Consider the following 115,007-nt stretch of genomic DNA (forward strand, 5'->3'; position numbering starts at 1 on the left):
GGATGAGCTGCTTGGGATACCGTAGTACCATGTGATAAGGTTCCAGGCAATTGCAGCGAGTAGCGCAGCCAAAATGACAACAGAGCCATTTTCCAGCGTATAAGGATCTACGATGTCTTTCGTAATGGTTTTGGCAACACCTGTAAACGTCATTGCTCCGACAAAGTTCATCACAGCAGCCAATATAATGGCATGGCGCGGTTTTAACGCTTTTGTTGATACCGAAGTCGCAATTGCGTTTGCCGTATCATGAAACCCGTTGATGAAATCAAACGCCAGAGCACAAATGACTATTAGTATCGTTAATATTAATAGAATATCCATTTTTACCCCTCGTTACGCGTTTTTCATAATGATGGTTTCAAGATTATTGGCAACACTTTGACAAGAGTCGGCGATTTCTTCAAGCGTTTCGTATATTTCACGATATTGAATGACTTTGATTGGATCTGTTTCATTTCCGAAAAGATTCTTTAATGATTTTCTGTGCAAGTTGTCACAACTGTGCTCATACTCTTTAATTTTGATTGCGTGAGGCTGAATATCCTTTAAGCGATTTTCTGCCAGCAGCTCGATCGTAATCAAAATCTCTTTCGCACATTCTCTGATATATCCGCTGAATTTATCAATATGCTCGTCTGATGAAGTAATTGAGAAAATCTCCATCATGGCAGAGAAATGTTCGATTCCGTCAAGCACATCATCCAAGCTGTTTGTCAGCTGAAGGATATCTTCGCGCTCAATAGGAGTGATGAACGCTTTGTTAAGCTCTTTAATCATGACATGAACATGATTGTCACCTTTTGTTTCATATTCCTTTAACGTATCTGCAAATTCTTTAAGAGTCGTTTGGTTAGTGACCTTAAAATTCACAAAATATTCTGCAGTTTCGTCTATGTTCTTTGCAATTTCTGTTAAAAGGAGTGAGAACTTATCTTTTTTTCTTCTTATCATTAAAAACCCTCCATAGTTTGAATGAACAATGCACACATCAAATTATTATATAGCCTTTTGTCGAAAAAAAACAGGTAAAGTCGAAAAAAACGTATCTTGACTTTTTTGATAAATCGTGTCTCCTTATTTTGACCTACTTCGCTTTAAAAAAACGACCCAAGTTTGCAAAAACTTTCTGCTTAACGTAAAAAGTATATCAAAAGTTGTGTTTTTCCTGTCAACTTTTATCTTCTGTTTCACCAAAAAACGGTTCCCTAAACAAGGGAACCGTTTTATCAGCTTGCTTTTCGTTTTTTCATCCCGTAATAAACAGGCAGTCCGGCAAGGCCGATGAGGATGGATAATCCGCAGCTCATTGTATCTGTAATGAGTGTGCTGCCTAACACAAAGAAGGAGCCCGCGATTGCCAGAATTGGCATAAATGGATAAAGCGGAACACTGTAGGCGCGCTTTTCTCCCTTTGCTCGCTTGCGGAGAATAAACACTGCAAAAAAGGCCATCACATAAAAAATGTAGATCATGAAAATGGAGATTTCTGAGAGCTTATCAGGGTTGCTGATCAGCATCATAATCAAAGCCAAAGCAATTTGAAAAGAAATCGCAATCCATGGTGTGCGGAACGACGGGTGTACATGTGACAGTTTTTCAGCAAATGGAAGCTGTTTGCGTTCCGCCATTGCAAATGAAACACGCGGGAAAGAAAGCACCTTTCCATTTAAGCACCCAAAGATGCTGACGATAATCCCTACACTGATCAGCTTTCCGCCAATTGAACCGAACAGCATGGTTGCAGCGGTGCTTGTCGCATTTTCACCAAGCGTGACAATTTCGTTCGCTGACAGGATGTGAAGCAATGCAAAATTAATGAAAATATAGATCGCCGTTACAATTAATAATCCGCCCGTCATAGCGCGTGGCAGCAGCTTTTCGGGATTTTTCATTTCTCCGCCGAGAGCGGCAAGGAGAATCCATCCGTCATAAGCAAACAACGTAGCTAAAATAGCCGCCCCGAAGTTCATATCAGAAATGCTTTCGTTTACTGCTGTGAAGATGTGCTGATCGCCTTTCCAAAGGCCAAAGACGATGATGCAGGCAATCGGAATCAGTTTTCCGATCGTTGTCAGCGTTTGGACAAAACCGCCGTATTTTGTACCGATAATATTAATGACGCATAAAAAGAGAACTGCTATAATTCCAATGACTTTTGATAGTCCAGATCCCCAGCCGAAAAGATTCGCCATTAAAGATCCAAAATATAAACCCAGCGCGCCAATAATCGCCGGGCCGTAAATGATAATCTGCACCCAGCCGCACAAAAATCCCCAAAACTCGCCGTACACTTCTTCAAGGTACGTATAAAGCCCGCCGGTTTTTGGAATCTGCGTTCCGATTTCCGCGATTGTCAAACCGCCCGCCAGTGTTAAAATACCGCCTAACAGCCAGGCGAAAAGCGCCATTTTTGAATCACCTGAATAAGCAAGCACAGCGCCGGGCTTCATAAAAACACCAGAACCGATAATGGTTCCGATGACAAGAGTAAGGGCAAACAAGAGGCCTATCTCTTTTTTCAAACCGTTGTCTTCAGTATGCATGTCCTTAACCTCCTATGATGTTGAAGCTTCATGTTGAAGAATCTATTTTTTCATATTGTAAACCCTATTTTAGAAAAGTGAAATAAAATAAATTTTCTGATTTTCGAAATTTGCTTTGTGTACAGCAGATAAAACTGTAGAAATACCTGTTTTAATGGTCTATAAACGAATAAAATTCATAATTTTTATTTACAAAGTTCGTGTTTTATGTATTAGGATTTTAGCCGGTACAGAGGGGAGATGAGAATTCAGAAAATGAACGAACCTTCGGTGAAGCTGATATGTTGACTTTCTCATGCGAATAAAATACTTTGTTATTAGAACAATAAATATACAATTATGATATGATATCTCGAAATCGAGATAAAATAACCTGGAGGGACAGCATATGAAAGTTAACGGCATTCACCACGTATCGGCATTAACGGCCGACGCACAAAAAAACTTGGATTTCTATAAGAAAGTATTAGGATTAAAGCTCGTCAAAAAATCCGTCAATCAGGATGAACCGACAATGTACCATCTGTTCTACGGAGATGAAGTGGCAAACCCGGGAACTGAGCTGACGTTTTTCGAGATTCCCCGCATTGCACCGTTTCATGCGGGAACAAACAGTATTTCTTCTATTGGATTGCGCGTTCCAGGCACAGAAGCCCTGCATTACTGGAAAGAACGTTTTGAAGAGCAGCAAGTAACGCACAGCGGCATCTCCAAAAGAGCCGGACGTGACATATTGGCATTTCAAGATCATGAGGGGCAGCGACTTGTGCTGACTGCTGATGAGGAAGGAAAAGGATATGGCCTGCCTGTTAAACAGAGCGGCATTCCGGAAGAATTTTCGTTTCGCGGGTTAGGGCCGGTTGAACTGACTGTGCCATATGCTGAACCAACTTTACACGTATTGACGAATATTCTTGGATTTACAGAAATCAGCCGTGAACCAGTCGAAGGGCAAGGAACCGCCGTTATTCTGGAATCAGGAGAAGGCGGTGCTGCAACGGAAATCCATTTAATAGAAAGAAACGATCTTCCGCGAGAGCGTCAAGGCAAAGGGAGTGTTCACCACGTCGCATTTCGGGTAAGAGATGAAGAAGAACTTGCCGGGTGGCACCGGATCATCAGCCGCGAAGGCTTTAGCAATTCAGGCATAGTTGAGCGCTACTATTTCAAGGCGCTGTATTTCAGAGAACCGAACGGCATTTTGTTCGAGTTATCAACAGACGGACCGGGCTTTATGGTAGATGAAAATCTTGATGAGCTTGGCCAAACGATTGCTCTTCCGCCATATCTAGAGCATCGAAGAGCAGAAATTGAAGCAAAATTGAAACCGATCCAATAAATTGTGATTCTTTTGCCTTCCGGCGCCGCCGGAGGGCTTTTTTTATTACCATAATTAATTTTGACCTAAACAGCATGCCTTATTAGGGAGGAAATATCAGATGCTGATTGGGAGAAATGGCTTAAAACCCTTTGCAAATATGGGTGATTGGTATGGAATGGCCTCGGCAAAAATATTGTCTTTGTTTATTAATAGTTTATTCATATTTGCTTGTTACACTATTTCAAAGTTAGACAAAAAGGAGTGAAAAATAAGTGGAAAAGAAAAAACGCGAGCTGGATATCGTCCTCCTCCTCATTTTGCTCGCATCTGCATTCTTAAATATCTATAACATTTGGAAGGACGACACGGTGAATCCTTATTACACCGCGGCAGTTACAAGTATGATGCAAAGCTTTCATAATTTCTTTTATGCTTCGTTCGATGCTGCCGGCTTTATAACAGTAGATAAACCGCCTGTTACATACCAAATCCAAACGATCAGCGCACTGATATTCGGTATGCACGGCTGGAGCGTCATCCTGCCTCAGGCACTTGCTGGTGTAGGTTCTGTCCTTCTTATGTACTTGCTGATAAAGCCGACATTTGGAAAAACGGCGGCGCGTATTGCCTCATTTGTTATGGCATGTACGCCGATAGCTGTAGCTGTAGCACGTACAAACAATGTTGATGCATTACTGGTATTTTTCTTATTGCTTGCTACATGGCTTCTCTTTAAAGCGATCAGAAAAGGAAAGCTGATCTGGCTGTTAGCAGCATTTTTCGTTGTTGGAGTAGGTTTTAATACAAAAATGCTGCAGGCTTACATGATTTTACCGGCTTTCTTATTGTTCTATCTGATTGCGGCAAACGCCACAATCAAGAAAAAAATCGTTTCATTGGTAAGTGCGTTAGCCGTATTAGCAGCCGTTTCGTTATCGTGGCCGCTCATTGTTGACAATATCCCTGCAAGCAAGCGGCCTTATATCGGAAGCAGCCAAACCAACTCTGTTTTGGAATTGGCTTTCGGCTATAACGGAATCCAGCGGCTGACAGGCCAAAATTCAGGCGGCGGCCAGGGTGCGCCAAACAAAGACGCTTCAAAAGAAATGTCTTCTTCTGATAACACTCAAGCACCGCCTAATCAGTCATCAAGCAACAGCTCATCAAGCGATGGTAAATCCTCAAATGGCAATATGGCGGCGCCTCCATCCAATGGCCAAATGCCAAGCGGCGGTCAAGGAGGCCCTCCAAGCGGCGGAGATGGCGGCCAAGGCGGACCCGGCGGAGACGGAGGGAAAGGCGGTACAGGAACCGGTTCGAAAATGCAATCAGGTTCAGGGATGTTTGGAACGGGAACACCTGGTCCACTGCGGCTTTTCCAACAAGAGTTATCTGATCAAATCAGCTGGCTTCTGCCATTTGCGATATTTGGAATCGCAGGCTTACTGATCGCTGGCGCAAGAGAAAGAAGAAGATTATCTGTAGAGCAGAAGGAAACGGTGTTCTGGGTTGCGTGGCTTGTACCGATTGCCGGATTCTTCAGTGTCGCAGAATTTTTCCATCATTATTATCTCATCATGCTGGCACCGCCGATTGCGGCTCTTGTCGGTGCGGGGTGGGTCGCTCTTGTTCATCTGTACCGCAATCAGACAGGCTGGAAAGCATGGCTTTTGCCGGGAGCAATTATTGCGACAACTGGATTTGAATTGTTTATTCTCAGAAACTACAACGATCAAATCGGTGTTGGATGGAGTATCGGGGTAGGTGTTATCGGCGTGTTGTCAGCGATTGCTTTGCTGCTGTTTAAACAGCGCCAAAAACCGTTCAGTTATTATGTTTCACTTGCAGCTCTCCTCGCATTGCTGGTGATGCCGATGTATTGGGCAAGTACACCGCTTCTGTACGGAGGCAACAGCTCACTGCCTGAAACAGGCCCTCAACTCGCATCAATGAGCGGAAAAGGCATGGGAATGTCTGATGCGACTGTAAATGAAAAACTGATCAAATATCTAGAGGAGAATAACTCCGGAGCTGAATACCTATTCGCCACAACCGATTCGAACACAGCGGCACCATATATCATTAAAACGAAAAAAGCTGTCATGGCTATTGGTGGATACAGCGGTTCTGACCCGGCAATCACACTGACTCAATTCAAAAAACTTGTAAAAGAAGGAAAAGTGAAATACTTCTTGGCTTCTGGAATGGGAAGAGGCGGAAACAATGACATTGTTGAATGGGTTGAGAAAAATGGAAAAGAAGTAGCATCAGAAAAATGGCAATCAAGTTCTGATCAAAAAACAGAAAATACTGATTCAGCTGATACATCAAGCAGCAAGGCTTCAGGTGAAAACGGCAAAATGGGCGGACCTGGCGGAATGAATCAGTCAGCAACATTATACGAACTACATGCTGATGAATAGGAGGCAAAAACATGAGCAGACATATTCAATATTCAATTGTTGTACCTGTGTATAATGAAGAGCTTGTCATTCATGAAACCTATCAGCGCTTAAAAGAGGTCATGGATCAAACGAAGGAAAACTACGAGCTGCTTTTTGTCAACGATGGCAGCAAAGACCGCAGTATTGAGATTTTAAGAGAGCACAGCCTGATCGATCCGAGAGTGAAAATTATTGATTTTTCAAGGAATTTTGGACATCAGATCGCCATTACGGCAGGTATGGATTATGCACAGGGGAATGCAATCGTCGTCATTGACGCCGATTTGCAGGACCCTCCTGAACTGATTTTAGAAATGATTGAAAAGTGGAAGGAAGGCTATGAAGTCGTGTACGCCGTACGGACTAAACGAAAAGGGGAAACCTTTTTCAAAAAACAAACCGCGGCTATGTTTTACCGGCTTCTCAGCGGTATGACAGATATTGATATCCCGATTGATACGGGGGATTTTCGCCTCATGGACAGAAAAGTCTGTGATGAAATGAAGAGATTAAAAGAAAAAAATCCATTTGTAAGAGGGCTAGTCAGCTGGGTGGGTTTCAAACAGACAGCGGTCGAGTATGTACGTGATGAAAGGCTCGCCGGAGAAACAAAGTACCCGCTCAAGAAAATGCTGAAGCTGTCAATGGACGGCATCACGACATTTTCACATAAACCGCTGAAGCTGGCAAGCTATGCGGGGATTTTAATGTCAGGTACTGGATTTCTGTATATGTTTATCGTGCTGTATCTGAAGCTATTCACAGACAGCACGATTACCGGCTGGTCATCACTTATTGTGATCCAGCTCCTGTTCAGCGGCATTGTCCTTCTGATTTTGGGCGTGATTGGCGAATATATCGGCAGAATCTACGATGAAGCCAAAGACAGGCCGCTTTACATCGTCCAAAAATCGTATGGAATTGAAAATAAAAGACTCTATAGAGACCAGCATATGTCATAACCTCAAACCCCCTGTCCGTAATGGACAGGGGGTTTTTATGCTCTGAGCACGATCTAAAGCAAAAGATGCTGATAGATATATGGAAATTGGGTAAAGAAGAGATTGTGAGCTTGTACTGCGGTTCAGTCATGCTGAAATAAAAACAGCAAAACTTAAAGATTTCGTCCTCGGCTTTGCTGCATGTCAGCTGTTATATTGGGGGGCTTTTAAGAAACGCATGATTAGAGCCGTACCAGTTATGTTTAATAGAATACTCGTACCCAATACAATTCCCCACGTCAACGTCGATTCAGAGAGAAGAAAGCTCAGCAAAAGAAAAGCCAATCCTGCGCAGATCATACCCAGTCCCACGGTTTTCATGTTCATGCCTCCTAGCAAACGATGTTTCTAGCATCTGATGTGAATGATGTCAATCTGTATGATATACGGATATCTCGTCAGAAAGTTTCATAGAACAATTAGGTCTTTTATCTAATAAAAAGCCTCAGACCGCTTTTACGGCCTGAGGCATTATGTCTTACGAAGTTTTCTCTTCTTTTTGATCCAGTTTAATTTTTTTCGTCATTTCTTTGCCGTTTCGGAGAATTTTCACTTCAACGGTATCACCGATCTTTGCGTCTTTATATAAGATATTGCGCAATTCACTGCCTGTATCAATTTCTTTACCTTTTAGGCCGATGATAATATCCTCCGCTTTTAATCCGGCCTTTTCAGCAGGAGAGCCTGAAGCGACCTCACGGATGTAAACGCCTTTATTCAGCTGGCTGCCGAACAGGCCGAGTGTGCCTTCTTGGTAATTTTGCGGCACTTGCTCTAGATCAAGCATGCTGACACCGATATATGGACGTTCAATTTGTCCTTTAGACAGCAATTCTTCAGCAATCGGTTTTACGTCATTGCTTGGAATGGCGAATCCGATACCCTCAACATCATCCTCACTGATTTTCATACTGTTAATGCCGACAATTTTGCCGTCTGTATTTAACAAAGGACCGCCGCTGTTACCTGGATTAATTGCTGCGTCTGTCTGAATGACGTTAATGCTCGTTTCGCCGGCTGATGTAGACATTGAAACCGTTCTGTCCACGCCGCTTACAATTCCTTGTGTTACTGTGCGGGACAGGTCTTTTCCAAGCGGATCCCCAATCGCAATAACGGTCTCGCCTGTTCTAAGATCAGATGAATCACCGAAGTTTGCCACTTTTGTGACGTGGTCATCACTGATTTGGAGGACGGCTAAATCAGTTAACGAGTCACTGCCTACCAGCTTTGCAGTAACCTCAGTGCCGTCATATAAAGATACCTTCAGTGATGATGCCCCTTCTACGACGTGGTTATTTGTAATGATATAAGCCTTGCCATTCTCTTTTTTGAAAATGACACCTGACCCTGAACCGCTTTCTGTATCTTCGCTGGAATCAGAAGAACTAGAGCCGAACAAAGAGCTGTTTGATTGTGCCTGAAGATTTGTAATACCGACAATCGCTGGTGAAAGGTCTTCTACCATATCTGAGATTTTAGAAGAGTCCTCGCTCTTGAATGCAGATGAGCTGCTTGAGCTTTTTTTAGATTCAGAGGAGGTGCTTGTTGCTGTAACAGATTGCGTTTGCTGCTGGCTGGATGATTGTTTTGCAGTGTCCTGAGAATCATGGTCACCAAGCGGTGTAAACGTGTAAATGCCAAGAGCAAGACTGCCGCCGATCACTCCGCCAAGCAACGGTCTGAACCATCCGAATCCTCGTTTTTTCTTCTCCTGATCATGAATGACATTGCGGGCCGAGTAGGAGGCGCTCTGATCGTTCTCTTTCGTTAAAAAGACCTCATTCTCATTACCTTTCGTTCTGTTTTCATCACGATAGTTATCCATCATGTTCACTCCGTTTCTCTATTTTCACATGTCTATTTATATTGATAGGTTTATGACTTGAGTTTATCATAAACAAAAACTGTGGGATAAAAATGAAAAGATTATGGGAAATTGTGAAAAAGTGCGGAAAACGGTACACTTCATATTGTATATGAAAGGACTGAGTCGATGGAACAGATTGGATTGATTGGATATGGCAGCATGGCGGATATGATCGCTAGACAGCTGTTGAAACATGAACAAATAAAAGAGAATGAGCTATTTATTGAGACGAGAACGAAGGGGGAGCGGCTGCGGGCACTCATGTCAGATTATCCAAACGTATCGGCTGATCCGTTGGAGAATTGGGCAAATACGTGCCAATTGATTTTGATATGCGTCCCGCCACTCCATGTCATCGAAACAATGCGCCGTCTGTACCCGTATGTGAACAGAAATACTCACATCGTATCCATAGCTGCCGGTGTGCCGCTGCGTCTTTTGGAGGCAGAAACAGAAGCCGGTATCTCACGTGTTATTCCTGCCATTACGTCCGAAGCAGAAGCCGGCATCTCACTTGTCGTTCACAGTGAAGCACTGGCTGCAGAGAAAAAAGAACGTCTGAATGAATTGTTATCGGTTTTCAGCCGTGTACGGGAAATCAAAGAATCGAATTTAGATGTGGCCAGCAATTTAACGAGCTCGGCACCGGGATTCATAGCTGCAATCTTTGAAGAACTGGCACTGTCTGCCGTCAGAAACAGCAGCCTGTCCAAAGAAGAAGCCTTTGATTTTCTGATTCATTCGCTATACGGAACTGGCAAGATGCTGATCGAAAAAAATATGTCTTTCGAGGAGACGCTGGAACGTGTTGCAACCAAAGGCGGAATAACGGGAGAGGGAGCTGAGGTGATACACGCCTCTGTGCCGGACGTTTTTGATGAGGTATTTGAAAGAACCCTGAGAAAATATGAACTGCTTACAGAACAGGTTGGTAAACAAACATGAATCCTTGAAAGAGGATTCTTTTTTTATCACTGAATGATTGAGATTTTTCCCAGTTATATTGCATTTTTCCTCTTTTTTTAATATAATTTGTTAGAATATTCATAATTTAGTAAAAAAGGAGGAGCGTTATGAAATTGTACATGTCAGTAGATATGGAAGGTATTTCGGGTCTTCCGGACGATACCTTTGTGGATTCCGGCAAGCGGAATTATGAACGCGGACGGCTTATCATGACTGAAGAAGCAAACTACTGTATTGCTGAAGCGTTTAACAGCGGGTGTACCGAGGTGCTGGTCAATGACAGTCATTCGAAGATGAATAATCTGATGGTTGAAAAGCTTCACCCTGAAGCAGACTTGATTTCTGGTGACGTCAAACCATTTTCAATGGTGGAGGGACTGGATGATACGTTTAGAGGCGCTTTGTTTCTCGGTTATCATGCGAGAGCCTCGACTCCTGGTGTCATGTCACACAGCATGATTTTCGGCGTCCGTCATTTTTACATAAACGATCGGCCTGTCGGTGAGCTTGGATTAAATGCATACGTTGCCGGTTATTATGATGTCCCGGTATTAATGGTAGCCGGGGATGACCGGGCGGCGAAGGAAGCAGAAGAGCTTATCCCGAACGTGACGACAGCCGCAGTCAAACAAACCATTTCAAGATCCGCAGTGAAGTGCTTGTCGCCTGCGAAAGCCGGACGGCTGTTGACAGAAAAAACCGCATTTGCCCTGCAAAACAAGGACAAAGTCAAGCCGCTCACACCGCCTGACAGGCCAGTTCTGAGCATTGAATTCGCCAATTATGGCCAAGCAGAATGGGCGAATCTGATGCCGGGAACGGAAATCAAGACGGGAACTACAACCGTTCAATTTCAGGCGAAGGACATGCTTGAAGCCTATCAGGCGATGCTTGTCATGACTGAGCTTGCGATGCGGACATCATTCTGCTAAAGGGGTGTTTTAGGCTTTGGCGCGATACATGATAAAGCGTTTTTGGGCAATGGCAGCTACGATTTTGGTGATTACCACCCTGACTTTTGTTCTCATGAAGGTCATTCCCGGATCTCCTTTTAACGAGGAGAGAGGCACAAATGAAGCCGTTCAAAAAAATCTCGAAGCCTACTATCACTTAGACGATCCTCTCATTTTCCAATACATTTTCTACTTAAAATCCATCATTACATTCGATTTCGGACCTTCAATTAAAAAACCGTCGGACAGCGTAAATGATATGCTGGAACGCGGATTTCCCGTTTCCTTTGAGCTTGGGATGACAGCGATTGTCATTGCTGTGATTTCTGGGCTGGTGCTGGGCGTAATCGCTGCACTCCGCCGCAATGGCTTTTTGGACTACGCCGCGATGAGTCTTGCAGTACTCGGCATCTCCATCCCGAATTTTATTCTGGCAACATTGCTCATTCAGCAATTTGCTGTCAATCTCAAACTATTTCCCGCTGCGACATGGACGAGCCCGATTCATATGGTGCTTCCGACCGCAGCGCTTGCTGTAGGGCCAATGGCGATCATTGCCAGGCTGACACGGTCGAGCATGGTCGAAGTTCTGACACAGGATTATATCCGCACAGCAAAAGCAAAAGGGCTTTCTCCGTTCAAAATTATCGTAAAACACGCACTCAGAAATGCACTCATGCCCGTCATTACCGTCCTGGGCACACTCGTCGCCAGCATCTTAACAGGAAGCTTTGTCATTGAAAAAATCTTTGCCATTCCGGGAATGGGAAAATATTTTGTTGAAAGCATTAATCAGCGGGACTACCCCGTGATTATGGGAACGACCGTTTTTTACAGCGTCATTCTGATTATCATGCTGTTTTTGGTCGATTTGGCCTACGGTCTCTTAGACCCGCGCATTAAACTGCATAAGAAAGGGTGAAGCGTGTGAATCTCCCTGTACAAACGGATGAACGCCAGCCAGAACAGCACAATCAGGTGCCTGATGAGTGGTTTGTCTTGAATCAGGAAAAAAATCGGGAAGCCGATTCGGTCAAGCGGCCGAGTTTGTCATACACGCAGGATGCCTGGAGGAGGCTGAAAAAAAATAAATTAGCGATGGCCGGACTCTTTATTCTTTTATTTCTTTTTGTCATGGCAGTTATCGGGCCCTTTTTATCGCCCCATAGTGTCGTACGCCAATCGCTGACAGAACAAAATCTTCCGCCCTCAGCCGATCATTGGTTCGGCACCGATGAACTCGGCCGGGATGTGTTTACCCGAACATGGTATGGCGCGAGAATCTCGTTGTTTGTCGGCGTGATGGCAGCACTGATTGATTTTTTGATCGGTGTCATTTACGGAGGCGTTGCCGGCTATAAAGGCGGCAGGATTGACAGCATTATGATGCGGATTATCGAAGTGCTGTACGGACTGCCGTATCTGCTTGTTGTCATTTTGCTGATGGTGCTCATGGGACCGGGACTGGGCACGATTATTGTGGCGCTGACTGTGACCGGGTGGGTCGGCATGGCGAGAATTGTAAGAGGCCAGGTGCTTCAGATTAAAAATTATGAATATGTACTCGCCTCGAAAACCTTTGGCGCGAAAACCTTTCGCATCATCCGGAAGAATTTGCTGCCGAATACTATGGGAGCGATCATCGTACAAATGACATTAACCGTACCTGCCGCCATATTCGCAGAATCATTTTTAAGCTTTCTCGGCCTGGGCATACAGGCTCCGTTTGCAAGTTGGGGCGTGATGGCGAATGACGGCCTGCCTACGATTTTATCTGGGCATTGGTGGCGCCTGTTTTTTCCGGCCTTTTTCATATCTCTGACGATGTACGCGTTTAATGTGCTGGGGGACGGATTGCAGGATGCGCTTGACCCTAAGCTGAGGAGGTAGCTGTATGGAAAAAGTTCTGTCAGTCCAAAATCTGCACGTGTCTTTTACGACTTACGGCGGGACGGTTCAGGCGGTCAGAGGGGTGAGCTTTGATTTGTATAAAGGAGAAACCTTTGCGATCGTCGGCGAATCCGGCTGCGGCAAAAGCGTTACCTCCCAAAGCATCATGGGCCTGCTTCCGCCTTATTCGGCGAAGGTGACAGACGGCAGGATTCTATTTAAAAACAAAGACCTTTGCCGTCTCTCTGACAAAGAAATGAGAGGTATAAGGGGAGCCGACATTTCTATGATTTTTCAAGACCCGATGACGGCGTTAAACCCTACGCTGACTGTCGGCGACCAGCTGGGGGAAGCGCTATTGCGCCACAAAAAAATGAGCAAAAAAGCGGCACGGAAAGAGGTGCTTTCCATGCTGTCATTGGTTGGTATTCCAGATCCCGGAGAGCGCCTAAAGCAATATCCCCACCAATTCAGCGGCGGTATGAGACAGCGGATTGTCATTGCGATGGCGCTGATTTGCGAGCCTGATATCTTAATTGCGGATGAACCGACCACCGCCCTGGATGTAACCATTCAGGCACAGATTTTAGAGCTGTTTAAAGAGATTCAGAGAAAAACGGATGTGTCTGTCATTCTGATTACGCACGATTTAGGGGTTGTTGCCCAGGTAGCTGACAGAGTCGCAGTCATGTATGCCGGGAAAATGGCGGAAATCGGCACAAGAAAAGATATTTTTTATCAGCCGCAGCACCCATATACAAAAGGCCTGCTGGGCTCTGTCCCGCGGCTGGATTTAAATGGCGCTGAGCTGACCCCGATTGACGGAACGCCGCCGGATTTATTTTCGCCTCCGCCGGGCTGCCCGTTTGCCGCCCGCTGTCCGAACAGGATGGTTGTGTGTGACAGGGTGTACCCGGGCCAGACGATCAGATCTGACTCGCACACCGTCAACTGCTGGCTGCAGGATCAACGAGCAGAGCATGCGGTGCTGTCAGGAGATGCGAAGGATTGAACATGAAAAGGGGGAAGAGGATGAAACGAGTGAAAAAGCTATGGGGCATGGGTCTTGCATTAGGACTTTCGTTTGCGCTGATGGGGTGCACAGCAAATGAACAGGCCGGAAAAGAAGGCAGTCATGATAAGGCAAAAACCAGCGGAGAAAAGGTGCTGTATGTAAATAATGAAAATGAACCGACTTCATTCGATCCGCCGATCGGCTTTAATAATGTGTCATGGCAGCCGTTAAATAACATCATGGAGGGGCTGACGCGTCTTGGCAAAGATCATGAGCCCGAGCCGGCAATGGCGGAGAAATGGTCTGTTTCGAAAGATAATAAAACTTACACATTTACGATTCGGGAAAATGCGAAATGGACAAACGGAGATCCTGTAACAGCCGGAGACTTCGAATACGCGTGGAAGCGGATGCTTGATCCGAAAAAAGGCGCTTCATCGGCATTCCTAGGTTATTTTATTGAAGGCGGCGAAGCATATAACAGCGGGAAAGGGAAAAAAGACGATGTGAAGGTGACGGCAAAGGATGATCGAACCCTTGAAGTTACACTGGAAGCACCGCAAAAATATTTCCTGAGCGTTGTGTCCAATCCCGCGTATTTCCCGGTAAATGAAAAGGTCGATAAAGACAATCCAAAGTGGTTTGCTGAGTCGGATACATTTGTCGGAAACGGCCCGTTTAAGCTGACGGAATGGAAGCATGATGACAGCATCACAATGGAGAAAAGCGACACGTATTGGGATAAGGATACAGTGAAGCTTGATAAGGTGAAATGGGCGATGGTCAGTGACAGAAATACAGATTACCAGATGTTTCAATCAGGGGAACTTGATACCGCTTATGTCCCTGCTGAGCTGAGTGATCAGCTGCTTGATCAGGATAACGTCAATATTGTTGACCAGGCGGGTCTCTATTTCTATCGATTTAATGTCAACATGGAGCCGTTCCAAAATGAAAACATCAGAAAAGCCTTTGCGATGGCTGTGGATCAAGAGGAAATTGTAAAGTACGTCACGAAAAATAATGAAAAACCGGCGCACGCCTTTGTATCGCCTGGGTTTACGCAGCCTGACGGCAAAGATTTCCGTGAAGCAGGCGGAGACCTGATCAAGCCTAACGAAAGCAAAGCGAAGCAGCTGCTCGAAAAGGGCATGAAGGAAGAAAACTATAATAAGCTTCCTGCGATCACGCTTACTTACAGCACAAAGCCGGAGCATAAAAAGATTGCCGAAGCTATTCAGCAAAAATTGAAAAATAGCCTTGGAGTCGATGTGAAGCTGGCCAATATGGAATGGAACGTATTTTTAGAGGATCAAAAAGCGCTGAAATTCCAATTCTCTCAAAGCTCATTTTTGCCTGATTATGCAGACCCTATCAGTTTTCTGGAAGCCTTTCAAACGGGAAATTCGATGAACCGCACAGGCTGGGCCAATAAAGAATACGATCAGCTGATCAAACAGGCGAAAAACGAAGCCGATGAAAAAACACGGTTCTCTCTTATGCATCAAGCTGAAGAGCTGCTCATCAATGAAGCGCCGATCATTCCGGTTTATTTTTATAATCAGGTTCACCTGCAAAATGAACAAGTAAAAGGAATTGTCCGTCACCCTGTCGGCTATATCGATTTAAAATGGGCAGATAAAAACTGATGGAGGCGATTGAGGAAATACTGCTTCTTTATGCGAAGGAGCGGTATTTTTTCTCTTTCTTGCACGTATACGTAGGGTGCAGAGCAAATGAAAGGAGTGTTTTCGTTGAATTACAAGCCGAAAGCGTTGAACAAGGGTGATACAGTCGGAGTGATCGCGCCCGCAAGTCCGCCGGATCCAAAAAAGCTTGACACCGCGCTTTTATTTTTAGAAGAGCTCGGTCTTCAGGTGAAGTTGGGCAAGGCGCTGAAAAACCAGCACGGCTATTTAGCGGGACAGGATGATGAGCGGCTGGCGGATCTCCATGAGATGTTCAGAGACGATGAGGTAAAAGCAGTGTTGTGCGCATGCGGGGGTTTTGGGACAGGACGTATCGCCGCGGGCATTGATTTCAGCTTGATCCGCAAACACCCTAAAATCTTTTGGGGATACAGCGATATTACGTTTTTACATACTGCCATTCATCAAAACACAGGTCTTGTCACTTTCCATGGCCCGATGCTCAGCACGGATATTGGCCTTGACGACGTTCACCCGCTGACAAAAGCGTCATATAAGCAGCTCTTCCAGGAGACGGAATTCACCTATACAGAAGAGCTTTCTCCGCTGACCGAGCTTGTTCCTGGAAAAGCGGAAGGCGAGCTTGTCGGGGGAAATCTGTCTTTGCTGACGTCTACACTGGGCACGCCATTTGAAATTGATACGAGAGGAAAGCTTCTGTTTATTGAAGATATTGACGAGGAGCCTTATCAAATCGACCGGATGCTGAATCAGCTGAAAATGGGGGGGAAGCTGACGGACGCGGCGGGAATTCTAGTTTGTGATTTTCACAATTGTGTCCCGGTGAAGCGAGAGAAGTCTCTCTCGCTTGAGCAGGTGCTGGAAGACTATATTATTTCTGCGGGCAGGCCTGCTCTGAGAGGATTTAAAATCGGCCACTGCTCGCCAAGTATTGCCGTTCCGATCGGTGCGAAAGCTGCTATGAATACAGCAGAAAAAACAGCCGTAATAGAGGCGGGCGTTTCAGAAGGGGCGCTGAAGACATGAAAATCATTCGAATCGAAACAAGCCGAATCGCTGTCCCGCTGACAAAGCCGTTTAAAACCGCACTTCGCACTGTGTATACGGCTGAATCAGTCATAGTAAGGATTACTTATGACAGCGGTGCAGTCGGATGGGGAGAAGCACCCCCGACGTTAGTGATTACAGGAGACAGCATGGATAGCATTGAAAGTGCCATCCACCATGTGTTGAAGCCGGCATTGCTTGGAAAAAGCCTGGCGGGCTATGAGGCCATTCTGCACGACATCCAGCATCTTCTTACAGGAAATATGAGCGCGAAGGCTGCTGTAGAAATGGCTCTATACGACGGCTGGGCGCAGATGTGCGGGCTGCCGCTTTATCAAATGCTTGGCGGATATCGAGATACGCTGGAAACAGATTATACTGTCAGTGTCAACTCACCTGAAGAGATGGCAGCTGATGCCGAGAATTATCTCAAACAAGGCTTTCAAACGCTGAAAATAAAGGTCGGAAAAGATGATATTGCAACAGATATCGCCCGTATCCAGGAAATCAGAAAACGTGTCGGATCAGCTGTGAAACTGCGTTTAGACGCTAATCAGGGGTGGAGGCCGAAGGAAGCGGTAACTGCCATTCGGAAAATGGAGGATGCGGGCCTAGGCATTGAGCTTGTCGAGCAGCCTGTCCATAAAGATGATCTCGCTGGGCTTAAAAAGGTGACAGATGCAACAGATACGCCGATTATGGCTGATGAAAGTGTTTTTACACCGCGCCAGGCGTTCGAAGTTCTGCAAACCCGGAGCGCAGACTTGATCAATATTAAATTGATGAAAGCGGGCGGCATCAGCGGAGCAGAGAAAATTAATGCCATGGCGGAGGCCTGCGGGGTGGAGTGTATGGTCGGCAGCATGATCGAAACGAAGCTGGGCATTACGGCCGCGGCGCATTTTGCGGCAAGCAAGAGAAACATCACACGCTTTGATTTTGACGCGCCGCTGATGCTGAAAACAGATGTATTCAATGGCGGCATAACATATAGCGGCAGCACGATTTCGATGCCTGGCAAACCGGGCCTCGGAATCATCGGGGCTGCGCTTTTGAAAGGGGAAAAAGAGCAATGATGCACACTGTCATATCAGCAGTGGCCAACATCTGGACAGCGCCTGATTCACCTCGTCCGTCTGATCAATTCATGCTTCAACCGACTGTAATGATCAGAGACTGGCTGGAGCGCATGACGTATGATGAACGGCTTGGATTATGTACAGACAATGTAATCCAAACTCAGGTTCTCTTTGGCGAAAAGGTACTTGTGACGGCGGAACAGGGGGAATGGGTTTCTGTGATCGTGCCTAGCCAGCCATCCCGAAAGGATCCGCGCGGATACCCGGGCTGGATGAAAAAGTACCAGCTGGAAAAAACAAAGCCCATCCATACACAACACGATGTGATGATCAGCAAACCTGCTGCCTTTTTGTACAGAAGCAATGGGGAAAAGGAGATCGAATTAAGCTTTTTGACAGTTCTGCCCCTTATTGCAAAAGAAAACGGATATTTTAAGGTTTCGACCGTTTTTGGGGAAAGGTTTGTGAGGCAAAGTGATGCAGTGCCTGTCAGCCAACAGAAAGGGACTGCTGAAGACATCATTCAAACGGGTGCGTTTTTTCTTGGCCTTCCCTACCTGTGGGGAGGGATCAGCGGGTTTGGGTTTGATTGCTCCGGATTTATGTACAGTATATTTAAGGCGAATGGATACAGCATCCCCCGTGATGCGGGAGATCAGGCTAAGGCAGGGAAGGGTGTCCCGCTTGATGATATGAAAGCCGGTGATCTGCTGTTTTTTGCTTATGAGGAAGGAAAAGGAGCGATTCATCACGTCGGTCTGTATGTAGGCGGCGGGAAAATGCTTCATTCTCCAAAGACAGGGAAGTCAATCGAAATCCTCACATTAACAGAGACAATCTATGAAAAAGAATTATGTGCGGTGCGCCGCTGTTTTTCAGAATAAGGAGGGAGACAAATGAGGCGACTGCCTTTGTTAGAGGTCAGCCAGCTGAAAATGCATTTTGACGCAGGGAAAAAGCGGACAGTCAAAGCTGTCGACGGGGTCACCTTTCAGATTCGTGAAGGAGAAACGTTCGGGCTAGTCGGGGAATCAGGGTGCGGGAAATCAACCTTGGGGAGAGTGCTGATGCGCCTTTATCAGCCGACAGAAGGAAGCGTGACATACCGCGGCACAAATCTTCATGCACTAAGTGAAAAAGAGCAGTTTGCCTTCAACCGCAAACTGCAGATGATTTTTCAGGACCCTTATGCTTCACTTAACCCGCGCATGACCGTTCGAGAAATTATTTTGGAGCCGATGGAGATTCATAATCTCTACAATACCCATAAAGCACGGCTTCTCGTCGTGGACGAGCTGCTTGAGGCAGTTGGGCTTCACCCCGATTTTGGCAGCCGTTATCCGCATGAATTCAGCGGCGGGCAAAGGCAGAGAATCGGGATTGCGAGAGCACTGTCGCTGAATCCTGAATTTATCGTGGCGGACGAACCGATTTCTGCACTTGATGTCTCTGTTCAAGCGCAGGTGGTCAACCTGCTGAAGCGGCTTCAAAAAGAGAAAGGGCTTACGTTTTTATTCATTGCCCATGATCTTTCGATGGTGAAGCATATCAGTGACAGGATCGGTGTTATGTACTTAGGACACATGATGGAAATTACAGAGAGCGGCACCTTGTATCGTGAACCGCTCCATCCCTATACAAAGGCGCTTTTGTCCTCGATTCCGATTCCAGATCCTGAATTGGAGGACAAGCGTGAGCGTATTCTCTTGAAAGGGGAGCTGCCGAGCCCGGTCAATCCGCCAAGCGGCTGCGTGTTTCGTACCCGCTGTCCGGAGGCGATGCCTGAATGTGGAGAATCTCGTCCCCAGCTTCAAGAAATCGAACCCGGCCGTTTTGTCGCTTGCCATTTGTATCGAAATGCTGAAACGAAGGAAAAAGTAAGATAAATAAAAAGAGTGGCTCCTTTTTACTAGAGCCACTCCATTTGTTTATACTTGATGTAAAAACTTTACACAAACCGGGTAAGGGACAGAAACCGTTGATGGGAGGAGTGTCAATCGGCCGGTTTCTTTGTCTCTTTCAAACAAGACAAGGTTGCCTGTTTCTTCATTTGAAGCAACGAGGAACCCTTCCGTTGGGTCAAATACAAAGTCACGAGGCCAGTTTCCTTCTGTCGACACTCTTTCTACGAAAGCCAGCTCTCCTGAATATTGATTCACTTCAAATACGGCGATACTGTCATGGCCGCGGTTTGCGACATAAACAAAACGTCCGTCCTGCGTGACATGTATTGCGCTTCCCTGGCTGTTATCTGTAAAATCATCAGGGATGGCAGAAACGACTTGGATTTCTCTAAATTCGCCGGCTGTCGGGTTGTATTCAAGCGCAATCACTTCATTGCTTAATTCTGTCATGACATAAGCGTATTTTTCTTTCGGATGAAAAGCGATATGGCGAGGTCCTGCACCGGGAGCGAAGGAATGGCTTCCGGATTCAGTCAACACACCGTCTTTAAGCTTATAGGTGTAGAGCTTATCTATACCTAAATCAACCGCTACCACATAATTGTGTTCAGGTGTGAACCCCGCGTAGTGTGTATGCGGTTTTTCTTGTCTTTCGTGCGGCCCTTTTCCTGTGTGAGCGGCCTCTGAAACAGGTGATTGCAAGCTGCCGTCTTCCTGAACCGGAAAAACGTGTACCTTCCCGCTGTGATAATTGGCAGTCAGTACGAATTGATTTTGATCATCAACGCTTACGTGGCATGGCGAAGGGCCATCAATTAACTGATGATTCAGAAATGTCAATTCGCCGCTGTTTTTATCGATTTGATAGGCAGCAACTCCGCCTTGGCCGTCTGCTTTTTCGATGGAATAAAGGATGGTGTTGTTTTTATTCGTCGCCACATATGTCGGGTTGCCCAGCTTAGCGGCCAGCTTTGGCTCGCTGAGTGCTTTTTTCTCAGTATCAAGCTCAAATGAATAAATTCCTTCGCTTCCGCCTTTTGTATATGTTCCCACATATCCTATGTATTTTGTCATGCGATTTCCCCCTTAAAAATGATGTCACCTCTATATTAACGTATCTTGATAAAATAAGCTGTTCAAAACATGAAAAAGGGGAAGATTCTTCATTCGCCTCGAATCAGCGGCATTGTGCAGCACCTGAAGGAGCCGCCTGATTTAATAATTTCTGACAGGTCAATTTCGATAATGTGATAGCCTCTTTTCGATAGCTGTTGATTGACATGGCGGTTGCCAGGGAGACTGATGATCGTTTTTTTTCCGATTGAAAGGACGTTGGTGCCAAGCGTAAATTGTTCGTCCTCGGGCACCTCAATAAGATCATAACGTTTTGCCAGCATATCGGCTGCATCTGGCTCAATGGCCTGTGAATAAATTAACGCTTCGCTTTCAGATATAATGTTAAATACGCAGTCCAAATGCAAAAATTTTTCATGAAGCTTCACTGGAACGATCGTATATTCAGGAAGTGCCTCTTCTAGCTGGCCGATAGCTGAAATGTCGGTGCGCTGGCTGATTCCGACATAGACAATGTCATCATCGATAATGACGTCTCCGCCTTCAATACTCGTATCAAGCATGCGGGTGTAAGAGATACCTTGGCTGTGAAAAAAATCTTTTATAACGGCTTCTTCTCCTTGGCGAATCGGTTCAGTCATGCTTGACAGAAAGGCTTTTTCTCCGATGACAAATCCTATGTCCCTAGTAAAAACCTGTTCTGGGAGTCCGTCGCGAACGGGCAAAAGGACGACCTCAACGTTGTGTGACCTAAGTGCCTCCACTAAGCGGCTGTGCTGGTCGTTAGCGGTTTTTACATGAATATTGTCATCTTCAAAATGTTTTTGTGTTTCGTTTATAACATCTTTTATGGTCATGTGCTCAGGTTTGCATAAGATCACTTTTTGAAGTGTGCCGTATTCCGTTCGGCATACCGTTTTGTGCTGAGATTTCGGGATGGATACGTCCATTTGTTTTTCCTCCTAAAGTGTGAAGAATACATTTATTATTCCCTCATCATGAAAATCATTAAACCATTTTAAATTTTAGACAAATGGAAGAGAATATTGTTTAATAGGAGAATATAAGTGCATTTAGCTAAAAGATCAGACATCAAAGGGGAGAAAGGTATGGAAACACCGGAAACAAGATTTTGTAAAGAGTCAAAGGTTGTGAAAACCAGCAGGGTGTTCCCGCTTGACACGAACAACCATAATACGCTGTTTGGCGGAAAATTAATGAGCTACATAGACGACATTGCCTCTATTTCAGCGGCGCGCCATTGCAGACGTGAAACGGTAACAGCTTCAATGGATTCTGTAGATTTTTTAAAGCCGATCGGGCAAAAGGATTCTGTCTGCCTAGAGTCATATGTGACATGGGTCGGCACATCTTCCATGGAAGTATTTGTGAAAGTTATTAAGGAGCATTTGATGACTGGCGAACGGGAACTCGCTGCCACATCCTTTTTGACATTTGTCGCATTAGATTCAAATGGCAAGCCGGTGCCTGTACCGAGGGTTGTACCGGAAACAGAAGAAGAAATCATGCTGCATAATACAGCTGTACAGCGTGCTAATGAACGTAAGAACCGCAAGAGACACAGCCAGGCGCTTGCAAATGCGCTCGGAACTGATAAGCCTTGGTGAACGTTAAACCCAAAACATAAGTTGTTTTGGGTTTTTTTGTACTTTTCAATGGTGATTATTACAATGGTTAGTCCGTTTTTGCTAGGGGATTCTATAAAAAAGCAACAAATGTCATGTTAAATTGATAATTTTGTGACAACTTTATTAAAGATTCATTTTAGATATATCTTTTATTCGTAAGATCATGTATTTTAAAGATATATTTTAAATACATCTTTTCGAAAGGATTGTTTATAAAATGTTAGATAACAAAACAATCGAAATTATTAAAAGCACTGTACCCGTATTGCAACAGCATGGAGAAACAATCACTGGCCGTTTTTACGATCGGATGTTTCAAGACCATCCAGAGCTTTTGAACATTTTTAATCAAACAAACCAAAAGAAAAAAACACAGCGAACTGCACTGGCAAATGCCGTTATTGCAGCTGCGGCAAACATTGACCAATTAGGAAACATCATTCCGGTTGTCAAACAAATCGGCCACAAGCACCGCAGTATCGGAATTAAGCCTGAGCACTACCCAATCGTCGGTAAATATTTGCTGATTGCGATTAAAGATGTATTGGGAGACGCTGCAACTCCTGACATTATGCAGGCATGGGAAAAAGCGTACGGAGTCATTGCTGACGCGTTCATCGGAATTGAAAAAGACATGTATGAACAGGCTGAAGAGCAAGCCGGCGGCTGGAAGGAGTATAAGCCATTCGTTATCGCAAAAAAAGAGCGGGAAAGCAAAGAAATTACATCCTTCTATTTGAAACCGGAAGACAGCAAGCCGTTACCTGAATTCCAAGCAGGGCAATATATCAGCATCAAAGTGCGGATTCCTGATTCTGAATATACGCATATCCGCCAGTACAGCCTGTCTGATATGCCGGGAAAAGACTATTATCGAATTTCAGTGAAGAAAGATGGTGTCGTGTCTTCCTACTTACACGATGGGCTGCAGGAGGGAGATTCAATAGAGATCAGCGCACCGGCAGGGGACTTTGTTTTAGATCATGCATCACAAAAAGATCTCGTTTTGATCAGTGCCGGAGTTGGCATTACACCAATGATCAGCATGCTGAAAACATCTGTTTCCAAACAGCCTGAACGGCAAATTCTGTTCATTCATGCGGCGAAAAACAGTGAATATCATGCATTGCGCCATGAAGTAGAAGAAGCAGCAAAACATTCTGCTGTTAAAACAGCATTTGTGTATCGCGAGCCGACAGAGGAAGACCGTGCAGGTGATCTGCATTTTCATGAAGGACAGATTGATCAGCAATTCCTCAAAGAACTGATTGCCAACACAGATGCGGATTACTATATTTGCGGTTCACCGTCGTTTATTACGGCAATGCATAAGCTTGTATCAGAGCTCGGATCAGCGCCGGAGTCTATCCATTACGAGCTATTCGGCCCGCAATTAAGTTTGGCGCAGTCCGTTTGAACACATACATGAAACTCTTCTCCTTTCAGAGAAGAGTTTTTTATTGAGATATAAGAAGGCAGACAAGCGCCGGTTTCTACATCCGGACAATCACAGACCCGCTGCCATTTGTGCATACACGGTTTTGCTGTTCTTGCATTGTTCTCAGCAATTCATTGTTTACCTCAATCGCTCTAATTAGTTGCTTCATTCTTAGCTCCAAACCGGCCAGCCTGTCGATTGTTTGCTGCTGGTAGCCCTCGGGTTGGGGAGCCAATGGCAGATCAAAGGGCCAAAGGGTATTCGACTTCTGATTTTTCATATTGCGTATTGCGCCTCCAATCGGTGTCACTTTCTATTATGTTATGTTCAGGCGATATGCACGTTCGCCTAGACACTGATGCATAGAGGGCCTGCCACGGGGCACAATAGGCTCAATATGACCAGCGGATGGAGGTAAAGATCGGTGTTATGGATGGTATGGGTATTTTTACTGAAGCCAGTTATCGTATTTTCGATTGCATATATTTTGTTTCGGCTTGCCGGTAAAAAAGCTGTGTCACAAATGAACAATTTTGACCTGCTTTTGACCTTCGCAATCGGAACCATTATCAGTGAGCCGATCCTTACATCCAAGCTGCCGATGTCAATTTATTATGCGGGTGCTTTTTTGGTGCTTTATCTTATCATGAGCAAGCTCTCTTTATCTAATAAATGGCGATGGCTCCTAGTCGTGAGCCCGACTGTCCTAATCCGAAACGGGGATATTGATGAACGCGGCCTTCGTAAAGAAAGGCTGACTGTTAATGAGCTGCTCGGAAAGCTGAGGGAAAAGGGCTATGCCGACCCGGCTGACATTGATCTTGCTATCATTGAAGAAACGGGAGAAGTAAGCGTCATCCCGAAAGAGGAAGCGAGAGCGGTGCAGGTGCGGGATTTGAATATGGAAGCTGAACGGAATTTTATCCCGATTCCGCTCATACTGGATGGCGAAATCCTTGATCATAATTTGAAATATCTCCAAAAAAACCGATCCTGGCTGTTTGAGAAGCTTGAGGAAAAAGGGTACAGCCCCAAACTGCTGTCTTCGATTATCCTTGGCACGATGAATGCACGCGGTGATATATCCCTTGATTTAAATACCGCTAATGAACCGCAGCATGATCCTTACTTATATAAACCGGGAAATAACAATTAAGATGGCTCTCTCTTGTAATGAGAGCTTTTTTCTTTTTTAAAGGGAATTTTTGTTTGGTGTCAAATGTACCTAGTTAGGAGGGGAACTGAACATGAAGGACTTATCCATAAGAAACGACATGGCGCCAACGGTCAGTTTGCTGTATTCCGCAGTGGAAGAAAACAGTCTCCGTCTGGCTTCCATCGTAAGCCATATGACACACAGTGAACTTTACTATAAGGGGCGCTGCCAAACAAAAAACAGCACGGCTCAGCTTTTGCACCATATCACAAATGTTGATATCAGATGGGTCTGGCGTATCAAGGAAAATCGGATCCCGGACCATATTGAACAGGCATACGGCCCGATGACAGATGAAAGCGGACGGCTGCCTGAACCGGTGAATCAGCCAGACTTAGATGAACTCCTGAAAAGACATCAGCATGTAGTAGAGAAGCTGAAATCGGTATGCTTCACTTTAACTGAAAATGCTTTGAACCAGCCGCTTTCCTTCGAAGGTGACACCGCGACGATACGATGGGGAATTTGGCATATGGCAGATCATAACCGCTATCATCAGGCACATATTGAAGCTCTCAAAAAAGAATGGAAGCAGGATGTGGCGAAGTATGAACGCTAAAACGAAGCTTGTGACTGATCGAATTCGTTTGCGCTGTATGGAAGATCGGGATCAAGCCACTTTGTTTGGGCTGCTTTTTAATGATCCTGACGTCATGACATATTATTCCGGTTTAAAAGATAAGAGGCAAACCCGCGAGTGGGTCAATTGGAACCAACGAAATGAAAAAGGGTACGGCGTTAGTCTGTGGATCGCCGAAGATAAGCGGACAGGGGAGTTTTTGGGGCAATGCGGCATCGTTCCCCAGCAGATCGAAAATCAAACCGTAATGGAAATTGGCTATATGTTTGCCCGCCGCCACTGGGGGAACGGCTATGCGCAAGAAGCGGCTCGGGCCTGTCTGGACTATGGCTTTAACGAGCGGCAGTTCGGCAAAATGGCGGCTTTGATTGATCCGGGTAACAAAGCGTCCATACGGGTAGCGGAGAAAATCGGCATGCATTACAGCAAAACGATCAGAAAATGGAATAAACCGATCGCGGTATATGAAAGAAAATCTTACAATTGAAAGATAGAGCTGAGTTTAGTATCATGATATCATGTAAAGTTTTCTAGGGTTCCGCATGTCAATTGACATGGACTGGTCCGAGAGAAAACACATACGCGTAAATAGAAGCGCGTATGCACACGGAGGGAAAAAAGCCCGGGAGAGTCAATCTCATGTGAGACGACTGTCCGGGGTTTTTTTGTTTTCGGAGAATCTTAATAGATAGAAAGGAATGACTCAAAATGAAATGGGGATTGGTCGTGCTTGCCGCTGTTTTCGAGGTTGTTTGGGTGATAGGCTTAAAGCACGCTGACTCAGCCTTAACATGGAGCGGCACTGCCATCGGCATCATATTCAGCTTTTACCTTCTAATGAAGGCGACTCACAGTCTGCCTGTTGGTACCGTGTATGCCGTCTTTACCGGGCTCGGCACAGCGGGAACAGTACTTAGTGAAATCGTTCTTTTTCATGAACCGGTTGGATGGCCGAAGCTATTGTTAATTGGCGTGCTCTTAATCGGTGTAATCGGGTTGAAGCTTGTGACACAGGATGAGACAGAGGAAAAAGGAGGCGAGGCATAATGCTGCACTGGATCAGTTTATTGTGCGCGGGCTGTTTAGAAATGGCCGGCGTGGCCCTTATGAATCAATATGCGAAAGAAAAAAGCGTGAAATGGGTGCTGTTGATCATTGTTGGTTTTGCCGCTTCATTTTCCTTGCTGTCGTACGCAATGGAAACCACTCCGATGGGAACGGCTTACGCGGTCTGGACAGGAATTGGCACCGCCGGCGGGGCGCTTATCGGCATCCTCTTTTACAAGGAGCAGAAAGACGCCAAACGGATCTTCTTTATCGCGTTGATTTTATGCTCAGCAGTTGGTTTAAAAATTCTGTCATAAATTGATTTTTATCAAATCTTCAGTATAATGGATAAATAGTTTAGACTTACAAAGATAAGAGGGATTATTCATGAAATCATATATGACTCAGCGGTTGGACGAATACCGTGACGGAAATGAGGATAAAGGTCGGCTCTTGGTCAGCTGCCCCGATCAGCCGGGTATCGTCTCTGCAGTTTCCGCGTTTTTATTTGAACACGGTGCCAATATTATAGAATCAAATCAATATACGACAGACCCTGAAGGCGGCCGGTTCTTCCTGAGAATCGAATTCGACTGCGCAGGCATTCGTGAAAAAAAATCATCACTTCAGGCAGCGTTTGCCTCTGTTGCGGAAAAATTCGACATGACATGGAGCTTAACTTTGGCGAGCGAACTGAAGCGTGTCGCCATTTTCGTTTCAAAGGAGCTCCACTGCCTGCATGAGCTGATTTGGGAATGGCAAACCGGCAACCTGATGGCGGAGATCGCTGTTGTCATCAGTAACCATGAGGAAGCGAGAGAGCTGGTTGAGCGCCTGAACATTCCATTCCACTATATGAAAGCGAACAAAGACATCAGAGCGGAAGTCGAAAAGAAGCAGCTTGAACTGCTGGAGCAGTACGATGTTGATGTGATCGTGCTCGCACGCTATATGCAGATTCTAACTCCTGATTTTGTTTCGGCTCATCCGAATCGCATCATCAATATCCACCATTCATTCCTGCCAGCTTTTATCGGTGCGAATCCGTACAAACGGGCCTACGAGCGCGGCGTGAAACTGATCGGTGCGACATCTCATTATGTGACAAACGATCTTGATGAAGGGCCGATCATTGAACAGGATATTGAGCGTGTGGACCACCGCGATAATGCGGAAGCGCTGAAAAACATCGGAAGAACAATTGAGCGCAGCGTGCTTGCCCGTGCTGTGAAATGGCATTTGGAAGACCGTGTCATCGTTCATGAAAATAAAACAATCGTCTTTAACTAGACTGCAAGAGGCCCGCGCAATGCGGGCTATTTTTGATGACAAAAAACCTTGACAAGTGTCTTTTTTCTTTGCATAATATAAAAAAATCATTGAGCGTTGAAGAGGATTAGTAAGCAGACCTTTCTGTGACAGAGAGCAAAATGAATCGCTGAAACATTTTGCCGCATGAAACCTGCCGAACCTGCCTTGGAGTCCTAGGGGGAAAACCTAGGCGCATAACCTGGCGTTACAGGAGAGCGGAGCGTGCACAAGCGCGTTCAATCAAGGTGGTACCACGGAAACCCATTTCGTCCTTATGAATCAGGATGAAATGGGTTTTTTTATTGTAGAAGAGCCGCGGAGGAGAATAAATGAAAAAACAAAGAATAGTAGTGAAAATAGGAAGCAGTTCGCTCACGAATAGCAAAGGAAGCATTGATGAGGCAAAAATCAGAGAGCATGTTCAGGCGATTTCCGTGTTAAAAAAAGCGGGGCATGAAATGATTCTGATTACCTCGGGTGCCGTAGCGGCGGGGTTTTCCAGCCTCGGTTATCCATCCCGTCCCGTTACCATCAAAGGAAAACAGGCGGCGGCCGCGGTCGGACAAACACTGTTAATGCAGCAATATATGAATCAATTTAAACAATACTCACTGACTCCGGGACAAATCCTTTTAACGAGAAATGATTTTTCGAAAAGAGAACGGTATCGAAACGCGTATGCTACGATAATGGAATTATTAGAGCGGGGCGTCATTCCGATTATCAACGAGAACGATTCTACATCTGTTGAAGAATTGACATTCGGAGATAATGATATGCTTTCTGCGTTAGTCAGCGGATTGATTCACGCGGACCAGCTCATGATTCTCACTGACATTAACGGACTGTATGATGCCAATCCAAATGAAAATCCTGAGGCGAAACGATTTGATTATTTGCCAGAGATCACGCCTGAATTGCTTGGATATGCAGGTTCAGCTGGATCAAAGGTCGGCACCGGCGGAATGAAATCAAAGCTGTTAGCCACACAAACCGCGCTGTCTCTGGGAGTGAAAGTATTCATTGGAACTGGCAGCGGAGAGCAAAAACTTGCGGACATTTTGGACGGCAGGGGAGACGGCACTTATATCGGAGACAAAGAACTATCTTCGGTTAACAACACAAGGCAGTGGATTCAGTTCCACTCGCCGATATCGGGAGAAATTATCATTGATGCGGGTGCCGAAGAGGCGATGATCCATAATGGAAGCAGCCTTTTGCCCGCTGGAGTTGTGGGCGTGAACGGAAGCTTTCCGAAAGGGGCGGTTGTGGAAGTCAGGGGACCGGGCGGCGTGATCGGCAAAGGCCAAACTCATTACTCCTCCGAGGAGATTATGGAGGCTAAAGGCAAACGCAGTGACGAACTTGATTTTGAGAAAACGTTTGAGGTTATTCATAGGAATGACTGGGTCAATGTAAAAGACTAGGAGGCGGAAAAATGAGTGAAGTTTCTGTAAAAGCGAAGCTGGCGAAAGAAGCAGCAGCCGAAATGATCATGAAAACAACAGCCGAGAAGGATGAGGCGCTCAGCCTCATTGCAAACGGACTCCGCAAAGAACTGGATTTTCTCTTGGCGGAGAATGCAAAAGACATTGTGAACGGAAAAGAGAATGGTTTAACACCGGACATCATTGACCGTCTCTCATTGGATGAGAAACGGATACGCGATATCGCGGACGCGGTGGAGCTCTTAATCGACTTAGCGGACCCAATCGGCGACTCTCTTGAAACGATTGAAAAAGAAAACGGCCTGTTTATTGAAAAAATCCGTGTGCCGCTCGGTGTCGTAGGAATGATTTATGAGGCGAGGCCAAACGTCACAGTTGATGCGGCTACCCTTTGCCTGAAGACAGGGAACGCGGTTGTGCTGCGGGGAAGCTCCTCAGCCATCCACAGCAACAAAGCGCTCGTCAGTGTCATTTACAGAGCACTTGAGCAATCAGCGCTTCCGATTCACGCTGTGCAGCTGATTGAGGATACGAGCAGAGAGACAGCAAAAGAGCTCTTTACGTTAAATGATGGCTTAGACGTATTGATTCCGCGCGGAGGCAAGAAACTGATTGATCTCGTTGTGAGAGAATCAACAGTTCCTGTATTAGAAACGGGAGCAGGAAACTGCCACATATTCATTGACGAAACAGCCAAACCGCAAATGGCAGAAAAGGTTGTTGTAAATGCCAAAACGCAGCGCCCTTCTGTATGCAACGCGATTGAATCATTGCTGATTCACAAGGCTTGGGCAAGACAGCACGGAAAAGAATTGCTGGACCAGCTGGAAAACGCGGGAGTTGAAATTCGCGGTGATGAATTGGTATGTGAACTTCATCCTTCAAGCAAACAAGCATCAAAAGAAGATTGGGAAACCGAATTTTTAGCGCCTGTCCTCAGCGTAAAGACGGTTGAAAACGTCCAAGAAGCTGTAAAGCATATCCAACAATACGGCACCAATCATTCTGAAGCGATTTTAACTGAAAATGACAAAAATGCGGTATATTTTCAAACGGCTGTCGATGCTGCCGCTGTCTATCATAACGCGTCAACCCGCTTTACCGACGGCTTTGAATTCGGCTACGGAGCCGAAATCGGCATCAGCACGCAAAAGCTTCATGCAAGAGGACCGATGGGGCTTCCTGCACTGACTTCTACAAAATACATCATTAAAGGAACTGGGCAAATCCGTGAATAGCGGGGTAATGTTCAATGAAAAAGCTTATCTCATTACGAGATAAGCTTTTTTATACGCGAAAAATTGACATTTCAAATTTAATTGTGTACAATTTAATTGTATAAAATATATTGGGGGAATGAAAAATGAGTCAGCCATTATTTACCGCAACTGTTTCAGCGGTAGGAGGAAGAGAAGGAAAGGTCATTTCATCAGACCGCGTTCTTGAGCTTGATGTCGCAATGCCGGGGACACCGAGAGCCAAGAAATTAGAAAAAGCGACAAATCCAGAGCAGCTGTTTGCAGCAGGTTATGCAGCTTGCTTTGACAGCGCCCTGCAGCTTGTCGCAAGAACAGAACGGGTAAAAGTAGAGACAGAGGTTACAGCAAATGTTAGCCTGTTAAAGGATGAAGCGGACCAGGGCTATAAGCTGGGTGTGACGCTGCAAGTAAAAGGAGAAGGAGTCAGTGCATCAGAATTGGAGGCGCTTGTGAAAAAAGCGCACGGCGTCTGCCCGTACTCAAAAGCAACCTCCGGAAATATTGATGTGACACTTGAAGTTGCTGAATAAATAAAAAGAGGATGCCTGTACAAGGCATCCTCAATTTTTTTGATGAAGTGTTTCCAGTAATGTATATAGAGCGGACTTTAACTGTTTGAGATCCTCCCCAGACTGCTTTGAGAGCCCCAGAATTGTCCCTGGAATGTCAACCGCTTTTTCTTTTAATAACGCTCCGTCCTCTGTCAGGCTGATCAACACGGACCGCTCATCCTCTTCAGATCTTTTTCTCGTAATCAAACCCTGTTGTTCCATTCGTTTAAGCATCGGAGTGAGCGTTCCTGAATCTAAATACAGCTGTTCGCCCATTTTTTTGACAGTAAGCGTTTCATGTTCCCATAACAAAAGCAAAGCCAAATATTGAGGGTATGTTATATTCAGCTTATCAAGCAGCGGCTTGTATTGCTTTGTCATCTCCCGCGAACTCGCATATAGCAAAAAACAAAGCTGATTCTCCAATTTCATATGATCAAATTTATTTTCCATTTTGTTCACCAACTCTTTTTTGTCATTCGATTCTATTGTATCTGAAAAACCTCACTTTTCCTATTCTCGGCAAACATAGCATGTTTAAAAAGATCAGAAAGGGAAATATAACAACTAGATACAAATAAGGAGGTTGGGAAATATGGCACTATTTACAGCAAAAGTAACCGCGCGAGGCGGACGAGCAGGACATATTACATCAGATGACGGTGTTCTTGATTTTGATATTGTCATGCCAAATGCCAAAAAAGAAGGACAAACCGGCACAAATCCGGAACAGCTCTTTGCGGCAGGGTATGCTGCATGCTTCGGCGGCGCGCTCGAACACGTAGCCAAAGAGCAGAATATCGAAATTGATTCGGAGATTGAAGGGCAGGTCAGCCTCATGAAGGATGAGAGCGACGGCGGGTTTAAAATCGGTGTCACACTTGTTGTGAACACGAAAGATTTAGATCGGGAAAAGGCACAAGAGCTTGTCAACGCCGCTCATGAATTCTGTCCTTACTCAAAGGCAACCAGAGGAAATGTTGATGTAAAACTAGAATTAAAATAATGACCGGCATCCTGAGGATTCTCAGGATGTTTTTTGGTGTCGGACATGCGGGGCGGGCACAGATTTATGATAAAACTTCAGAGAAGCGTTTGAAGCATGCCTTTAAACCAAAAGTTACAGATGAAGCGGGTGGCTGGCACGGTGTCTGCCGTGCTGAATTGCGCGTATATGCTGTTTTGTATTTGCACAGGGCATAGCGGCTACTTGGAGAAATAACAAGGACCAGGCCGCGCATGCCTGATCCTTTTAATATTCTTTCTTATTGGCGAAGTTCCGCCATGCTTGAAACGGGGATAAATGCTCTGTTAGTGTCACTTGATAAAAGGGGATCGTTCTTTCTTCAGCAGGTTTATCAATTTCTTTATAAATGAATGAATCATCAAACCCGGCTTCGGCAGCGTCTGTGTGCTCAGCTGCATAGAAAACGGCTTTAGGCCGGGCCCAGTAGATGGCGCCCAAGCACATTGGGCATGGTTCACAGCTCGTATACAAAATGCAGTCATCAAGCTGGTAGGCTCCTAGCACCTTACAGGCTTTCCGAATAGCTGTGACTTCCGCGTGGGCAGTCGGATCATTGCTTGTTGTGACGTTGTTCTGTCCCTCTGCAATAATGGCTCCGTCTTTCACGATAACGGCTCCAAAAGGCCCGCCGATTCCTGCATTCACTCCTTCACATGCGAGAGTGACAGCCCGTTTTAAGAACGTTTCATGATTCATCCCAATCCCTCCTGTCAATAGAGTGTTATTAGTATAGCCGAAAAGAATGCAAAGAACATTCTTAAAAAAGTGCAAAATAAACAAAGTATTTGGGGGATTTGCTAAATAAGAAACCGATTGTGGCTGTATTATAGAAAAAAACCATCTGCCAAATGCAGATGGTTTTTTCAAATTATACTAGCTGTGTCTGCTGTGCTCTTGCCTGTTTTGCGGCTTCAACCATATTTTTCAATGCTGCAACCGTTTCTTCCTGCTGTCTTGTTTTCAATCCGCAGTCTGGATTTACCCAGAAGCGGTCAGTCGGACAGACGGCAAGCGCATCAACGATAATATTGTACATTTCTTCAGTTGACGGCACACGAGGGCTGTGAATGTCATATACACCAAGGCCAAGCCCTTTCAAATACGGGTGGTTTTTTAAGTAATCTAAAAATCCTCCGTGGCTTCTGCTATGTTCGATTGTAATCACATCGGCATCAAGATCATTGATTGTATCAACGATATCTTCGAAGTTGCTGTAGCACATATGTGTATGAATTTGTGTCTCGTTTTTCACGGAAGAAGTGGTTAATCTGAAAGCTTCTGCCGCCCAAGTCAAATACTCATCCCAATCGCGGGTTTTCAATGGAAGGCCTTCACGCAGCGCTGGTTCATCGACTTGAATGATTTGAATGCCTGCGTCTTCAAGCGCTTTAACTTCTTTGCGAAGGGCAAGCCCGATTTGGAAGGCGATTTCTTTCCTCGAGATGTCGTTTCGAGGGAAAGACCAGTTTAAGATTGTAACCGGGCCCGTCAGCATTCCTTTCACATGCTTGGAAGTCAATGACTGTGCGTAGACTGTGTCTTTCACTGTCATCGGTTCAATAAATTCAACATCTCCGTAAATGACTGGCGGGCGGACACAGCGTGAGCCGTATGATTGAACCCAGGCATATTTAGTGAAGGCGAAACCGGCCAGCTTTTCACCGAAGTATTCGACCATGTCTGTCCGTTCAAATTCGCCGTGAACAAGGACATCAAGCTCCAATTCTTCCTGAATATCAATCCATCTTTTTGTTTCCGCATTGATAAAGTTTTGATACTGTTCATCGGACCACTCAGCTTTCCGCCATTTTTGGCGTGCGCTCCGCACTTCAGCAGACTGCGGGAAGCTGCCGATCGTTGTCGTCGGCAAAAGCGGAAGGCCGAGAGATTCATTTTGTAGGGCTAAACGTTCTTCAAACGGAATCGGGCGCTTGAAGTCTTTATCAGTTAATTGCTCAAGCTCTTTCTTTTGTTCAGAATTGGCGCCTGTTGCAAACTGTTTAAGCGCCTGGATATCAGCCTTAGCCTGCTGAATCTCTTCGCTGATCGCCGCTTTTCCTGATACTAAGCCTTCTTTCAAAGCTGTCAGCTCGGCCAGCTTTTCTTTTGCGTAGGATAATCCGTTCAATAGGTCTTTTTCCAAATGCTCATCAGGGTGTTTCGCTACTGGAACATGCAGCAGGCTGCTGGAAGGCTGAATCCACAGTTCATCAACTTTTGCAATGCTGAGAATATCAAGAACGGCATCGAGACGCTCTTCAAGGTCCGCTTTCCAAATGTTGCGTCCGTCGATAACGCCGGCTGCCAGCACTTTATCTGTCGGGAAGCCATGTGTTTTAAGCTGTTCCAGGTTTCTGCCTTTGTCGTGAACGAAATCAAGGCCAATTCCCTGAACCGGGTAAGAGATCAGCTCTTCATAAGCATCAACAGAATCAAAATACGTCTGCAAAAGCACATTCAAGGATGAAAGCTCACTTGTAATGCTTTCAAATAATTCTTTTGCGCCGCGTACATCTTCACTAGAGGCGGTAACGAGCGCCGGCTCATCGATTTGAACCCATTTTACGCCTTCTTCTTCAAGCTCTTTCAAAAGCTGTACATATAATGGCACAAGGCGTTTTTGGATCGCTTTTGCTTCAGACGGTTCATAGCCTTTAGCAAGCGTAACGAACGTATAAGGGCCGACAATCACAGGCTTTGTTTCCACACCGTATTCCTGTTTGATCCGGCGATAATCTTCGAGTTGTTTGTTTCTTGTCAGACGGAACTCAATGCTCTCGTCATATTCCGGAACGATGTAATGGTAATTTGTATTAAACCATTTTGTCATTTCACTAGATACAGCGTCTTTGATTCCGCGGGCGATAGCGAAGTATGTATCGGTAGCGTCAGTCAAATGTCTGAACCGTTTCGGGATCCAGTTGAAGCTGACTGCTGTGTCGAGTACATGGTCATACTGTGTGAAATCAGAAACAGGCACAACATCAATCTGCTGGTCAATTTGTGTTTTTACTGCGGATAAAAATAGTTCGTCGATTTGCTTCAAAAACGTATCTTTATCAGTACTGCCTTTCCAATACGCTTCAAGTGCTTTTTTCCATTCCCGGTTCAGTCCGATTCTCGGAAATCCTAAATTCGATGTTTTGATGGTTGTCATTGTTTCTCCTCCTTTATATGTAAAACACTCTCTTTCACCCGCGGATACAGGCTGCTAAGAGGTTTTCTCACAACAAAAAGCCTCTTTCCCATGAGAGAAAGAGGCTTTTCTACGTAAAACACTGCCTCTCTCATCTCTCAGACACAATCTGATGGAATTAGCACCGTGCCTTATGAGACATCAGTCTCGGCGCGAAAAGCAGTGCGCCCCATTTCACAATGGTATTACGGTCGGTTGCTGTTGGGGTCAAAAGGCCAATCCCTCGCCCAACTCTCGATAAGAGAAAATGTTATTAATTTTTTGAAAAGTTGAATCATTTGTTGGTAATCTTAACAGTAATTCAAATTCATTGTCAACATAGAATTTGAAATTTTTATTTACATGATGTGGTGTATATTATATAAGAAAAATAATCTTATAGGGTCAACAAATGTGATTGCTCTGCTTTTTCTGCGAGCTCATCAGGAGCTGTTAAATACAGGAATCCATTGCCTGCCAGCGTTTTTGCAATATCAAGAGGAAGTGTCCTGCGGATTAGCTGTGCGAAAACCTCAGATTCAGAAAGCTTTCTTTGAAATGATTCTTCTTCATAGCTTTTGATTAAAGCAAGCGCACCGCTGACATGAGGGGCAGCCATTGAAGTGCCGGTCAGCTTACCGTACTTCTTGTTGGGAAGGGTGGATAAGATGTTTTCTCCTGGTGCCACAAGGTCAATCTCTTTATTCGCGTTAGAAAATTCTGATAATTCTCGCGCTACAGAAACAGATCCAACTGCAATCACTTCATTATAAGCTGCGGGGTAGGAAAGCTCTTCTGTGCGTTCGTCGCCGTCACCTTCATTTCCCGCTGCACAAACGACAAGCACTCCGTTTTTCACTGCGTTTTTCACTGCTTCTTTTAGCTCTGGCACATCGCTTGGCCCTCCAAGGGACATTGAGATGATGTCGACTTTCTGTTCCACCGCGTAGTTGATGCCGTTAATTATCCATTCGTATTGTCCGCTGCCGTTCTCGCCGCCAAGAACCTTCACAATCAATAGGCTTGCCTCAGGCGCGACTCCGGCAATGCCTCCGTTTGAATCATTAGCTGCAATTGTTCCGGCGACGTGTGTGCCGTGTCCGTTGTAGTCGGAAATCGCATCTTCCTTGCCGCCGTCGTCATCCGTGAAGTTCTTTCCGCCGATGATTTGATTTTTTAAATCAGGGTGGCTTGTGTCGCAGCCTGTGTCTAATACAGCAACTTTAATATTTTTGCCTTTTACCCCTTTTGCCCACATTTCTGGCGCCTTAATCACTTTAATGCCCTCAGGAAGCTCGTTTACATCCATGATCTGCTCATTCGTCACATACGGGATCAAGCGGATTTCACCATTCATAAAAAAGCCCTCCTTTTTTATGCTTGCAAGTGGATTCAAGGGTGTTGCCTCATATTATATGAAAAAAGCAAGCGCTCGGACAGAGCCATTTGAAGCATTTTGAAAAAATAGGATACACACCAAAGAATTAGTAATCTTCAAAATATTGGATGGCTTCAACATGTATGACTGGGATTCAACTGTAAGTCAAGTTATAATAGTGTTGGGGAAAGGAGCAGTGTCATGAAACTGAATGAAAAATTATATGCATTTTTTTCAGAGCATGTGGAACAAATGGCCGAGGAATGGATTGAAACGATGGAGGAAAGTGATCCGAATTCGCTTTACGCCCTACATAATGCAACAGTAACGGAAGAATTGAAAGAGCAGGACAGAGAATTTTACCGGCATCTGAATTACATGTATGTTTTACCGGAAAAACAATTTCTCGAAGAGTTTCAAGAGTGGGTCATTGAGCTGACCAACGATCAAAAACATCTCGACACACCGGTTCAGTATGTCATTCGGGAGTTTATGAGAAACAGGAGATTATATACGAAGTATTTTGAGAAGTTCGCAGAAGAAAATGAATCAGCGTTTGAACCGGGAGAGAAGCAAAAATGGGCAGATTTGATTGTAAAAGTATTTGATTTCACCATTTATACATTCGTTGATCACGCTGAAATGAATGCCAAGCAGCAATTAAACGCCCAAAGAGAAATGATATTGGAATTAAGCTCACCTGTCATTACCCTGAGCAAATCAACAGCTCTGCTGCCGCTTGTCGGTGACATTGATACCGAACGGGCGAAGTTTATTCTGGAAAACACGCTTCAAGCTTGTGCGAAAAGACGTGTGGAGCATCTGTTAATCGATCTGTCAGGTGTTGTTGTGGTGGATACGATGGTGGCGCACCAGATCTTTAAATTGATTGAGGCGCTTAATCTGATCGGTGTCCGGTCAACCCTGTCAGGAATCAGGCCTGAAATTGCGCAAACTGCTGTACAGCTGGGGATTGACTTTTCGAATATTACTATTAAAACCAACCTTGCCCAAGCATTAAACTATCATCAATAAAAAAATCCGCTATCTGTGATAGCGGATTTTTTATGATGCGAAACATAAAGATACGAGAAAGGATCCCGCGAATAATAAGAGGACGAGGCAAAAGAACACCCAGTCGCGCCGGTTCACGCTCAATGTCCTGTAGTATGTCCGGTTTCTGCTTCCTGTAAATCCTTTCGATTCCATCGCAAGCGCTGTCCGTTCCGCTTTTCTGATGGCGCTTGCCAATAGCGGTATGGTATATCGTTTTAACGCACTGATTTTATTAATGATGCCGCTCTCCGCCGCTCCTCCTCTGATTTTATGAGCCTGCTGAATCAGCTGGACCTCATCCTTTAACAGCGGAAGAAAGCGAAAGCCTGCAATGACACCGTACGCGAGCTTTGGTGAGAGCCTGCACTGCTGGACAAGGCTCAGCATAAATAGAATCGGATCGGTTGTAAAAACAAACATCATCGATAAGGCGGAAAAGCATAAAATACGAAACCCGAGAGAGATGCCGACAGACACATTATCGCTGTTAATGGAGATAGGGCCTGCTTGAAACAAAAAATTATCCGGTGTTGTCGGCACTTTTCCAAAAACTGCGGCTGTCCACACGCATCCGAATGCTAAAATCAAAAACGGAATCGTAAACAACAACCATTTTTTCAATGGGATTCCGGCCGCCAGTAAAACGCCCGCAACGATGATGATATAAAAACATGCCGGAGTGTAAGGGTTGTAAATAAACGACAGCATGACGACACAACAAAAAACCGCCGCCGCTTTCACAGTCGGATTAATGAGATGTAACGGTTGCTTCATCACGCACCTCCTCTTGAAATGCCATCCATTCATATAGAAGGGGAAGGGTGAGCTTTGCTTTTTGAACAAGCCCTGTTTCTTGAGAAAACAACTGCGCTGGAGATCCGTCAAAGGCCAGGCCTGTATCGTGAAGCACAAGCACGCTGTCAGCATACGAAGAGACTAGCTCCATATCGTGTGTAATCATAAGGACAGCAGTTCCCTCTGCCTTGATACGTTGAATCATTTCCATGCATTCAGCCGCCGTGCGGGCATCCTGGCCAAAGGTTGGTTCGTCTAATAATAAAACCTTTACGTCATGCATGAGCATAGTAGCTACGCTCAGTCGCCGTTTTTGCCCTTGGCTGATCGCAAACGGATGATGATCAGCCAAATGCGCAAGACCAAAACGCTGCAGCAGGTGTTGCGCTTTTTTCTCAGTTTCAGCATTTGCTTTCTGGCCGAACAGAAGCTCGTCATACACCGTATCGGTGACGAATTGATGCTCAGGGTTTTGAAAAACAAATCCCATCCGTTTACGCAATTCTTTTTCTTTATATTTCTGCAGCGGCTGATCATAGAGAAGGATTTTGCCGCTTTGCGGTTTCATGAGACTGGCCAGAACTGATAGGAGCGTCGATTTTCCAGTTCCGTTCGGACCGACAAGCGCCGTTAAAGAGCCTTCGCGCAACGAAAAGCTGATGTCTTTGAAAATCGCCTGCTGTCCTCTCGCGAACGAAAGGCTGCTGACTTCAAGCACACTCTCCCCAGAAGGGGCTTTCTTCTTTTTGACATGCCCGGCAGGAATAGGCTCTTTGAACAGCATCTCTTTTGATAAAGTAAACGGCATACTCAGCTTTTCCTGCAGATGACAGACCTTTGGAATGGCGATGCCCAATTTCTTTAGTGTCTCCGCTTCATGCTGAAATAGATTTTTCGTCAGGCCATCCAGTGCCTTTTTGCCTGATTTGTCGAGTACGATCGTTCTCTCAATCCAAGGCGCCCATTCATCAAGCTGGTGCTCAATGACGAGGAGGCTGAAACCTTTTTCCCGCTGAAGATCCTTCATCAGATGAACGAACTCCCGAGCTGAGAAAGGGTCTAAAAGAGAGGTCGGCTCATCTAAAATAATAAGCTCAGGCTCCATCGCCAAAATACAGGCGAGAGCCACTTTCTGCTTTTGTCCTCCTGAAAGGGTTGAGATCATTTTTTCTTTTAAATGGGTAATGCGTAATTTTTCTAATACGGCGTTGATTTTCTCTGTCATTTCTTCTTTTGGAATTTGCAGATTTTCCAGCCCGAACGCTATTTCGTCCTCCACCGTCAGCATGCAGAACTGCTGATCAGGATCCTGAAAAACGACCCCGGCATGCTGAGTAATCGTTTCGGAGGTTTCAGCATCTGTGACCGGCTTTTGAAATAGAAATACATGTCCGGACTGAATGCCGTCGCAAGCCTCCGGATATAGACCGTTTAAACAAAGGGCGAGCGAGCTTTTACCGCATCCGCTCGGTCCTAATAATAAAACACATTCTCCTTTTTGAAGCTCAAACGAAATGTCTTGAAAAACCGGTTTCTCGTCTTCTTCATAAGAGAAGCTGAGCTGCTCAACCGTCAGAAGCTCATCAAAGGCTTGCATGTTCTGACGCCCGCTTCCGTTTCTTTTTCAGTTCCTTTCCGAGTGCCATTCCGTTTAACACACCTGTATAAGCGAGAGAGTCGCTGACAGCTTTTCCGAGAAGCCCCGCCAAAAGCGCGCCGGAAATGAGGCGGATCACAAGCATAATGAGCAGATAACCTGGTGAATAGGCTGCATAGCCAGAAACAAAGAGATCATAGATAAAGCTGGCTACTGAAGACCCCATACCGGCCAGCATAAGGACAGGGAGAGAGTATGCTTTCCAGCGTGTTGCAAGAAATACAGCCTCAGCCCCGAGCCCTTGAACAATGCCAATGACGATGACCATCGGGCCAGACGGATTTCCCAGCAGGCACTCAACGAGAGCGGCAATGATTTCAGAAACGAGCGCCGCACCCGGTTTTCGAATCATGTACGCGGCGATCACAGAAACGATAAACCAAATGCCGTAAATTGGTTCATAGGCGATTGGCCCAAACATACCTGCAAGTACGTTTCCGAAATGTGTAAATAATAAATAAACAACGGCAAATACGATACTGATAACGGACATGATGACAATTTCTTTTACTTTCCAGCTTTTCATGTTATCCCTGCTTTCTGTTTTTTCTTGATGGACTGTTAGCCGAAAGATTCACAGTCATGGTGATGTGGTTTGTTTGCTGCTCAGCCATGCGGAAAACGGCCTCCAATGTGCTGAATACGTCATGCGCATCCCCGTCAAGCTCGCTCGCGTAATGGACACCCTGTACGAAAGTGCCTTGGGCTTTTGCAATGTCGACAGCCTCCATAATCAATCCCATATAATCCGGCTCATTCATTGGATAAAGGGCAAATTGGCACGGCGCTTCCGCCTTCAAGCCTCGGACAGCATCTTCATTGACACGCTTATCACCTTTGGAAAGATATGTATCCCCCTGTGTGTCACCCGGGCATCCAATGGAAAACGTGCCGTTCATGACGATGTGTTGTTCGCTGTTTGCTGCATGAAGGTAAATGGCTTTTGCAGCATCGAATACATGATCAATCGATCCGCGTAACACCGTGCTGATATGGTCGGTTTTCGTCCAAACCTTGGATGTATCTGTTTTTTTCAGCGCAGACTTGATCACACTGATAAAATCATCCGTCATCGGATATAAAGAGAAGCGAAAACCGGCGATTCTGCTTGTACCGCAAATATGCTCCATTTCTCCGACCTCCTGTTTTTTTGGTAAAATAAAAAACTGCATATCCTAAGGGAATATGCAGTCATAGATCGATTAAGCGCACAAAAAAATACACCATTCGGTCAACCTGCACTTCCCCACGCTGGTATTATCCAGATCGGGTCATAAGGGATCAAAGCGCGTTTCTTCCGCGCTTTATCTCAGCCAAAACAGCACCCCTAGTGCTTTCCGTATACAATTTTTTATTTTGACATCATAATAGATGATAAGAATCATTTTGTAAACAACGAAATCATTTTTTTCATATAGGGACGGGAGAGGATGGTCAAATTTGGAAAAAGGACACATATTAATTGTGGAAGATGAAGAAAAAATCGCCAGGGTTCTTCAGCTTGAATTGGAATATGAAGGATACAGCGTCACGATCAAACACAATGGCACAGAAGGTCTTGATGCGGCAGCGGAAGGCGGGTATTCCTTGGTGCTTCTTGATGTCATGCTTCCGGGGCTTAGCGGACTGGAAGTGCTGCGCCGCTTGAGAAAAACGGATTCGCAGACACCGGTCATATTATTAACGGCGCGAGACAGTATTCCTGATAAGGTAACAGGTCTGGACATCGGTGCAAATGACTATGTCACCAAGCCGTTTGAAATCGAGGAATTGCTTGCGAGAATCAGGGCGGCGCTGCGGCAAAATGGAACAAAAACTGAAGATATCGGCACCTTTCTTACATATGACGATTTGCGGGTGAACGAAAAAACCCGTGAAGTGAGACGCGGAGACAAAGAGGTGGAATTAACGCCGCGGGAATTTGATCTGCTCGTCTATATGCTAAAGCATCCGCAGCAAGTGCTGACACGGGAGCAAATTCTAAGCTCAGTATGGGGATTTGATTATATCGGTGATACAAATGTCGTGGACGTCTACATAAGATACATCAGAAAAAAACTGGACTATCCTTACGAAAAACAGCTGATCCATACGATTCGCGGGGTCGGCTATGCCATTAAGGGGTAAACGATGAAGCTGAAGACCAAGATTCATCTATACACTTCGATATCACTGTTGATTTTATTAATTTTGGTTCATACCGCAGTATATCTCATTTTTTCGTCTGCGCTGACATCAAAGGATGCGGCCCGGCTTGCTGATGAGACGGATAACATTGCCGAAGCGCTGCGTGCCGCTGAAACAGAAGGAGTGGCTTTGCAGGATATGCTGCAGGCCTATCTTCCGGCAAATGGCATGGTGCGTGTAGTGAATGGTGATCAAAAAGCCGTTATGACGATCACAAAAGAAAAAGCCTATAAAGATTTTCCTCTCTCTTTTCATAGCGGCGAAACGGCAGATGTGAGGAAACCTGACGGCAAGCTGTTTGCCGAGGCTGCTGTTCCGGTGATTTGGACCGATGGACAAGTCGTGTCTCTTCAGCTGGTTGAAAGACTGGAGAACACAGAAGAGAGTCTGTTTCTGCTGAAAATCATCTTAATCGCTGCAAGTGCTGCTGTCTGCATTGCTTCTTTTTTTGCAGGCAGCTTGCTAGCCCGCCGAATCATCAATCCGATCAGACGATTAATGATCACAATGAAAGACATACAGCGAGACAAAGAATTTAAAACGATTTCTTTAGAAGGACAGTCCAACGATGAATTGTATCAAATGGGGCTGACATTTAATGAAATGGCAATGATGCTGAAGGAGCACTATGATAAACAGCAGCAATTTGTTCAAGATGCTTCACACGAATTGAAAACCCCGCTCACTATTATAGAAAGCTACAGCAGCCTGATGAAGCGGTGGGGTGCAAAAAAGCCGGAGGTGCTTGAGGAGTCGATAGAAGCCATTCACTCAGAAGCGGTGCATATGAAAAAACTGACCAATCAGCTTTTGGCGCTGGCCAAAAGCCATCAAGGACTCGAGGTTGATCTGAAAACAATCGATCTGATTAAAGCGGCGCGCGCGGTTATGCAAACGCTCCAGTCCGTTTATCAGCGTGACATATTGCTTGAAACAGATAAAGAGAGCCTGCTTGTAAAGGCAGATGAAGAACGCATCAAGCAGCTGTTGACCATTTTGCTTGATAATGCAATAAAGTATAGTGAAAAGCCTATTGAGATGTCAGCCGGAACGAGGAATGGACGGCCATTTCTATCAGTGAGGGATGAAGGCATCGGAATACCTGAGGAGCATATCCCGCATTTGTTCGAACGGTTCTACCGGGCAGATGAGGCACGAAACAGAAAAACAGGCGGAACAGGTTTAGGCCTTTCCATTGCCAAGCAAATCGCTGATGAGCATGGCATTGAGCTGTCTGTCAAAAGCAAGCCGGGACAAGGAACAGCTGTCACCATGCAATTCAGCGAACAGAATGGGGGAGGCCGATGACTAAAACAATAAAAACAGTATCTTTTGCTGCAGCAGCCATTTTAGTTGTCATCATCTGTACGTTTCTCATCATTCGGCAAACCCATGAGAACGTATTGTCAAAGGAGACTGTCGTAAAAAAAGTCGAAGCCTCTTATGAAGGCAAGGTCACGAAAGCAACACAATCAAAGGATAAAAAAACATATGATATAACCCTTGAAAATCCAAAGGGAACTTACTTTGTAAAAGCAGACGCAATATCGGCTGACATTCTTTCAATGAATAGAGTAAAAGCAGTGAATCCATCTGCCATGACAGAAAAAGAAGCCGAGCATCTCGCGCTTGAGCGGGTGCCGGGAACGGTCAAAAAACAAACACGGCAAAGTCAAGTTGCCACTTATACCATACAAAAAGAAGACGGGAAAACATACGAAGTGAAGGTAGACATGCAGGCAAAAACAGTCTTGTCTGCCGATCAAATCAGCAGCAAAGATCAACAAAAAACGCCGATTACGAAAAAAGAAGCCAAAACAATTGCAGAGCGAAAAACGGGCGGAACAGCGGATGACGCAGATCTCGAAGAAAGTGAGGGCACTCTCATCTTTGAAGTAGACGTTGATCTTCCTGATAATAAGGAAGCGACAGTGAAAATCAATGCCTACACAGGAAAGGTAGCTAACATTGTGTATGAAGACTGACGGTTTCTCATCAAATTCTCATCTTGCTCTCGTTTTCCTTTCATGTTGAGTATGTAAACTGTACTCATACAAAACAAAGGAGGGCTCACAAATGCTCAAGAAAAAATGGATGGTCGGTCTTTTAGCAGGGTGCCTAGCGGCCGGAGGATTCAGCTACAACGCGTTTGCCACAGAAAACAATGAAAACAGACAGGCTTCTTCTAAGACGGATGCACTCACTGAACAAGAAGCAGAAGCAATTGCTAAAACAGTTGTTGACGGCACAGTAGAAGACATTGACAGAGACCTTTACAACGGCAAAGAAGTCTATGAAGTGGAGATTGAAAAAGAAGGTGAAGACTACGACGTTTATGTAGATATTCATACAAAACAAGCGCTTAATGACCCGTTAAAGGAGAAAGCAGAACAAGTCGCCATAACCAAAGAAGAAGCTGAAGAAATTGCTTTAAAGCAAACAGGTGGAACCGTAACAGAAAGTAAGCTTGACGAAGATGACGGTGCTTACATCTATGAAATGGAAATCCAAACGAAGCAAGGAACTGAGACAGAATTTGAAATTTCCGCAAAAGATGGACGCATTATCAAACAGGAGATAGATGACTAATCAAAACCCCCGCTGCAGCGGGGGTTTTTCATGATAAGAAACCTTCTTTTGGACAATCTAAGTAGAAAAGGAGGCGAAACGCATGGAAAAGAAAGAGGAGCAATACATCAATCAGGCTGAATATGTCCCTCATCCGACGAAGGAAGGAGAGTATGCCTTATTTCTTCATGAAACGTATCATTTGCTTTCTGAAGATGACGAGACACAAACAACAGAATAAGGGCTTAGGCCCTTGTTTTGTTCCGTAATTGTGATGTAAGCGCATTTATTACTTTTTTGAGTTGACATAGCTTGTTTTTTTCTGTAATCTCAGTGTGTCAATTCAATTAGGAACTTCGTTAGGTGAGGCTCCTGTATGGAGATACGCTGCTGCCCAAAAATGTCCAAAGACGCCAATGGGTCAACAGAAATCATCGACATAAGGTGATTTTTAATGCAGCTGGATGCTTGTCCTATGCCATACAGTGCTAAAGCTCTACGATTGAAGGCGCCCGCACGCTTTTTTTGCCGTGCTTCTTTCACCTTCAATCCCGAAGGCTTTTTTTATGCCTTTAAAACGAAACCAATCAAAGGAGGTGCGGAGTATGGATTCTCCCCATTCGAGTCAATCTGAAGAAGTACCCATATACTATGACAGCAAGACAATTGATTACACGATGAGGAGACGAACTGCCGCACCTTCTGGCGAGGCCGGCACGTCTCCGTAGAGGAGGTACGAGTCCCGATGGTTCAAAACATGACCTATGACGAACTCATTTTACGCATCATTATTTTACTGCGAGACGGGAAAATCAGGGATTTTAGAAGTGTTATTGATGAGCTTCAGCCCTATGACATGGCATTTATTTTTAAAGAAATGCCGGAAAAACATCGCGCCCGCTATTTATCTTATTTAACTGTAGACGATATCACTGATATGATCGGGGAGCTGGAACGCGAATTTCAGCTTGTCGTCTTAAATAAAGTCGGAAAAACAAAAGCAACACTGGCGATGAACAAAATGGACAACGATGACCTCGCTCAATTGCTTGAAGAAATGGACGAAGAACTGAAGGAACAGCTTTTATCCAGCATGGAAGCGTCAGAATCAAAAGCTGTACAGCTCTTGATGAATTACCCGGCTGATTCAGCGGGACGCATGATGACAAACCGGTATGTGTGGATCCCTCAGCATTACACGGTAAAAGACGCGGTCGTCAAACTGAAAAGCTTCGCTGAAATAGCTGAATCGATCAACTACTTATATGTTATTAATGAAAGCAAACAGCTGGTTGGGGTTCTTTCCTACCGCGATTTGATTCTGGGTGAACCTGAAGAAAAGGTGCAGGATTTAATGTTTACCCGCGTCATATCAGCAGATGCTCTTCAGGACCAGGAAGAAGTTGCCCGCCTGATAGAACGTTACGATTTTTTGGCAATACCGGTTGTAGAAGAAAACAACGTGCTTGTCGGCATTGTGACGGTTGATGATATTATCGACGTTGTTATTCGGGAAGCTGATGAGGATTACGAAAAATTTGCCGCTTCCGGTAAAGACATCACCTTTGACACAAAAGCTTACGTGGCGGCATACCGGCGTCTGCCATGGCTGATTTTACTCTTATTTATCGGACTGATTTCAGGAAGCATTATCAGCTATTTTGAAGACGCGCTGAAGCAGGTTGTCGCGCTTGCGTTTTTCATGCCGATGGTGTCAGGGATGACAGGAAATACGGGAACACAATCTCTTGCGGTTGTCATCAGAGGTTTGTCTAAAGAAGAAATGAACAAAAAAACGATTGTGCGCCTGATCTTCCGGGAGTTCAGAACAAGCATTTTTATCGGAGCGGTTTGTTCTGTGCTGATTGCGATTGTTTCTATCATATGGCAGGGGAATGCGCTTTTGGGATTTGTTGTCGCCTCTTCACTGTTCTTAACCTTAATCATCGGCACGATGTCAGGAACGATTATCCCTATTATTTTGCACAAACTGAAAGTAGACCCGGCGATTGCTTCTGGACCGCTGATTACAACGTTAAACGATATTTTATCTTTATTAATCTACTTTGGCATTGCCACTGCATTCATTCACTCATTATAAACGTAAAAAGTCCGTCTCAACTGCGAGCCGGACTTTTATTATTTAACGGTTTTTGTACCGAAAGTGAGCATTAAGCTGCCCCTCCAGCATTTTTTTCCGCACTTGCGGATCGTTTTTTAACATCTGTTCTTTTTTGCGCATATCCTTTAAAATCTCTGCCGTCTGTACGCCGTCTTCACGCTTATTGGCGATATCCATCAGCCGCTCCACATCGGCAAAGGAGTATTTTCTTGTCCCCCTTGAAGAACGCTGCGGGTAAATGAGCTTTCGTTCCTCATAATACCTGATCTGTCTTACGGACAATCCTGTCAATTCACTCACAATTCCGATTGAAATCACTTTTTTGTCTTTATAAGAATGATCTTCTGTGGTCATTTTTCCACCCCTGGATGTCTTTTGATAATAGTATATAAAAAACAAAGAGAAAAAACCTGACGCTTGTCATATTTTCTAACATCAAATAGAAGATTTTTGAAAAAATACGGAAGAAAAATTAACAAGAATAATGCGTAACACCCAAGCGCGTTTTATCCTTTATGTAACGAATCAAACGAGGAGGAAGGATAATCATGGAGGAAGAAAAAGCAGTCTCACTGGCAAAAGAAATTATAGAGTTGGATATCAAGCGTGATGAAATGCTGGAGACGTTTATGCAGCTTGCCGGAGAACAGGCTTTTCAATTATTAAGATCGGTTCAAAACGGACAATACCGAAAATCTTCGTAAACATAAATTCTTTACATTAGATTCATACCACGTTCATTTAAAAAGAGTATCTTTTGTATAGGATACCTCAAAATGAAGGAGGACGCTATGAGTAATTTATTGAAATCCGCTTTAGAAAAAGAACGACGCCATTATTCTGAAAAACTCTATCAGATAGGGGTTTATAATAAAGAGGTCATGAACAAAATGACGATTTCTGAGCTTCGGAAAGAATACGCTTATTTCTTTCGAAGCATTACAAATCATAAAAATTATCCTTATACAAGATAATGTATAAGGATTTTTTTGCTTTTAGAAGGAATTTCTCGAATTATAGCGAATACGTATAGTAAGGGACTGAACTCTTATTATATGTAAGGGTTTTCATTATTTTTTTATAAAAATCCTATATACGAGGTAGATATGATGAGATTATCGTTTAACGAAGAAGAAGTTGAGCGTGCGATGAATTTGTACAGAGTTTTTGCAAGGGCTTTCAAAAGTGTGTCCGAACATAGTATCCGTGATAGCAAAGAGCACGGTTTTAATCCCACTGAATTTGCTGTACTGGAACTCCTGTACACAAGAGGCCCGCAAAAATTACAGCAAATTGGGTCGAGACTTCTGCTTGTAAGCGGAAACGTCACATATGTTATTGACAAACTAGAAAGAAACGGGTTTTTAGTAAGGGAGCAGGACCCGAAAGATAAACGCTCTGTTTACGCACATTTAACTGACAAGGGAAATGAGTATTTGGATAAAATTTATCCGATTCATGCACTGCGTATTGCGAGAGCGTTTTCAGGTCTTTCGCCTGATGAACAGGACCAGCTGATCGTCCTGCTCAAGAAAGCAGGCATACACAGCCAGCATTTGCTGTTTCGTTAACTATTCTACACTCTCTATTTCAGGAGAGTGTTTTTTTGTTTCCATATGATTCTTTTTAAAACATCTTTAATCTTCCTATCAGACATTTCGCCAAGGTATCCATTGACGTGTTTTTTATACTCCTTCATCTGTTCGTTCGATTGAAAAAATGCCGCGATATACTCTTCTGCTTTCTGCATGTCCCAGTTTCTCATATCTGTGACGAGTTTCCTTTCATGTAGAAGGTTTAAATTCATTTCCTCCTGTCCCGGCAGTGCATGATAAATAAATACCGGAAGCCGTTTCTGTAAGCATTCACTGATGGTCACGCCTCCGGGTTTAGTCATGATGCCTGTCGCCTGTTCGTACAAACGGTTCATCTCTGCTTTGCTGTGAAGGTAAGGAATCGCCTCAATCAAGGGGTGGTGTAAACTTTTGACATAGGAGTAGAGCTTTTCGTTTCTGCCGCATAATATTTTGTATAAGATCTTTCCGCCTGGCGACAGTTCCTGCACCCATTTTAAAATCCCACCGACCCCCATACTGCCCCCTGTGATGATGATGGTATATGGCGGGTGGTGCTGCAAGGTATCTGCTGATTCCATTTCAAAATTTTGGTGAACTGGAATGCCGGTCAAGTATATGTTGTTCTGATCGATACCCTCTGATATTAGCTGCTTCTTTACTTCCGTGCTCGGAACAAAATGGTAATCAATGTTCTTCCGTCCCCATAATTGATTCACGAAAAAATCAGTGTATACATTCACAACCGTCAGATTCGGATATTCAGGCTTTAGTCGGTTCAGCAGATAAGAAGGCAGCGCATGTGTGCAGAAGGCGATATCAGGCTGTTTTTCTTGGAGGATGTGCCTCATTTGCTGTGTGAACAGCCATTCGTACATGAAATAGCGTTTGTCATGCTGAAATTCTCCGCAGGCGAGGAGCCTGTAAATGCCGCTGTACGTTTTCGGGAAATATTGAATCCATTTTAAATAAGCCACGGAGGACAATTTTTCTAACCGCCTATACGAATGTGAAAAGATATCAATCTTTTCAGCTGCCAGCCCTTGAGACTCTAATTCAGCCTGCAATGCATCAGCCACATGATGATGGCCGGTGGAAATGCTTAAAAAAGGAAAAATGAGAATGTTTTTCATGACAGTCCTCCTAAAAAAATATGGCAACTATATTTTGAGGAGAACGTTCACAAAATATAAGGGTGTTTTTGATCATAAGGAAGGTGAAAAGATGAAAACTTGTTTCCTTTCCATATGGAGAGTGGTTGATCCGATTTATTTCTTTTTTTCAAGGCTAAGCTTGATTGACAACGATCAAAAAAGCGTTTTTCGAGTCAGGCTGACGAAGTACAAAGGACATCATGTCGTGCTTAGCGACGGAACGCATATAAGAAAAAATGATGTGCTCGTTAAAATCCACCTGCATAACATAAAGCTGATCAGGGAGCTGCAAAGCATTGAGAGCGCAGTCAGAAAGGGAATCATTATTTATCAGAAAGTATATCAATCGATGCCGCTTCTTCTTGACTATATCAACAATCATAAAAAAAGCGAGAAAATCAAAGGAATCATTGGGATTACAATGCTTGACAAAGGTGTGGAAAGGCTCGGCTTTGATGTGATCACCCCGGTGAACCCTTTTTACAGATGCTTTAAAAAAGTGTCTCATGTGCCGATTTTATATTTGACTTCAAAGCCTGTGAGCTTGCGGCATTTACCGAATTCATCCTATTTGTTTATCTCAAAAGAAAAGCTGCAGAAAACCTATCAAAAAAAAGACTGATGCCTCGGTCAGCACAGTCTTTTTTGATTAAATCTGATGAAATGTCACTTCAGGGCGGCTTCCGACACGGATATTTACGCCGGTTTGTCCCAAGCCCTCGCTGATATAAAATGGTTTATCGTGATGATAATGAAGGCCTTTAATCATGTTCATTCGCACGAGCTTTCCCATTTTCACCAAATGATACGGTTTTGGCCAGTGAATTTGCCCGCCGTGAAAATGCCCTGACAGCAGGTAATCATAATGAACATCTTTCATATCCAGAATAATATTTGGGTCATGTGTTAAGACAAGATGATAGCCATTTTCCAGACTTTGATAAGAGCCGGTGATATTACTCCGATTCGTACTGTAATCATCAATGCCGATAATATTGACTGGTCCTGCAGCCGTCTCGATTCGAACATGTTCATTTTGCAGCGTGATACAGCCGTTTTCCTCTAAAACTCGCTTCAATCTCTGAAAGTCCTCTTCTTTCAATACATAATCGTGGTTACCGAACACCGCGTACATTCCATATGCAGGCTTTAGCTTTTGCAAGGCGTTCAAGTAACCTGCCAGTTTCGGAATATTACGTTTCCGATCAAGAAAATCCCCGGTAAGAGCAATGATGTCCACAGGCTGATCTTTTGTTAAATGATACAGCTCCTCAGGTGAGACTGAAATGTTTTCCAAGTGAAGATCAGATAAATGAAGGATATTTAATTTTTTTCTGGCTGGAAGGCCGTCTTTTTGGTCGATTGAAATGGTGTTGACTTTCACATCTTTTGTATTGCGGTTCGCTTTATATAGAAATGGCACAAATACGAGTATGGCCAATGAAAGTAAGATTGTAAACAAAATATATCCCCTCCCTTCTATCAGTATAGTAAGTGATCAAGCCCTATGGATAGCGGGAATTAATGGGTAGAGACAGGTTGAAAAACGGATTGTCATATGATGAATGATTTGGAAGGGAAAAGGGATAATAAATTTTGACACATGAGGCAGAACATGCCGACGGAGTCAGAATAACAAATGGATGTGTAAGCAATGTTACGATTGATGAGACAACAAAAAAAAGAAACATATTATCTCTGGATCGCATTATTTCTTCTTTTATTGTATGTATCCCCGCTTTTTATTTTAAAGGAAGATGCCCATATCCGGGTCCACGATAATTTAGATTCCAACATCGCTTGGTACAAGGTTCTGGCCGATAGCGGAGAAATCGTCGGCAAGGTTGACGCTGCCATTCCGCAAATCATTAACGGGCTGCCCCGGGATGCCTTTGGCACCGAGTGGAGCGGAATTGTTTGGCTCCATGCTTTCTTTTCTTCCATGACCGCCTATGCAATAAGCCAGACGGTTACAAGAGTTGTCGCTTTTTTTGGAATGTATGTGCTGCTGAAGAAACATATAATCCCGGAACCAAAAGCGGCTTTCATCCGAATTGGCGTATCGCTTGCATTTGCCTTAACACCGTTCTGGCCTTCGGGAATGCTGAGTACGCTTGGGTACCCTTTGGCACTGTGGGCTTTTTTAAATATCCGAAAAGGGGATATCTCATGGAGAGAGTGGCTGACGCTGGGCTTGCTCCCTCTATACTCAAGCTTTGTTCTAGGCTTCTTCTTTTTCCTGGCAGGGATGGCGTGTTTTTGGCTGTATGATGCCATTACAAAAAGAAGATGGAATTTGATGTTCTTAGGCAGTATTGCATTTATGACGAGTATCTATCTTTTCGTTGAATATCGGCTTGTCTATTCGATGCTGTTTGAGCACGCACCGATGCATCGTATCGAATTTATCTCATCTAGGCATGACGTTTGGCATTCTCTTCGACTATCCATAAAAAACTTTGTCTATGGCCATAATCATGTGATGACCGTTCATACCGTTGTCATCCTTCCGATCCTGATGGTCGTATTTGCTGCTCTGCTGTTCAAACGAAATCGGACAAAGCCAGAAAATGTTTATCTGTTTTTATGTGTGCTTAATTACGGGTTGTCATTATGGTATGCGTTTTGGTTCAACAAAATTTGGGCTGTTCCAAAGCAGAAATTTGCTTTTTTAGCAGAATTTAATTTTGCCCGTTTTCATTTTCTTCGGCCGCTTGTTATATACGTGAGCTTTGCGCTTGCTTTATATCTCATTTGGCGGATGGGGAAAGGATGGAAATGGCTTGTGTACGCCGCAGTCGCTGCACAGCTGATGGTGTTGGCGCCTTTTAATGAAGAATATACGTATGGTGTTCATTACAACGCGCCGACATTCAGGGAGTTTTATGCATCAGAGCAATTCAAAGAGATTAAGGAATATATCGGACGTCCGCAAGATTCGTATAGGGTGGCGAGCATCGGACTGCATCCGTCTATCGCCCAATATAACGGGTTTTATACGTTAGATACGTATAACAATCTGTATCCGCTCTCATATAAATATGAATTTAGAAAAATCATCGAAAAAGAGCTGGAAAAAAATTCTCGGCTGAAACAATACTTTGATGAATGGGGCAGCCGCTGCTACCTTTTTGTCGATGAACTCGGTAAACGATATGATTTCAAAAAGAACTCGAAGAAAACGATCAACAACCTTCAATTAAATACAGATGTATTTAAAAAAATGGGTGGACGGTACATTTTTTCTTCAGTTCCGATCATGAATGCTGAACAAAACCATCTCGCGCTCGTAAAGACGTTTGACCATAAAGATTCCGCCTGGCGCATTTATTTATATGAAACAAGATAAGGAGGATATCGATTGAAACAGTCACAGCCAGTATTAACCATCGTCGTCCCGTGTTTCAATGAAGAGGAAGTGTTTCAAGAAACAAGCCATCAGCTGACAGAGGTTGTAGATGATTTAATTGAAGAAAAATTAATTGCTGAAGACAGTAAAATTCTGTTTGTCGATGATGGCAGCAAAGACCGCACTTGGGCTTTGATTGCTATGGAGAGCATAAGAAACAAGAAGGTTACCGGCTTAAAATTAGCCTGCAATGTCGGCCACCAAAAAGCGCTTTTAGCCGGATTGCATAAAGCGAAGAATAGGTCAGACTGCGTCATTTCGATCGATGCTGATCTTCAGGACGACATCTCTGTGATCCGGGATTTTATGCTGAAATATCATGAGGGCTGCGAGATCGTTTACGGTGTACGCCGGAGCAGAAAAACCGATACCTTTTTCAAGCGCACGACCGCGTTAGGGTTTTATCGTCTCATGAATAAACTTGGGATTAAATTAATTTATAATCATGCTGATTTTCGTTTAATGAATAAAAGGTCCCTTGAAGAGCTTGAGCGTTATCCGGAAGCGAATCTGTTTTTAAGAGGTATTGTCCCCATGATCGGCTTTAAATCGGCCGAAGTTTTGTATGACCGCAAGGAACGCTTTGCCGGCAAAACGAAATATCCGCTGAAAAAGATGCTATCCTTCGCTTTTAACGGGATTACTTCATTCAGTGTCGCACCAATTCGATTCTTTACGCTTTTAGGGTTTGTTTTGTTTTTCCTCAGCGCTGTGGCAGGGATTGGCGCGTTTATTCAAAAGCTGCTCGGCCATACGAATGCAGGCTGGGCGTCTCTTATCATATCCATTTGGTTTTTGGGCGGGCTGCAATTGATGGGAATTGGAATCATCGGAGAGTATATTGGAACGATTTTTTCTGAAGTGAAAAGACGGCCGAAATACGCGATTGATATTGATTTGTATAATGAACAGCTGAGCCCGCTTCAGCGCCAGGAAAAAGAGCGGTTAGAAAAAAAGTACAGTTAAACACGGAAAGAGCTGACTTCATTAGTCAGCTCTTTTTCTTCAACTGATGCAATATAGCGCTAAGCGGTTCGTCTTGCGGGTTGCGGTAAAAATCAAAAAATGGGCAGCCCTGCTTCTTAATTCGATCGATGACCGTATCAATTGTAAACAGAGCGGGTGTTAAAGATGATTGCACCTCATGCCAGTAGAGCGGGGCTGCAACAGTCCCAAGCTCATTTCCTCTCGTTGAATAGGGACAGATAATCGTTTTTCCTTCTGCATGCTGCAAATAATCAAGATACAATTTGCAGTGTCTGTTTTTAATCAAGCGTTCAGTGGTAAAGAGCTCGGGAAATGCATTGGTGCAGTACTCTGCGATCAGCTGCGTAAATTGGCGTGTTTCTTCATACGTAAATGCCTCGGGAGACAAGGGAATATAAAGCTGGATGCCTTTGTTGCCGGACAGCTTCGGGTACGATGTGATGCCAAAGGAATCCAACAGCCGCTTCAGTTCATTTGCGGCCTGCACGGCCATAAGAAAGTCATCTCGCGAAGGCGGGTCTAAATCAATGACAATCTCAGCCGGACGCCTGCTTTTAATGGTTTGAAAAGGAACGTGAAACTCCAAAGCAAGCTGGTTGCAAAGCCATAGCAATGTAGACATATCCTCACAGACAATATGTTCATGGCTTCCATCATAGAAAGACTGAACAAAATCCGGCGCATAGTCCGGCTTGTTTTTTTGGAAAAATGATTCGCTCCTAGATCCATGCGGATAGCGGATGACGGTGACAGCCCGGTTTTTCAGAAATGGGAGCAGGTAGTCACTGACTTCAATCATATACTGAATAAAATCTTCTTTTGTTTTTTTATTCTTTTCAAATATGATTTTATCCAGGCTTGTGAACTGGAGCTTTGGGTGAACCGGTTTGGAGTGTCGTATGACTTGCGCATACGTGCATTCGGTCCAGTCCATTTGGAATTCGAAACCGATAAACGATACCTCTCTTAATGTGCCTTGGAGAATTGTTAAGTATTGAACAGCTGCACAAATCGAAGGTTCAAGCGTAAATTCGCCTGAGGGTGTTTGATGTCCGTGCTGTTCCATAATCTCGCGTATAGCGCTTTTTTCCTCATCACGCATTCCGTGCGAGACAGAGGCAATCGGTGTCATTATTCCGTTTTTTAACACCGATACCGTCAGAAACCCGTTGTTAGGGTTGAACCCTGTTATGCAAACATAAGCTTGTTTAAAGTTTTTATATTTGAGCCAATCGGACGACCGCTTCTTTTCAAGCCATTTGCTGTTTGTTTTCTTCGCTACAATTCCTTCTCCGTCATATTTTATTACCATCTCCCAGAGTTGATCAAAATGATCATAACAGGGAATGGATTGAATGGTTTCTTTTGCGTAAGGATCTGGAGATGCAGGAAGCTTTGCTGCGGATATGAGTTCACGCAGCGATTTTTTGCGGTCCAAATACGAAAGAAGCGTTACATCTTCTCCGCTTCGCTCTAACAAATCAAAGGCGAGAAAGCAGCACGGCCGCGCGTTTGCCGATTCCTGAATCTTGTCTGGCCTTTTCAAACGCCCCCGCACTTGAAGGTGTTCAAAATCTGCACGACAGGGATTCACCAAACATACGATTTCACCGTCAAGTGTCAGCGGAAGCTCTTTTTCTAGGTGCTGAAAGGCAGTTTTGGCGAATTGTGTGATTTCAGGGAAGGTGCTGCTGAGCTCCACACCATTTCTGCTGGTTAAGGTCACACCTGAAGAATGGATGCGGAGAATACAGCGGTACCCATCATATTTTACTTCGTAACGCCATTCTGCTCCGATTGGCGGTGACGAAGTTAAGACCGGCTGCATGGTAAACGCCATGCGCTATGATGTGCCGGAGGCTTTTTTTCTAGTTGTTTTTTGTTTTTTATCTCCGGCTCCTTTCGGTTCAGCGGCTTGTGCAGGTGCGGCAGCCGGTGTCTCCCGGTTCGGCCTTCTGGTTCTGTCGATGCTGGCTTGCAGAGCGCTTACCAGGTCAATGACATCTTCACGAGGTGGCGCTTTATCAGGAGTGACAGCCGTTTCTTTATTTTCTAGCTTGTCGTTGACTCTTTGCAGCAGCGCCTGTCGGTACGTGTCTTCATATTTCTCAGGCTCAAACTTAGCAGTCAGTTCATCTATTAATGTGATAGCAGTTTGCAGTTCCTTATCGTTTACATTCGATTGATCAGGTACACCTGGGACTTGAGCGGCGCTTCTGACCTCATCGGGATAATGGATAGACTCCATGACGATACAATTTTCATAAACGCGGAGAATCGCCAGCTGCTGCTTTGACCTGATTGTCATATTGGCGATACCGATCTTTCCGGTTGAGCGCAGCGCCTCACGCAGCAGGGTATAGGCCTTCGTCCCATTATCCCCGGGGCCGACAAAGTAGGAGCGGTTAAAATAAATCGGATCAATTTCCTGAAGCTGAACAAAGTCAACAATCTCAACTGCTTTCTCCTCATGCTCCTGTTTTAAGCTTTTTAAATCTTCGTCTGTCAGCACTACATATTTTCCTTTTACATATTCATATCCCTTCACAATTTCATCAGGACTAAGAGTTTTTTCGCAATTTGTGCAAACTTTCTCGTATTTGATTGGTGCGTGATCCTCTTTATGGAGGCTGCGCAGTTTAATATCTTTATCTTCTGTGGCCGCATATAGCTTGATGGGGATGTTTACTAATCCGAAGCTGATCGATCCCTTCCACATTGTATGCATATCGATAAACCCCTTTTTTTCTTTAGTGTGAAGAGAAGGAGTACGATTCATGTGTAGTAACTTATGGGTGAAAAAAAGCCGGCGCTGTTATTGCGACGGCTGTTCAATAATGAATTGTTCGAATTGTTCCGGAGGTATTGGCCTGCTGAAAAAGAAGCCCTGCAAATGGTCGCAGCCTTTTTCAAAAAGAAGCTGCTTTTGAGCTGCATTTTCCACACCTTCGGCAATCACCTGCAAAGACAGCTGATGCCCCATGGCAATAATAGCTCCGGTAATTTGCTCTGATTTAGGATGGGTCTGAATATCGTCAATAAATGATTTGTCAATCTTCAGCCTGTGAATCGGGAAGTCCTTCAAATAGCTAAGAGAGCTGTGACCAGTACCGAAATCGTCAATACTGATTCTGATTCCTAATTCTGTTAGGGATGACAAAACCTTTTTGGAGTGATTGAGATTGTCCATTGTCATGCTTTCCGTCACCTCCACTTCAAGAAGCTGCGGAGGAAGCTGGTACTTATTAAGCGTATCCTTGATGAGGGGAATCAGATCTTTAGATTGAAACTGTCTGGCGGAAATATTAATGGCGACAGAAAGATCATAGCCTTTGTCATGCCAAATCCTTGCCTGCTTGCATGCTTCATCTATAATCCACTTTCCGATATCAATAATAAGTCCCGTTTCTTCTGCAACACCGATGAATTCTCCGGGCGGACGCAGTTGCCCGTCTGGTGTCACAAGGCGTATCAGTGCTTCTGCTCCTGTCATTTTTTGTTTTTTCACACTGAATTGCGGCTGATAATGCAAGACAAATCTATCGTTTTCGATTGCTTCTCTGAGTACCATCTCTTGGTTAAGCTTAACGGTTTCTTTGTTGCCGATTGAAAAAGAATAGTATCTGTATTTGCTTTTGTTTCGTTCTTTAGCCGCATACATCGCCATATCAGCCTTTTTCATCAATTCAAGGCCATCCGTCCCGTCTTTTGGAGATATCGCAATCCCGATACTGACAGATGTGACAAGGGTGTGATCTTGAATTTTGAAAGGTTTTTTGAATTTTTGGATAATTTTTCTTGCTAAAACATCTGCTTCGCCTGTTCCTGTATTGGCGTCTGTTAATATAATAATAAATTCATCACCGCCAAGACGGGCGATAAATCCGTTATCAGGGACTACAGATGACAGGCGTTTAGCTGCAAACTGAAGCAATTGATCACCGACATTATGCCCTAATGCATCGTTAATCACTTTAAACCGGTTTAAGTCAAGAAAGAATACAACAGTGTTATAATGCAAGGAATGCTCGCGATTCAGCACCTTTGTTAGATGAGAGATGGCATGCCTTCTGTTAGGTAAGTCTGTAAGCGAATCATAATGAGCCATTCTATGGATTTCTTTTTCTGCTTTGTACTGCTTCGTCATGTCTTTACAAATGACATAAATGCTGTCTAGTTCCTGATTGACCTCAACAGGTATAAGCGTAATATTTAAGTGAAACTGGCCTTTTTCAGTGATAAGATCGCTATCGCTGTTCATCGCTTGTTTATCTTTTTTAACTTGCTCAAAAAGGCGCTTAACCTTCAGTGATGTGTAATTCCTCCAGTCATGCATGCTGAAGCCAAATTTGCTGATCATTTCCTCACCAGCGTGATTGGAAGATATTATGTCTCCTTCTAATGATAAAATAAAAATTGCATCAATATTGTGGACGATTAAAGACTGAAATCGCTGTTCGTTATCCTTTATGCGTTCGCTCTGTTTAATAAACTTTCGATCTGCATGGGAACTGAATAACAATAACGTTTGGATACAAAAAATAATTAAAGTAACAAAAATTGACCAATGAAACGTTTGCACCTCCATATGGCTTCCGGGCGGAGCCATGTCCTTATGGAAAGTTGCCGCAAGCATCCCTGTGTAGTGCATGCCCGAAATCCCAATGCCCATTACAATTGAACTGACGCCTTTATAGAATATAAGATGCTCAGAATGTTTTTTTACGGCCAAGTCAAAGAATATTTTTAACGAGACGAAAGAGGCTGCAATCGCAATGATAATTGAAACTGTAAATAAAATAGGTTCGTAAATAATCATTACCCGGGAAATGGCAGACATTCCGATATAGTGCATAGAAGCAATAGATGCGCCAAGCACAACTGATCCGGTAAGCAGTCTGTAATATGTAAGAATGTGCCGGCTGACAAAATATAATGACACAAATGATCCCGAAACAGATGCGCCAATGGCTGCCATTAAAGGCATGAATTCATATTCCATCGGCATTTCCATATGGACGGCCATCATCCCTACAAAATGCATTGACCAAATACCGAATCCCATAATAAGTGAGCCGCCGATCAGCCAAATTTTACTTTTTAAGCCTGTATTGATGGTGACTTTCCTTGAAAGTTCAAGGGAAATATACGAGGCGGTACAGGCAATTAGAATAGATAAACATATGAGAGTCGTATTATATGTAACGTGTATTTCCAAATGGAGATTCCCCCCGTATCGTGTGTTCCAGTCTTGTTGACTCTCTTTATTATCGGCTGCTTAACCGCAGAGTTTCAGCCTTCAAAACGATAGAAATACGAGGGAGATCTATTTTTAGTTCAACTGACCGTGAAAAATGTGTTAAAATCATCTTGATGTTTTCCGAAAAGAGAAAAATGTATGATACATAAACATGAAACAAGGGAGTTGGTGGCTATCGAAGAGCTGGTTATGTCATGGATTGAAGCATTTAAAAGCTTATCTTATTTTGGAATATTTCTAGCGCTCAGCATTGAGTTTATTCCGGCCGAAGTCGTCTTGCCGCTTGCGGGCTATTGGGTATCTAAAGGCGATATGACACTTGCTGGCGTTGTTTTGGCAGGATCGCTTGGAGGAGTGGCCGGTCCGCTTACGCTGTATTGGATAGGCCGGTACGGAGGAAGGCCGTTTCTTGAACGTTTTGGGAAGTATCTCTTTATTAAACCTGAAGCGCTTGATAAGTCAGATAATTTTTTCAAAAAACATGGGGGCTTTGTCGCCTTCAGCGGCCGTTTCTTGCCTGGTATCAGGACATTGATTTCCATACCGTGCGGAATTGCAAAAATGAATGTTTGGGTGTTTTCGCTTTATACATTCATTGCTATGCTTCCGATTACATTTGTATATGTTTATCTCGGTGTGAAGCTCGGTGAAAATTGGAAGGCAGTCGGCTCTATTCTTGATCAATATATGCTTCCGATCGGGATAGCGATTTTGGCGCTGTTCCTGCTCTACTTACTGATGAAAAAGAGGAAGAAACGCACGCACTCCGAACAATTATCTGTATTTTTGAAAAATAAACGTTGACAAATCACTGCGCTGCGCATATTATTGACGTATAAAATCATATTTCTTGAAATCCCAAAGGGGAGTAGCGTCCGGAATGTATTCCGGAAACAAAGTCGTCATTTCATGGATTGTATCCATCGGCTTTGTTGGCATGCCTGAATTCATGTCTAGCAAGACCTTTGCCTTATGTCGGCAAAGGTCTTTTTTGCATGGTCCGGCCGGCATAAGATCGGATGAAGAGAAAGAAAACAACTTTTTTGGGAGGGTATCATTTATGGATGCAGCATTATTATTAGAGTATGGTTGGGTTCTTCTCGTCTTGATCGGGCTGGAAGGGATTTTAGCCGCCGATAACGCGCTGGTTATGGCGGTAATGGTAAAACATTTGCCGGAGGAAAAAAGAAAAAAAGCGTTATTTTATGGATTGGCAGGGGCTTTTGTTCTGCGATTTGGCTCTTTATTTGCAATTTCTTTCTTGGTCAACGTATGGCAGGTTCAAGCGATTGGCGCGATCTATTTGCTGTATATCTCAGCAAGCCACTTATTGAAAAGATATGTATTTAAGAAAGAAGACACACATAAAGAGACGAAGCAAAGCGGTTTTTGGCCGACTGTTTTAAAAGTTGAACTGGCAGATATCGCGTTTGCTGTTGATTCCATCTTAGCAGCAGTAGCGCTGGCGGTTACACTTCCTGGGACATCACTCCCGAAGATCGGCGGACTTGACGGAGGACAATTTCTCGTCATTTTGGCCGGCGGTATCATCGGACTGGTGATCATGCGGTTTGCGGCTTCCATGTTTGTGAAGTTATTAAAGGAACGTCCAAGCCTAGAAACAGCAGCCTTTGTGATTGTCGGCTGGGTCGGAGTGAAGCTTGCTTTATATACGCTTGCCCATCGCGACATAGCGGTTGTTTCTGAGCACTTTATCCATTCTGGAACATGGAAGCTGATATTCTGGGGTGTCTTAGCAGCAATCGCGGTTTGCGGCTGGTTTATGTCAGGTGGGAAAAAACAGCCGGAGGGTGCACAAAACGAACAAAAAAACAGCACCCGTGAACGGGCGTAATCTGAAAGACTCTGCTTAAAAGCAGAGTCTTTTTGTGTTTGAAGCGTTTTCATAAGCGAAATAAAATAACATTTTTATAACATCTTTGTTACAAAAAACACGCATAAAACCCCCTTAATTCTTTAGAAAGGCACGAAATCATGTATAGAACGTCAGAATGGTTTGTCATAATTGAGACATTGGAAATCAATATTTCTTTTTCTCCTTTGCGAATCCCTATCAAATTAGCTATCATTAATGAGTAGTTATAGGGAGGAACTGAGGTGAAACCAGTGCTTAGCCTTTTGTTTAAATTGGGAAAAAAGAAGCAAACACTTGAAAAAGCTGTTGAGAGTATACAAAAAGGCAATAAAGATCTGCAAAATGAATTAATACAGCAATATAAGCCATTTATCGCAAAGACGGTTTCATCCGTTTGTAAACGATATATAGATGAAAAAGACGATGAGTTCAGTATTGGACTGATCGCGTTTAATGAAGCTATAGAAAAATATTCACCTGAAAAAGGAAATTCTCTGCTCGCATTTGCTGAGCTTATTATAAAAAGAAAAGTCATTGATTACATTAGAAAAGAAGCCAGAAGCGCACAAAATATAAATATCGATTTACAGGAAGGAGACGATCAGGAGTCATCACAAAGCCTGATTGAAGCCGAGCTTTCCATTGATGAATACCGCCGTCAGATTGAACAGGAGCAGAGGCGGGAGGAAATCCTCTATTTTCAAAAGCAGCTCAAGGATTATGGTTTATCGTTTAAAGAACTGCTTGAAAATTCTCCAAAACACACGGATGCAAGGCAAAACGCCATAAAGGTGGCAATGACGCTTGTTGAACATGAAGAATTGGCCGCTATCCTGTATACAAAGAAGCAGCTTCCGGTCAAACAGCTTGAACAGCTTGTCTCTGTAAGCCGAAAAACGATTGAGAGAAACAGAAAATATATTATTGCGATGTGTATTATCATTACGGGTGATTATATTTATTTAAAAGATTATCTTAAAGGGGTGCTGCACTCATGAGAAGAGGGATTATAGTAGAGAAAAATAAAAAATTCGTCACGTTGCTGACCCCTGACGGACAATTTTTAAAAGCCAAAAATGATCGACACAGCTATGAAATCGGAGAAGAAATCATGCTTCCGAGTGAAACACGCATGGGCAGAAGGGCCAGCTTTTTTGATTTTTTTAAACTGCGCCCTTTCAAAATGGGGATTTTTACGATGACTGCTATTATGCTCTTTATTTTTATAGTTCTCCCCGTTTTTTCTAATAATAAGGCCTATGCGTATATGACAATCGATATCAATCCAAGCGTCGAAATGGCGTTAAACAGCGATTATGAAGTGATTGAACTGACGCCTCTAAACGATGAGGGACAGAAAGTCGTGAATGATATAGATGATTGGGAGAAGACTGATTTTAAAAAGGTGATTGACGATATTATAACCGACTGCAGTGAACACGGGTATGTAAAAAAATCGAAAGAAATATTGATTTCCACTGTTTATGAAAACACAGAAGACAATACATATAAAAAGGCTGTGAAAAAACAGCTGAATGATGTGACTGAAAAATATAAAACGACATACCGCATGGAATCTCTCGAGTCAGATATGCAAACGAGGGAAAAAGCGAAGAAAGAAGGCGTCTCAACAGGCAGCTACATCAAATCAAATGAAAAGAATGACAATAAAGATATAAAAGATGACTCCAGCAAACCATCCGGGGAAGAGGATCAAAAGAGTGATGAAAATGAGGATGAAAACACCGATCAAACTGACACCCAGGACAGCAAGCAAGGAGATAATGAACAGCTGAATGATGCGGATTCCGGAGACCAGAAAGAAGAGAAAGCGGATGACCAGATTGATGATAGTGACAAAGATAAAAAAATAAAGGAATCAGATGAAAACACAAATACCGAAAAAGATGGGGACCATGAGCAAACCCCAATACAAGATCCTCAAGATAAAGGAAATGAAAATAACGGCGCTGACAAGGGCCAAAGCCAATATCACAGGGACTGGAACAATGGTGAACAAGGCAAGAACCGTTCTTCGTCCAGAAGGGATAACGCTTCAGACCGACGTAATCCAAACGGCTACAGCAGTGATAATCATTCAGCTAAAAATGAAGATTCGCCGAGTGCCCCCGGCGAATAAAGACCTGAATTTATTTAGTTGTGCCATTTAATTGTGATTGTGCTTGCTGTACCAGCCGCTTTGTCATTTCTCCGCCTACAGAGCCGTTAGCGCGTGCGACTGTATCAGAACCAAGGTTCACACCGAATTCTTGAGCCACTTCGAGTTTAAATTGGTCTAGTGCCTGCTCCACCCCTGGAACAACGAGTTTATTTCTGCTCGCCATCTTTTTCATCTCCTTTTTCGATAAAGAAATTCTTAACGCGTATTTAGTTTGAAATATACGGGGTTTATTTATGCTGGCAATTGTTGTGGAGAAAAATAAAACCCCGGCCTCTGAGCCGGGGTGGCGCAGACTATAGAATGTCTGCTGTCATTTTATGTGCGGTTGCCTGAATATGGAATGTCAAAATGGAGAGGACTGTAATGGCGATAATCTGTCTGATTTTAAGCCATTGGCTGTCATTCAGTTCTTCAAAACGGTGACGGAGACGCTCTGTCTCCTGTTCGGCGATCTCCTGCAGATTTGATTCTTTCATAGAAGGAGTATCTTGGTGATGGATGGCATCAAGCACATATGCGCAGCTTTCATAATAAGCAATCGGGCTGATGACATCATCAGATCTGTCTGAGATTGTGTTAAAGGCCACTTTTAAAATAGCCCGTATGTGTTCAAAGTCATAAATGGATTTTAAATCACGTACAATTAAAAGAATAACTGCCTGTTCAATTGAGTATTTTTTGCCCAGCTCAGGGTGTCCGATCAGATCTTTGATATCACGCTTTACCCAGTTTTGAATCGCGGTTGACTTTAACGAAGTCAGCTCGCATAAGTTGCCAAGCTCTACGATTTCATTTGTAGACAGACCGTATTCTTTTTTCTGTTTTTTTCGTTCGTATCTTGTAAGAAATTCAGGAATTTCTAGATGATTGGCTGCTTTTTCTGCTGACATGTTCGCTGATTGGACGAGAATGTCGAGCGGGCTATGTTCTCCTTGTCCTTTTAGGGAATAGAGCAGCCGCACCATATCGGTTCGAGAGAGTTTAAAAATGTTCATTGTTCACCTCTTTAAACAATTTGACGCGGATATAGGTCTATGTATAAGTTCAAAATTCAAGCGTCAGCAAATTACATTAACATCATACGTCGAATTCCTTGCATTTTCAAATGGATGTTTTATAATTTAAATATACGGGTTCTTTTGAACTTAAAATAACGGAGGTTGTTATGGCGAAAAGAATTTTTCTGTTTATTCTAACGAATATTTTGGTGCTTACAACAATCGGGATCGTTTTGTCTGTTTTAAGCTCTGTTACAGGAGTCGGGACGTACTTTACAGCTGATGGCGGTATCGATCCAATGGCGCTTCTTGTGTTCAGTTTAGTCGTTGGATTTGTCGGTTCCTTTACGTCTCTTGCGATATCCAGATGGATGGCAAAGACGATGATGGGCGTCAGAGTGCTGAATCCGAAAAAACACTCGCTCAGCTATGAGGAACAGCAATTGGTTGATCGTGTTCACAGATTAAGCCGCTCTGCCGGTTTAACGAAAATGCCGGAAGTCGGGATTTACCGTTCACCTGAAGTAAACGCGTTTGCGACTGGACCGTCAAAACGCCGTTCACTTGTCGCAGTATCGTCAGGGCTGCTGGAGCAGATGGATGACGCAGCAGTTGAAGGTGTGCTTGCCCACGAGGTCGCGCATATCACAAATGGTGATATGGTAACAATGACGCTTTTACAAGGTATCGTTAATACCTTTGTCGTCTTTTTATCGCGTATCGCCGCTTGGATAGCAAGCCGTTTTGTCAAAGAAGATCTAGCGCCGATCGTTCATTTTATTGCAATGATTATTTTTCAGATTGTCTTTTCGATACTTGGCAGCCTGGTTGTGTTTGCGTATTCACGCCATCGTGAATTCCATGCTGACAGGGGAGGAGCGGATCTTGCCGGCAAGGACAAGATGATTCATGCGCTGCGGACGCTTAAAAGCTATTCTTCCCGGATTTTGGAAGACGATCAGACAGCTGTCCAAACGTTAAAGATTAATGGCAAGAAGCGCTCTTCACTTTTCTCTACTCATCCTGATTTAGATGAGCGAATCAGACGGCTGGAAGCTAAATAATACAAACACATTGTTCCTCTGAGAGAATTCTCAGAGGTTTTTTATTTTATCCATTGACTAAAATCATAAAAAAATAAGCAAGTTAAGAAAATGTTTCGTAAAAGCCTTTAAAAATGGACCTAATATCTTTAGAATAATTACCGTACTTAAAAAGAGAGGCAGAAGGATTTTACATGAGATTAAAGTTTGGAAAATTGATACAGGCCTTGTCACCGGCCCAGCTGATCGCATTATATTATTTTCTTGCAGTTACTGTGGCCGTTATATTGCTGAGTTTGCCGGCGGCCCATAAACCGGGGGCGGATTGGACGTTTATTGATGCGCTTTTTACAGCTGTCAGTTCAGTCAGTGTAACGGGGCTGACAGTTGTTGATACAGCTGATACATTCAGCACAATAGGGATTTTTATATTAGCATTTGTTCTGCAATTTGGCGGAATCGGAATTATGACGCTCGGAACGTTCATTTGGCTGATCATGGGAAAACGAATCGGGCTGAAAGAACGGAAGCTGATTATGGTTGATCAAAACCAATCCCAGTTTTCAGGAATTGTCAATCTGATGAAGCAGGTACTGTTTCTGATCTTGTGGATTGAATTTTTTGGCGGGCTGATACTCGGCACATATTTCTTAACCTACTATGACTCCTATCAGGAAGCCTATTTACACGGATTTTTTGCCAGTATCAGTGCAACGACAAACGGCGGATTTGATATTACCGGTAATTCGATGATTCCATTTCGCCACGATTACTTTGTGCAGTTTATTACAATGCTTTTAATTATATTTGGAGCGATTGGATTTCCCGTGCTTGTTGAAGTAAAGGATTTCCTGTTTTCAAAGCATCGGCGTTATCCATTTACGCTTTTTACAAAGATCACGACGATTACGTTCGGCTCACTTGTCTTGTTTGGAGCCATTGGCATCTTTGCCCTGGAAGCAAACCATGCGTTCGCAGGAAAATCATGGCATGATATTTTGTTTTTGTCCCTGTTTCAATCAACGGCAACCCGAAGCGGGGGGCTGGCAACAATCGATATCAGCCAATTATCAGATTCCACACTCTTTTTTATTTGTGCGCTGATGTTTATTGGAGCGTCGCCAAGCTCAGTCGGGGGAGGCATAAGGACAACGACTTTTGCTTTGAACCTTCTTGCGCTGTTTCATTTTGCCCGCGGCAATAAGGCCGTAAAGGTATTCAAACGGGAGCTTCACCCTGCTGACTTGATGAAGTCGCTTGTTGTCACGATGATGGCGATCCTGCTCGTTTTTGGCGCGACACTCATTCTGACCATTACAGAAAAACATTCCCTGCTGGAGCTTTTGTTTGAAGTGTGCTCGGCATTCGGTACAACCGGCCTATCGCTTGGAATTACGGCAGATTTGAGCAGTGTTGGAAAATGCGTCATTATGATTGTCATGTTTATCGGGCGAATCGGCATCTTGACCTTCCTGTATCTGATCGGAAGAAAGGAAATTGAAGCGAATTATCACTATCCGAAGGAAAGAGTGATTATCGGATAGGCAAAACACCGCATATTTTGCGGTGTTTTTTGATTACCAAAAAAAAGATGTGTGCCTCCTGTTCAGTTGGAGAACCTAACTCCGACAGGTGCAATTTACGCTCCTGCATCTTAAAATGTCTGAAAATTGGCGAGGAGGATTCGTATGAAGCGTAAAGCTGAAGTGAATGAAGCCATTAAAAATAACAATACACCTACCGAGAGCATGGACCCCAATTCATATAAGACACAATATCATGACGACCCCAATTTTAGAGGGGCAAACCGCAATTCCAAACAGGGCCAGCAGGGAGGCATGTAATTGTGAAGAAAAACCGTCATAGCAGAGACATGCAAAATCATAAAAAGCCTATGAATAAAAAGGTGCTGGAGGAAGAATTCTCAAGTGAACTCGGGGATTACAATGCCGGAAAGATCATCGAAACGCTGGAAGTCACCAAGCCTGAAAAGAAAAAAGAAAAAAACAAAAAACAACAATAAAAAAGACCTCTTAGGCGGCGTCCCGCTTAAGAGGTGCTTTTTCTATTTTAAATAAGCATTTTTGCCCGTTCCTCTGACAAATTGCAATAAGCTTGTCATCCTCAGCTCAATGAATGGCTGAGCGACTGTCTTAACAAAGTTGCTGGAGAGGACTGATGTCAGGGCTGCTGTTAAAAGCAAGAGGATCACTAAGCTTTGATAGTCAGTAAGCCAATCCTCAAGCCCGACCTGCCGTAATGTCTTAATAATAAACCCGTGAAGCAGATACACGTAAAATGTCCGGGTTCCCCATTTGGTAAAGAAATACCGTTTTTGCGGAACGAGCGCTAAAAAGCTGAAGGTTGCCCCAAAGGCGAGTACATACCAGCCGATTCGGGATAGTCCGCTTACCAGGGTAACGTCTCCAAATGAAGAATACGGTTTTGAACCAAACAGAAAAGAATAGTCAAAATCGATGCCCCAGCAGATGACGAATACTGCGGCAAGCACTCCGAGCGCAATTTGTTTGCCGCGTTTTGATCTCAATAAATCAAAATGATGTTTATTTAAATAAAAACCGACAAGGAACATCGGTAAGAATACGAATGTCCGTGACAAGCTCAGCGTGCTGCTGACAAAGTCCAGATAACCGATCAGCACGGCGATTCCGCAGCTGACAAACAGCGCCCACTGCTTTGAAAGCTTTGAAAAAGGATATAGGAGCAGGTTCCAAAAGAATAAGCTTACAAGAAACCATAACGACCATTGCGGATCAATCGGGTTCACATTTGCCATGCTTTCATCTTGCATAATGTAATAAAAGACGGAATAAATAATTTGGAAAATCAAATACGGAATAATCAGCTTGACCGCCAGCTTTTTTACATATCCCGCCCGTTTAAAGCCTTTCGCGAAATAACCGGATACAAGAATAAATGCAGGCATATGGAATGTGTAAATGAACTTGTAGAGGTAGAGCATAAAATGATTATCATTAATAAAGGAACGAAGGATATGACCGAATACAACAAGGAATATCAATAAAAATTTTGCGTTATCGAAATAACTGTCCCGCGATTTACTCATAGCATCACCTTCTCTTTCATCAGTCACTAAGAGATTATTCCCTGCTGGTACATATTTTAAAATAAAAGATGAAAAAGGAATCTAAAAAAATGCTGATTGTTAGGTCGATGTAAAGTGACGGTAAGGATCGTAGAAAATGTCTTCGTAATGTAATGACGCTGAAATTTTCTGAAATTTATAGGGCAAATGAAGGAAGTTCCCGCATTTTGTAGAAATATTGAGGGATAGGTTTTGAAGAAGGAGTGTACATGCATGGAAACTCTTGGTGTCCAGACAAACTCGGAGCTGCGAGAGGAACTGAATCGCCTCAAAGAAGAAAACGCGCGACTGAAAAAGGAATTGAATCAGCATCAAGTGATTGTCAACAATACGCTCGATGCTATTTTTATTTGTGATAACGAAATGCGGATTGTTCAGGCAAATGAAGCAACAGAAAGGATGCTTCAAGTTGACTCGGAAGATTTGAAAAAGCGTTCTGTTTTGGATTTTTTGTTTTCAATCCCAAAGGATGAACTGAATCTTTCCGTAAAGAAGTTTTTTAAAAAAGGCTTTCTGTGGAAGGAGGTTCCGATCAGGCTTGATTGCGGGGCAACAAAATACATAGAGTTTCTGGCCAAAAGAGGTATTGGTGAGGATTTCTTTTTTGTTGTCATGAGGGACATATCTTCTAAGAAGATTCTGGAGCGGGAATTCTCTATGAATGAACAGCTTTTTAAGGACTTGTTTGACAGAGCAGTTGACGGAATCGTCCTGTTTGATAAAGATGGCGGTTTTATTGATGCAAATTTGTCCTTTTGTAAAAGCTTTGAAATCAATCATAATGAGCTGTCTCATTTATCTTTGTATGAGTTCATAGACAGCGGCTCACGAAAAGATTTCGACAATATCTGGAAGGCGCTCAACCGCAAGGGAAAAGCGAAGGGGGAGCTGCCTGTCAAGCTTCGTTCAGGAGTTCAAAAACTATTTGAATTCACGATTACATCAAACATCATCAGCGGTTTTTATATGTCCATTATGAGGGATATCACAGAGAAGCGGTCTATGGAGCTGCAGCTCTTTAAAAGTGAGGAGCGCTTCAGAGAAATCTTTGAAAATGCAATGGACGCCATCATCATCTGGTCGAATGACGGAAGAATCGTAAAAGCGAATCAATCAGCCTGTAAAATTTTTGAGCTGCCGATGAATTTGCTGTTGAAAAGAAAGCTGTGTGATTTTCTCGTTGACTCGCAGCAGAAATACAGCATAACGAAGAGGAAATACGCAAAATACGGAGAGATCAGAGAAGAGCTGCTGTTTCAAATGGGGAACGGCCAATTCAAAGAGCTTGAATTTACTTCAAAACGGACAATCCTTGAAAATCAGCATTTGACGATCTTAAGAAATGTAAGCGACAGAAAGCGGATGGAAAAGGAGCTTCGGGAAAGCGAGCTGAAATTCAGAAAAGTGTTCAACGGATCAATGGACGGCAATGTATTGTTCGACAATCAATACAGGATCATCGACGCCAACCCGTTAGCAAGCCATATTTTGGGCCTGTCACATGAAGAGATCAAACAGCACAGCCTGTTAGATATTATTTCTGCTTATGAAATAGAAAATTTGGCATCACCGGCAAGGCAGATTAATTTTGATGAAATGGACAACGAAATTCCATTTTTGCTGAGCAGCGGTGATAACAGAAAACTCGAATTCTCATTTAAACGGAATATTATTCAAAATATGAACTTGGCTATCTTTAAAGACGTAACAGAGCGAAAAGAATTGGAGGAGCGCCTGCGCAAATCAGATACCCTTCATGTTGTCGGCGAACTCGCAGCCGGTATTGCTCATGAAATCAGAAATCCGATGACTGCTCTTAAAGGCTTCATTCAGCTTCTGAAAGGGAGTGTCGAGGGAGACTACGCCCTTTACTTCAACGTGATCACCTCAGAACTAAAGCGCATCGAATCCATCATCACCGAATTCTTGATTTTAGCCAAGCCCCAGGCCATTATGTATGAGGAAAAACATGTTACCCAAATTATGAGGGACACGATAGACCTTCTAAATGCGCAAGCCAATCTCAGCAATGTACAAATGCAACTTGATTTAATTGACGACATTCCCCCGATTTACTGTGAACCGAATCAGCTGAAACAGGTTTTTATCAATATATTAAAAAACGCCATCGAAGTGATGCCTGACGGCGGAAATATTTTTGTAACGATAAAGGCATTGGATCAAGATCATGTTCTAATCTCCTTAAAAGACGAGGGAATCGGAATGACAGAAGATAAATTAAAGCGACTTGGTGAACCGTTTTATACGACAAAGGAACGGGGAACTGGACTTGGGCTTATGGTAAGCTATAAAATTATTGAAGAACATCAAGGCGAGATTATGGTAGAAAGTGAAGAAGGGAAGGGCACCGTTTTCCATATTACGCTTCCTGTCAGACAGAATGCTGAAGAAAGAAGGAATGATGAATGAACTACTATACGACAGCCGAAACGCCGCTCGGTGAACTTATCATTGCCGAAGAGGAGGACCGGATCACTCGTCTATTTCTCAGTCAGGAAGATTGGGTGGATTGGAAAGAAACGGTTCAGAATACTGAGCATAAGGAAACACCTAATCTTGCAGAAGCGAAACAACAGCTTCAAGAATATTTCGCAGGCGAAAGGAAGACATTCTCCCTGCCGCTCAGCCAAAAGGGCACTCCTTTTCAGCAAAAAGTGTGGCAAGCGCTGGAGAGGATTCCATATGGCGAATCCCGAAGCTATGCGGATATTGCCGCTGCTGTCGGCAGTCCGAAAGCGGTGCGCGCTGTCGGGCAGGCTAATAAACGTAACGACCTGCCGATTTTTGTCCCGTGCCACAGAGTGATCGGCAAAAACAGTGCGTTAACAGGATACGCCGGAAGCAAAACGGAGATCAAAGCATTTTTGCTAAACATCGAGCGAATCTCCTATAAAGAAAAATAAAACATATGGCACGTTCCCTTTTTTCACGGCCGACATATCATTTTATTAAGTTAAAAAAGTTGGTCTGATGAAAAAGGAGGACAAAGCAATTGAAGCCGAGCCGCTCTGAGAAACTTGCCGTTTTTGCCGAACTGTTTGTGAAACTGCATATCTTATCAAGCGCTCAAAAAGATGAAATCATCAATGTTAACAAAAAGAAACAAAAAAACCGCTGACTCGGCTCCAAATGAGCAAAGTCCAGCGGTTTTTTAATGCACCTTTTCTCCTTTAAACAGCTGTTCAATCTCTTCTTCATAGTTTCCGGTCATAATCCCTTTTTCTGTGATGATTCCTGAAATGAGATCATGAGGTGTAATGTCGAAAGCGGGATTAAAGACAGGCACATTGGATGGAGCGGTCCGAACTCCGGAAATCTGCCTGACTTCCTCGGGATCTCGTTCCTCTATCGGGATATCAGCGCCGCATTTGACCTTTGTATCAAATGTAGATAAAGGTGCGGCGACAAAAAACGGAATATCAAAGGCGTTTGCTAAAATAGCAAGACCGTATGTGCCGATTTTATTTGCCGTATCACCGTTCTTTGCAATTCGGTCGGCTCCGACGATAACAGCGGAAATTTGTTTTTCCTTCATCGTATGGGCGGCCATGCTGTCTGTGATCAGAGTGACATCAATGCCCCCCTGCATCAGCTCCCAAGCAGTAAGGCGTGAACCTTGCAGGACAGGCCTTGTTTCACAGGCATAAATGTGTAATCCCAAATCTTTTTGTTTGGCCAAGTAAAACGGAGCTAGCGCCGTTCCATAGCGGCTTGTCGCGATTGAGCCGGCATTGCAGATCGTCATGATCCTGTCGCCTTTTTTGAAAAGCTGCAGGGCGTTTTGGCCGATCAACCGGCACGTTTCCTCATCCTCGACCTGAATCTGAATGGCTTCATGGACAAGGTTTGTTTTTGCTTCATTTACGGAAATCGCGTTTTCGACCGAATGACTCAGTCTCTCAAGCGCCCATGACAAATTAATGGCGGTAGGCCGTGAGCTGTTTAAATATTGTTTGATGTCTTCCAGTCTGCGGCGGAATTCCGTGACATTGTCTGTTTCAATGTCTTTGGCAGCAAGCGCCAGTCCGAAGGCAGCTGTAATGCCGATCGCCGGAGCGCCCCTTACTTTGAGCGTGACAATCGCATCAAATACATCCTCTTTCGTCGTCAGCTCCAAATATTCCGTCTCATCAGGAAGCTTTTGCTGATTTAAAATGGTAATAGCTGTTTCTTTCCATTCAACAGAACGTGGAACAGCAAATGAATGGGTCATGAATAGATCATTCCTTTACAAGTAACTTAAATAATTCAATAACATCTGTTATCGTTTTGAATTCCGAACGTTTTTCGATAAAGGCTGTGCCGGTTTCGAGCGCCAAGCGTTTTCTGCCGATTCGTTTATCAAACGGCACGATCGTATCCAGGTCAGCTACATGGGCAAGGCCGATCGTGCGTCGTATCAGCTCACAGCCCGCAAATCCGATTGCTTCTTCAAAAATATGGCTGAGCGTATCAGTGAGGTAACCGTCGATGTTGGCGTAAACATCCAGACTGTCCTTCTGCCAGGCTTCACTAAACGTCTCTTCAAACGTTTCCCAGACCTGGTTGACATGTTCATATAACGGCTCTCTGTCAGCCCCGTCACGGCTGAGTGCGTTCAAAAATAAGTTGGCGATAAATTGCCCTACATCAAAGCCGATCGGTCCGTAAAAAGCAAACTCAGGATCAATCACCTTTGTTTCGTGCTCACTTGCGAAAATGCTTCCTGTATGCAAATCACCATGAATCAACGTTTCTGCAGACGTTAAAAATGACTTTTTCAGCTTAGCGGCTTCGATTTTAACGCTGTCATTATTCCAAAGCTTTTCGACAAAAGGACGAAGCTCTTCTTCAAAATCATTTGTGTCATGGTCGAAGAAAGGATCTGTAAAAACAAGTCTTTCCGTAATGTCGCATAGCTCTGGATTTGTAAACTGTTTAACAAGCTGTTTTTTCACCTTAGGTTCAAGCGCGTAATCTGATGAGTAGAAAAGTGTTTTTCCTAAAAATTCACCGATGTGCTGCGACAGATGAGGATAGTTTTCACCCTCAATGAGTCCTTTTCTTGCGATCTTGAGGTGAGAGAGATCCTCCATGACGGTAACCGCCATTTCCGTATCAGAATAAAACACTCTTGGAACCAGGTGAGGCACATGCTCGCCCTGACGGATGAGAGCGCTGCTTTCGATTCTTGCACGGTCGATTGTCAGCGGCCAGCTTTCTCCCACCACTTTTGCATACGGAACCGCCTGTTTAATGATCAATGCTCTGTCATGTTCTTGATCATAAATATGAAAAACGTAATTTAAGTTGCCGTCTCCGATCTCCTGGCATGTCAGCGTGCTTTTGCTTGGAAATAGGCCAAGCTTCACCGCCAACGCCACAGCGGAGCTTTCATTTAACGTTTCGTATAAAGGTGTTTTTGTGACTCCCATCATCATAACCTCCAATTATGTAATTAATTAATATGTGGCCGTAAAAAAGCCTCCTTCTCAGAGAGAAGGAGGCTTAACATCTATGTCCGCCTCTCTTATCTCTCAGATCAGATCTGAATGGAATTAGCACCGTGCCTTAAGAGACCAGCGTCTCGGCGCGAAAAAAATGCGCCCCATTTCACAATGGAATTACGGTCGGTTGCTGTTGGGGTCAAAAGGCCAAATCCCTCGCCCAACTCTCGATAAGAGAATATATTCACTTGTTTGACAATTCTAATTTATCAGTTGATGAACATGGTAACAGGTAATTTAGTTAGTTGTCAATATATTTTTTAATATAAATCTTTTCTGATATCATCGAAAACAGGAATGCTCTCCCGAACTTCTGCGCTTTCTTGAAGGTCGATTTCCGCTCGGACTATGCCTTCTTCCCGGCCGCCTTCAGCAAGTACACGTCCCCATGGATCAATAATCAGGCTATGTCCTGCAAATTCATTATCCGGATTTGAACCGGTACAATTGCAGGCTGCGACAAAGCATTGGTTTTCAATGGCCCGCGCAATAAGCAGGCTTTTCCAATGATCAAGGCGGGGAAGAGGCCATTCCGCAGAAATAAACAGCACGTTGGCGCCTTTTGTCGTATGTTTTCTGATCCATTCCGGAAAACGGATATCGTAACAGATCAATCCAGAGCTTTTGACGCCGTCAAGCTCAAAGTATCCGTCTTCGGAACCGGCTGATAAATACAGATGCTCATCCATCAGCTGAAAAAGATGGGCTTTTCTGTACTCTTTAATGATTTGCCCTTCCTTATCCGCGATGTACATTGTATTATAAACATCAGAATTCTTCCTGACAGCGACCGATCCGGCGACAATATGAACACCATGTTTTTTTGCCGTTTTCTTCAGCCAGCTCTGAGCGGAGCGGCCGTCTTCGTCAGCGAGTTCATCAAGATTGGCCAGATCATATCCGGTCGTCCATAATTCAGGCAGAACAAGAACATCAGCATGTTTGCTTTCTTTTTCGATGAAAAATTCAGCCTTTTTTATATTTTCCGAAGGTTTTCCGTATGAAATATCAAATTGAAGACAAGATATCGTCCATTTCATCTTTTTAACACCCCAAATTTTTCTTTACTTTTTTCATTTAACCATATATGATGATGGACTATCATTTCAAGATTTTTTTAGAAGGTGAGAATAGATGAAATTTGAACAGTCTCATGTATTGAAGGAATTGCCTAAACAATTCTTCGCTTCTCTGGTGCAGAAAGTGAACCGAAAGCTTGCAGAAGGACATGACGTTATCAATCTGGGACAGGGAAATCCAGATCAGCCGACTCCTGAGCATATTGTTGAGGAGATGAAACGAGCTGTCGCTGATCCTGAGAATCATAAATATTCGTCTTTTCGCGGCTCATACCGTCTGAAGTCAGCGGCTGCTGCATTTTACAAAAGAGAATACGGCATTGATCTGGATCCGGAAACCGAAGTCGCTGTATTATTCGGCGGAAAAGCCGGTCTAGTCGAGCTCCCGCAATGCTTGTTGAATCCCGGTGATACGATTTTAGTTCCCGATCCGGGTTATCCTGATTACTGGTCGGGTGTCACACTTGCAAAAGCAAAGATGGAAATGATGCCGCTCGTAAAGGACAGAGCGTTTCTCCCTGATTACAGCAGCATAACCGCTGAAATAAGGGAACAGGCGAAATTGATGTATTTGAATTATCCGAATAATCCGACTGGAGCTGTTGCTACTTCCGAGTTCTTTGAAGATACCGTGCGTTTTGCGGCTGAAAACGGAATCTGCGTCGTTCACGATTTTGCTTACGGCGCTGTAGGATTTGACGGCTGCAAGCCTTTAAGCTTTTTGCAGACTGAAGGTGCGAAGGATATCGGAATTGAAATTTACACGCTGTCAAAAACGTATAATATGGCAGGATGGCGGGTTGGCTTTGCCGTCGGAAACGCTTCGGTCATTGAAGCGATCAATCTTTATCAAGACCATATGTTTGTCAGTCTTTTCAGAGCGACTCAGGAGGCTGCAGCAGAGGCACTGTTAGCCGATCAGACGTGTGTGGCAGAGCAAAATGCCAGGTATGAGAGCAGGAGAAACGCTTGGATCACGGCATGCCGGGAAATCGGCTGGGATGTAACAGCTCCCGCAGGTTCTTTTTTTGCATGGCTGCCTGTGCCTGAAGGCTATACTTCTGAGCAGTTCTCAGATCTTTTGCTGGAAAAAGCGAATGTGGCAGTTGCGGCTGGAAACGGCTTCGGTGAATATGGCGAGGGCTACGTCAGAGTCGGACTTTTAACAAGTGAAGAAAGACTTAAGGAAGCCGCTTATCGAATTGGCAAACTGAACCTGTTTACCCAAAAAAGCATTGACAAGACCTTATAACGATGGGATAATTCAAAATAATTTATAAAATCTATATTTTCTTATCAAGAGCAGGCAGAGGGACGAGCCCGATGAAGCCCGGCAACCGACTTATAAAGCACGGTGCTAATTCTTGCAGCTAGCGGCTGAGAGATAAGATTCGGACGAGAAACGAAACCTCTTTAGACGCGATTGCAGTTTGAAGAGGTTTTTTGATATGGATGAAAATGAAAGGAGCTCTGGCATGAGTGAGTTATTAGCGACATATCTCCTGACCGAACCGGGAGCCGATACAGAGAAGAAAGCAGAACAAATCGCAACAGGATTGACAGTAGGCTCCTGGACTGATCTGCCCCTTGTAAAACAGGAGCAAATGCAAAAGCACAAGGGGCGGGTGATAAAAGTTGAGGAGAGAGAGGGAACTGCTGCATCAGAAAAACAAGCGGTCATCACAATTGCCTATCCTGAAATCAATTTCTCTCAGGATATTCCGGCTTTGCTGACAACAGTGTTTGGCAAGCTGTCCCTGGACGGAAAAATCAAATTAATCGATCTTCACTTCTCTGAAGCATTTAAGCGTGCACTGCCGGGACCGAAGTTTGGCGTATACGGCATCCGGAAGCTGCTGGGAGAGTTTGAGAGACCGCTGTTAATGAGCATATTTAAAGGCGTAATCGGAAGGGACCTGAGTGATATTAAAGAACAGCTCCGGCAGCAGGCGCTTGGCGGAGTTGACTTGATTAAAGACGATGAAATTTTCTTTGAGACTGGTCTAGCGCCTTTTGAAACAAGAATTGCAGAAGGAAAGCAAATATTGAAAGAAACGTATGAACAAACCGGACATAAAACGCTGTATGCGGTGAATTTGACCGGACGTACGGCTGATCTGAAAGACAAAGCGAGACGCGCCGCCGAATTGGGAGCGGATGCGCTTTTGTTTAATGTCTTCGCTTACGGCTTGGACGTTATGCAAGGCCTTGCAGAAGATCCTGAAATCCCAGTTCCGATTATGGCGCATCCAGCAGTGAGCGGAGCGTTTACGTCTTCTCCGTTTTACGGTTTTTCTCACGCTCTTTTACTCGGAAAATTAAACCGATATTGCGGTGCTGACTTCAGCCTCTTTCCGTCTCCATATGGTTCGGTTGCGCTTCCAAGAGCAGATGCACTGGCGATTCATGAAGAATGTGTGAGAGAGGATGCTTTTAACCAAACATTTGCTGTTCCGTCAGCAGGCATTCATCCCGGCATGGTTCCGCTATTAATGCGTGATTTCGGCATAGACCACATTATTAACGCCGGAGGAGGCGTACATGGACATCCGAACGGTGCCCAAGGCGGGGGGCGAGCGTTCAGAGCTATTATTGATGCGGTCCTAGAGGCCCAGCCGATTGATGAAAAAGCCGAACAATGCAAGGATCTTAAGCTTGCGCTAGATAAATGGGGAAAGGCTGAAGCCGTATGACGACTCGAAAACCTTTTATTATTTGTGATTTTGACGGAACAATCACGATGAACGACAACATTATAAATATCATGAAAACATTTGCTCCCCCAGAGTGGATGGCATTAAAAGACGGCGTACTTTCCAAAACGCTGTCAATCAAGGAAGGTGTCGGGCGGATGTTCGGCCTTCTGCCCAGCAGTTTAAAAGAAGAGATTACAAGTTTTGTATTGGAAGATGCAAAAATCAGGGAAGGCTTTCGGGAATTTGTAGCATTTATCAATGAGCACGAGATTCCGTTTTATGTCATAAGCGGTGGAATGGACTTTTTTGTATATCCTTTGCTTGAAGGCATTGTGGAGAAAGACCGCATTTATTGCAACCATGCTTCATTTGACAATGACTATATCCATATTGACTGGCCTCATTCCTGCAAGGGCACATGCAGCAATCAATGCGGGTGCTGTAAGCCGTCGGTCATCCATGAACTTTCTGAACCGAACCAATATATCATCATGATCGGTGATTCGGTTACAGATGTGGAGGCAGCAAAGCTGTCTGACCTATGCTTTGCAAGGGATTATTTATTAAACGAATGCCGGGAGCAAAACCTCAATCATCTTCCGTATCAAGATTTTTATGAGATCAGAAAGGAAATTGAGAATGTAAAGGAGGTACAGGAATGGCTGCAAAACAAGAACGCTGGCGAGAGCTCGCTGAAGTAAAACGGGAATTGGCAGAGAGAGATTGGTTTCCGGCGACTAGCGGCAATCTGTCAATTAAGGTTACAGATGAGCCTTTAACATTTCTCGTCACTGCAAGCGGAAAAGATAAACGCAAAGAGACGGTTGAAGATTTTCTGCTGGTCGATCAAAACGGAGAGCCTGCTGAAAGCGGGCATTCTCTGAAACCGTCAGCAGAAACGCTTTTGCATACACATTTGTACAATAAAACCAATGCCGGATGCTGCCTGCATGTCCATACGGTAAACAATAATGTGATTTCAGAGTTATACGGAGACCAAAAGAAAATCACATTCAAAGGCCAGGAAATTATAAAAGCACTCGGCTTGTGGGAAGAGAACGCAGAAGTGACCGTTCCGATTATAGAAAATCCGGCACATATCCCGACGCTAGCGGCACTGTTTGCGGAAGAGATTTCAGAAGATTCAGGAGCTGTTCTGATCCGAAATCATGGTATTACGGCTTGGGGGAAAACAGCATTTGAGGCAAAAAGAGTGCTTGAAGCGTATGAATTTTTGTTCAGCTACCATTTGAAATTGAAAACACTCGAGCATCAGCTGGTTAAATAAAAGGAGGAATTGAAATGGCTACAATTCGAATTCATGATGAGGCAAATACAACGATTGAAAATCAAGAGGAAGTGGCAAGCTTTCTGGACAGTCAAGAGGTTATTTATGAGCAATGGGATATCACGAGGCTTCCGGAACATCTCTCAGAGAAATATGACCTGACAGAAGAAGAAAAACAGCAAATTCTTGATACCTTCGAAACTGAAATTAAAGATATCTCAACCCGCCGCGGCTATAAAGCACAGGATGTTATTTCATTGTCAGACAGCAATCCGAAACTTGATGAACTGCTTGAAAACTTTAAAAGAGAGCATCACCATACAGACGATGAGGTTCGTTTTATTGTAAGCGGACACGGTATTTTTGTCATTCAAGGCCAGGACGGCACGTTTTTTGATGTCCGTTTAAACCCTGGAGATTTAATCTCCGTGCCTGAGAATATCCGCCATTACTTCACGCTTCAGGAGGACCGCAAAGTTGTCGCGGTGAGAATTTTTGTCACAACTGAAGGCTGGGTTCCTATTTATGAAAAAGACAGCGTGAATCAATAAGCGTGAGATAGCCCCGTTCATCGAACGGGGCTTTTTATATTTATTGCAAACGCCACTTTTCATATTGTGACAGTTCTTTTTTAATCAGTGTCCAAATCAAACCTAAAACAGCTGCATCGTCAATGAATCCAAGACCGAGGATTACGTCTGGAATGATATCGAGCGGCATGACGATATACAGGATTGCGGCAGTTAACAGCAAAAGTGTTTTAACCTGTGAACGAGGGTAGTCGCCATTTCGCCAATCGCGAAGCATCTGAAAAAAAGTAGTGATGTGCTGGATACATTTTTTTCGGTTTTTCCTCTTTAAAATCGCTTTTCCGCCTGCCGCTCCGAGCATTATTGCTTTCTTTTTCTTCATTGGGCATACCTCCTGCCTGGCGGCGTGTTTAAGATATTCTTCACCTGGGTATTGTTCTTCTAATCCTATCAATATATCTATTATACCTGAAAAATTAACTTATTTAATGAAAATATGTTTACAAATAAAGTATAATCTGTAATAATGCACAATAACCCAATCAAACTTGTTTCCTATTTCTTAGCGGCGAGGGGTGAAGTGAATGGGCGGTTCTTCTGAACAAGAAAGATTGTTGGTGTCTATTGATGAAAAAAGAAAGTTAATGATAGATGCCGCTAGAAAGCAGGGATTTACAGGGCATGACACGATCAGGCACAGTCAGGAGCTGGATTGTTTAATAAATGAATATCATCAGCTTATGCAAGAAAACGAACATTCCCAAGGGATTCAAGGCCTTGTAAAGAAATTAGGCTTGTGGCCCCGCAGAGATGTTATGCCAGCATATGATGCAAATAAATAGCGGCCTATCAGATGCATATATAAAGAGAGAGCTTTTCGGAAGCGCTCTTTTTTTCTGGAAAAAATTCATATGAAAGAGGGAACTAATGAAGGAACTGGCGATTCTCATTACCGAAATGGTCAATCAATTTCATGATGCTTTTATTTCCTTATGCGGAATATTTGGCATTCATTTAACTGACAAAGAAATGCATTTTTGGGTGATCGGCATTTTTGGCATATTCTTTTTCGGCGTCACTCACGCTGTGTTTACATGGCTTTCTAAATGGAGTATGACAGCCTTGTCCTTTATCTATACCGTTACAGTCATCATTGTCATCGTATTTGCGATTGAGATTCAGCAAAAGGTGACGGGGAGAGGGAATATGGAGTTTTTAGATGCCACGGAAGGTATAAAGGGTTTTTTAGTATTTTTTATGTTTTTTTTGCTTTTGAAAATGCTGTTGCGTTTCATCAAAATCCTTTTTTCTGGAAGACCAGCAAGCAAATCGAATGGCAATGCCCGATCACGAAGATAAAAAACCCTCCTGACATGGTCAGGGGGGCTATGATGCGGATACGGGGAGGGTGATCGTCACCTCTGTGCCTCTTCGCACTTCACTTTCAATATGAATAGAGCCTCCGTACATCAGCACGATCCGTTTACAAACAACAAGGCCGAGACCGGTTCCTTTTTCTTTAGAAGTAACAAAGGGAAGGAAGATGTGATCCAGCATTTCCTGAGAAATCCCTTCACCGTTATCCACAACTTTGATTATGGCTTTTTTATCTAAAGCTCCTAGGGAGATCGTCAGTTTGCCTCCTTCAGGCATTGACTCGAGGCCATTTTTTGCTACATTTAAAATCACTTGTTTAATATGATCTTTTGTACATTTTACGAGTAAGGGCTGCTCGGTTAGATACTGTAATTCGACTTCAACATTGTATAGATTGCCCTCAGAATAAATGATCGGCATAATTTCTCCGATAATGTCCTGAAGTGAGTTCAGCTCCCATTTTTCAGCTGTCGGCTTGCCGAGAACGAGAAACTCACTCACTATTTGATTGATGCGCTTTATCTCCTGTTCGATAATGGAGAAGTAAAGCTGATCTTCCTCACCTTTATATTTCTTTTGCAACAGCTGAATAAAGCCGCTTATCCCGGTGAGGGGGTTACGGATTTCATGGGCTGTGCTGGCAGCAAGCGTCCCGATCAGCTCTAATTTTTGCGCCTCGTTTTCTGAGCGCTCCAGCTGGGTCTGCCGCTTCAGCAAATAATACAGCACGAGAATAAAAAGGATATTCAGCAGAACAATAATACATGAAAGCGGAAGCACAAGGCTTTTCGACAGTTCTTCTATTGTGACCGGGTTCGGATAGACTTTCATATTCCAGCTGATATCATCCAGATATCCGCTGACAGGTTTCTGATCCTCTGCATGAGAGGCTTGTCCGCTCGCAAAAATCATTTTCCCGTCTTGGTTCACAACTTCAATATAAACATCAGGGCTTAGTAAGTTAATGAGATTTTTCAAATAATCAATTTGAATAGCTGCGACAAGATAATCTGTCACATTACGTTTTGAGTCCAAAACAGGCACACAAATTGTGAAAATTGGCTGACCAGTAATTCTGCTCGAATAACTATCTGAAATGACTGTCTTTTTAGTTTCCTTTGCTTTTATAAAAAAAGATCTGTCGGCCAGGTTTACTTTCGTTTTTAATTCGGTTGTGCTTGCGGTGACGTCTCCTTTGGCATTGAGAAAATAGAGACCGGAAAATCTCGGCTCTGAATCAAAGGTCTTTTCCAAAATTGATTGCATTTTCTTTATATCAACCGGTCTGTCGATGGCGATGGACAAGGAGGTCATTCTCGCCATTGTTTCTCCGATTAAATAATTGATTTTGTTGCGGTGAAGGTTTAGCAGGACACTTGCTTCTTGTTTATGTTCTGCAGCTATTGTATCTTTTTCTTTTTCATATACGAAAAAGCTGATGACGATTGCCGGAATCACGACCAGTATGATATAAAGTTTGACTCTCCCGCAGGCGCCTTTTAGTATTTTCAATTTGCATCGCTCCAACATACACCTGATTAGAGGTATTATATCATTGTTTCTTCTTCTTTAATAAGAAAAAATAACCAAAAAAATTAGAAAAAGATGTTGGCAAGCTTACATTTTAAAAAAGAAGAGAAATATTGGAAAGATTTTTATTGACATTTTGGTCTTTGTTTATTAATGTTTCTCTGTAACGGTTTCTAAAAGGATGATTGAGACATGACAGAAAAATCACTGAAGTTATTTATCGTGCTGTCGCGCGCGTATCGGTCTATTAACGATCATATGAATAAGCATATTCATAAGCATGGGCTGAATCCGACTGAATTTGCTGTGCTAGAGCTTTTGTACCATAAAGGCGATCAGCCGCTGCAGCAGATAGGAGATAAAATTCTCTTGGCTAGCGGGAGCATCACATACGTTGTAGATAAGCTGGAGCAAAAAGAACTTCTCATTCGGAAAGCGTCTCCTACAGACAGACGAGTGACATTTGCGCAAATTACTGAAAAAGGCATCGGTCTTTTGAACGATATTTTCCCTGATCACGCTGCTGAAATTGATGAAATGATCAGCGTATTAAGCGAAGAAGAGGTAGAGATGTGCACCGAAATGTTAAAAAGAGTAGGATTAAACGCAAAACAGTTTCATAATAAGTAAAAAAAGGAAGCCTGATATGTCACAAGGCTTCCTTTTTTGCTATTTTTCATTTGTTTCCGCTGCGCCTCTCGGCAAAATGAGAACTTCAACCCGCCGGTTTTTGCTTCGGCCTTCCGCAGTTTTATTGGAAGCCACCGGTTTATACTCGCCATAACCCTTGGCGCTGAACACTTTTGCATCGAGCTTGGGGTTTTCAATCAGGAGCCCCATAAAGTTTACCGCTCTCATGACGCTTAAATGCCAGTTTGATTGGAATTCAGAATTTTTAATTGGCATATTATCAGTATGTCCGCTGATAATGATATTTCTTGGCGGGTTAATCACAAGAAGATTTGAAATCTCTTTTGCAAGCGGCACATCTTCCTTACGGATGGTCGCTTTTCCAGAATCGAAGAAGATGCTGTCTTTAATCGTAATCAGAAGGCCTTCACTAGTCATCTTCGTCTCCAGCTGATGTTCCAGCTTTTTATCTTTGATGAACTTTTCCACCTGGCTCTTCACATTTTCAAGTTCTTCTTGATCAGCTGCTTTTTCTTTTTCTTTCTTGTTTTTCTCTTTCTCTTCTTTTTCCTTTTTCACTTCATCGATGCCGTCTGACTCGTTTTCAGGAGGAGTGACACTGGAGTAGTCCAGTACACCGGTTCCGCCTGTAAAAACTTCATTAAATGATTTTGAGAGCATTTGAAACTTAGCTGCGTCAATCGAGCTGCTCGCGTACAGCACAATAAACAATGCCAGGAGAAGAGTAAGGATGTCGGCGTAAGGAACGAGCCATGATTCATCAACGTGCTCGTCCTCATGCTTCTTCTTCTTTTTTCTCGCCATTTTGCGCCTCTCCTTGTTCTGCAAATTTCAAGCGGTCCTTCGCAGGAAGATACATTAAAAGCTTTTGTTCGATGACTTTCGGTGCTTGTCCTTCTAAAACGGATAAAACACCTTCAATCATGACCTCACGCAGTTTTACTTCCTGTTTTGATTTTCGTTTTAATTTATTTGCGAAAGGATGCCATAACACATACCCTGTAAAGATACCGAGAAGTGTGGCAACAAAGGCAGCACTGATGGCGTGTCCAAGCTCATCTGTGTTATCCATATGAGAGAGAGCGGCAATCAGCCCGATTACAGCGCCGAGTACTCCAAGTGTCGGAGCGTACGTTCCTGCTTGTGTAAAAATAGCGGCTCCTGCTTGGTGCCTGTCCTCCATTGCTTCGACTTCCTCTGTCATAATATCTCTTATAAATTCCGCGCTTTGCCCGTCAACAGCCATGCTGAGCCCGTTTTTCAAGAAAGCATCATCTACATCCTCAATGCTTGCTTCTAAAGCAAGCAGACCTTCGCGGCGTGCAAGCTGAGCCCATTCAGAGAACATAGGAATGAGTTCCTCTATTGTGAGCTGTTTATTTTCCTTAAATAACACTCGAAACAGCGTAGGCACTTTTTTAATTTCTTTTGTTGGGAACGCAATAACGACTGCTGAGATTGTCCCGGCGATAATAATTAAAATGGCAGCGGGGTTTGCAAGGGCGCTGAAACTGACGCCTTTCAGAACCATCCCGACGCTCAATGCCACAAAAGCAAGAATAATACCGATTAACGAAGTTTTATCCATAGTTTTCACCAAATCCTTTTTTACTAGCTTGTCTATGGTTAATATCGGTTTTGGTGCCCGGAACTTTAGGGACATTGTGAATTTGTTCATGAAATATTCAAGGAAGAGGCATAGAAGGGAGAAATAAACAAAAACGGGCTCTCCAAAATTGAAAAGCCCGGGGGTCTACTGAAATTAGCAGCTTGCTTGCAAGCTGTCCTTCAGATGGTATTCATATAATAGTAGAAATACATATTCACTGTATATAAACATGTTCCATCCCTCCTTAAAAAAGTGTAAAGGATGAAGGGAAGTAGCGCTTCAGGAGAAGGGACGGTAATTTCTAAGTCAAGAGTATGAAAGTATAAAAAAAAGCGGCTTCCTAAAAGGAAACCGCTGATTGTTATTTTGCTCGCACTTTGATTTTATCATCTTCTAAAATCACGTGAAAACTTGTGATCTCGCCATTATCAAGCAGCAGATCGGTCATTTCATCCTCAACCCATTCTTGGATGGTTCTTCTAAGCGGACGTGCACCGAATGAAGGGTGGTAGCCCAGCTCAGCGATTTTTTCTTTCGCTTCATCTGTCACATTCAAGCTAATGCCCCGTTCCGCCAATGTTTCTTCAAGTTCTCCAAGAAGAAGGCTGACGATTTTGACAAGATGTTCTTTTTCCAATGAGCGGAACTCAATAATGCTGTCAAAACGGTTGAGGAACTCAGGTTTAAAGAACATGCTCAGTGAATCAATTAATGTTTGTTCTTCGATGACACTGTCATCTGATTGGAAACCGACTTTCGTTTGTTTCTCACCAGCACCCGCATTACTTGTCATGATGATCACAGTGTCTTTGAAGCTTACAGTTCTGCCTTGGCTGTCTGTCAGACGGCCATCTTCCATAATTTGCAGGAACATATGCTGAACGTCTGGGTGTGCTTTTTCAATCTCATCCAGCAACACAATGCTGTAAGGATTGCGGCGCACCTTCTCAGTTAATTGTCCAGCTTCCTCATGGCCGACATATCCAGGCGGTGAACCGATAATTTTAGATACGGCGTGTTTCTCCATGTATTCGCTCATATCGAGTCGGATAATAGCGTCTTTTGTGCCGAATAATTCATCTGCCAGTGTTTTAGAAAGCTCTGTTTTCCCTACGCCGGTAGGACCGACGAAGAGGAAGGAGCCGACTGGTCTGTTTTTGGATTTTAATCCGGCGCGGCTTCGTCTTACCGCTTTTGCCACTTTTTGAACAGCGGCTTCTTGTCCGATCACGCGTTCATGAAGTTTTGCTTCGAGTTCTTTCATTTTCGTTTGTTCGTCTGCCTGCAGTTTGCCGACAGGGATGCCTGTTTTTTGTTCAACAATTTCCTGAATGTGCTCAGCTTCCACAGTGACAGCGGTATGAGCGGAGGAGCTGTTCAGTTTTTTCTCCAATGCGAGTTCTTCATCACGGAGTTTTGCCGCCAGTTCGTAATTTTCTTCTTCCAGGGCTTTTGTTTTTTCGGCTTCAATTGCAGTTAAGCGTTCAGCGGCATCCTCATCATTCAGTTCATCAATTAACAGGTTGGCTTTTGAACCTGCTTCATCTAATAAATCAATTGCTTTATCCGGCAGGTGTCTGTCCTGAATGTAGCGGGATGATAAAGTGACACATGCTTTGATTGCTTCATCACTGAATGTTACGCCATGGTACGCCTCGTATTTGTCTTTAATCCCTTGCAGAATGAGGATAGCCTGTTCAATTGAAGGCTCCTGCACCATGACAGGCTGAAAACGTCTTTCCAGCGCGGCATCTTTTTCGATTTGACGATATTCTTTCAGTGTTGTCGCGCCAATGACTTGCAGTTCGCCTCTGGCTAGGGCCGGTTTGAGAATGTTGCCGGCGTCCATTGATCCTTCTGCAGAGCCTGCGCCGACGAGAAGGTGAATTTCATCAATGAACAGAATGACATTTTTTCGTTCCTTCAGCTCAGTGATCAGCTGTTTCATTCTCTCCTCAAATTGGCCTCTGATCCCTGTGTTTGCAACAAGAGATGCAACATCAAGCAAGTATAGCTCTTTGTTTTTTAGTTTGTTTGGAACATCACCTTCAGCAATTTTTAAAGCGAGCCCTTCAGCGATGGCAGTTTTCCCTACACCCGGCTCACCAATAAGAACCGGATTGTTTTTGTTTCGGCGGTTTAGAATTTCGATCACTCGCGCCACTTCATCATCACGGCCGATGACGGGATCAATGAGACCGGCTTTTGCACCGTTTGTAATATTTTGAGCCAGCTCATCAAGCAACCCTTTTTTTTCGCTTTGTTTTGCTGCGCTCTGTTCTTTCGGCTGGAATGCCTGTTCAAACGGAAATCCGAAAGATTGAGGACCCATACTCATTGAAGGTTTACGGGTCAGTTCGTTATAGCAAGTTTCACAAAGAACCATCTGTTTATGAACGGAATTTATTTGCATGTTAAGGCGAATCGTCGCCTCGTTTTGATGACAATGTTGACAACGCATTTGCCAAAACCTCCTTAATAATTTGATCATCTTTGACCAATGAAAGTGAATAAAAAGGTCTATTGGGTTTGACCTTCTTTGACTATTAGTATACGGCAAACTTAACGGCATTCAAACCAATATGCTCAAAGCAGACTGAATATTTGACTATCTTTGACCAATTGATTTTTAAAAAAGGCCGGTTTGTTTGACCAACTTTGATTAATAGTATACTCTGACTATCTTTGACTTTCAAGTCTTATGCACAAAAATTTTTGATTTGTTACAAAGTAAAACATGTTTTCTTCGTCTTTTCAAGGAACTTGTCTCATAGGTTATAAAAAGGCATATATGGACAAAACTGCGGTTCGTTCGGAGGGAAGAAATGGAACAATCAAAAGGGTCTGCAAGTCAGCTTGCTTTTGTGTATGTCGGCACAGTAGTCGGAGCTGGATTTGCGACTGGGAGGGAAATTGTTGAGTTTTTTCTGAAGTTCGGCTGGTTCGGTTTTTTCGGCATTCTCGTCAGCGGCGGAATGTTTACGTTACTGGGGGCCAAGCTGATGATCATTTCAAAGCGAATCAATGCCAAGTCATATCAAGAAATGAACATATTTTTGTTCGGGGCGACGGCTGGGCGGATTATCAATGTATTTATGCTGTTTGTTCTCCTTGGAGTTACATCTGTTATGCTTTCAGGGGCAGGGGCGCTTTTTGAGGAACAGCTGGGGATGTCCGCTCAGATTGGGATGCTCATTACAATCGGTCTGAGTTTAATTGTGATGACTAGAGGAGTAAAAGGCATTTTCGGTGTCAATGTGTTTGTTGTTCCTCTTTTAATCATCTTTTCAATGATTGTGGTGGCCGACTCTTTTATATTCAGCGAATCACGAAACGCAGCTCAGTGGGTCTGGCCGCATCGCTGGGATTGGCTGTTATCAGCAGTTTCTTACGGGGCTTTAAATTTATCGCTTGCCCAAGCTGTTTTGGTTCCGCTGGCGAATGAAATGTCATCGGAGAAAGTGATAAAAAAAGGCGCTTTAATCGGAGGCACGATGCTGACGATTGTGCTGTCCGCGAGTTTTCTGTCTTTGTCGACTCTTCCGGATGTATTTTTGTATGATATACCGATGGCGCAAGTGGTTTATCTCTTTGCACGATCTGTCCATTTGATTTATTTACTCATTATTTTCGGAGAAGTGTTCACATCAGTTATCGGTAATCTATATGGATTAGAAAAACAAGTGCAAAGCTTTCTTCCAGTGAAAAGCAAATATATCTTTGCAGCCATTATGATCACGGCTTATATTACGAGCCAAATAGGGTACGGCAGGCTTATTTCAACGATTTATCCCTTGTTTGGCTATGTGAGCCTGGCCTTCATAGGCGCTTTGCTTTGCAAAAAAGCTCCTCGGCGGCGCAGTTTATAAATATATATAATGAAACGAACCGTCACTATAGAGCGATAATTGATCTAGGAACCGGGGACTGACTTTTTTATTGTCAAGAAAAACATCATTATGGTAAGATAGCAGAAGTGAAAAAATTGAAGAAAATCCGTGCGATATGCGGGAGAGGTTCTAGCTACACCCTCTATAAAAAACTAAGGACGAGCTGTATCCTTGGATACGGCCTTTTTTATGTTTTTCTAGAGCACCTTCCGAAAAAAGGTGTTTTTTTGCGTGAATTAGCTGTAGCGATGTCTCTCGCCGGCGTTTTTATTGCGGAGAAGGAGAGGAATCATGAAAAAAGAAAAAGCAATTGTCGTATTTAGCGGCGGTCAAGACAGCACAACATGCTTACTGTGGGCCTTAAAAGAATTCGAAGAAGTCGAAACGGTGACTTTTCATTATAATCAGCGACATTCGCAGGAAGTTGAAGTGGCAAAATCCATTGCGGAAAAGCTTGGTGTGAAAAATCATTTGCTTGATATGTCACTTTTAAATCAGCTTGCACCGAATGCCCTGACTAGAAATGATATTGAGATAGAAGTAAAAGACGGCGAACTGCCATCCACATTCGTTCCAGGCCGCAATTTGGTATTCTTATCCTTTGCGTCTATCCTGGCTTACCAAATTGGCGCGCGCCACATTATTACAGGAGTTTGCGAGACAGACTTCAGTGGTTATCCTGACTGCCGTGACGAATTCGTGAAATCTTGCAATGTCACGGTAAATCTGGCAATGGAGAAGCCGTTTGTGATCCACACGCCTCTCATGTGGCTCAATAAGGCGGAAACGTGGAAGCTTGCAGATGAGCTTGGCGCGCTGGATTTTGTGAAAAACAACACGCTGACATGCTATAACGGCATCATCGCAGACGGCTGCGGCGAATGTCCGGCATGTCACCTTCGTTCAAAAGGTTATGAAGAATATATGGTGATGAAAGGAGAGCGTGCATAAATTGTTATCTCAAATTTATCCGCAGGCCCAGCATCCTTATTCGTTTGAACTGAATAAGGACATGCATATCTCAGCCGCTCATTTTATCCCTCGGGAAAGTGCGGGAGCGTGCAGCAGGGTTCACGGGCATACGTATACCGTAAATATAACCGTTGCCGGCGACGAACTTGACGATTCAGGCTTTCTTGTCAATTTCAGCGTACTCAAAAAACTGGTGCACGGAAACTATGATCACACGCTATTAAATGATCATGAAGATTTTTCTCAGGACGACCGGTATTCGCTGCCGACAACTGAAGTCGTGGCGAAAACGATTTATGACAACGTACAGGCTTATTTAGACACTTTGGAGAATAAGCCGACCTGTGTACAGGTGTTTGTCCGTGAAACACCGACAAGCTACTGTGTCTACCGTCCGAAAAAGGGTGGTTTGAATGGCTAAAGGAATTCCTGTATTAGAAATTTTCGGCCCGACGATTCAAGGAGAAGGCATGGTGATCGGACAGAAAACGATGTTCGTCCGGACAGCCGGCTGCGATTATTCCTGCAGCTGGTGTGACTCCGCTTTCACTTGGGACGGGTCTGCTAAAAAAGATATTCGCTGGATGACGGCGGAGGAGATTTTTGCGGAGCTTAAGGACATTGGGGGAGATGCGTTTTCTCATGTGACGATCTCAGGCGGCAACCCGGCTCTGTTAAAACAGCTGGATGCTTTTATTGAACTGCTGAAGGAAAATAACATCCGTGCAGCGCTTGAAACTCAAGGGACCGTTTATCAGGATTGGTTTACGCTGATTGATGACCTGACAATTTCTCCAAAACCGCCAAGCTCAAAAATGGTAACGAACTTTCAAAAGCTTGACCACATTTTAACTTCACTTCAAGAGAATGATAGACAGCATGCTGTCAGCTTGAAGGTTGTCATCTTTAATGATGAAGATCTGGAATTTGCCAAAACTGTGCACAAGCGGTATCCGGGAATCCCGTTTTATTTACAAGTCGGAAATGATGACGTGCATACGACAGATGATCAGTCACTGATTGCACATTTGCTTGGAAAATATGAAGCGCTTGTTGATAAGGTAGCTGTCGATGCGGAGCTGAATCTCGTCAGAGTGCTCCCGCAGCTGCACACCCTGTTATGGGGCAACAAACGCGGAGTATAATAGAAAGGAAGATGAACATGACGACAAGAAAAGAATCAGAATTAGAAGGTGTAACATTGCTAGGCAATCAAGGTACAAATTATTTGTTCGAATATGCACCGGACGTGCTGGAATCCTTCCCTAATAAACATGTAAACCGTGATTACTTTGTAAAATTCAATTGCCCGGAATTCACATCTTTATGTCCTAAAACAGGCCAGCCTGACTTTGCGACAATCTACATCAGCTACATTCCTGATGAAAAAATGGTTGAAAGCAAATCATTAAAGCTGTATCTATTCAGCTTCAGAAACCATGGTGACTTCCACGAGGACTGCATGAATATCATCATGAACGACTTGATTGAATTAATGGACCCGCGCTACATTGAAGTATGGGGCAAATTCACGCCAAGAGGCGGAATTTCCATTGATCCGTACACAAACTACGGAAAGCCTGGCACGAAGTATGAGAAAATGGCCGAATACCGTATGATGAACCATGATTTGTATCCGGAGACAATTGATAATCGTTAATTATTCCGTTGTGTGATACGGAGTGTAAAAGGAAGTGGAGTCACAGTAAAATCCGAACATTCAGCGTTAATTTTCAGCGGAAATGTGACCTGGTCACAGCGAAGTGTGACCCGCACTAAGCTCAATAAAAGTGGGAAAAGTCACACCTGAAAATGGCTCTACTCATGGGAATTGTATTAAAAAGTGTGACCTGAGGTGCAACCTGAACTGTGACTTTTATGCAGTGAAAAATTGATAGTACAGAAGCAGATTAAGGCGTACAATTTGTACGTCTTTTCTTTTTTATCCGAAAGAAAAAATGCCTATCTAGAGATCATAGGCATTAAATATTATTATCAATATCTTCATTTATTTTTTGGCTAAGTTTCTGAACCTTCTCTTTAACATTTGAAACAGCTCTTTTTTGAATTTCATCAATTCTCCTGAATATAGTCGATGACACTTCTTATTAGAACTTCACTTTCAAAATTGAATATCTCATTTATTTCTGACTGTTCTTCATCTGTTAGGTGATGGTATTGAAGTTGTTTAGCATTTACTTCAGCAGCTACATCAATCCTAACTTAGTTGTTCTGGTTGTACAATTTCATATTCACCTTCTGCATACTCTTGCTCCGCATAATAGCCTCCCCATTGACAGAGCTCCTGCAAGATAGGTTTAAGAGATTCTCCAAGTTCAGTGGATGAATATTCAACCTTCGGCGGTACTTGATTATACATCTTTCTGCTCACAAGTCCACTGGCTTCAAGCTCTCTAAGTGTTTGAATCAGCATTTTCTGAGTTATATTTGGGATAATGCGCTTTAATTCACTCGTTCTCTTTGGTCCATTCATTAAAAAGTATAATACAAGGCCTTTCCATTTTCCGCCAATAACTTCCTTTGTCACTTCAAACCCACAGCTAAATTTTTTCATGTCTAAAGCTCTCCATTCCACATTTATTACTTTTTAGTTACTATATCACAAAAAAGTGGGTACTTCCGATAATGTGCTTACTGAAGGATACTATATCTTGTAAGTTGTTCTTCAAGTACTTAAAGGTACTAGACATAAAATAAAATTAATTCTAAAGGAGTGTTAAGTATGGGTAAATTTGAAGGTAAAATAGCGCTTGTAACGGGTGGAACAAGTGGGATTGGTCTTGCTACAGCACAAAAATTTGTAAACGAAGGTGCATATGTTTATATTACGGGACGTAGACAAAACGAACTTGATAAAGCTGTTAACCAAATTGGCAAGAACGTAACCGGTGTTCAAGGTGATATTTCTAAGCTTGAAGACTTAGACAAACTATATGACATTATAAAGCAGGAAAAAGGTAAGTTGGACATTCTTTTTGCTAATGCAGGCATCGGCAACTTCCTTCCATTAGGTGAAATTACTGAAGAGCAGGTTGATAGAACGTTCGACATTAACGTTAAAGGAACCATCTTTACTGTTCAAAAAGCGTTATCACTATTCCCGGACAAAGTAGGTTCTATTATTGTAACGGGCTCTACTGCTGGATCAATTGGCAACCCAGCGTTTAGTGTATATGGAGCATCTAAAGCAGCATTAAGAGCACTAGTTCGCAACTGGATTCTTGACCTAAAAGGTACTGAAATCCGTGTAAATGTGGTTAGTCCAGGAGGTATTCTTACACCTGCCTACGATGAGCTTTTTGGTGATGCACTTGAAGAGGTACTGGAAAATAGCAGAAATACTGTTCCAGCTGGAAAAGTTGGGACACCTGAAGAAGTAGCAAACGCTGTATCTTTCCTTGCTTCAGACGAAAGCAGTTACTTGACGGGTGTTGAATTGTTCGTAGATGGCGGGCTAGCACAGGTATAATTTCACTGCGCAGAGATTACAAATAGTCCCCAAAAAAGGTTAATGGGGATTTACTTGAAGAAGTCGTATAAAAAAGTCGTTTTCCTTAAAGGACAGGGAATTCGACTTTTTTATATTTGAATTTGATTAACGTTGTAAATTCGCATTTTCCTGGGGCTACTACTAAATGACCTGTAAAAAAGATTACACTGTGAATAAATGTACTTAAAGTAACGGGGGCTCTTGACTTTTAATAAAAAATAATATCCCTGTCCTTGTATTCTAATACTTTTAAAAATATTTAAAGGAATCCTTATGTCCTGAATAACCACATAGGAAAATATGTTGTAGGTTGCTTTCTTTTTTTGTGGGGCATCCCACACAAGCTATCTCGTGATCTCACACCTGAACGTTTTTTATAGACTAGTACCGCGACAAGTTATATTACATATACATACCAATAAAGTAGACATTAAAAAGTGAAAGAGAGGATGGAAATGTGTGAAAATTCTTTTCCTTGAGAGTCATCCCATGTGGCTCTATGGTTTACCGAATGGGTTTAGGGAAGCAGGACATACCGTAATGATTTCCGGTCCTGTAAGTCGGGAAAATATAACTGAAATGATAGACGAATTTAAACCAGATTTAATAGTATCTATGGGATGGACACCAGAGCATTCAAGGGAAAAGCAGGCCTGGATTCGCAACGCTACTAAAAAGGTGAATATCCCTCTCGTTTATTGGGCAACTGAAGACCCGCTGCACACTCAAAACTTTACTATCCCGTTAATTAAAAAGATGAAACCGGATTTTGTTTTCACGGTCACGCCTTCTCTGTGTAAAACTTATGAAAGCATGGGGATTAAAGCAGCTCACTTAGACTTTGCATTTCACGAAAGTATACATCACCAGATTAAACCATTAGCGAAATACAGTTGTGATATAGCAGTGGTGGCTAATGCTTACCCTAATTTTCTTGAAGAACATCCGGAAGTGTTCCGTTCGTCCTCTTTAAAAACGCTTATTCGTCCTCTTATACGGAAGGGTATTCGCATTGATTTTTGGGGGAGAAACTGGGAAAAAATGAGTAAATATATAGGAAGAGAAATTCCCCGCAATTGGATCCATGGATACCTTGATTATACTGAAGCATATAAAGTTTACAGTTCAGCAAAAATCATTATCGGTTTGCAAAACTGTGAAAGCCAACTTACACAACGCACCTATGAGATTCTTGGTTCCGGGGGGTTTTTATTGACATCGGATACACCAGCAGTTCGAGGTAAATTCAAACCTGGCCGCGATCTCATCGTTTCTTCCTCCCCAAAAGAAACATTGGAAAAGGTTAAATACTATTTAAATCATGATAGCGAGAGAAAAAAGATTCAGATAAACGGTAAAAAGGCTGTAAAGAATGATTCCTATCGGCATAGAGCCGAGAGAATGCTTGAGGTGCTAAAAAGCAGAGGAATCATAAGAAACTTAGGGGAAACCATTCATTATGTAGATGTTCTCAAAGAAAAATACGTGATCCATCATGTTACTCCCGGTGAAACATTATCAATAATTGCCAGTAAGTATAATGTTTCCCTGCAGCAACTCATGGAGCTTAATCATTTCAAATCAGATCAAATATATGCTGGACAAATCATTAAGATTAGAGAGAAACTGTTTAGAAATATTAATAACAAATTATTCTAAAGGAGAGTAATATGAATGAAGGGGAAAATACCTAAAATAAGAAATCAAGCGAATAAAGTAAAAAGAACGCCTCGTTATATGGAATTTCCCGTGACATACGAAGTATATCATGTGGAATCCGGCGATACATTATGGACGATTGCCAAATCCTTTGAAATTCCGGTACAACAACTTATGAATCTTAATAAGCTTTCTTCAGATAGAATTTATCCTGGACAAATTATAAAGATAAGAGAAAGATAATCTTTGAGGTTTCGGAAGCGAATCAAATTGAAATGACAATCCTCATTTTTTTATTTGTGGGGAACTTGATATTTTTGGGGATGAAGGGGTTATGAGATGTTTCAAATGAGCTATTACTATTCTGGATTAGGATGGGACTTTATTCAACACGTTGATCAAACGAACGGAGTATTAAATGTTGTGTCTCCTGATTTTTTCTATATCAGAAAAGATGGATCATTACTTCTCCGTTCAGCTAATCCCGATGTGATTAAAGCTCTTCATAGAAGAAAATTAAAAGTAGTTCCTTTTCTAAGCAATCATTGGGATCAGGATTTGGGACGATTTGCATTAATGAACCGAGTTCTTTTAGCTAAACAAATTTCTCATGCAATAGAAGAACTGGATTTGGATGGAGTTAATATCGATATAGAAAACCTTACAGAAAAAGATCGGAATCTATTTACAGATTTTATTAGATTAGTAAGGAAAAGTATTCCTAGACATAAAGAAGTATCAGTTGCAGTGGCGGCAAATCCTTTTGGCTGGACGAAGGGCTGGCACGGATCATATGATTACGAGTATTTAGCTAAATATGCAGATTATCTTATGGTTATGGCCTATGATGAAAGCCGCCTTGCTGGGCCTACTGCAAGTGTAGGATGGGTGGAAAAGTCCATTCAATATGTTCTGACCCAAAAAATCTCTCCTCAAAAACTAGTTTTAGGATTGCCATTCTATGGCCGCTGCTGGATGGAAGGCCAATCTGCCTCTCAAGCCATTCCCCTTTACCTTGTTGTTAGTAAAAAGGCATAGCGGGACAATTATTTTTGACACCAAGAGTCAATCTCCAAAAGCTATTTTTACTGTCAATCACGATAAAAAGGGGCCGTTGCCTTCGGGAACATATACATTATGGTTTGAAAATGAACAGTCACTCAGAGCAAAAATAAAACTCGCTCAAAAATATAATCTGAAAGGTCTTGGCAGCTGGAGTCTTGGACAAGAAGATGCGTCAGTCTGGAATACAGTGTTTAAAAATATATAATGATTTATAGTTCAGAACAAAATTCGAAGATAATTGCAATGAATCTCTAAATGGACATACTGAAAGGAGTTTATTACGAGTGCGGGTAAAACAGTGAGGGCATTCCATAGGCCCTTCTCCCAAAATGTTCTACACGAGGCATTACATTGGGCTTGAAATACACATTCAAACTTATGTTATAGTACGCATTTTACGGATGTGTTGAATTTATTCTGCTTCCATGATTTAATCATACACATGCTACTTGATAGCAGGGTTATCGCATTTCATTCAGAATTGTTCAGGATCGATATGGAAGCGCACGACTAACTAGAACTTTAAAAGCATACACTCATATACTTCCTGAATGGATGCTGGTTTATCTAAAAAACATGATGAGAATTGATTGTACGCATGGTGAAGCATGACTTGTTGATAATCGACCATATGGTTTCTCCTTAGAAATGAGGGGGTTTTTACATAAAAAAGACGAGCGAATCCGGGGGGAATTCCACTCGCCGCTTTCTAATGAAAAGACGGGATGCTGGATGGCAGCTCGTCTGTTTTATTATAATTTAACGAACGTATGTTTGTAAAGGTGTCTTTTCGAATGAATTGGTTCATATAACCGTTAAGAACAGATTCATTGTAAACATTCGCTAAGGTATGCTAAGATGCATGGACTATAAAGGAGTGATATGAAGTGAAGACATTGCGGTTAAACAATGTAACGTTAGAAATGGCTGCATATCAAGAGGAGAGCGAGCCGAAGCGAAAAATTGCATTTACCTTAAACGTTACGAGTGAGACTTACCATGATATCGCTGTCCTGTTGTATGAAAAAACGTTTAATGTCGAGGTTCCGGAACGCGATCTTGCCTTCCGGGGGGAAATGACAAATTATTCAACATCATTGACCAACCTGTACGAACCAGGGGCCGTCAGCGAGTTCTATATAGAAATAACGGAAATAGACAAAAACGCCGATTCATGATCGGTGTTTTTTATGTAAAAAAGCTGCCGGCCGGCAGCTTTTGAGAAAGCGAATTTCATATGTAAGGTGTTAAATTGTCCGTCTTGCAGTTTTTTGAATAAATGTGGAAATAAGGAGGTTTTAATAGGAGTCTCTGATGATCTTATAATTTTTATGATTAACAACTGTCAATGAATCTAACTCAAGATCCCGATAGTTATCCATGATCGTCACATCAACGATAACAGAATTCTCATTTACTTTTTCAACAACACCGGTTAATCCGTTTTTAAATTCAATGACATTCCCAACCTTAGCGATTTTCACAAGCTTCCTCTCCTTTAAACATAATAATGCCTTTTGAAAGTATTTTGCAGTATTTTCATTGAGAAGTAAAGCGATAAGGAGTTTTATCTCCCTTATGAATTGTTCTGTCGCTATAAAGATGATATATTGATTTTCGTCAATAGAAAGAAAAGGGGGGAATTTTTGTTGCGTCCCGAAGAAATAACAGAAATGATTGAACAGCTGCGCACCGGCGCCATAAACGAACTGAGAGTCCAGAAAGAGCATTTTCTTGATTTCAGGGCCGTGTTATCTAAACAAGATGATTTTAAACATTTCCGAGGAATTGCCCAGCAAGGCGGAGATGTTATCTTTCAATACTTAGAACAGCCAAGAAGCTGAAGGTTTCTCATACGTGAGAAGCCTTTTTATCATATATGACAGAACACAAGCCTTTTATTACAGCTGTCTGTAACAGGTGTAAATAAAATGTAAAGTACCAAAGATGGATAAACATGTTTTAATTTAACAATATTTATAGAATTTCAGACTGTTTTTTTGCCATTAAGCAGTGAGTCATCCTCTTTATTCCATCCTGATACCTCCTTGGGAGAGTTGGAAAATCTTTTTCCGTGAAAATGAATGGATCTCTTGTTAAGGTTATGAAGTGTTTTTTGGAGCACTTTAAGGAGGAAACTGTATGACAACGAAATTCACTGCTCTGGCTGTTTTTCTTCTTTGTTTCATGCCTGCAGCCAAAATTGAGCATACACAAGCTTCACTACTGAGCGCAAAGAAGACAAAACATGAAGAAGCGAAATGGCTTACACATATAGATCGAAATACGAATGAATCTTTCCCTTCACTGTCTGCTGATAAAGACAAGAAAATAAAACCGATTAAGCTATCAGCACACACTGAAAAGAAAGAGAAAGATAAACCGGACAAAACAAATGATGAGAAAGAAACATATACACAGTCTGAAAAAGAGTTGCTGTCCCGTCTCGTTCACGCAGAGGCCAAAGGAGAATCATATAAAGGCAAGGTCGCTGTAGCAAGCGTTGTACTGAACAGGACGGAGAAAAAAGGTTTTCCTGATACGATAAGAGGAGTTATTTATCAGAAAAACGCCTTTGAACCGGTCGCAAACGGGAGCATTAACCAAAAGCCTGATAAAGAATCGATTGAAGCTGCCGAAGAAGCGCTGTCCTCAAAAAATAGAGAAACAGATGCCATATTCTTTTATAATCCGAAAACAGCGTCAGATAATTGGATTCGTTCAAGAAAAATCGTAGAAAAAATCGGCAGACACGTTTTTGCCGTCTAAGCATAGAAGAGACAATTTGTCTCAGCTGTGCTTTTTTTCATATAAAGAGTAAAAATAAAATAATTTTTGAACTTGTCTCATATGATGTTGGTAGTACAAGAGACAAGGAGAGACATCATGAATCGATTTGTGAAAGGGATCATTCTTTTATCCATTGCCGCCTTTTTCGCTGAATGCCTTGAATTTGTCGTCAATATGATTTTGGCGCGGGAGCTTGGCGAGCATGGGATGGGGCTTTACATGAGTATTTTGCCCACGATCTTTTTAATTATTGTCATCGCGAGCCTGGAACTGCCGATATCCATTTCTAAATTCATTGCCGAGTCAAATCCTAAGCTTCATGAAAGCATGCTGAGGCACGCTTTCAGAATGACAGCCATTTTTACTGCTTTTTCTACTGCCGCCGCTAGTATTGCGCTTCCGTTTATTCCGGTATTTGATACATACCACCCGTTTATTAAAGGGATTGTCATCGGCTTAATTCCTGTTGTCGCCTTTACTTCAATCGCCAGGGGCTACTTTATGGGTGTGCAGAAAATGGGGAAGATCGCAATTGCCAATGTGCTGAAAAAAATCATCCAGCTCTTGTGCTTATTCCTCTTTTTTCAATGGTACTCATTTGAATTGGACATGGCTGTGCTGATTTCCTTGTTTGTTCTAGTCGTGAGTGATGTGGTCGTGCTTGTTTATTTATATTCACAATTTATCATGGCAAGGCGGGCGTTATCCGGCCAGCAGCACATTCATTTGCGCGGAAAGGATGTAAGGAAAAGACTGCTTGCTGTTTCAATTCCTACAACAGGACTGCGTATTTTTCATGCGGTTGTCAATGCAATTGAACCCTTTTTAGTAAAAGGAGCTCTTTTGGCTGCGGGCGTTGCCGGGACAGCGGCGATCGATCAATACGGAATGCTGGCAGGAGTGGCTGTGACGATAGGGTCGTTCCCTGCTTTTATTGCCCATTCGTTAATGGTCGTCATGATACCGAGTATTTCGGAAGCTTATGCACTTTCTCAGTATGACATCGTGTTAAAAAGGCTGAAGCAGTCGATTTTCATTACATTAGGTTACGGTATACCTGCCGTCTGGGTCATGTTCCAGTTTGCGGGACCTCTCACGCATTTGTTTTTTCACTCTCCTGAAGCGCAGTATTACTTGCAGCTGTTGTGGCCTTACTTTCTCTTTCATCTGTTTGTCATGCCGCTGCAGGCGTGCTTAATCGGGATGGGTTTTGTGAAAGAGGCTTTTTATCACAATGTATGGAGCCATATCGTTGCGCTAAGTATGATGTATGTACTGGGATCAATGGAGAATCTGCAAATGCTCGGGATTATCCTTGGAATGAACACTGGCATGATTCTTTTGACGAGCCTGCACTATGCCACGATCTGCAAAGCATTGAAGGTATCTGTATTTCTTACGGGAGGGACCAGAACGCCGCGAATTGAAGGATGATAAAGGAACAGCAGGGGCAAGCTAATTGAAAAGCATGAAAGGAAGATTCCATGTTGACGAAGCGCTTGCTTACTATATACATTATGTTATTAGGGTTGATTGCATGGTTTCCAGGTGCGGCACAAGCTGAGGAAAAACAGCCTGCTGTTCCCGCTGTTTTTCTTATGAAAACGATAGAAGGGGAGGACATCTCGATTCCGAATAAAGGGCAAAAAACAATTCTCCATTTTTGGACGTCATGGTGCCCGCCCTGCAAAAAGGAGCTTCCACAGTTTCAATCGTTTTATGATGCCCATCCATCCGACAGTGTAAAGCTGGTAACGGTGAATTTAGTGAATTCGGAACAAAATCAGCAAGTCGTTGAAGACTTTATTAAAGCAAACAAGCTGACGTTTCCGATTGTCCTTGACTCAAAAGGGGAATTGATGAAGGAGTATCATATCATCACGATCCCAACATCATTTTTGCTGAATGAAAAGGGAGAAATTGAAAAAACAAAAATTGGCCCGATGACAGCGGAACAACTGAAGGAATGGACGGAAGAATAGCTGAGAGCATAGACTCTCAGCTTTTTTCATATAGAGAAGAAGTGAATAAACATTAATGATAATTATTATCAAAAAGAAATTAAAATAATTATAATTGAAATTCTCTTCGTGCGTGCTATAATAAAGGAAGACATCAAGAAATAACTGACGATAAAGCTGCCTTTTGGGCAGCGATTTTGTTTTTATAAGAGAAATGAAGATGATTTACGTTCTCAATTAGAGAGGAGAATTCGATATGAATGAACAAGTTATCGTTCAACGCGACCCGCATGAGCCATTGAAAACAGACAAGAGGGAAAAAAACTGGGCACAGCACGCGGAGCTTATTGCAGCACTTGTATCAGGCGCTCTTATTTTGGCAGGCTGGCTCTTATCCGGATATCAGGTATTATCCATAATACTTTTCTTGCTGGCTTTTGTGATCGGCGGATTTGCTAAAGCGAAGGAAGGAATCGAAGAAACACTCGAATCCAAAACGCTGAATGTAGAACTTTTAATGATTTTCGCTGCCATTGGTTCCGCCTTGATCGGATACTGGGCAGAGGGTGCTATTTTAATATTTATTTTTTCCTTAAGCGGAGCTTTAGAAACATACACGATGAATAAAAGCAGCAGAGATTTAACGTCTTTAATGCAGCTTGAGCCTGAAGAAGCGACATTGATGGTCAATGGTGAAACCAAAAGAGTTCCGGTTTCAGACTTGCAGGCCGGTGATATGATTGTGATCAAACCTGGAGAACGCGTAGCGGCAGACGGTATCATTGAATCGGGCTCGACAAGTCTTGACGAGTCGGCTTTAACAGGTGAATCAATGCCTGTAGAAAAAAACACAGGCGACACTGTATTCACAGGAACGGTGAATCGCAATGGCTCCTTGACAGTCCGTGTCACGAAAGCAAATGAAGATTCGTTATTCAGAAAAATTATCAAACTGGTTGAATCAGCGCAAAATAGTGTTTCACCCGCGCAGGCTTTCATCGAACGATTTGAAAATGCTTATGTGAAAGGTGTGCTAATTGCGGTGGCGCTCCTTTTATTCGTCCCGCACTTTGCGCTGGGCTGGAGCTGGAGTGAAACCTTCTACCGCGCAATGGTGTTTATGGTTGTCGCGTCACCTTGTGCGCTTGTCGCCTCTATTATGCCGGCGGCGCTGTCCCTGATTTCAAATGGCGCCCGCAACGGTATGCTTGTGAAAGGAAGCGTCTTTCTTGAACAGCTGGGCTCAGTGCAAATGATCGCCTTTGATAAAACCGGAACTGTAACAAAAGGCCAGCCTGCCGTAGAGACGATCAGAATAGCAGAAGGATTCAGTGAAGCGGAAGTTCTTGAGGCTGTCTATGCCATCGAAACGCAATCAAGCCATCCGCTCGCCCAAGCCATAACGGCGTACGCTGAAAGCCGCGGCGTGAATCAGTCCGGCTACATATCTATAGAAGAAACCTCAGGGTTTGGCGTTATGGCAGAAGTGTCGGGTGCGAAATGGAAGGTCGGTAAAGCAGGTTTTATCGGCGAGGAAATGGCAGCACAATTTATGAAACAAACAGCATCAGATGTCATTCAAAGCGGTCATACAATTGTATTTGTGAAAAAGGATGATCAAATAGCAGGCTGTATCGCACTGAAGGACCAAATCAGGCCTGAAGCAAAAGAGGTCATGGAAGAACTGAACCGACTTGGGATTAAAACGGCCATGCTGACAGGAGATCACGAAGACACGGCTCAAGCGATTGCCAAGGAAGCCGGCATGACAACTGTCGTGGCAGAATGCCTGCCTGACCAAAAAGTGAATGAAATCAAACGGTTAAAAGAAGAATTCGGAACGATTGCAATGGTGGGTGACGGAATCAATGATGCGCCGGCACTCAAAGCAGCGGATGTCGGCATTGCGATGGGCGGCGGAACAGATGTAGCACTTGAGACCGCTGATATGGTCCTCATGAAAAACGATTTGAAAAAGCTCGTAAACATGTGCCGCTTGTCTCGGAAAATGAACAGGATCATCAAACAAAATATCGTGTTTTCTCTAGCTGTAATCTGCCTGCTGATTTGTGCAAACTTTTTGCAGGCGATGGAATTGCCATTTGGCGTGATTGGTCATGAGGGCAGCACGATTTTAGTCATACTAAACGGTTTAAGACTCCTAAAATAAAACCAGCAGCCTAATCAGGCTGCTGGCTTTTTATGTATCAAGCTTTCCCTTCATTTTTGTCTTTATCAGATCTTTTCATAACTAGGATGAGAGCGAGGGTGCAGCAAAGGAAACCCGCTGCACAGCCTATGATAGAGCTGTAATAATAAAAGCCCACCATCTTCATCCCGATAAAAGGAGCGGAAATTCCCAAAACCGTTAAGAGCATAACTGCTTTTCGTCTGAAAAAATTCATCAGCAAACGGAACAACCCCCCTGCGATTGAACGTTACTGTCAGTATACAGGAAGAGGAGCAGGAAATAAAATGCATTAGAAAATGAAGGCGTCGTGAAAGGCAAACACCGGTAAAACCTGTTACAATGGAAGACAGAACAATGCATTGCAAATGGCAGGGAGGAACAAGAAGTGAATAGAATACAACGCGTCTCTTCATGGCTGAAGGAAGCGGGGCATACTGCCGCATTTATTCATACGAAAGAAAATGTTTTTTACTTAACCGGTTTTTACACAGAGCCGCATGAAAGATTAATGGGGTTATTTATTTTTCAAGAAGAGGAGCCTTTCTTTGTTTGTCCAGGAATGGAAGCAGGACAGGCCCGCAACGCAGGCTGGAATCATGAAATCATTGGCTATGCGGATCACGAAAATCCGTGGGAGCTGATAGAGAAGGCTTTGAAAAAGCGAAATATCAGCATACATATGCTTGCGGTAGAAAAGGATTCAATCTCGCTGTCACGTGCAGAACAGCTGAAGCATGCGACGGGCGGGGCTCAATTTGTTTCAGCAGAAGAAACACTCAATCAATTTCGCCTGATTAAAGATGACAATGAGATTCGTTTGCTGAAAGAGGCGGCAAAGCTTGCAGATTACGGTGTTGAAGTCGGCACAGCCGCTTTGCGTGAAGGCATCAGTGAAGTGGAAGTGCTCGCTCAAATTGAGTATGAGCTGAAGAAAAAAGGAATTCAGGGCATGTCTTTCTCTACAATGGTTTTATTCGGAGAAAAATCTGGCCAGCCTCATGGAAATCCTGGTACAGCCACGTTGAAGAAAGGTGATTTTGTTTTATTTGATCTCGGTGTTATTCTTGATGGCTATTGCTCTGATATTACAAGAACGTTTGCATACAAAACCATCAATCCGAAGCAGGAGGCCATTTACGAGACTGTGCTTCAAGCGGAAAAAGCCGCGATTGAGGCAAGCAAACCCGGTGTGAGAATCGGAGATCTGGATTTAACTGCCCGCGGAATCATTGAAAAAGCGGGATATGGTGATTATTTTCCTCACCGGCTTGGGCATGGACTCGGAATTTCAGTCCATGAGTATCCATCAATGAGCCAGGCCAACGATACACTGCTGCAGGAAGGCATGGTCTACACGATCGAACCGGGGATTTATGTGCCAGAGATCGGCGGCGTACGCATTGAGGATGACGTTCACGTAACAAAGGACGGAGCAGTTGCTCTGACCCAATATCCAAAGGATTTGATCATACTGTAATAGAAATAAAAAAGGACTTTGTTCTCGACATCGTCCTTTTTTATCTGCATTAAATAAAAAAATCATCAAATGTTCGAAAGGGTTTAATTTCATGTTTTTGGTTGAGAGGTTTTACAGCAAGACAGCTGCCACCGAGAACAGTGAGACATAACCCAATTAAAATGAAGAAACCCATGTGATCTTCTCCTTTCAGCTAAAAACACAAAAAGATATCTGGTACGTCCATATCATATTGTATGAAACGCATTCCAGATCAAGGGGATTTAGAAAGAAGGGAATCTATGGCTAATATTAAAGACATTGCAGAGAAAGCCGGTGTCTCTGTTACAACGGTTTCCCGAGTCATAAACAATCATCCATACGTCAGTGAAGACAAACGAAAAAGAGTGTTTGAGGCAATGGAATCATTGGAGTACACGAGAAATATTCACGCTGTACATTTGTCGAAAGGATTTTCAAACATGATTGGTGTTGTCTTGCCGACGGTTAATCTGCCATATTTTGCAGAGCTGATTGCAGGAATAGCCGACGCAGCCGCGGAATCCGGGGTTCACCTCTCTTTATTCCAAACAAACTATGAAGTACAAAAAGAAATCTTTGCGCTGTCCCAATTAAAGCAGCGCCAGGTTGACGGCCTGATTTTTTGCTCAAAGGCGCTTGCTGATGAGAAACTCATGGAATGGGAGGGCCCGATTTTGCTTTGCCAGAATTCAGATAATGCCCGCTTCCCAACCATCAGCATTCCTCACCAAGAAGCATTTCGGAACGGCTTGGACTATTTAATTGCCAAAGGGCACAAAAAAATAGCCATCTGTTTGGCAAGAAAAAAAGGCATGAACAGCCATTTTCGAATCAAAGCCTACAAAGAGGCATTGGAAGAGATCGGCGAGGCATTTCGTGAAGACTGGGTAATTGAGAAAGCGATTACAATCAATGATGGGAAGGCGCTTTTTCATAAATGGAATACGTGGAAGGAAAAGCCGACGGCTATTTTTGTTGCCAATGACCAAGTCTCAGCAGGGCTTTTTCTTGAAGCAAAGAACCAGCGGGTGTCAGTACCGGATGAGCTTGCAATCTTAAGCGTTGATAACCACGAAATCAGCCAAGCGCTTGGAATCACAACGATCGATATTCAGACAAGGGAAATGGGAAAGCAGGCATTTGCCATATTGGAAAAAAGAATTCAAGGACAGCCGATTGAAAGGAAAGTTCTGGATTACCGTCTCATCGAAAGATCGACTGTTTAGTGAATGCATTGAAAAAAGGTTTGACGTGCATTCTGTTCGTTATGTACGATATGAGGTATTGAATGACAAAGGAGCTGAGGATCGTGAATGGGTCCTTCACAGTGAAAAAGGTACTGAATAATAACGTATTAATTGCTTCTCATCATAAATACAGCGAAGTCGTTTTAATCGGAAAAGGTATTGGTTTCGGAAAAAAACAAGATGATGTCATTGAAGATAAAGGCTACGATAAAATGTTCATTTTAAAAGACGAGAAGGAACAAAAGCAGTTTAAAAAGCTCCTTGACTATGTTGATGAAAAGCTCGTTGATATTTCAAACGATGTCATCTATCACATAAGCAATAGGACGAATCACTCATTAAATGAACATATTCACATTGCGTTGACAGACCATATCGCATTTGCGATCAAAAGGCAGCAGCAGGGATTTGATATGAAAAATCCATTTCTAATGGAGACTCAGTCACTATATCCTGAGGAGTACCAAATTGCCAAAGAAGTCATAGATATGATCAATGAAAAAGCGGGACTCTGCCTTCCGGAAGGGGAGATTGGTTTTATCGCTCTGCATATCCATTCAGCGTTGACAAACCGTCCGCTGTCCGAGGTCAATCAGCACTCTCAGCTCATGGCGCAGCTTGTCGAGGTGATTGAAGACTCATTTCAAATGAAAGTAAATAAGGAAAGTGTCAACTATTTGCGGCTGATCAGGCATATCAGATTTACAATAGAAAGAATTAAAAAAGAAGAACCGACTAAAGAACCAGAAAAATTAATGTTGTTATTGAAAAATGAATATCCGCTATGCTACAATACAGCTTGGAAATTGATTAAAATCTTGCAGCAAACATTGAAGAAACCAGTTCATGAGGCGGAAGCGGTTTATCTGACGCTTCATCTGTACCGATTAACCAATAAAATTTCATAAATTCAGTTTATCCTTATAACGTGTTACTGATTCGATCAGGCATGAGTGATTGAGGGAAAAAAACGGGAAGTTCATTCTCGTTCTTTTGCGCACCCAATTTTGCTCATGCCTTTTTGTTGTGTAAAAGGGCAAATGTAAACGGTTAAACTGGAAGACTTACGCCTGTGAATTCGTTGTCATGATTTTTAGCTGTAAGGTCAGACTAGTAAAAAGAGGAGGTCAATTCTTATGTTTAAAGCATTATTCGGCGTTCTTCAAAAAATTGGGCGTGCGCTTATGCTTCCAGTTGCGATCCTTCCGGCTGCGGGTATTTTGCTTGCGATCGGGAATGCGATGCAAAATAAGGACATGATTCAGGTCCTGCATTTCTTGAGCAATGACAATGTTCAGCTTGTAGCAGGTGTGATGGAAAGTGCTGGGCAGATTGTTTTCGATAACCTTCCGCTTCTTTTCGCAGTAGGTGTAGCCATCGGGCTTGCCAATGGTGATGGAGTTGCAGGGATTGCAGCAATTATCGGTTATCTTGTAATGAATGTATCCATGAGTGCGGTTCTTCTTGCAAACGGAACCATTCCTTCGGATTCAGTTGAAAGAGCCAAGTTCTTTACGGAAAACCATCCTGCATATGTAAACATGCTTGGTATACCTACCTTGGCGACAGGGGTGTTCGGCGGTATTATCGTCGGTGTGTTAGCTGCATTATTGTTTAACAGATTTTACACAATTGAACTGCCGCAATACCTTGGTTTCTTTGCGGGTAAACGTTTCGTTCCAATTGTTACGTCAATTTCTGCACTGATTCTGGGTCTTATTATGTTAGTGATCTGGCCTCCAATCCAGCATGGATTGAATGCCTTTTCAACAGGATTAGTGGAAGCGAATCCAACCCTTGCTGCATTTATCTTCGGGGTGATTGAACGTTCGCTTATCCCATTCGGATTGCACCATATTTTCTATTCACCGTTCTGGTATGAATTCTTCAGCTATAAGAGTGCAGCAGGAGAAATCATCCGCGGGGATCAGCGTATCTTTATGGCGCAGATTAAAGACGGCGTACAGTTAACGGCAGGTACGTTCATGACAGGTAAATATCCATTTATGATGTTCGGTCTGCCTGCTGCGGCGCTTGCCATTTATCATGAAGCAAAACCGCAAAACAAAAAACTCGTTGCAGGTATTATGGGTTCAGCGGCCTTGACATCTTTCTTAACGGGGATCACAGAGCCATTGGAATTTTCTTTCTTATTCGTTGCTCCAGTCCTGTTTGCGATTCACTGTTTGTTTGCGGGACTTTCATTCATGGTCATGCAGCTGTTGAATGTTAAGATTGGTATGACATTCTCCGGCGGTTTAATTGACTACTTCCTATTCGGTATTTTACCAAACCGGACGGCATGGTGGCTTGTCATCCCTGTCGGCTTAGGGTTAGCGGTCATTTACTACTTTGGATTCCGATTTGCCATCCGCAAATTTAATCTGAAAACACCTGGACGCGAGGATGCTGCGGAAGAAACAGCAGCACCTGGGAAAACAGGTGAAGCAGGAGATCTTCCTTATGAGATTCTGCAGGCAATGGGTGACCAGGAAAACATCAAACACCTTGATGCTTGTATCACTCGTCTGCGTGTGACTGTAAACGATCAGAAAAAGGTTGATAAAGACCGTCTGAAACAGCTTGGCGCTTCCGGAGTGCTGGAAGTCGGCAACAACATTCAGGCTATTTTCGGACCGCGTTCTGACGGGTTAAAAACACAAATGCAAGACATTATTGCGGGACGCAAGCCTAGACCTGAGCCGAAAACATCTGCTCAAGAGGAAGTAGGCCAGCAGGTTGAGGAAGTGATTGCAGAACCGCTGCAAAATGAAATCGGCGAGGAAGTTTTCGTTTCTCCGATTACCGGGGAAATTCACCCAATTACGGATGTTCCTGACCAAGTCTTCTCAGGGAAAATGATGGGTGACGGTTTTGCGATTCTCCCTTCTGAAGGAATTGTCGTATCACCGGTTCGCGGAAAAATTCTCAATGTGTTCCCGACAAAACATGCGATCGGCCTGCAATCCGACGGCGGAAGAGAAATTTTAATCCACTTTGGTATTGATACCGTCAGCCTGAAGGGCGAAGGATTTACGTCTTTCGTATCAGAAGGAGACCGCGTTGAGCCTGGACAAAAACTTCTTGAAGTTGATCTGGATGCAGTCAAACCGAATGTACCATCTCTCATGACACCGATTGTATTTACAAACCTTGCTGAAGGAGAAACAGTCAGCATTAAAGCAAGCGGTTCAGTCAACAGAGAACAAGAAGATATTGTGAAGATTGAAAAATAAGGGTGTTAGTACGCCGTGCTTGTCAGATGACAAGTACGGTTGTATGATATAATATTGTGAAGTAATAAAGCTTTAAGTTAAAAGGAGAATGATAAAAATGGCACAAAAAACATTTAAAGTAACTGCAGATTCTGGAATCCATGCTCGTCCTGCGACAGTTCTTGTACAAACTGCTAGCAAATACGACGCTGACGTTAATTTAGAATATAACGGCAAAACAGTTAACCTTAAATCTATTATGGGTGTTATGTCTTTAGGTATCGCTAAAGGCGCTGAGATCACAATCTCTGCTTCCGGAGCTGACGAAAACGATGCTCTTAACGCTTTAGAAGAAACAATGAAAAGCGAAGGACTCGGCGAGTAATGCAAGAATTAAAAGGGATTGGTGCTTCAGCCGGCATCGCGATTGCAAAAGCGTACCGGCTTGAAGAGCCAGATTTAACGGTTGAAAAGAAAAACATCTCTGATTCTGAAGCGGAAGTAAGCCGTTTTGATGAAGCGATTGCACGTTCAAAAGAAGAGCTCGAAAAAATCAAAGAGCACGCTTTGAAAGAACTGGGTCAGGATAAAGCTGATATTTTTTCTGCTCACCTTTTAGTTCTCAGTGACCCTGAGCTTCTGAACCCTGTGAAAGAAAAAATCAGCACTGATTCAGTGAACGCTGAATTCGCTTTAAAAGAAACGTCTTCTATGTTCGTTACTATGTTTGAATCTATGGACAACGAATATATGAAAGAGCGTGCGGCAGATATCCGCGATGTAACAAAACGCGTAACCGGCCACCTGCTTGGCGTCGAAATTCCAAACCCAAGCATGATCTCAGAAGAGGTTATTATTGTAGCTGAAGACTTAACACCGTCTGACACAGCTCAATTAAACCGTGAGTTCGTAAAAGGATTCACTACTGATATCGGCGGACGCACATCTCACTCTGCCATCATGGCACGTTCTCTTGAGATTCCAGCAGTTGTTGGAACGAAAGCTGCTACAGGCACGATCCAAAACGGCGTGACTGTTATCGTTGACGGTATCAATGGCGATGTCATTATTGACCCATCTGCGGAAACTGTAAAAGAGTATGAAGAAAAACATAATGCTTATTTGGCTCAAAAAGCTGAGTGGGCGAAGCTTGTCAATGAACCGACTGTCTCAAAAGACGGACATCATGTAGAGCTTGCAGCGAACATCGGTACTCCTGATGATGTAAAAGGTGTTCTTGAAAACGGCGGAGAAGCAGTTGGCCTTTACCGTACAGAATTCCTTTACATGGGAAGAGATCAGCTGCCTACAGAAGATGAGCAGTTTGATGCTTACAAAACGGTTCTTGAGCGTATGGAAGGAAAATCAGTCGTCGTGCGGACACTTGATATCGGCGGAGACAAAGAGCTTCCTTACCTGCAGCTTCCTAAAGAAATGAACCCGTTCCTGGGATATAGAGCGATTCGTCTTTGCCTTGAAGAGCAAGAAATCTTCAGAACACAGCTTCGCGCGCTGCTTCGTGCAAGTACATACGGAAACTTGAAAATCATGTTCCCTATGATTGCGACAGTTAACGAATTCAAAGAAGCAAAAGCGATCCTTCTTGAAGAGAAAGAAAAGCTCGTAAAAGCGGGACAGGCTGTATCTGACGATATTGAAGTCGGAATGATGGTTGAGATTCCGTCAACTGCAGTCATCGCTGATCAGTTTGCTAAAGAGGTTGATTTCTTCAGTATCGGAACAAACGATTTGATTCAATACACAATGGCAGCTGACCGTATGAATGAACGTGTATCTTACCTGTATCAGCCATACAACCCGGCAATCCTTCGCTTAATTACACTGGTAATTGAAGCAGCACACAAAGAAGGAAAATGGGTTGGCATGTGCGGAGAAATGGCAGGAGACGAGATTGCGATTCCGATCCTTCTCGGCTTAGGCTTAGATGAGTTCTCAATGAGCGCAACGTCTATCCTTCCGGCAAGAACACAAATCAGCAAATTGTCTAAACAAGAAGCTGAGTCATTCAAAGAGAAAATCTTATCTATGAGCACGACAGAAGAAGTTGTCGCGTTCGTAAAAGAAACATTCAAGTAATGTACAAAAACCAGACGGCCTCCGGCCTGTCTGGTTTTTTTCATAAGTAAGGGTATAGAAGGACACAATAACATGGCTAGGAGGGATAGTATGTCAAACCAATTTAACGCAGGAGATACTGTTTATGTGATCTACAGAAATCCGCACGCCGCCAATGTAGCCCACATAAAGGAAGCCGAAATTGTGCACCATCCATACCATGAAGGCGAGCTTTCCCTGTTTATTTATGAAACCTATCATCCATTCGCAGAGGACGATGCTGTGTTTGCAAGCTATGAAGAAGCTAAATCGCTTTACAAAGAACTGTTTGATATTGATCCGTATGAGTAACAAGGAAATCATTACAACTCATATCCTTTCCGCCTAGTGAGAAAAGTAACGTTAGTAAAGGAAAAGGATGTGGCATCATGCAGAACCCATTTGTTCCGCAGCTTGTGTATATAGAACCGAGGGCGCTGGAATATCCGCTGGGCCAAGAATTACAAGATAAATTTGAGAATATGGGTATTGAAATCAGAGAAACGACATCCCACAATCAGGTGCGTAATATCCCTGGGAAAAATCATCTTCAGCAATATCGCAATGCGAAATCAACTTTAGTTATCGGTGTCCGGAAAACATTAAAGTTTGATTCATCCAAACCCTCGGCCGAATATGCCATTCCGTTTGCAACAGGCTGCATGGGGCATTGTCATTACTGCTACCTGCAAACAACCATGGGATCAAAGCCGTATATCAGAACTTATGTAAACGTCGAAGAGATTTTAGATCAGGCAGATAAGTATATGAAGGAGCGCGCACCAGAGTTCACAAGGTTCGAAGCATCATGTACGTCAGACATTGTAGGAATTGATCATCTGACACACACGCTGAAGCGCGCCATTGAACATTTTGGCCAAAGTGATCTCGGAAAGCTCCGATTTGTAACGAAATTTCATCATGTCGATCACCTATTAGACGCAAAGCATAACGGGAAAACGAGATTCAGATTCAGTATTAATGCCGACTATGTGATTAAAAACTTTGAGCCGGGAACTTCACCTCTTGATAAGCGGATAGAAGCGGCAGTAAAAGTTGCAAAAGCAGGCTACCCGCTAGGCTTTATTGTTGCTCCGATTTATATTCATGAAGGCTGGGAAGAAGGATACAGACATCTGTTTGAAAAGCTAGATGCTGCTTTGCCGCAGGACGTTAGACATGACATTACGTTTGAATTAATTCAACACCGTTTTACAAAACCGGCCAAACGAGTGATAGAGAAAAATTATCCGAAGACGAAGCTCGAATTAGATGAAGAAAAGCGCCGTTATAAATGGGGCCGTTACGGGATCGGAAAATATATTTATCAGAAAGATGAAGAGCATGCACTTCGAGAGGCACTTGAATCCTATATTGATACCTTTTTCCCTAACGCAAAAATTGAATATTTCACTTAAACGGGCTGTTGTGATCAACAGCTCGCTTTTTTATAAAAAACATTTTTCCATTCCATCAAAACGCCGTAATTCAATGATTCTTTATCCTCCAAATAATTGCTGACTACACGAATAGGTGAACGCCCGCAACGGAGGAGAAAGGACAGCACAGGGTCGTTTTTCCTGCCTTCCATCACATCTTCAACGTACTGAACAGCGCTGATCTCGTGTGCGTATTTATAATACAAAGGAATGCGGCCGCCGCCGAGAAGGCGTTCCAGTCTTTTATCAACAGTCAGCTCATACATCGTATTCATCAGCCATTTTCCGATTCCAAGCTTTCGATAATGAGGAGAAACAGAAATATCCACTACATATAAAGTATTTCCATGAGGTTCATGATTTTTAATCGATCCGTTGTCAGTTGCTTGTGCCCATGTATGATCAGGAGAATCAGGCTCAAATTGTACAATAAGAGCAGTCATGGAACCGATAATTCTGCCATTGATGAGCGCGCATAAAGCGCCTTCCGGAAAGGTTTTGATATGGCTGGCAAGCTGGTCCTCTGACCACAGCAATTCCTGGGGAAACGGAGGAGGGAAACATTCTTCTTGAAGAGAAATCAGCCTCTCGATGTCAGTCTCAGTGTAGTTTCTAATGGTCAGAGCCTCAAATTTTCTGCCGTCATGCACATACATTTGTTTTAGTATGATCATCACTCTCCTTATGTTGTTTCATTATAACGAAGATTGAATTTTCAGTAAATATATTCCGATTTTCTTATAATTTATTTTTTGATTATTCATTTTTCAAACGAAAGGGCCGATATAGAAATTAGGAGGGGATTGGTTTGTTTAAAAAACTTCACATGAAGATTGCTGTTTTTGTTTCGATTATGTTAATCATCACAGTTGTTCTCTTAATGCTGTCTTCTTATTTGACGCTAAAACCGATGATTACAGAGGATGGGAAAAATACAACTCAAAACGTGACGCAGTCACTTGAACAAAATATTGAATTGCAATTAAAGAGTTATGCCATTTCGTTATCAAGATTGGCTAATGGGGAATTAACGCATACATTTGTAACGAAACCAAGTAAAGAAGCTTCTCGGCTGTTTCACGATGACATTAAGCAAATCAAAGACAACGATGATTATGTTGCGATGGCTTACATAGGCACCGCAAAAAAAGAAATGTTTACATATCCAAAAGCGGATTTCGCTGAGGATTACGATCCAACATCAAGACCATGGTATAAGCTTGCAGCTGAAACCCCGGATCAAGTTGTTTGGACGGAACCTTATAAAGATGTCGTGACAGGAGACATGATTGTTACTGCATCGAAAGCGATCTTAGACAGGCAAAAAGTGATAGGGGTTGCCAGCTATGACTTGAAACTCTCTGCTATCCAGAGTATGGTCAATAAACAAAAGGTGCCTTACAAAGGATTTGCCTTTTTAGCTGATGCGAGCGGCAATCTTTTAGCCCATCCGTCAAATCAAGGAAAAAATATATCAAAGGATCAAACACTGCAAACCATCGCATCCGAGAAAAAAGGGATACAAGATGTGAATGGGAAAATGGTTGTGTACCAAACGATTGGCGAGACAGGCTGGAAGGTCGGAACGCAATTTGATACCGATCAATTAATGTGGATTTCAGATAAAATGAATCGGGCCAATCTTTGGATATCATTGATTGCGCTTATCATAACAATTATTCTCAGCTACTTCCTGGCCAAAACGATAACCGGTCCGATACAGCAGCTGATCGTAAAAACGAAAGCTGTTTCCGCAGGCGATTTAACAGTGCGCGCGGAATCAAAATCTAAGGATGAAGTCGGTATTTTAACAAGAGATTTCAATCTGATGGTTGAAAATATGAAGGAAATGGTTGAGCAAGTGAGACTCTCTTCAGGGAAAGTATCTGACACCTCTGAACAACTAACGGCTGTGGCTGCCGAAACTAATGAAACAAGCGGACAAATTGCAAAAGCGATTGAAGAAGTAGCCGCAGGGGCATCGGAACAGGCTTCTGAAGTTGAAACCATTAATGAAAAATCGGAAAGCCTGTCAACGAAAATCAGGCAAATCGCTGAGGAGGCAGGCGGAATTAAAGAACGCTCAAAATCGTCCGAGGATGCAAGCTATAAAGGACTTGACGCGCTCGGCCAGCTGCTGATGAAATCAAACGAAGCCAATATGGAAACGAAAAAGGTTGAAACGATGCTGCTGGATTTGGAAAATCAAACTAAGAATATTGAAGAAGTCGTTACAGCGATTTCAAACATATCTGATCAAACCAACTTGCTTGCCTTAAATGCCAGTATTGAGGCAGCCAGAGCCGGAGAAAGCGGGCGCGGTTTTGCCGTCG

Annotated in this window: 121 protein-coding genes and 7 riboswitches (2 of these 128 running past the window's edge); of the genes, 84 read left to right on the forward strand and 37 right to left on the reverse strand. The window is 43.3% G+C overall.

All coding sequences use genetic code 11. From position 1 onward, the window contains the following. From NST22_RS06970 to steT, 3 genes are all read right to left on the reverse strand, one after another. A protein-coding gene (locus NST22_RS06970; protein WP_003232642.1) for an inorganic phosphate transporter crosses the window boundary here: on the reverse strand, window positions 1-324 show its start. 678 nt of this gene lie to the left of the window's left edge; the window shows 324 of its 1,002 coding nt (coding positions 1-324); the start codon lies at window positions 322-324; its stop codon lies off the left edge, out of view. Between the two features lie 12 nt (window positions 325-336). Then, window positions 337-954: a DUF47 domain-containing protein gene (locus NST22_RS06975; protein ID WP_003218470.1), complete on the reverse strand. Its 618-nt coding sequence runs from the start codon at window positions 952-954 to the stop codon at window positions 337-339. 275 nt (window positions 955-1,229) lie between these two features. After that, window positions 1,230-2,546, reverse strand: a complete 1,317-nt coding sequence (steT, locus tag NST22_RS06980; protein WP_003244819.1) for a serine/threonine exchanger — start codon at window positions 2,544-2,546, stop codon at window positions 1,230-1,232. A 388-nt stretch (window positions 2,547-2,934) separates the two neighbouring features. Between steT and NST22_RS06985 the strand changes: the two genes are divergently transcribed. From NST22_RS06985 to NST22_RS07000, 4 genes are all read left to right on the forward strand, one after another. Then, a complete protein-coding gene (locus NST22_RS06985) occupies window positions 2,935-3,885 on the forward strand; it encodes a ring-cleaving dioxygenase (protein ID WP_003245086.1) in 951 nt (316 codons plus the stop codon). Between the two features lie 100 nt (window positions 3,886-3,985). Beyond that, on the forward strand, window positions 3,986-4,132 hold the full coding sequence (locus tag NST22_RS06990) for a hypothetical protein (RefSeq protein WP_003244977.1): 147 nt from the start codon (window positions 3,986-3,988) through the stop codon (window positions 4,130-4,132). A gap of 7 nt (window positions 4,133-4,139) precedes the next feature. Continuing rightward, window positions 4,140-6,290, forward strand: coding sequence for a glycosyltransferase family 39 protein (locus NST22_RS06995; RefSeq protein ID WP_003245387.1), 2,151 nt, complete (start codon window positions 4,140-4,142; stop codon window positions 6,288-6,290). Between the two features lie 11 nt (window positions 6,291-6,301). After that, on the forward strand, window positions 6,302-7,273 hold the full coding sequence (locus tag NST22_RS07000) for a glycosyltransferase family 2 protein (protein ID WP_003232632.1): 972 nt from the start codon (window positions 6,302-6,304) through the stop codon (window positions 7,271-7,273). A gap of 183 nt (window positions 7,274-7,456) precedes the next feature. On the opposite strand, the gene NST22_RS07005 is transcribed toward NST22_RS07000, so the two are convergent. Further along, a complete protein-coding gene (locus tag NST22_RS07005) occupies window positions 7,457-7,633 on the reverse strand; it encodes a hypothetical protein (RefSeq protein WP_003245413.1) in 177 nt (58 codons plus the stop codon). Window positions 7,634-7,790: 157 nt separating this feature from the next. Next, a complete protein-coding gene (gene htrA, locus NST22_RS07010; protein ID WP_009967069.1) occupies window positions 7,791-9,140 on the reverse strand; it encodes a serine protease HtrA in 1,350 nt (449 codons plus the stop codon). 168 nt (window positions 9,141-9,308) lie between these two features. On the opposite strand from htrA, the gene proG reads away from it, so the two are divergent. The 10 genes from proG to NST22_RS07060 all read left to right on the forward strand — a co-directional run bounded on the left by proG (window position 9,309) and on the right by NST22_RS07060 (window position 19,688). Beyond that, window positions 9,309-10,127 (forward strand): pyrroline-5-carboxylate reductase ProG, encoded by an 819-nt coding sequence (gene proG / locus NST22_RS07015; RefSeq protein WP_003232626.1) that lies wholly within the window; start codon window positions 9,309-9,311, stop codon window positions 10,125-10,127. A gap of 128 nt (window positions 10,128-10,255) precedes the next feature. Next, window positions 10,256-11,080, forward strand: a complete 825-nt coding sequence (gene dppA / locus NST22_RS07020) for a D-aminopeptidase DppA (protein WP_003245814.1) — start codon at window positions 10,256-10,258, stop codon at window positions 11,078-11,080. 16 nt (window positions 11,081-11,096) lie between these two features. Beyond that, a complete protein-coding gene (gene dppB / locus NST22_RS07025) occupies window positions 11,097-12,023 on the forward strand; it encodes a dipeptide ABC transporter permease DppB (protein WP_003245446.1) in 927 nt (308 codons plus the stop codon). Window positions 12,024-12,028: 5 nt separating this feature from the next. Further along, window positions 12,029-12,991, forward strand: a complete 963-nt coding sequence (gene dppC, locus NST22_RS07030; RefSeq protein WP_003245702.1) for a dipeptide ABC transporter permease DppC — start codon at window positions 12,029-12,031, stop codon at window positions 12,989-12,991. A gap of 4 nt (window positions 12,992-12,995) precedes the next feature. After that, a complete protein-coding gene (gene dppD, locus NST22_RS07035; RefSeq protein WP_003232615.1) occupies window positions 12,996-14,003 on the forward strand; it encodes a dipeptide ABC transporter ATP-binding subunit DppD in 1,008 nt (335 codons plus the stop codon). 2 nt (window positions 14,004-14,005) lie between these two features. Continuing rightward, the gene (dppE, locus tag NST22_RS07040; protein ID WP_010886494.1) at window positions 14,006-15,655 is read left to right on the forward strand and encodes a dipeptide ABC transporter substrate-binding protein DppE; all 1,650 of its coding nucleotides are present in this window, start codon (window positions 14,006-14,008) and stop codon (window positions 15,653-15,655) included. 87 nt (window positions 15,656-15,742) lie between these two features. Next, window positions 15,743-16,702: an LD-carboxypeptidase gene (locus tag NST22_RS07045; protein ID WP_009967072.1), complete on the forward strand. Its 960-nt coding sequence runs from the start codon at window positions 15,743-15,745 to the stop codon at window positions 16,700-16,702. After that, window positions 16,699-17,799 carry an L-Ala-D/L-Glu epimerase gene (gene ykfB / locus NST22_RS07050; RefSeq protein WP_003244980.1) on the forward strand — a complete coding sequence of 367 codons (1,101 nt, stop codon included), beginning with the start codon at window positions 16,699-16,701 and terminating at the stop codon, window positions 17,797-17,799. Before NST22_RS07045 ends, ykfB begins: the two co-directional genes overlap by 4 nt. Continuing rightward, on the forward strand, window positions 17,796-18,686 hold the full coding sequence (gene eepC, locus NST22_RS07055) for a gamma-D-glutamyl-L-lysine dipeptidyl-peptidase (RefSeq protein WP_003245577.1): 891 nt from the start codon (window positions 17,796-17,798) through the stop codon (window positions 18,684-18,686). The genes ykfB and eepC overlap by 4 nt, the downstream gene beginning before the upstream one ends. Before the next feature lie 12 nt (window positions 18,687-18,698). Continuing rightward, on the forward strand, window positions 18,699-19,688 hold the full coding sequence (locus tag NST22_RS07060; RefSeq protein WP_009967074.1) for an oligopeptide/dipeptide ABC transporter ATP-binding protein: 990 nt from the start codon (window positions 18,699-18,701) through the stop codon (window positions 19,686-19,688). 42 nt (window positions 19,689-19,730) lie between these two features. Here NST22_RS07060 and pgl read toward each other — a convergent pair whose 3' ends face one another. Both pgl and NST22_RS07070 read right to left on the reverse strand, forming a co-directional pair. Further along, window positions 19,731-20,780 (reverse strand): 6-phosphogluconolactonase, encoded by a 1,050-nt coding sequence (gene pgl / locus NST22_RS07065; protein ID WP_003244689.1) that lies wholly within the window; start codon window positions 20,778-20,780, stop codon window positions 19,731-19,733. Between the two features lie 89 nt (window positions 20,781-20,869). Then, window positions 20,870-21,730, reverse strand: a complete 861-nt coding sequence (locus NST22_RS07070) for a dimethylarginine dimethylaminohydrolase family protein (RefSeq protein ID WP_003245320.1) — start codon at window positions 21,728-21,730, stop codon at window positions 20,870-20,872. A 159-nt stretch (window positions 21,731-21,889) separates the two neighbouring features. On the opposite strand from NST22_RS07070, the gene NST22_RS07075 reads away from it, so the two are divergent. Then, window positions 21,890-22,408: an acyl-CoA thioesterase gene (locus NST22_RS07075; protein WP_003244690.1), complete on the forward strand. Its 519-nt coding sequence runs from the start codon at window positions 21,890-21,892 to the stop codon at window positions 22,406-22,408. Between the two features lie 238 nt (window positions 22,409-22,646). Further along, a complete protein-coding gene (hmpA, locus tag NST22_RS07080) occupies window positions 22,647-23,846 on the forward strand; it encodes an NO-inducible flavohemoprotein (protein ID WP_003245238.1) in 1,200 nt (399 codons plus the stop codon). Window positions 23,847-23,922: 76 nt separating this feature from the next. Here hmpA and NST22_RS07085 read toward each other — a convergent pair whose 3' ends face one another. Further along, complete coding sequence (locus NST22_RS07085; protein WP_009967080.1) at window positions 23,923-24,147, reverse strand: hypothetical protein; 225 nt, start codon at window positions 24,145-24,147, stop codon at window positions 23,923-23,925. Between the two features lie 144 nt (window positions 24,148-24,291). On the opposite strand from NST22_RS07085, the gene NST22_RS07090 reads away from it, so the two are divergent. The 9 genes from NST22_RS07090 (at window position 24,292) to NST22_RS07130 (ending at window position 31,258) form a co-directional block, all read left to right on the forward strand. Beyond that, window positions 24,292-25,023 carry a DUF421 domain-containing protein gene (locus NST22_RS07090; RefSeq protein ID WP_003244848.1) on the forward strand — a complete coding sequence of 244 codons (732 nt, stop codon included), beginning with the start codon at window positions 24,292-24,294 and terminating at the stop codon, window positions 25,021-25,023. A 91-nt stretch (window positions 25,024-25,114) separates the two neighbouring features. Next, window positions 25,115-25,642 (forward strand): DinB family protein, encoded by a 528-nt coding sequence (locus NST22_RS07095; RefSeq protein WP_003245783.1) that lies wholly within the window; start codon window positions 25,115-25,117, stop codon window positions 25,640-25,642. After that, entirely contained in the window at window positions 25,632-26,150 is a 519-nt protein-coding gene (locus NST22_RS07100; RefSeq protein WP_003244793.1) for a GNAT family N-acetyltransferase, read from the forward strand. The genes NST22_RS07095 and NST22_RS07100 overlap by 11 nt, the downstream gene beginning before the upstream one ends. A 32-nt stretch (window positions 26,151-26,182) precedes the next feature. Further along, window positions 26,183-26,294: riboswitch (guanidine-I (ykkC/yxkD leader) on the forward strand. Between the two features lie 77 nt (window positions 26,295-26,371). Beyond that, on the forward strand, window positions 26,372-26,710 hold the full coding sequence (ykkC, locus tag NST22_RS07105; protein ID WP_003232583.1) for a multidrug efflux SMR transporter subunit YkkC: 339 nt from the start codon (window positions 26,372-26,374) through the stop codon (window positions 26,708-26,710). Then, window positions 26,710-27,027 carry a multidrug efflux SMR transporter subunit YkkD gene (gene ykkD, locus NST22_RS07110; RefSeq protein ID WP_003245695.1) on the forward strand — a complete coding sequence of 106 codons (318 nt, stop codon included), beginning with the start codon at window positions 26,710-26,712 and terminating at the stop codon, window positions 27,025-27,027. Before ykkC ends, ykkD begins: the two co-directional genes overlap by 1 nt. A 70-nt stretch (window positions 27,028-27,097) precedes the next feature. Beyond that, window positions 27,098-28,000: a formyltetrahydrofolate deformylase gene (gene purU / locus NST22_RS07115; protein WP_003245802.1), complete on the forward strand. Its 903-nt coding sequence runs from the start codon at window positions 27,098-27,100 to the stop codon at window positions 27,998-28,000. A gap of 350 nt (window positions 28,001-28,350) precedes the next feature. Further along, complete coding sequence (gene proB / locus NST22_RS07120) at window positions 28,351-29,448, forward strand: glutamate 5-kinase (RefSeq protein ID WP_003244794.1); 1,098 nt, start codon at window positions 28,351-28,353, stop codon at window positions 29,446-29,448. 11 nt (window positions 29,449-29,459) lie between these two features. Next, window positions 29,460-30,707 (forward strand): glutamate-5-semialdehyde dehydrogenase, encoded by a 1,248-nt coding sequence (gene proA / locus NST22_RS07125; protein WP_003245312.1) that lies wholly within the window; start codon window positions 29,460-29,462, stop codon window positions 30,705-30,707. A gap of 125 nt (window positions 30,708-30,832) precedes the next feature. Then, a complete protein-coding gene (locus NST22_RS07130; protein WP_003232574.1) occupies window positions 30,833-31,258 on the forward strand; it encodes an organic hydroperoxide resistance protein in 426 nt (141 codons plus the stop codon). Window positions 31,259-31,288: 30 nt separating this feature from the next. On the opposite strand, the gene ohrR is transcribed toward NST22_RS07130, so the two are convergent. Continuing rightward, entirely contained in the window at window positions 31,289-31,732 is a 444-nt protein-coding gene (gene ohrR, locus NST22_RS07135) for an organic hydroperoxide resistance transcriptional regulator OhrR (RefSeq protein WP_003245653.1), read from the reverse strand. Window positions 31,733-31,874: 142 nt separating this feature from the next. Between ohrR and NST22_RS07140 the strand changes: the two genes are divergently transcribed. Together NST22_RS07140 and NST22_RS07145 are read left to right on the forward strand one after the other, a co-directional pair. Beyond that, window positions 31,875-32,285, forward strand: a complete 411-nt coding sequence (locus tag NST22_RS07140; protein WP_003232570.1) for an organic hydroperoxide resistance protein — start codon at window positions 31,875-31,877, stop codon at window positions 32,283-32,285. Window positions 32,286-32,311: 26 nt separating this feature from the next. Beyond that, on the forward strand, window positions 32,312-32,482 hold the full coding sequence (locus tag NST22_RS07145) for a hypothetical protein (protein WP_003232568.1): 171 nt from the start codon (window positions 32,312-32,314) through the stop codon (window positions 32,480-32,482). A gap of 49 nt (window positions 32,483-32,531) precedes the next feature. On the opposite strand, the gene guaD is transcribed toward NST22_RS07145, so the two are convergent. The 3 genes from guaD to isp form a co-directional block, all read right to left on the reverse strand. Beyond that, the gene (guaD, locus tag NST22_RS07150; protein WP_003245084.1) at window positions 32,532-33,002 is read right to left on the reverse strand and encodes a guanine deaminase; all 471 of its coding nucleotides are present in this window, start codon (window positions 33,000-33,002) and stop codon (window positions 32,532-32,534) included. Between the two features lie 172 nt (window positions 33,003-33,174). Beyond that, the gene (gene metE / locus NST22_RS07155) at window positions 33,175-35,463 is read right to left on the reverse strand and encodes a 5-methyltetrahydropteroyltriglutamate--homocysteine S-methyltransferase (protein ID WP_003232565.1); all 2,289 of its coding nucleotides are present in this window, start codon (window positions 35,461-35,463) and stop codon (window positions 33,175-33,177) included. Between the two features lie 127 nt (window positions 35,464-35,590). Continuing rightward, a riboswitch (SAM riboswitch) is annotated at window positions 35,591-35,746 on the reverse strand. 132 nt (window positions 35,747-35,878) lie between these two features. Beyond that, window positions 35,879-36,838, reverse strand: a complete 960-nt coding sequence (isp, locus tag NST22_RS07160; RefSeq protein ID WP_003232562.1) for a serine protease Isp — start codon at window positions 36,836-36,838, stop codon at window positions 35,879-35,881. Window positions 36,839-37,060: 222 nt separating this feature from the next. Between isp and rsbRB the strand changes: the two genes are divergently transcribed. Then, window positions 37,061-37,894 carry an RsbT co-antagonist RsbRB gene (gene rsbRB, locus NST22_RS07165; protein ID WP_003232560.1) on the forward strand — a complete coding sequence of 278 codons (834 nt, stop codon included), beginning with the start codon at window positions 37,061-37,063 and terminating at the stop codon, window positions 37,892-37,894. Window positions 37,895-37,924: 30 nt separating this feature from the next. Here the strand turns inward: rsbRB and thiX are convergent, their stop codons facing one another. The 4 genes from thiX to thiU are packed head-to-tail and all read right to left on the reverse strand — an operon-like array spanning window position 37,925 to window position 41,497. Beyond that, window positions 37,925-38,689 (reverse strand): HMP/thiamine ABC transporter permease ThiX, encoded by a 765-nt coding sequence (gene thiX / locus NST22_RS07170; protein WP_003245037.1) that lies wholly within the window; start codon window positions 38,687-38,689, stop codon window positions 37,925-37,927. Further along, a complete protein-coding gene (locus NST22_RS07175) occupies window positions 38,664-40,307 on the reverse strand; it encodes an ABC transporter ATP-binding protein (RefSeq protein ID WP_003245821.1) in 1,644 nt (547 codons plus the stop codon). The genes thiX and NST22_RS07175 overlap by 26 nt, the downstream gene beginning before the upstream one ends. Next, window positions 40,294-40,893, reverse strand: coding sequence for an ECF transporter S component (locus NST22_RS07180; RefSeq protein WP_003232554.1), 600 nt, complete (start codon window positions 40,891-40,893; stop codon window positions 40,294-40,296). The genes NST22_RS07175 and NST22_RS07180 overlap by 14 nt, the downstream gene beginning before the upstream one ends. A 1-nt stretch (window position 40,894) precedes the next feature. Beyond that, window positions 40,895-41,497, reverse strand: coding sequence for an HMP/thiamine ABC transporter substrate-binding protein ThiU (gene thiU, locus NST22_RS07185; protein WP_003244962.1), 603 nt, complete (start codon window positions 41,495-41,497; stop codon window positions 40,895-40,897). Between the two features lie 96 nt (window positions 41,498-41,593). Then, window positions 41,594-41,706, reverse strand: a riboswitch (TPP riboswitch). Window positions 41,707-41,807: 101 nt separating this feature from the next. On the opposite strand from thiU, the gene ykoG reads away from it, so the two are divergent. The 7 genes from ykoG (at window position 41,808) to mgtE (ending at window position 47,223) form a co-directional block, all read left to right on the forward strand. Then, complete coding sequence (ykoG, locus tag NST22_RS07190) at window positions 41,808-42,494, forward strand: two-component system response regulator YkoG (RefSeq protein WP_003232551.1); 687 nt, start codon at window positions 41,808-41,810, stop codon at window positions 42,492-42,494. A gap of 3 nt (window positions 42,495-42,497) precedes the next feature. Then, complete coding sequence (gene ykoH / locus NST22_RS07195) at window positions 42,498-43,862, forward strand: two-component system sensor histidine kinase YkoH (RefSeq protein ID WP_003245526.1); 1,365 nt, start codon at window positions 42,498-42,500, stop codon at window positions 43,860-43,862. Then, window positions 43,859-44,539 (forward strand): PepSY domain-containing protein, encoded by a 681-nt coding sequence (locus NST22_RS07200; RefSeq protein WP_003244905.1) that lies wholly within the window; start codon window positions 43,859-43,861, stop codon window positions 44,537-44,539. The genes ykoH and NST22_RS07200 overlap by 4 nt, the downstream gene beginning before the upstream one ends. 91 nt (window positions 44,540-44,630) lie before the next feature. Continuing rightward, on the forward strand, window positions 44,631-45,143 hold the full coding sequence (locus tag NST22_RS07205; protein ID WP_003232544.1) for a PepSY domain-containing protein: 513 nt from the start codon (window positions 44,631-44,633) through the stop codon (window positions 45,141-45,143). An 82-nt stretch (window positions 45,144-45,225) separates the two neighbouring features. Further along, window positions 45,226-45,363, forward strand: a complete 138-nt coding sequence (locus NST22_RS07210; RefSeq protein WP_003218541.1) for a transcriptional regulator SplA domain-containing protein — start codon at window positions 45,226-45,228, stop codon at window positions 45,361-45,363. A gap of 107 nt (window positions 45,364-45,470) precedes the next feature. Further along, window positions 45,471-45,636: riboswitch (M-box (ykoK) riboswitch) on the forward strand. A 91-nt stretch (window positions 45,637-45,727) separates the two neighbouring features. Then, on the forward strand, window positions 45,728-45,850 hold the full coding sequence (locus tag NST22_RS07215) for a hypothetical protein (protein ID WP_009967087.1): 123 nt from the start codon (window positions 45,728-45,730) through the stop codon (window positions 45,848-45,850). Between the two features lie 17 nt (window positions 45,851-45,867). Continuing rightward, window positions 45,868-47,223, forward strand: coding sequence for a magnesium transporter (mgtE, locus tag NST22_RS07220; RefSeq protein WP_003232543.1), 1,356 nt, complete (start codon window positions 45,868-45,870; stop codon window positions 47,221-47,223). A gap of 42 nt (window positions 47,224-47,265) precedes the next feature. Here the strand turns inward: mgtE and tnrA are convergent, their stop codons facing one another. Continuing rightward, complete coding sequence (tnrA, locus tag NST22_RS07225) at window positions 47,266-47,598, reverse strand: MerR family transcriptional regulator TnrA (RefSeq protein WP_003232541.1); 333 nt, start codon at window positions 47,596-47,598, stop codon at window positions 47,266-47,268. A 194-nt stretch (window positions 47,599-47,792) separates the two neighbouring features. Between tnrA and NST22_RS07230 the strand changes: the two genes are divergently transcribed. From NST22_RS07230 to NST22_RS07240, 3 genes are all read left to right on the forward strand, one after another. Next, entirely contained in the window at window positions 47,793-47,948 is a 156-nt protein-coding gene (locus NST22_RS07230; RefSeq protein ID WP_003232538.1) for a hypothetical protein, read from the forward strand. A gap of 87 nt (window positions 47,949-48,035) precedes the next feature. Next, on the forward strand, window positions 48,036-48,218 hold the full coding sequence (gene ykoL, locus NST22_RS07235; RefSeq protein WP_003245766.1) for a stress response protein YkoL: 183 nt from the start codon (window positions 48,036-48,038) through the stop codon (window positions 48,216-48,218). A gap of 132 nt (window positions 48,219-48,350) precedes the next feature. Continuing rightward, window positions 48,351-48,815, forward strand: coding sequence for a MarR family transcriptional regulator (locus NST22_RS07240; protein ID WP_003232536.1), 465 nt, complete (start codon window positions 48,351-48,353; stop codon window positions 48,813-48,815). A gap of 14 nt (window positions 48,816-48,829) precedes the next feature. On the opposite strand, the gene NST22_RS07245 is transcribed toward NST22_RS07240, so the two are convergent. Next, window positions 48,830-49,951 carry a glycosyl transferase gene (locus NST22_RS07245; protein WP_003245161.1) on the reverse strand — a complete coding sequence of 374 codons (1,122 nt, stop codon included), beginning with the start codon at window positions 49,949-49,951 and terminating at the stop codon, window positions 48,830-48,832. Window positions 49,952-50,042: 91 nt separating this feature from the next. On the opposite strand from NST22_RS07245, the gene NST22_RS07250 reads away from it, so the two are divergent. Continuing rightward, entirely contained in the window at window positions 50,043-50,594 is a 552-nt protein-coding gene (locus NST22_RS07250; RefSeq protein ID WP_003245777.1) for a hypothetical protein, read from the forward strand. Window positions 50,595-50,621: 27 nt separating this feature from the next. On the opposite strand, the gene NST22_RS07255 is transcribed toward NST22_RS07250, so the two are convergent. Next, window positions 50,622-51,434 (reverse strand): metallophosphoesterase, encoded by an 813-nt coding sequence (locus NST22_RS07255; RefSeq protein WP_003245342.1) that lies wholly within the window; start codon window positions 51,432-51,434, stop codon window positions 50,622-50,624. A gap of 192 nt (window positions 51,435-51,626) precedes the next feature. Here NST22_RS07255 and NST22_RS07260 point away from each other — a divergent pair, with 192 nt between their 5' ends. Then, on the forward strand, window positions 51,627-53,321 hold the full coding sequence (locus tag NST22_RS07260; RefSeq protein WP_003245165.1) for a DUF6044 family protein: 1,695 nt from the start codon (window positions 51,627-51,629) through the stop codon (window positions 53,319-53,321). Between the two features lie 12 nt (window positions 53,322-53,333). Then, window positions 53,334-54,347, forward strand: a complete 1,014-nt coding sequence (locus NST22_RS07265) for a glycosyltransferase family 2 protein (protein ID WP_003245533.1) — start codon at window positions 53,334-53,336, stop codon at window positions 54,345-54,347. A gap of 25 nt (window positions 54,348-54,372) precedes the next feature. Here NST22_RS07265 and NST22_RS07270 read toward each other — a convergent pair whose 3' ends face one another. From NST22_RS07270 to NST22_RS07280, 3 genes are read right to left on the reverse strand one after another with little or no spacing between them, the layout of a single operon-like run. Next, complete coding sequence (locus NST22_RS07270) at window positions 54,373-56,208, reverse strand: DNA ligase D (protein ID WP_010886495.1); 1,836 nt, start codon at window positions 56,206-56,208, stop codon at window positions 54,373-54,375. A 3-nt stretch (window positions 56,209-56,211) separates the two neighbouring features. Next, window positions 56,212-57,147 carry a Ku protein gene (locus tag NST22_RS07275; protein WP_010886496.1) on the reverse strand — a complete coding sequence of 312 codons (936 nt, stop codon included), beginning with the start codon at window positions 57,145-57,147 and terminating at the stop codon, window positions 56,212-56,214. Window positions 57,148-57,183: 36 nt separating this feature from the next. Beyond that, window positions 57,184-59,586: a bifunctional diguanylate cyclase/phosphodiesterase gene (locus NST22_RS07280; RefSeq protein ID WP_009967094.1), complete on the reverse strand. Its 2,403-nt coding sequence runs from the start codon at window positions 59,584-59,586 to the stop codon at window positions 57,184-57,186. 180 nt (window positions 59,587-59,766) lie between these two features. Between NST22_RS07280 and NST22_RS07285 the strand changes: the two genes are divergently transcribed. The 4 genes from NST22_RS07285 (at window position 59,767) to rsgI (ending at window position 63,644) form a co-directional block, all read left to right on the forward strand. Next, window positions 59,767-60,432 (forward strand): DedA family protein, encoded by a 666-nt coding sequence (locus NST22_RS07285; protein ID WP_009967095.1) that lies wholly within the window; start codon window positions 59,767-59,769, stop codon window positions 60,430-60,432. Window positions 60,433-60,508: 76 nt separating this feature from the next. Next, the gene (locus NST22_RS07290; protein WP_009967096.1) at window positions 60,509-61,483 is read left to right on the forward strand and encodes a TerC family protein; all 975 of its coding nucleotides are present in this window, start codon (window positions 60,509-60,511) and stop codon (window positions 61,481-61,483) included. Between the two features lie 263 nt (window positions 61,484-61,746). Continuing rightward, a complete protein-coding gene (sigI, locus tag NST22_RS07295; protein WP_003245855.1) occupies window positions 61,747-62,502 on the forward strand; it encodes an RNA polymerase sigma factor SigI in 756 nt (251 codons plus the stop codon). Next, window positions 62,499-63,644, forward strand: a complete 1,146-nt coding sequence (gene rsgI / locus NST22_RS07300; RefSeq protein ID WP_003244727.1) for an anti-sigma-I factor RsgI — start codon at window positions 62,499-62,501, stop codon at window positions 63,642-63,644. Before sigI ends, rsgI begins: the two co-directional genes overlap by 4 nt. 10 nt (window positions 63,645-63,654) lie before the next feature. On the opposite strand, the gene sspD is transcribed toward rsgI, so the two are convergent. Both sspD and htpK read right to left on the reverse strand, forming a co-directional pair. Continuing rightward, on the reverse strand, window positions 63,655-63,849 hold the full coding sequence (gene sspD / locus NST22_RS07305) for an acid-soluble spore protein SspD (protein WP_003218568.1): 195 nt from the start codon (window positions 63,847-63,849) through the stop codon (window positions 63,655-63,657). Window positions 63,850-63,979: 130 nt separating this feature from the next. Beyond that, window positions 63,980-64,681 carry a transcriptional regulator HtpK gene (gene htpK, locus NST22_RS07310; protein ID WP_003245220.1) on the reverse strand — a complete coding sequence of 234 codons (702 nt, stop codon included), beginning with the start codon at window positions 64,679-64,681 and terminating at the stop codon, window positions 63,980-63,982. Window positions 64,682-64,851: 170 nt separating this feature from the next. On the opposite strand from htpK, the gene htpX reads away from it, so the two are divergent. From htpX to NST22_RS07330, 4 genes are all read left to right on the forward strand, one after another. Next, window positions 64,852-65,748, forward strand: a complete 897-nt coding sequence (gene htpX, locus NST22_RS07315) for a protease HtpX (RefSeq protein ID WP_003245353.1) — start codon at window positions 64,852-64,854, stop codon at window positions 65,746-65,748. A 173-nt stretch (window positions 65,749-65,921) separates the two neighbouring features. Continuing rightward, a complete protein-coding gene (ktrD, locus tag NST22_RS07320) occupies window positions 65,922-67,271 on the forward strand; it encodes a Ktr system potassium transporter KtrD (RefSeq protein ID WP_003244672.1) in 1,350 nt (449 codons plus the stop codon). A gap of 144 nt (window positions 67,272-67,415) precedes the next feature. Further along, window positions 67,416-67,571, forward strand: a complete 156-nt coding sequence (locus NST22_RS07325) for a hypothetical protein (RefSeq protein ID WP_003232510.1) — start codon at window positions 67,416-67,418, stop codon at window positions 67,569-67,571. 2 nt (window positions 67,572-67,573) lie between these two features. Continuing rightward, the gene (locus NST22_RS07330) at window positions 67,574-67,750 is read left to right on the forward strand and encodes a hypothetical protein (protein ID WP_003245411.1); all 177 of its coding nucleotides are present in this window, start codon (window positions 67,574-67,576) and stop codon (window positions 67,748-67,750) included. Window positions 67,751-67,792: 42 nt separating this feature from the next. Here the strand turns inward: NST22_RS07330 and NST22_RS07335 are convergent, their stop codons facing one another. Next, entirely contained in the window at window positions 67,793-68,815 is a 1,023-nt protein-coding gene (locus NST22_RS07335; RefSeq protein ID WP_003245573.1) for an acyltransferase family protein, read from the reverse strand. A gap of 252 nt (window positions 68,816-69,067) precedes the next feature. Here NST22_RS07335 and kinE point away from each other — a divergent pair, with 252 nt between their 5' ends. The 3 genes from kinE to NST22_RS07350 all read left to right on the forward strand — a co-directional run bounded on the left by kinE (window position 69,068) and on the right by NST22_RS07350 (window position 71,993). After that, window positions 69,068-71,284, forward strand: a complete 2,217-nt coding sequence (kinE, locus tag NST22_RS07340) for a sporulation two-component system sensor histidine kinase KinE (protein ID WP_003232504.1) — start codon at window positions 69,068-69,070, stop codon at window positions 71,282-71,284. Then, window positions 71,281-71,778, forward strand: coding sequence for a methylated-DNA--protein-cysteine methyltransferase (gene ogt / locus NST22_RS07345; RefSeq protein ID WP_003232502.1), 498 nt, complete (start codon window positions 71,281-71,283; stop codon window positions 71,776-71,778). Before kinE ends, ogt begins: the two co-directional genes overlap by 4 nt. A gap of 89 nt (window positions 71,779-71,867) precedes the next feature. Next, entirely contained in the window at window positions 71,868-71,993 is a 126-nt protein-coding gene (locus tag NST22_RS07350) for a hypothetical protein (RefSeq protein WP_003232500.1), read from the forward strand. Between the two features lie 33 nt (window positions 71,994-72,026). Here NST22_RS07350 and mtnA read toward each other — a convergent pair whose 3' ends face one another. The 3 genes from mtnA to NST22_RS07365 all read right to left on the reverse strand — a co-directional run bounded on the left by mtnA (window position 72,027) and on the right by NST22_RS07365 (window position 75,401). Continuing rightward, window positions 72,027-73,088 (reverse strand): S-methyl-5-thioribose-1-phosphate isomerase, encoded by a 1,062-nt coding sequence (gene mtnA, locus NST22_RS07355; RefSeq protein ID WP_003232498.1) that lies wholly within the window; start codon window positions 73,086-73,088, stop codon window positions 72,027-72,029. A 7-nt stretch (window positions 73,089-73,095) separates the two neighbouring features. Beyond that, window positions 73,096-74,289: an S-methyl-5-thioribose kinase gene (gene mtnK / locus NST22_RS07360; protein WP_003244973.1), complete on the reverse strand. Its 1,194-nt coding sequence runs from the start codon at window positions 74,287-74,289 to the stop codon at window positions 73,096-73,098. A 92-nt stretch (window positions 74,290-74,381) separates the two neighbouring features. Further along, a riboswitch (SAM riboswitch) is annotated at window positions 74,382-74,538 on the reverse strand. Between the two features lie 83 nt (window positions 74,539-74,621). Next, a complete protein-coding gene (locus NST22_RS07365; protein WP_003232495.1) occupies window positions 74,622-75,401 on the reverse strand; it encodes a carbon-nitrogen family hydrolase in 780 nt (259 codons plus the stop codon). Window positions 75,402-75,495: 94 nt separating this feature from the next. On the opposite strand from NST22_RS07365, the gene mtnE reads away from it, so the two are divergent. The 5 genes from mtnE (at window position 75,496) to mtnD (ending at window position 79,975) form a co-directional block, all read left to right on the forward strand. After that, complete coding sequence (mtnE, locus tag NST22_RS07370; protein WP_003244774.1) at window positions 75,496-76,692, forward strand: methionine-glutamine aminotransferase; 1,197 nt, start codon at window positions 75,496-75,498, stop codon at window positions 76,690-76,692. Between the two features lie 38 nt (window positions 76,693-76,730). Next, window positions 76,731-76,831, forward strand: a riboswitch (SAM riboswitch). 84 nt (window positions 76,832-76,915) lie between these two features. Beyond that, window positions 76,916-78,133, forward strand: coding sequence for a 2,3-diketo-5-methylthiopentyl-1-phosphate enolase (mtnW, locus tag NST22_RS07375; protein ID WP_003245108.1), 1,218 nt, complete (start codon window positions 76,916-76,918; stop codon window positions 78,131-78,133). Further along, window positions 78,130-78,837 (forward strand): 2-hydroxy-3-keto-5-methylthiopentenyl-1-phosphate phosphatase, encoded by a 708-nt coding sequence (gene mtnX / locus NST22_RS07380; RefSeq protein ID WP_003245748.1) that lies wholly within the window; start codon window positions 78,130-78,132, stop codon window positions 78,835-78,837. The genes mtnW and mtnX overlap by 4 nt, the downstream gene beginning before the upstream one ends. Further along, a complete protein-coding gene (locus NST22_RS07385) occupies window positions 78,795-79,424 on the forward strand; it encodes a methylthioribulose 1-phosphate dehydratase (protein WP_003244782.1) in 630 nt (209 codons plus the stop codon). The genes mtnX and NST22_RS07385 overlap by 43 nt, the downstream gene beginning before the upstream one ends. 14 nt (window positions 79,425-79,438) lie before the next feature. Next, window positions 79,439-79,975 (forward strand): acireductone dioxygenase, encoded by a 537-nt coding sequence (gene mtnD / locus NST22_RS07390; RefSeq protein ID WP_003244952.1) that lies wholly within the window; start codon window positions 79,439-79,441, stop codon window positions 79,973-79,975. 40 nt (window positions 79,976-80,015) lie between these two features. On the opposite strand, the gene NST22_RS07395 is transcribed toward mtnD, so the two are convergent. After that, complete coding sequence (locus NST22_RS07395; protein WP_003232481.1) at window positions 80,016-80,336, reverse strand: YkvA family protein; 321 nt, start codon at window positions 80,334-80,336, stop codon at window positions 80,016-80,018. A 202-nt stretch (window positions 80,337-80,538) separates the two neighbouring features. Here NST22_RS07395 and spo0E point away from each other — a divergent pair, with 202 nt between their 5' ends. Then, window positions 80,539-80,796 carry an aspartyl-phosphate phosphatase Spo0E gene (gene spo0E / locus NST22_RS07400; RefSeq protein ID WP_003218598.1) on the forward strand — a complete coding sequence of 86 codons (258 nt, stop codon included), beginning with the start codon at window positions 80,539-80,541 and terminating at the stop codon, window positions 80,794-80,796. 85 nt (window positions 80,797-80,881) lie between these two features. Beyond that, complete coding sequence (locus tag NST22_RS07405; protein ID WP_003245685.1) at window positions 80,882-81,313, forward strand: hypothetical protein; 432 nt, start codon at window positions 80,882-80,884, stop codon at window positions 81,311-81,313. A gap of 27 nt (window positions 81,314-81,340) precedes the next feature. Here NST22_RS07405 and kinD read toward each other — a convergent pair whose 3' ends face one another. Continuing rightward, window positions 81,341-82,861 (reverse strand): sporulation kinase KinD, encoded by a 1,521-nt coding sequence (kinD, locus tag NST22_RS07410; RefSeq protein ID WP_010886497.1) that lies wholly within the window; start codon window positions 82,859-82,861, stop codon window positions 81,341-81,343. Window positions 82,862-83,053: 192 nt separating this feature from the next. Between kinD and mhqR the strand changes: the two genes are divergently transcribed. Then, window positions 83,054-83,491, forward strand: a complete 438-nt coding sequence (gene mhqR / locus NST22_RS07415) for a MarR family transcriptional regulator MhqR (protein WP_003232475.1) — start codon at window positions 83,054-83,056, stop codon at window positions 83,489-83,491. Between the two features lie 39 nt (window positions 83,492-83,530). On the opposite strand, the gene motB is transcribed toward mhqR, so the two are convergent. The 3 genes from motB to clpE all read right to left on the reverse strand — a co-directional run bounded on the left by motB (window position 83,531) and on the right by clpE (window position 87,582). After that, window positions 83,531-84,316, reverse strand: coding sequence for a flagellar motor protein MotB (gene motB, locus NST22_RS07420; protein WP_003232473.1), 786 nt, complete (start codon window positions 84,314-84,316; stop codon window positions 83,531-83,533). Then, on the reverse strand, window positions 84,288-85,100 hold the full coding sequence (gene motA, locus NST22_RS07425; RefSeq protein WP_003244739.1) for a flagellar motor stator protein MotA: 813 nt from the start codon (window positions 85,098-85,100) through the stop codon (window positions 84,288-84,290). The genes motB and motA overlap by 29 nt, the downstream gene beginning before the upstream one ends. 382 nt (window positions 85,101-85,482) lie before the next feature. Next, window positions 85,483-87,582, reverse strand: coding sequence for an ATP-dependent protease ATP-binding subunit ClpE (gene clpE / locus NST22_RS07430; RefSeq protein WP_009967104.1), 2,100 nt, complete (start codon window positions 87,580-87,582; stop codon window positions 85,483-85,485). Window positions 87,583-87,946: 364 nt separating this feature from the next. Between clpE and NST22_RS07435 the strand changes: the two genes are divergently transcribed. From NST22_RS07435 to queF, 5 genes are all read left to right on the forward strand, one after another. Next, window positions 87,947-88,990: a hypothetical protein gene (locus NST22_RS07435; protein ID WP_003244712.1), complete on the forward strand. Its 1,044-nt coding sequence runs from the start codon at window positions 87,947-87,949 to the stop codon at window positions 88,988-88,990. A 138-nt stretch (window positions 88,991-89,128) separates the two neighbouring features. Then, window positions 89,129-89,173: riboswitch (PreQ1 riboswitch) on the forward strand. 129 nt (window positions 89,174-89,302) lie between these two features. Further along, entirely contained in the window at window positions 89,303-89,962 is a 660-nt protein-coding gene (gene queC / locus NST22_RS07440; RefSeq protein WP_003245417.1) for a 7-cyano-7-deazaguanine synthase QueC, read from the forward strand. Then, complete coding sequence (queD, locus tag NST22_RS07445) at window positions 89,955-90,404, forward strand: 6-carboxytetrahydropterin synthase QueD (protein ID WP_003232462.1); 450 nt, start codon at window positions 89,955-89,957, stop codon at window positions 90,402-90,404. The genes queC and queD overlap by 8 nt, the downstream gene beginning before the upstream one ends. After that, the gene (queE, locus tag NST22_RS07450) at window positions 90,397-91,128 is read left to right on the forward strand and encodes a 7-carboxy-7-deazaguanine synthase QueE (RefSeq protein WP_003232460.1); all 732 of its coding nucleotides are present in this window, start codon (window positions 90,397-90,399) and stop codon (window positions 91,126-91,128) included. The genes queD and queE overlap by 8 nt, the downstream gene beginning before the upstream one ends. 17 nt (window positions 91,129-91,145) lie before the next feature. Continuing rightward, window positions 91,146-91,643 carry a preQ(1) synthase gene (queF, locus tag NST22_RS07455; RefSeq protein WP_003218613.1) on the forward strand — a complete coding sequence of 166 codons (498 nt, stop codon included), beginning with the start codon at window positions 91,146-91,148 and terminating at the stop codon, window positions 91,641-91,643. Window positions 91,644-92,201: 558 nt separating this feature from the next. Here queF and NST22_RS07460 read toward each other — a convergent pair. After that, the gene (locus tag NST22_RS07460) at window positions 92,202-92,558 is read right to left on the reverse strand and encodes a winged helix-turn-helix transcriptional regulator (protein WP_003245808.1); all 357 of its coding nucleotides are present in this window, start codon (window positions 92,556-92,558) and stop codon (window positions 92,202-92,204) included. A 168-nt stretch (window positions 92,559-92,726) separates the two neighbouring features. Here NST22_RS07460 and NST22_RS07465 point away from each other — a divergent pair, with 168 nt between their 5' ends. From NST22_RS07465 to NST22_RS07485, 5 genes are all read left to right on the forward strand, one after another. Next, window positions 92,727-93,473, forward strand: a complete 747-nt coding sequence (locus tag NST22_RS07465) for a glucose 1-dehydrogenase (RefSeq protein WP_003245309.1) — start codon at window positions 92,727-92,729, stop codon at window positions 93,471-93,473. Window positions 93,474-93,953: 480 nt separating this feature from the next. Then, on the forward strand, window positions 93,954-95,153 hold the full coding sequence (ykvP, locus tag NST22_RS07470) for a spore protein YkvP (RefSeq protein WP_003245384.1): 1,200 nt from the start codon (window positions 93,954-93,956) through the stop codon (window positions 95,151-95,153). A 15-nt stretch (window positions 95,154-95,168) separates the two neighbouring features. Next, window positions 95,169-95,396 (forward strand): LysM peptidoglycan-binding domain-containing protein, encoded by a 228-nt coding sequence (locus NST22_RS07475; RefSeq protein WP_003245197.1) that lies wholly within the window; start codon window positions 95,169-95,171, stop codon window positions 95,394-95,396. A 96-nt stretch (window positions 95,397-95,492) separates the two neighbouring features. Then, entirely contained in the window at window positions 95,493-96,191 is a 699-nt protein-coding gene (locus tag NST22_RS07480) for a glycosyl hydrolase family 18 protein (RefSeq protein WP_003245851.1), read from the forward strand. A gap of 914 nt (window positions 96,192-97,105) precedes the next feature. Then, entirely contained in the window at window positions 97,106-97,396 is a 291-nt protein-coding gene (locus NST22_RS07485) for a YkvR family protein (protein WP_003245399.1), read from the forward strand. Between the two features lie 120 nt (window positions 97,397-97,516). On the opposite strand, the gene NST22_RS07490 is transcribed toward NST22_RS07485, so the two are convergent. Next, window positions 97,517-97,702, reverse strand: a complete 186-nt coding sequence (locus NST22_RS07490) for a YkvS family protein (RefSeq protein ID WP_003232446.1) — start codon at window positions 97,700-97,702, stop codon at window positions 97,517-97,519. A gap of 165 nt (window positions 97,703-97,867) precedes the next feature. Here NST22_RS07490 and NST22_RS07495 point away from each other — a divergent pair, with 165 nt between their 5' ends. The 5 genes from NST22_RS07495 (at window position 97,868) to pfeT (ending at window position 103,139) form a co-directional block, all read left to right on the forward strand. Then, entirely contained in the window at window positions 97,868-98,062 is a 195-nt protein-coding gene (locus NST22_RS07495) for a hypothetical protein (RefSeq protein WP_003218622.1), read from the forward strand. A gap of 298 nt (window positions 98,063-98,360) precedes the next feature. After that, a complete protein-coding gene (locus NST22_RS07500) occupies window positions 98,361-98,987 on the forward strand; it encodes a cell wall hydrolase (RefSeq protein WP_003232442.1) in 627 nt (208 codons plus the stop codon). A gap of 117 nt (window positions 98,988-99,104) precedes the next feature. Continuing rightward, complete coding sequence (gene ykvU, locus NST22_RS07505) at window positions 99,105-100,442, forward strand: sporulation protein YkvU (RefSeq protein ID WP_003245552.1); 1,338 nt, start codon at window positions 99,105-99,107, stop codon at window positions 100,440-100,442. A gap of 50 nt (window positions 100,443-100,492) precedes the next feature. After that, on the forward strand, window positions 100,493-100,990 hold the full coding sequence (gene stoA / locus NST22_RS07510; RefSeq protein WP_003245444.1) for a sporulation thiol-disulfide oxidoreductase StoA: 498 nt from the start codon (window positions 100,493-100,495) through the stop codon (window positions 100,988-100,990). Between the two features lie 235 nt (window positions 100,991-101,225). Next, on the forward strand, window positions 101,226-103,139 hold the full coding sequence (pfeT, locus tag NST22_RS07515; protein ID WP_003245873.1) for a metal-transporting ATPase PfeT: 1,914 nt from the start codon (window positions 101,226-101,228) through the stop codon (window positions 103,137-103,139). Between the two features lie 37 nt (window positions 103,140-103,176). On the opposite strand, the gene NST22_RS07520 is transcribed toward pfeT, so the two are convergent. Continuing rightward, on the reverse strand, window positions 103,177-103,380 hold the full coding sequence (locus tag NST22_RS07520; protein WP_003245332.1) for a hypothetical protein: 204 nt from the start codon (window positions 103,378-103,380) through the stop codon (window positions 103,177-103,179). A 165-nt stretch (window positions 103,381-103,545) separates the two neighbouring features. Between NST22_RS07520 and papB the strand changes: the two genes are divergently transcribed. From papB to splB, 8 genes are all read left to right on the forward strand, one after another. Next, on the forward strand, window positions 103,546-104,637 hold the full coding sequence (papB, locus tag NST22_RS07525) for a di/tri-peptidase (protein WP_003244662.1): 1,092 nt from the start codon (window positions 103,546-103,548) through the stop codon (window positions 104,635-104,637). Window positions 104,638-104,918: 281 nt separating this feature from the next. Further along, complete coding sequence (locus NST22_RS07530) at window positions 104,919-105,884, forward strand: LacI family DNA-binding transcriptional regulator (protein WP_003244772.1); 966 nt, start codon at window positions 104,919-104,921, stop codon at window positions 105,882-105,884. 62 nt (window positions 105,885-105,946) lie between these two features. Beyond that, window positions 105,947-106,813 (forward strand): ptsGHI operon transcription antiterminator GlcT, encoded by an 867-nt coding sequence (gene glcT, locus NST22_RS07535; RefSeq protein WP_009967114.1) that lies wholly within the window; start codon window positions 105,947-105,949, stop codon window positions 106,811-106,813. 228 nt (window positions 106,814-107,041) lie between these two features. After that, a complete protein-coding gene (gene ptsG, locus NST22_RS07540) occupies window positions 107,042-109,141 on the forward strand; it encodes a PTS glucose transporter subunit IIABC (protein WP_003244661.1) in 2,100 nt (699 codons plus the stop codon). A 97-nt stretch (window positions 109,142-109,238) separates the two neighbouring features. Next, window positions 109,239-109,505 (forward strand): phosphocarrier protein HPr, encoded by a 267-nt coding sequence (locus NST22_RS07545; protein ID WP_003154654.1) that lies wholly within the window; start codon window positions 109,239-109,241, stop codon window positions 109,503-109,505. Continuing rightward, window positions 109,505-111,217 carry a phosphoenolpyruvate--protein phosphotransferase gene (gene ptsP, locus NST22_RS07550; RefSeq protein ID WP_003218638.1) on the forward strand — a complete coding sequence of 571 codons (1,713 nt, stop codon included), beginning with the start codon at window positions 109,505-109,507 and terminating at the stop codon, window positions 111,215-111,217. The genes NST22_RS07545 and ptsP overlap by 1 nt, the downstream gene beginning before the upstream one ends. Before the next feature lie 90 nt (window positions 111,218-111,307). After that, on the forward strand, window positions 111,308-111,547 hold the full coding sequence (gene splA / locus NST22_RS07555) for a splAB operon transcriptional regulator SplA (RefSeq protein ID WP_003218644.1): 240 nt from the start codon (window positions 111,308-111,310) through the stop codon (window positions 111,545-111,547). 77 nt (window positions 111,548-111,624) lie between these two features. Continuing rightward, complete coding sequence (gene splB / locus NST22_RS07560) at window positions 111,625-112,653, forward strand: spore photoproduct lyase (RefSeq protein ID WP_003245173.1); 1,029 nt, start codon at window positions 111,625-111,627, stop codon at window positions 112,651-112,653. A gap of 14 nt (window positions 112,654-112,667) precedes the next feature. On the opposite strand, the gene NST22_RS07565 is transcribed toward splB, so the two are convergent. After that, a complete protein-coding gene (locus tag NST22_RS07565) occupies window positions 112,668-113,348 on the reverse strand; it encodes a GNAT family N-acetyltransferase (protein ID WP_003245627.1) in 681 nt (226 codons plus the stop codon). A 134-nt stretch (window positions 113,349-113,482) separates the two neighbouring features. On the opposite strand from NST22_RS07565, the gene mcpC reads away from it, so the two are divergent. Beyond that, window positions 113,483-115,007: the 5' portion of a methyl-accepting chemotaxis protein McpC gene (gene mcpC, locus NST22_RS07570; RefSeq protein ID WP_003245443.1), read on the forward strand. It continues 443 nt past the right edge of the window; the window shows 1,525 of its 1,968 coding nt (coding positions 1-1,525); it begins with the start codon at window positions 113,483-113,485; its stop codon lies beyond the right edge, outside the window.

The sequence above is a fragment of the Bacillus sp. PS237 genome, from assembly GCF_037963345.1.
In the GTDB taxonomy this organism is placed as follows: Bacteria; Bacillota; Bacilli; order Bacillales; family Bacillaceae; genus Bacillus; species Bacillus subtilis.

Coding starts and splice junctions, on each gene's coding strand:
- NST22_RS06975 (WP_003218470.1), bottom strand. CDS start 954: ATGATAAGAAGAAAAAAAGATAAGTTCTCACTCCTTTTAACAGAAATT.
- steT (WP_003244819.1), bottom strand. CDS start 2,546: ATGCATACTGAAGACAACGGTTTGAAAAAAGAGATAGGCCTCTTGTTT.
- NST22_RS06985 (WP_003245086.1), top strand. CDS start 2,935: ATGAAAGTTAACGGCATTCACCACGTATCGGCATTAACGGCCGACGCA.
- NST22_RS06990 (WP_003244977.1), top strand. CDS start 3,986: ATGCTGATTGGGAGAAATGGCTTAAAACCCTTTGCAAATATGGGTGAT.
- NST22_RS07000 (WP_003232632.1), top strand. CDS start 6,302: ATGAGCAGACATATTCAATATTCAATTGTTGTACCTGTGTATAATGAA.
- NST22_RS07005 (WP_003245413.1), bottom strand. CDS start 7,633: ATGAAAACCGTGGGACTGGGTATGATCTGCGCAGGATTGGCTTTTCTT.
- htrA (WP_009967069.1), bottom strand. CDS start 9,140: ATGGATAACTATCGTGATGAAAACAGAACGAAAGGTAATGAGAATGAG.
- proG (WP_003232626.1), top strand. CDS start 9,309: ATGGAACAGATTGGATTGATTGGATATGGCAGCATGGCGGATATGATC.
- dppA (WP_003245814.1), top strand. CDS start 10,256: ATGAAATTGTACATGTCAGTAGATATGGAAGGTATTTCGGGTCTTCCG.
- dppD (WP_003232615.1), top strand. CDS start 12,996: ATGGAAAAAGTTCTGTCAGTCCAAAATCTGCACGTGTCTTTTACGACT.
- dppE (WP_010886494.1), top strand. CDS start 14,006: ATGAAAAGGGGGAAGAGGATGAAACGAGTGAAAAAGCTATGGGGCATG.
- NST22_RS07045 (WP_009967072.1), top strand. CDS start 15,743: ATGAAAGGAGTGTTTTCGTTGAATTACAAGCCGAAAGCGTTGAACAAG.
- ykfB (WP_003244980.1), top strand. CDS start 16,699: ATGAAAATCATTCGAATCGAAACAAGCCGAATCGCTGTCCCGCTGACA.
- eepC (WP_003245577.1), top strand. CDS start 17,796: ATGATGCACACTGTCATATCAGCAGTGGCCAACATCTGGACAGCGCCT.
- NST22_RS07060 (WP_009967074.1), top strand. CDS start 18,699: ATGAGGCGACTGCCTTTGTTAGAGGTCAGCCAGCTGAAAATGCATTTT.
- pgl (WP_003244689.1), bottom strand. CDS start 20,780: ATGACAAAATACATAGGATATGTGGGAACATATACAAAAGGCGGAAGC.
- NST22_RS07070 (WP_003245320.1), bottom strand. CDS start 21,730: ATGGACGTATCCATCCCGAAATCTCAGCACAAAACGGTATGCCGAACG.
- NST22_RS07075 (WP_003244690.1), top strand. CDS start 21,890: ATGGAAACACCGGAAACAAGATTTTGTAAAGAGTCAAAGGTTGTGAAA.
- hmpA (WP_003245238.1), top strand. CDS start 22,647: ATGTTAGATAACAAAACAATCGAAATTATTAAAAGCACTGTACCCGTA.
- NST22_RS07085 (WP_009967080.1), bottom strand. CDS start 24,147: ATGAAAAATCAGAAGTCGAATACCCTTTGGCCCTTTGATCTGCCATTG.
- NST22_RS07095 (WP_003245783.1), top strand. CDS start 25,115: ATGAAGGACTTATCCATAAGAAACGACATGGCGCCAACGGTCAGTTTG.
- NST22_RS07100 (WP_003244793.1), top strand. CDS start 25,632: ATGAACGCTAAAACGAAGCTTGTGACTGATCGAATTCGTTTGCGCTGT.
- ykkC (WP_003232583.1), top strand. CDS start 26,372: ATGAAATGGGGATTGGTCGTGCTTGCCGCTGTTTTCGAGGTTGTTTGG.
- ykkD (WP_003245695.1), top strand. CDS start 26,710: ATGCTGCACTGGATCAGTTTATTGTGCGCGGGCTGTTTAGAAATGGCC.
- purU (WP_003245802.1), top strand. CDS start 27,098: ATGAAATCATATATGACTCAGCGGTTGGACGAATACCGTGACGGAAAT.
- proB (WP_003244794.1), top strand. CDS start 28,351: ATGAAAAAACAAAGAATAGTAGTGAAAATAGGAAGCAGTTCGCTCACG.
- proA (WP_003245312.1), top strand. CDS start 29,460: ATGAGTGAAGTTTCTGTAAAAGCGAAGCTGGCGAAAGAAGCAGCAGCC.
- NST22_RS07130 (WP_003232574.1), top strand. CDS start 30,833: ATGAGTCAGCCATTATTTACCGCAACTGTTTCAGCGGTAGGAGGAAGA.
- ohrR (WP_003245653.1), bottom strand. CDS start 31,732: ATGGAAAATAAATTTGATCATATGAAATTGGAGAATCAGCTTTGTTTT.
- NST22_RS07140 (WP_003232570.1), top strand. CDS start 31,875: ATGGCACTATTTACAGCAAAAGTAACCGCGCGAGGCGGACGAGCAGGA.
- NST22_RS07145 (WP_003232568.1), top strand. CDS start 32,312: ATGTTTTTTGGTGTCGGACATGCGGGGCGGGCACAGATTTATGATAAA.
- guaD (WP_003245084.1), bottom strand. CDS start 33,002: ATGAATCATGAAACGTTCTTAAAACGGGCTGTCACTCTCGCATGTGAA.
- metE (WP_003232565.1), bottom strand. CDS start 35,463: ATGACAACCATCAAAACATCGAATTTAGGATTTCCGAGAATCGGACTG.
- isp (WP_003232562.1), bottom strand. CDS start 36,838: ATGAATGGTGAAATCCGCTTGATCCCGTATGTGACGAATGAGCAGATC.
- rsbRB (WP_003232560.1), top strand. CDS start 37,061: ATGAAACTGAATGAAAAATTATATGCATTTTTTTCAGAGCATGTGGAA.
- thiX (WP_003245037.1), bottom strand. CDS start 38,689: ATGAAGCAACCGTTACATCTCATTAATCCGACTGTGAAAGCGGCGGCG.
- NST22_RS07175 (WP_003245821.1), bottom strand. CDS start 40,307: ATGCAAGCCTTTGATGAGCTTCTGACGGTTGAGCAGCTCAGCTTCTCT.
- NST22_RS07180 (WP_003232554.1), bottom strand. CDS start 40,893: ATGAAAAGCTGGAAAGTAAAAGAAATTGTCATCATGTCCGTTATCAGT.
- thiU (WP_003244962.1), bottom strand. CDS start 41,497: ATGGAGCATATTTGCGGTACAAGCAGAATCGCCGGTTTTCGCTTCTCT.
- ykoH (WP_003245526.1), top strand. CDS start 42,498: ATGAAGCTGAAGACCAAGATTCATCTATACACTTCGATATCACTGTTG.
- NST22_RS07200 (WP_003244905.1), top strand. CDS start 43,859: ATGACTAAAACAATAAAAACAGTATCTTTTGCTGCAGCAGCCATTTTA.
- NST22_RS07205 (WP_003232544.1), top strand. CDS start 44,631: ATGCTCAAGAAAAAATGGATGGTCGGTCTTTTAGCAGGGTGCCTAGCG.
- NST22_RS07210 (WP_003218541.1), top strand. CDS start 45,226: ATGGAAAAGAAAGAGGAGCAATACATCAATCAGGCTGAATATGTCCCT.
- NST22_RS07215 (WP_009967087.1), top strand. CDS start 45,728: ATGGATTCTCCCCATTCGAGTCAATCTGAAGAAGTACCCATATACTAT.
- mgtE (WP_003232543.1), top strand. CDS start 45,868: ATGGTTCAAAACATGACCTATGACGAACTCATTTTACGCATCATTATT.
- tnrA (WP_003232541.1), bottom strand. CDS start 47,598: ATGACCACAGAAGATCATTCTTATAAAGACAAAAAAGTGATTTCAATC.
- NST22_RS07230 (WP_003232538.1), top strand. CDS start 47,793: ATGGAGGAAGAAAAAGCAGTCTCACTGGCAAAAGAAATTATAGAGTTG.
- ykoL (WP_003245766.1), top strand. CDS start 48,036: ATGAGTAATTTATTGAAATCCGCTTTAGAAAAAGAACGACGCCATTAT.
- NST22_RS07240 (WP_003232536.1), top strand. CDS start 48,351: ATGATGAGATTATCGTTTAACGAAGAAGAAGTTGAGCGTGCGATGAAT.
- NST22_RS07245 (WP_003245161.1), bottom strand. CDS start 49,951: ATGAAAAACATTCTCATTTTTCCTTTTTTAAGCATTTCCACCGGCCAT.
- NST22_RS07250 (WP_003245777.1), top strand. CDS start 50,043: ATGAAAACTTGTTTCCTTTCCATATGGAGAGTGGTTGATCCGATTTAT.
- NST22_RS07260 (WP_003245165.1), top strand. CDS start 51,627: ATGTTACGATTGATGAGACAACAAAAAAAAGAAACATATTATCTCTGG.
- NST22_RS07270 (WP_010886495.1), bottom strand. CDS start 56,208: ATGGCGTTTACCATGCAGCCGGTCTTAACTTCGTCACCGCCAATCGGA.
- NST22_RS07275 (WP_010886496.1), bottom strand. CDS start 57,147: ATGAATCGTACTCCTTCTCTTCACACTAAAGAAAAAAAGGGGTTTATC.
- NST22_RS07285 (WP_009967095.1), top strand. CDS start 59,767: ATGATACATAAACATGAAACAAGGGAGTTGGTGGCTATCGAAGAGCTG.
- NST22_RS07290 (WP_009967096.1), top strand. CDS start 60,509: ATGTATTCCGGAAACAAAGTCGTCATTTCATGGATTGTATCCATCGGC.
- rsgI (WP_003244727.1), top strand. CDS start 62,499: ATGAGAAGAGGGATTATAGTAGAGAAAAATAAAAAATTCGTCACGTTG.
- sspD (WP_003218568.1), bottom strand. CDS start 63,849: ATGGCGAGCAGAAATAAACTCGTTGTTCCAGGGGTGGAGCAGGCACTA.
- htpK (WP_003245220.1), bottom strand. CDS start 64,681: ATGAACATTTTTAAACTCTCTCGAACCGATATGGTGCGGCTGCTCTAT.
- htpX (WP_003245353.1), top strand. CDS start 64,852: ATGGCGAAAAGAATTTTTCTGTTTATTCTAACGAATATTTTGGTGCTT.
- ktrD (WP_003244672.1), top strand. CDS start 65,922: ATGAGATTAAAGTTTGGAAAATTGATACAGGCCTTGTCACCGGCCCAG.
- NST22_RS07325 (WP_003232510.1), top strand. CDS start 67,416: ATGAAGCGTAAAGCTGAAGTGAATGAAGCCATTAAAAATAACAATACA.
- NST22_RS07335 (WP_003245573.1), bottom strand. CDS start 68,815: ATGAGTAAATCGCGGGACAGTTATTTCGATAACGCAAAATTTTTATTG.
- kinE (WP_003232504.1), top strand. CDS start 69,068: ATGGAAACTCTTGGTGTCCAGACAAACTCGGAGCTGCGAGAGGAACTG.
- ogt (WP_003232502.1), top strand. CDS start 71,281: ATGAACTACTATACGACAGCCGAAACGCCGCTCGGTGAACTTATCATT.
- mtnA (WP_003232498.1), bottom strand. CDS start 73,088: ATGACCCATTCATTTGCTGTTCCACGTTCTGTTGAATGGAAAGAAACA.
- mtnK (WP_003244973.1), bottom strand. CDS start 74,289: ATGGGAGTCACAAAAACACCTTTATACGAAACGTTAAATGAAAGCTCC.
- NST22_RS07365 (WP_003232495.1), bottom strand. CDS start 75,401: ATGAAATGGACGATATCTTGTCTTCAATTTGATATTTCATACGGAAAA.
- mtnE (WP_003244774.1), top strand. CDS start 75,496: ATGAAATTTGAACAGTCTCATGTATTGAAGGAATTGCCTAAACAATTC.
- mtnW (WP_003245108.1), top strand. CDS start 76,916: ATGAGTGAGTTATTAGCGACATATCTCCTGACCGAACCGGGAGCCGAT.
- mtnX (WP_003245748.1), top strand. CDS start 78,130: ATGACGACTCGAAAACCTTTTATTATTTGTGATTTTGACGGAACAATC.
- NST22_RS07385 (WP_003244782.1), top strand. CDS start 78,795: ATGGCTGCAAAACAAGAACGCTGGCGAGAGCTCGCTGAAGTAAAACGG.
- mtnD (WP_003244952.1), top strand. CDS start 79,439: ATGGCTACAATTCGAATTCATGATGAGGCAAATACAACGATTGAAAAT.
- NST22_RS07395 (WP_003232481.1), bottom strand. CDS start 80,336: ATGAAGAAAAAGAAAGCAATAATGCTCGGAGCGGCAGGCGGAAAAGCG.
- spo0E (WP_003218598.1), top strand. CDS start 80,539: ATGGGCGGTTCTTCTGAACAAGAAAGATTGTTGGTGTCTATTGATGAA.
- NST22_RS07405 (WP_003245685.1), top strand. CDS start 80,882: ATGAAGGAACTGGCGATTCTCATTACCGAAATGGTCAATCAATTTCAT.
- kinD (WP_010886497.1), bottom strand. CDS start 82,861: ATGTTGGAGCGATGCAAATTGAAAATACTAAAAGGCGCCTGCGGGAGA.
- mhqR (WP_003232475.1), top strand. CDS start 83,054: ATGACAGAAAAATCACTGAAGTTATTTATCGTGCTGTCGCGCGCGTAT.
- motB (WP_003232473.1), bottom strand. CDS start 84,316: ATGGCGAGAAAAAAGAAGAAGAAGCATGAGGACGAGCACGTTGATGAA.
- motA (WP_003244739.1), bottom strand. CDS start 85,100: ATGGATAAAACTTCGTTAATCGGTATTATTCTTGCTTTTGTGGCATTG.
- clpE (WP_009967104.1), bottom strand. CDS start 87,582: ATGCGTTGTCAACATTGTCATCAAAACGAGGCGACGATTCGCCTTAAC.
- NST22_RS07435 (WP_003244712.1), top strand. CDS start 87,947: ATGGAACAATCAAAAGGGTCTGCAAGTCAGCTTGCTTTTGTGTATGTC.
- queC (WP_003245417.1), top strand. CDS start 89,303: ATGAAAAAAGAAAAAGCAATTGTCGTATTTAGCGGCGGTCAAGACAGC.
- queE (WP_003232460.1), top strand. CDS start 90,397: ATGGCTAAAGGAATTCCTGTATTAGAAATTTTCGGCCCGACGATTCAA.
- queF (WP_003218613.1), top strand. CDS start 91,146: ATGACGACAAGAAAAGAATCAGAATTAGAAGGTGTAACATTGCTAGGC.
- NST22_RS07460 (WP_003245808.1), bottom strand. CDS start 92,558: ATGAAAAAATTTAGCTGTGGGTTTGAAGTGACAAAGGAAGTTATTGGC.
- NST22_RS07465 (WP_003245309.1), top strand. CDS start 92,727: ATGGGTAAATTTGAAGGTAAAATAGCGCTTGTAACGGGTGGAACAAGT.
- NST22_RS07475 (WP_003245197.1), top strand. CDS start 95,169: ATGAAGGGGAAAATACCTAAAATAAGAAATCAAGCGAATAAAGTAAAA.
- NST22_RS07480 (WP_003245851.1), top strand. CDS start 95,493: ATGTTTCAAATGAGCTATTACTATTCTGGATTAGGATGGGACTTTATT.
- NST22_RS07500 (WP_003232442.1), top strand. CDS start 98,361: ATGACAACGAAATTCACTGCTCTGGCTGTTTTTCTTCTTTGTTTCATG.
- ykvU (WP_003245552.1), top strand. CDS start 99,105: ATGAATCGATTTGTGAAAGGGATCATTCTTTTATCCATTGCCGCCTTT.
- stoA (WP_003245444.1), top strand. CDS start 100,493: ATGTTGACGAAGCGCTTGCTTACTATATACATTATGTTATTAGGGTTG.
- pfeT (WP_003245873.1), top strand. CDS start 101,226: ATGAATGAACAAGTTATCGTTCAACGCGACCCGCATGAGCCATTGAAA.
- NST22_RS07530 (WP_003244772.1), top strand. CDS start 104,919: ATGGCTAATATTAAAGACATTGCAGAGAAAGCCGGTGTCTCTGTTACA.
- glcT (WP_009967114.1), top strand. CDS start 105,947: ATGACAAAGGAGCTGAGGATCGTGAATGGGTCCTTCACAGTGAAAAAG.
- ptsG (WP_003244661.1), top strand. CDS start 107,042: ATGTTTAAAGCATTATTCGGCGTTCTTCAAAAAATTGGGCGTGCGCTT.
- NST22_RS07545 (WP_003154654.1), top strand. CDS start 109,239: ATGGCACAAAAAACATTTAAAGTAACTGCAGATTCTGGAATCCATGCT.
- ptsP (WP_003218638.1), top strand. CDS start 109,505: ATGCAAGAATTAAAAGGGATTGGTGCTTCAGCCGGCATCGCGATTGCA.
- splA (WP_003218644.1), top strand. CDS start 111,308: ATGTCAAACCAATTTAACGCAGGAGATACTGTTTATGTGATCTACAGA.
- splB (WP_003245173.1), top strand. CDS start 111,625: ATGCAGAACCCATTTGTTCCGCAGCTTGTGTATATAGAACCGAGGGCG.
- NST22_RS07565 (WP_003245627.1), bottom strand. CDS start 113,348: ATGATCATACTAAAACAAATGTATGTGCATGACGGCAGAAAATTTGAG.